The sequence below is a fragment of the Bifidobacterium miconis genome, assembly GCF_019331735.1.
Taxonomy (GTDB): Bacteria; Actinomycetota; Actinomycetes; order Actinomycetales; family Bifidobacteriaceae; genus Bifidobacterium; species Bifidobacterium miconis.
The window spans coordinates 57672-173014 of record NZ_JAHBBH010000001.1; the positions used below are offsets into that span (position 1 = coordinate 57672).

The window sequence follows — 115343 nt, forward strand, 5'->3', positions numbered from 1 at the left end:
GCGGCGACGTTCGCGCCGGCCGCGGCGGTAGGCACGACGGCACCCGCCGTCGCGTTGGCCGCGGCCGCGTTCGCCTCGTCGATGCGGTTCGTCTGGAACCGGACCAGCTGCATCTGCACGCGATCCGCCTCGATCGCCGCGATCTGACGCGAAAACACGATGAACCAGCCGAGGAAGAACGCGCACGCCAGCGCCTCGAGATTGGTGAGCGTGTCGTAGCCGCGCAGCATGTAGATGCCGAATCCGGCGCACACCGCGATCGCGAGGTCGGAGATCGCGTACATCGCCTTCGGCATGCGCGGCGCCAGCCACGGCAGGGCGAGCAGCAGCACGCCCATAACCAGCGGCAGTCCCTTCGCGCACACGTTGTGCATGATGTAGTGCGGCGTGTAGCGGAACACGCCGATGCCGATGAACGCGAGGCCGGAAACGGTCAGCAGCAGCGACAGGATCGCCGTGCGCACCTTGAAGTGGCGGACCTCCGGCTCGACCTCGTCGCCGTAGCGCTCGTGCCACAGCCGTTCGAGCCGCTGCGTGGTGATCAGTTCGGACACGGCGAAGTAGCTGACGATGATGATGCACGTGCCGGCGAGGATGAGCGTCGCGTTGAACATGGTCGCCGCGAACGTGGTGCGATCGCCGAGCTGCGAGAAGTTGTTGTGGTACCAGTACGGGTCGTCGGTGGTGAGGCCCGCGGTGCTCACGCCGGAGATCACGAAGAACGGCAGCAGCGAGGCGAGCGTCTTCGCGTTCATGAGCTCCGCCTGCACGAACGTCATGTATCCGGTCACGCCCGCGAACCCGGCGCAGGCGGCCGGCATGTAGCCGGCGAGCAGGTGCATGCCCATCACCGTGTTCACCACGCTGAACAGGGCGAACGACGACAGGAACACCGTCGACGCGTAGACGACCGACAATGCGAGGATTTCGAACACGCGGCGGATCGGCACCCACCAGCCGTTCTTGAGCGTGAACGAACGCGAGTTGCTCGCGTAGCCGACCGCGAACGAAATCACGCCGCACGCCGCGATGATGGCCGCCGCGGCCGTGAACCGACGCTGCGTGACCTGCCAGATCGCCGATGCAAGATCAAGATAGAGCTTCATGCCGAAGAACGCGACGATCGCGCAGATCAGGAACGACACCAATCCCAACGTCTCCGCCCGCTGATGACGTCCCATCGGTGATCCTCCCTCCATGCGCACACGCTGCATGTTCATTGTAATAGCGTCATGGGGTGGGCTGCGCCGCGAGGATATGGAGCATCCGTGCATGTTTTGCGCGTTTTCGTCCGATGGTCTGGTATAGTAAACGATTGTTGTTTTGCGGCCGGCCTTGTGCCACGCAAACGTCAACGGGCTGTAGCGCAGCTTGGTAGCGCGTCTGCTTTGGGAGCAGAATGTCGCAGGTTCAAATCCTGTCAGCCCGACAGAAACGGCGGAATTCCAATGGTTTTGAGACCATGGGATTCCGCCTTCGCTGTTATCGGGGACGTATCGGGTGGATTGCCGGCCCGTTGCCCTGTTCAATGGTCGTCGTATGCGCAATATCCATGGTTCCGGGTTGCGGTGGGGGTATCGTCATGACCGTTGGACCCGTGCCTGGACCAGTACCGGATGCAGGGTTTGGTGCGGGAGGAAGAAAGGAAGGATCGGCATATGGTCACGTCGCATCGCAGTCGGGTGGTGATCGTCGGCACGGGCAGCGTCGGCGCGGCGACGGCCGGCGCCATCGTCCTGCAGGGATTGTGCGACGAATTGGTGCTCATCAACCACAATCCCGACAAGGCGTCCGGACTGGCCATGGACCTCATGGACGGTTCCGACTACACGGGCCGGTTCGTCTCCATCCGCCGCGGCGACTGGGCCGACTGCCGCGACGCCGACATCGTGATCGTCACGGCTGGGCCGAAGCCGAAACCCGGCGAGACGCGCTTCCAGGAGCTCGGCGCGGCCATCGACATCGTCGATCCGATTCTGTGCGCCATCCGCGACTCCGGATTCGACGGCATCCTCATCATGGTCTCCAATCCGGTCGACGTGCTCAGCTGGTTCGCATGGAAGCGCACCGGGCTGCCGCGCGCGCAGGTCATCGGCTCCGGCACGGCGCTCGACACATCCCGCATGAAGGCGATCATCGGCGACATCACCAGACTCGACCCGCGCATGGTGTCCGGCTATGTGATCGGCGAGCACGGCGATTCCCAGTTCGTGCCGTGGTCCACGGTGTCGTTCGTCGGCAAAAGCTTCACCCAATATCTGCAGGACAACCGTTCCCGCTATGCGGACATCACATTGGACGGCATCGAGGAGCGGACGCGCCGGCGCGGTCTGCTCATCAAGTCGCTGCGCGGAGGCACCAGCCAGGGCATCGCAGCCACCGTGGCCGGACTGGCGCGCACGATCCTGTGGGACGAGCGGCGCGTCGTTCCCGTTTCCACGCTGATCGACGGCGAATACGAATACGACGAGCACGACGTGTTCCTGAGTCTGCCGGTCGCGTTGAACGCCGACGGCGTGGGCGATTTCGTCGACCTGCATCTTGACGAGAGCGAGCTGGCCAAGTTCCATCGGTCCGCGCGCATCGTGCGGGAGCATTGCGCGATGATCGCCGACCGTCTGTAGGAGGCCGCTTGGCTGGGATGATGCCTGTGCGCATCCGCGCATACCGATCGGAGGACGCCGCCGCGACGATGGATGTATTCCGTCGCGCCGTCACCGGTACCGCATCGCGTGATTACGACGACGAACAGATACGTGCGTGGGCCGGCCATACCGGCACGCCGGCACAGTGGGATGCACGACGGTCGGCCGTGCATACATGGGTCGCGGAGACGGCGAATGACGGTCTGCCGGTCGTCGGCTTCATCGACGTCGACGACATCGGATACATCGACATGCTGTTCGTCGATCCGACGGCCGCGCGTCACGGCGTCGCCTCGCGGCTGCTCGAGCAGGTGGAACGGTACGCGGCGGCCAACGATATCGCGGAACTCTCCGTCCACGCCAGTATCACCGCACGGCCGTTCTTCCTGCGTCACGGTTTTGACGAGATCGCCGTCCGGCATCCGCATATCGGCGACGTTTCATTCGTCAACTACCTCATGGCGAAGGATGTCCGGTTCCCGGGATTGCGCTCGGAAAATCCCGGGAACCAGACCATGTTCATATGAACATGCATATGCGCGCCATACCGCGGCTGACCCGTCGTCGTAATGTTCGCTGTTGTGTGGTTTGCCGGTTCCCTGGATGAAGCGGCCCAATCCCGGGAACCGGGCCCATACAGAAATCCTGTATTGCAGATTGCCATGACGCGGCATGCGGCAAACAATCGAGGTATTGCATCCGATGTGGGAAAGGAACGAACCATATCATGGGGTGGAAGGCTGATGATCATGAACGACGTCGACATGGCGGCCGCGGCCGGCTGTCGCCGATGATCGTGACGATACTCGCCGTTGCGGTGCCGATACTGGTCATCGTCGGCGGACTGGGATTGAGCTACTGGTACACGCACCGCACGGCCGACACGTCACACATCATCTATGAATATTCGCGGTCCGCGAAATTCACCAAGGTGCAGCTCGACGCAGCCGGGCACAAAACCGCCGAAGTATTCTCCGTCTTTTCCGGCTGTACGATCGAACGCATCTCCTACGACGAGACACGGGCCGACAGGCTGCTTAACCTCGAGGACGAATCCAAGGCCGAGTCGCCGTCCTACTGGTCGGCGATCTATGATGCCTATCACCGGTACGGACGCAGCCGCATCTTCATCGCCACCGTCGACCTCACCTGCGACGGCAGCGACGCGACGCTCAGCTCCGGCGAACAGTCGATGACTGATTACCTGTATCTCAACGACGACGGCAGAACCTGGACCGAAATCGATCACGGCAACGGCTGACGATTGGTCGAAGACGCGGCATAATGGGTGAGAAATCATTCACGTCGTCAAGGAGGAACTATGGCCATCGAGAACGCCAAGGCGCTGATCATCGTGAACAACTGGGGTATCGAGGAGACGGAACTGACCCGTCCGCTGCGTGACCTCAAGGCCGCGGGCGCTGCGGTCACGCTCGCCGCGACCGAACTCGAACCGTGCGAAACCGTGCAGCACGACCGCTACGAAGGCGAGACGCTCACGCCGGACGTGAAGCTGTCCGACGTACAGGCCGCCGGCTACGACCTGCTCGTCGTGCCGGGCGGCACGTGCAACGTCGACCGTCTGCGCGTAAACGAGGACGCGATCACGCTCGCGCAGGAGTTCGCGCACGAAGGCAAGCCGATCGCCGCGATCTGCCACGGCGCATGGCTGCTCGTCAACGCCGGTCTGATGGAGGGCAAGACCGCGTCGCCGTGCCGCTACATCGCGGCCGACATCGAAAACGCTGGCGGCCGTTACATTGACAAGCCGTTGACCATCGATGACGCGAACGGCTGGAAGCTCATCACCTCGCGCACGCCAGCCGACCTCGACTATTTCGTCGGCGCGATCAAGGACACGCTCGCCTGAGTCGCATGCTTCTTCGACATCACACAGTATGACGATGCCGTCCTGCCCGATCAACTATACATGGTTTCGATCGGTGGTCTCGATGACGGCAAGACGGCTTTCGTTGATGCCATCCCGTATCGCCGCTTTGATCACCAGATAGAACACGTATAGCGTGACGGCGGCCAGTACAGCCGCGAGCAGCAACAAGATGATGATGGACATGACGTCTGTCATGATGAACTCCCTTTTTCGCTGGCCATCCAACGGCCATCTCTATTCATTGTAGAGCATGCCGCAACATCCGGTACGATGTCACGCGACAAAGCGCAGGTAGGTGCGATCGTCGAAGGATTCCCGACCAGGGGCGAAGCCTTTGGTGGTGCGGTAGTCGTGGATGAGCTGCGGATCGTCACGACGCAGACGATCCAGTTCTCGCTCCGATTCGGCAAGCGTCGGACGCAGCAGGGGATAGCCGTCCGAGGCGAGCACCACCTCGTCGCCCGGATTGATGGGGACCGTACGGATCGGATACGTCGGATCGGCGAACCCGTCGAACACGAAGTATCCGTATTCGCCGCGCCGGTTCGCGAACCGCGACTGCAATCGTAGGAACGGCAGGATCATGTCACGAGCCGGATCGTCCGTTCCCTGTGTTTCTGCCCGGCCTGTGGCGGCGGATGCCGAGACCGATGCCATATCATCATCCTGTGCGCGGCTTGACCCGTCGCCCAACGCCAACGCCTGCGCGGCGAACGATCGCAGTTCGCCCAACAGCTCGTCCACGCGCTTCACCGTCGGCGTCTGCACGCCGTTCACCATGATCTGACAGTCGCCGAACAGCCACGCCTCATGCCGGCGCGCACTGTAGATCACCGCGTTCGCCTGCAATCGTTCCCACGGCTCGCGTTCAAACAGCGCGGCATCATCGGCAGCGATGTCATACTGCGCTCGCAAGCGTCCATCCAGTATCGTCTGCGCCTGCCGCATCGTCGTATTCGCAGGCAATGCGGCAATCGCGTTCGACAGCAGATTCTTCGCGACGACCCCGCCGCTCGGCCGCCACAGTCGCCGCACGCTCTTGCTCGTCACGCCGTCCACCACGGCAGCAAAACTGCTCGTCACGATCAGACCGTCCTCATTCAACGACTGGTCGGCCTTCTTGCCCCGGCAGCACCGTTCGATCACACGCATGCCTCCACCATAGCGCGCGAAAGCGGACGTACGGTCGCCGACTTTCTCCCGAACCGATACGATAATCCCTATGACTGCAACGACATATCTCGATCCCTGGCCCGCGCCGACGGCGAGCGGGCCGCTGAACGCCACCGTCACCATCCCCGGCAGCAAATCGCTGTCCAACCGGTATCTGGTCCTCGCCGCACTCGGTTCCAAGCCGGTCACGCTGGTCGGCCTGCTGCGCTCGCGCGACACCGAACTCATGATGGGCGCACTGGAAACGCTCGGCGTGCGCTGCGACATCGACCCGGACGTCGACACCACCGTCACTGTCACGCCACCGGCCTCCGGCCGATTCCACGGCAACGTCGACGTATACTGCGGCCTCGCCGGCACGGTCATGCGATTCGTGCCCGGACTCGCGCTGTTCGCCGACGGTCCGGTGCGGTTCGACGGCGACGAACAGGCATACGCGCGTCCGATGAAACCCGTGCTCGACGGACTCGAACAGCTTGGCGCGACCGTCGACTATCACGGCGAAACCGGCTACCTGCCGTTCACGATCACGCCGCCCGCCGCACTGCCGGGTGGCGTCGGCAACGGCGCCGATGATGCTGCCTCGCACGTTGCGATCGACTCGTCTGGCTCGTCGCAGTTCATCTCCGGACTGCTGCTCATCGGCTCGCGACTGCCGGGAGGACTGTCACTGACGCATACCGGCGAGAAGACGCCAAGCCTGCCGCATATCCGCATGACCGTCGCCGACGTGAACGGGGCCGGCGGACACGCGCTCGCCGACGAGGACGCGCGCGTGTGGACGGTCAAACCGGGCGCGCTGCAGCTGCCCGAACGCGTGGTCGTCGAACCGGATCTGTCGAACGCCGCGCCGTTCCTCGGCGCCGCGCTGATCGCCGGCGGTACGGTGCGCGTGCCGCATTGGCCGGTCGAGACGACCCAGCCGGGCGGACTGCTGCCGGGATATCTTGAGCGCATGGGCGCGACGGTCACGTTCCCGGAACGTGACGGCATCCGCTATTGCGAGGTGACGGCGACCGCCGGTGCGATTCGAGGTCTGGGCGACTTTGATCTGACCGCGGCGGGGGAGATCGCACCGTCGCTGGCGGCGATCCTCGTGTTCGCCGACGCGCCGACGCGCATGATCGGCATCGGGCATTTGCGCGGGCATGAGACGAATCGTCTCGAGGCGTTGGTGCGTGAGATCCGACGCGTCGGGGGAGAGGCCCGTGAACTGCCGGACGGCATCGAGATCACGCCGGTGTCGCGAGCCGACCTGCACGGCGCGGTGATGGAATCGTACGCCGATCACCGCATGGCCACGTTCGCCGCGATGATCGGACTCTCGGTGCCGGGCGTGGAGATCGTCAACGTCGCGACCACGCGCAAGACGCTGCCCGACTTCGTGGGCATGTGGACGGGCATGCTGGCGTAGCAAGGCCTCATTGCGTGGCGGAAAACGCTCGCTGAGCCAGCGCTCAGCGAGCGAAAACCGCCAGTCGCGGGGAATGGACGTCGGTACATACGACGAGGGGTGCTGTCGATTCCCGTGTCAGGAATCGACAGCACCCCTCGTGACGTTTTCAGCCGTTCAGCGAATCAGCGATTCACTTGGCGAACTTGTTGCCGTAGGTGTCCTCGCCGGCTTCCGCGATGGCGGCGGACTTGCGGGCGATGGCCAGCTCCTCGTTGGTCGGGATCACGGCGATGACCACGGACGAATCCGGGGTGGAGATGATGCGCGGCTCCTTGGAGCGCTTCGCGTTCTTCTCCTCGTCGAGCTTGACGCCGAACGGGGCGAGCTTGTCGCACACCATCTTGCGCACGATGTCGTCGTTCTCGCCCACACCGGCGGTGAAGGTGATCACGTCGCAGCCACCCATCTGGTAGGTGTAGTTGCCGATGTAGCTCACGATGCGGTGCACGTACACGTCGAGCGCCAGCTTGGCGTCCTCGTTGCCCTCGGCCACCAGACGGTGAACCTCGCGCAGATCGCCGAAGCCGGTCATGCCCATCATGCCGGAACGCTTGTTGAACAGGGCGTCCAGCTCGTCCACGTTCATGTGGGCGTTGCGGATGAGGTGGAACACGACGGCCGGGTCGATGTCGCCGGTGCGGCCGCCCATGACGAGGCCCTCGAGCGGGGTCAGGCCCATGGAGGTCTCGACCGGCTTGCCGGAGATCTCGGCGGAGGCGGAGGCGCCGTTGCCGATGTGCAGGACGATCTGCTTGAGGCCCTCGGCCGGCTTGCCGACGACTTCCGGCACCACGGAGGAGATGAACTCGTGGGAGGTGCCGTGGGCGCCGTAGCGGCGGATGTGGTACTGGTCGGCGATCTCCTTGTTCAGCGCGTAGGTGCTGGCGGCCTTCGGCAGCTGGAAGAAGAAGGAGGAATCGAAGACGAAGATCTGCGGCACGTCCGGCAGCAGGGCGCGCATGACCTCGGCGCCCTTGGCCTCCGGGCCGTTGTGCAGCGGGGCGAGCACGGCCAGATCCTTGACGGCGTTGATGGTCTTGTCGTTGACCAGGGCCGGCTTCGGGAAGAGGGAGCCGCCCTGCACCACGCGGTGGCCGACGGCCACGATGCCCGCGTCGGAGAGCTTCGGGCCATACTCCTCGAAGAAGCCGAGCACACGCTTCAGACCCTGCTCGTGATCGTGGATCGGCTCCTCGAGCTCATGCTTCTCGCCGTTGTACTCGTGCTTGTAGTGGCCGTCGATCGGCTCGCCGATCTTCTCCACCAGGCCGGAAGCGAGGCCTTCGCCGGATTCGAGGTCCACCAGCTGGTACTTGATCGAGCTGGAGCCGGAATTGATGACAAGGACGGTTTTCGCCATTGTGGGCATCCTCCATATTGTTTGCCGTGCCGCGAGAACGCGGCTTTCCAAATCTTCAGACTACTCGCTGCTTGCTACAAACGACGCGGCAGCGCGACTACTGCGCCTCGATGGCGGTCAGGGCGATCGTGTTGATGATGTCCTGCACGAGCGCGCCGCGCGACAGGTCGTTGACCGGCTTGTTCAGGCCCTGCAGCACCGGGCCGATGGCCAGTGCCCCGGAGGAGCGCTGCACGGCCTTGTAGGCGATGTTGCCGGCGCACAGGTCGGGGAACACGAACACGTTGACGTGGCCGGCCACGTCGTTGCCCTTGGCCTTGGTGGCGGCCACGCTGGGCGACCACGCGGCGTCGAACTGGATGGAGCCGACGACCGGCAGGTCGGGGGCCTTTTCCTTGACGATGCGCGTCGCCTCCTCGACCACGTCCACGTCCGGGCCCTTGCCGGAGCCGAGCGTGGAGTAGGAGAGCATGCCGACCTTCGGCTCGATGCCGAACGCCTTCGCGGTCTCGGCGGACTGCAGCGCGATTTCGGCGAGCTGCTCGGCGTCCGGGTTGAGGTTGATGGCGCAGTCGGCGAACACGGCGACATGGTCCTTGAAACACATGAGGAACGCGCCGGAGACGAGCTTCTGGCCGGGCTTGGTCTTGATGACCTGCAGGGCAGGGCGCACGGTGTTGGCGGTGGAGTTGATCGAACCGGAGACGAGGCCGTCGGCGTAGCCGAGCACGACGAGCATGGTGCCGAAGTAGCTGGCGTCGGCCAGCTGCTTGCGGGCCTGTTCTTCGGTCATGCCCTTCTTGGCGCGCAGCTCGCACAGCTTGGCGACCATGGGCTTGAGCACGTTCTCGTCGTCCTTGGCCTGGAAGCGCGCCCTGTCGAGATGTTTGAGCCCGAGTTCGGCGCCGCGGGCGAGGATGGCGTCCTTGTCGCCGACGATGATGAGGTTCACGATCTCGCGTTCGAGCAGGTAGTCGGCCGCCTTGATGATGCGGTCCTCCTCGCCTTCGGGCAGCACGATCGTCTTCTTGTTGGACTTCGCGCGGCCGAGCAGGCTGTACTGGAACGCGTACGAGGTGACGGGGAATTCGACGTCCGCGTCGAGCGCGCGCAGCACCTCCTCGGTGGGCACGTTCGCCTGGAACGCGTCGAGCGCGGCGTCGGCCTGGGCGGCGTCCTCGAACGGGGTCTGCGGGATGGTCCACACGGGCAGGCCGAAGTCGGCGAGCGTGTTCTTGACGGAGACGGAGTGGCGCGGCTCGCAGCCGGTCACGAAGATGCCGAGCACCTTGTTGCCGGCCTTCTCCATGCCTTCGATGGACAGCTGCACGGTTTCCTTGAGCTCGTCGGGCCAGCGGTCGATGGTGCACACGGCGAGGAACACGCCGGCCTGCAGGTCGGCGGCGATGTTCGCGTTGAACTCGTAGGTGGTGGGGTCGTTGACGTGCGACTTGTCGGTGCCGACGATGAGGGCCGCGTCGGCACGGGACACGTTCATCGCGTCGTTGAACGCGGCCACGATGTCGCCGCGGGCGGCTTCCTTGTCGCGGCGCACCTGGTGGATGTCGAGGCCGGTGGACAGGGCCACGCCGAGCCCGGCGTTGGAGGCGGCGAGCAGGACGGGCGTGAAGTGGTCGTGGTTGGAGACGGCGGGGCGGAACACGGCGGTCTTGTACTTGGTGGTCAGGGCCTTGAGCACGCCGTAGGCGACGACGTTGCGCCCGTTGGCTCCCTCGGGGCTGGCGATGTAGACGTTGGTAATGGTCACGATTATCTCCTCGTTGATGGTTGCGCGTGTGACCGCTTTGTTCACACTCATCGCCCATTGTAGTGCGAGGGGATTCGCCCTCACCGGTGCCCGGTGATGTGACTTGCATCACAGTGGCGTGATGAGGAGGGGCGTGAGGAATTTCGATTCATTCCGCACGCCCCGTTATGGCTTTGCGCGTTTTGCGCGAGGACTCTTATCGGTTACTTGTGGTAAAGACTTACTCGCTCGTATTTCGGCTCGCAGCACACGTTGATGCCGAGCTTGCGGTAGGTCGCCTCGTCGGTCGGGGAGACGATGACCGAGAAGAACGCGTCGCAGCCGCGCAGCCGTTCGAGTCCGGCGATGACCTTCGCCGCGGTCGGGTCGGACGCGCTGGTGATCGACAGCGCGATCAGCGTCTCGTCGGAGTGCAGGCGGCGGTTGGTGCTGTGCAGATGCTCGGTTTTGAGCGTGCAGATCGGTTCGATGTTCGCGTCGTCGATCACCGGCAGCTCCGCGTCCACGCCGGTCACGGCCTTGAGCGCGTTCATGAGCAGCGCGCTGGCCGCACCCATGAGCACGCCGGTCTTGCCGGTGACCACCCGCCCGTCGGGCAGCACCATCGCTCCGGCCGGCGCCCCGGTGAGCTCCTCCTTGCGCAGCGCGGCTGCACGTGCGGGGGAGAGGTTGTCGTCCACGCCGGCGCGCTGCATGATCGAACGGAGACGTTCGACCTGCTCTTCGCCGGTTCCGGTGCGTTTGAGCTGTTCGGCGGCCGTGAAGTAGCGCCGCACGATCTCCATCTTCGCGGCCTCGCGGCACGCCTCGTCGTCGTCGATCGCGTAGCCGGCCATGTTCACGCCCATATCGGTGGGGCTCTGGTAGGGGCTTTCGCCCATGATGCGCTCCATCATGGCCTTGAGCACGGGGAACGCCTCGACGTCGCGGTTGTAGTTGACGGTGGTCTCGCCGTGCGCCTCGAGATGGAACGGGTCGATGATATTCGCGTCGTCGAGGTCGGCAGTGGCCGCCTCGTACGCGATGTTGACCGGATGGTTGAGCGGCAGGTTCCAGATCGGGAACGTCTCGTATTTCGCGTAGCCGGCCTTGATCCCGCGCCGGTGCTCATGATAGAGCTGCGACAGGCAGGTGGCGAGCTTGCCCGAGCCCGGTCCGGGCGCGGTGACGACGACGAGCGGACGGCTGGTTTCGACGTAGTCGTTGCGGCCGTATCCGTCGTCGGAGACGATGCGCTCGATGTCGTGCGGATAGCCGGCGATCGGATAGTGCAGATAACAGGTGACGCCAAGCTGTGCGAGCCGGCGCCGGTAGACGTCGGCGGCCGGCTGGCCCGCGTACTGCGTGAGCACGACGGAGCCGACGTGAAAGTCGCGCGAACGGAATATGTCGATCAGACGCAGCACGTCTTCGTCGTAGGTGATGCCGAGGTCGCCGCGCATCTTGGCCTTTTCGATGTGGTTGGCGTTGATCGCGATGACGATCTCCACGTCCTGCCTCATGCTTTCGAGCATGCGGAACTTGGTGTCGGGCTGGAATCCGGGCAACACGCGCGACGCATGGTAGTCGTCGAACAGTTTGCCGCCGAATTCGAGATACAGCTTGCCGCCGAACTGCGCGATGCGCTTTTTGATGTTGTCGGCCTGCAGCGCGATGTACTTGTCGTTGTACTTGTCGTTGTCGAATCCCTGTCGCATGGGCGCCCATCCTTTTCGAACGTCGTCGTAAACGCAAGGATTATACCGGAAAACCGGTTTTGCCGCGACATGCGAAAGCGGGTCGGAACCCAAAGGATTCCGACCCGCTGTATATTCCATCAGCTGATCCGATGATCAACTTCCGAAGAATTCCAGAGGGAATAATTGCAGGATGCGTGCGGTAGCAAGGCGCACCGAGGGAAGACGTACTGAGTACGTCGACCGAGGAGCAACGCAGCTAACGCTCCATTCTGCAATTATTCCCATTCGATGGTTGCCGGGGGCTTGGAAGTGCAGTCGAGCACGACGCGGTTGATCTGGCGGCATTCGTTGGTGATGCGCGTGGAGATCGTGGCGAGGACGTCGTAGGGCAGGCGCGACCAGTCGGCGGTCATGGCGTCCTCGGAGGAGACGGGGCGCAGGACGATGGGGGAGCCGTAGGTGCGCTCGTCGCCCTGGACGCCGACGGAGTGGACGTCGGCGAGGAGCACGACGGGGCACTGCCAGATGTCGCGGTCGAGGCCGGCCTTGGTGAGTTCCTCGCGGGCGATGGCGTCGGCTTCGCGCAGCAGGTCGAGGCGTTCCTTGGTGATTTCGCCGATGATGCGGATGCCAAGGCCCGGGCCGGGGAACGGCTGGCGCCAGACGATCTCGTCGGGCAGGCCGAGCTCGGTGCCGATGGCGCGCACCTCGTCCTTGAACAGGGTGCGCAGCGGTTCGACGAGCTGGAACTTGAGGTCCTTGGGCAGGCCTCCGACGTTGTGGTGGCTCTTGATGTTGGCCGCGCCGTCGCCGCCGCCGGACTCGACGACGTCCGGGTACAGCGTGCCCTGCACGAGGAACTTGACTTCCTTGCCGCGCGCGCCTGCCTCTTCGAGGACCTGGCGCTGGGCCTTTTCGAAGGTGCGGATGAACTTTTCGCCGATGATCTTGCGCTTCTTCTCCGGCTCGGAGACGCCCTTCAAGGCAGTGAGAAAGTCGTCGGCGGCGTCGACGGTGATGAGGCGGATGCCGGTGGCGGCGACGAAGTCGTGCTTGACCTGCTCGACCTCGCCCTTCCTGAGCAGGCCGTGGTCGACGAACACGCAGGTGAGCTGGTCGCCGACGGCCTTGTGCACGAGGGCCGCGGCGACGGCGGAGTCGACGCCGCCGGACAGGCCGCAGATCACTTCGGCGTCGCCGACCTGCTCGCGGATCTTCTTCACCTGATCCTCGATGATGCCGGAGGCGTCCCAGTCGTTGGGCAGGCCGGCGCACTGGTGCAGGAAGGTTTCGATGAGCCGCTGGCCCATCGGGGTGTGCTTGACTTCAGGGTGCCACTGCACGCCGTAGAGCTTGCGGGATTCGTCCTGCATGGCGGCGACGGGGGCGCCTTCGGTGTGGGCGAGGACCTCGAAGCCGGCCGGCGCGGTCTTGACGGCGACGCCGTGGCTCATCCACGTGTTCTGCTCGGCGGGTGAGCCGGCGAGGATGCCGTCCGCGTGGTCGATGGTCGTTTCGGTCTTGCCGTATTCGCCGAGCGCCGCCTTGTCGACGTCCGCGCCGAGCGCGTAGGCCATGGCCTGGAAGCCGTAGCAGATGCCGAGCACCGGGACGCCGGCGTCGAACAGCTTCGTGTCGACGCGCGGGGCGCCGGGCTCGAAGACGGAGGCGGGGCCGCCGGACAGGATGATGGCCTTGGGATCCTTGGCGAGGATCTCGTCGGCCGGCATGGAGTGGGGCACGAGCTCGGAGTAGACGCCGGCCTCGCGCACGCGGCGCGCGATGAGCTGGGCGTACTGGGCTCCGAAATCAACGACAAGGACAGGACCTGTTGCCATGAATTCTCCCTTATATGCAATTGGGTGTTCCGGACGATTAACAGATCCATTGTGGCGGCGCAAGGCGACATTGGAGCCGTTTTGACGTGCCGGGCCTCGGGTGGGGAGAAAGTAACATTCCGTTACGTTCGTTTTAACAACACGCCGCGTTCCTTTGACGGGAAACGAACGTGGCCTATATGCTTAAAACGTTGATTCGGCGCGAAAAATGGCCGTTTTCAGGTAACGTTTCGGTGAATTGCGTATTCACAAAATCCCCATCGAAAGCAAACAAAACATTAGATTTTCCTAACATTTTCGAACACACACGCAAAAAATCGGTCAAAAGTCGGGCATCAATCGTATGATGCCAAGTGATTGGGATTGAGCACGGCTGAATCGCAAGGCTCGGCACGGCCCATGACCTACCGATAATAACCAATCGCACAACACAGTGCAGGAGTACAGGAGTACATATGACGAGTCCTGTTATTGGCACCCCTTGGAAGAAGCTCAACGCTCCGGTTTCCGAGGAATCCCTCGAAGGCGTTGACAAGTACTGGCGTGCAGCCAACTACCTTTCCATCGGCCAGATCTATCTGCGTTCGAACCCGCTGATGAAGGCGCCGTTCACCCGCGAAGACGTCAAGCACCGTCTGGTCGGCCACTGGGGCACCACCCCGGGCCTGAACTTCCTCATCGGCCACATCAACCGCTTCATCGCTGATCACTCCCAGAACACCGTGATCATCATGGGCCCGGGCCACGGCGGCCCGGCCGGTACCTCCCAGTCCTACCTGGACGGCACCTACACCGAGACCTTCCCGAAGATCACCAAGGACGAGGCCGGCCTGCAGAAGTTCTTCCGTCAGTTCTCCTACCCGGGCGGCATCCCGTCCCACTTCGCTCCGGAGACCCCGGGCTCCATCCATGAGGGTGGCGAGCTGGGCTACGCCCTGTCCCACGCCTACGGCGCGATCATGAACAACCCGAGCCTGTTCGTCCCGGCCATCGTCGGCGACGGCGAGGCCGAGACCGGCCCGCTGGCCACCGGCTGGCAGTCCAACAAGCTCGTCAACCCGCGCACCGACGGCATCGTGCTGCCGATCCTGCACCTCAACGGCTACAAGATCGCCAACCCGACCATCCTGTCCCGCATCTCCGACGAAGAGCTCCACGAGTTCTTCCACGGCATGGGCTACGAGCCGTACGAGTTCGTCGCCGGCTTCGACGATGAGGACCACATGTCCATCCACCGTCGCTTCGCCGAGCTGTTCGAGAACGTCTGGGACGAGATCTGCGACATCAAGGCCGCCGCTCAGACCGACGACGTGCATCGTCCGTTCTACCCGATGATCATCTTCCGCACCCCGAAGGGCTGGACCTGCCCGAAGTTCATCGACGGCAAGAAGACCGAGGGCTCCTGGCGTTCGCATCAGGTCCCGCTGGCTTCCGCCCGCGACACCGAGGCCCACTTCGAGGTCCTCAAGAACTGGCTCGAGTCCTACAAGCCGGAGGAGCTGTTCGACGAGAACGGTGCCGTCCGTCCGGAAGTCACCGCCTTCATGCCGAAGGGCGAGCTGCGCATCGGCGCCAACCCGAACGCCAACGGCGGCCTGATCCGCGAGGACCTCAAGCTCCCGAAGCTCGAGGACTACGAGGTCAAGGAAGTCCAGGAGTACGGCCACGGCTGGGGCCAGCTCGAGGCCACCCGTCGTCTGGGCGTCTACACCCGCGACATCATCAAGCTGAACCCGGATTCGTTCCGCATCTTCGGACCGGACGAGACCGCGTCCAACCGTCTGCAGGCCGCGTACGACGTCACCAACAAGCAGTGGGACGCCGGCTACCTGTCCGAGCAGGTCGATGAGCACATGGCCGTCACCGGTCAGGTCACCGAGCAGCTCTCCGAGCACCAGATGGAAGGCTTCCTCGAGGCCTACCTGCTCACCGGCCGTCACGGCATCTGGAGCTCCTACGAGTCCTTCGTGCACGTGATCGACTCCATGCTCAACCAGCACGCGAAGTGGCTGGAGGCCACCGTCCGTGAGATCCCGTGGCGCAAGCCGATCTCCTCGATGAACCTCCTGGTCTCCTCGCACGTGTGGCGTCAGGATCACAACGGCTTCTCGCACCAGGATCCGGGCGTGACCTCCGTCCTGCTGAACAAGTGCTTCAACAACGACCACGTCATTGGCATCTACTTCCCGGTTGATTCCAACATGCTGCTGGCCGTCGCCGAGAAGTGCTACAAGTCCACCAACAAGATCAACGCGATCATCGCCGGCAAGCAGCCGGCCGCCACCTGGCTGACCCTCGACGAGGCCCGTGCCGAGCTCGAGAAGGGTGCCGCCGAGTGGAAGTGGGCTTCCAACGTCGAGTCCAACGACGAGGCCGACATCGTGCTGGCCGCCGCCGGTGACGTCCCGCAGCAGGAGCTCATGGCCGCCGCCGACAAGCTGGCCGCCCTGGGCATCAAGTTCAAGGTCGTCAACGTCGTGGATCTGCTCGCTCTGCAGTCCGCCAAGGAGAACGACGAGGCCCTGTCCGACGAGGAGTTCGCCGAGATCTTCACCGCCGACAAGCCGGTCCTCTTCGCGTACCACTCCTACGCCCGCGACGTGCGTGGCCTGATCTACGATCGCCCGAACCACGACAACTTCAACGTCCACGGCTACGAGGAGCAGGGCTCCACCACCACCCCGTACGACATGGTCCGCGTGAACAACATCGACCGCTATGAGCTGACCGCCGAGGCCCTGCGCATGGTTGACGCCGAGAAGTTCGCCGACAAGATCAACGAGCTCGAGGCCTTCCGTCAGGAAGCCTTCCAGTTCGCGGTCGACAACGGCTACGATCACCCGGATTACACCGACTGGGTGTACTCCGGCGTGAAGACCGACGTTCAGGGTGCCGTCACCGCCACCGCCGCCACCGCCGGCGACAACGAGTGACATTAGCCTGATCGCTAGGTCATAACGGCAAAAATGCTCCCCGAGGAATCCTCGGGGAGCATTTTTTTATCGAGATACATGAGATCACAATGACGCGGCGCGTGACCGGGATCGCGTGCGACAAACCGTTGATGTTGCAAAACCCTTATTTCCCAACAGTTTCGAAACCCGCCCGTATCAATCGGTCTGATCCCGGTCACGCTCCGCGTCGCGAGAATACATGCGACGACCGCACAAGGAACGCGCACGGAACTCACGCGACACGAATAACGTGACTACGTAGCTACGTATCGTATACAATCGGAATGTTTGTAGTCTGCCCTCGAAGAAGAAGGAACTGATCCCCCGTGGATGTGTCCCTGTCCTATTTCATCCAACAGGTACTTTCCAACCCCGCACTGTTCGTTACAACGTTGCTGACGCTCGGCGTCATCTTCGTCAACGGATGGACCGACGCACCCAACGCCATCGCCACCTGTGTGACGACGCGGTGCATGCGCGTGCGGTCGGCCGTCATCATGGCCGCGGTGCTCAACTTCCTCGGCGTCTTTCTCATGACGCAGATCAACGCGTCGGTCGCCTCCACCATCTCCACCATGGTCGACTTCGGAGGCGACACGCATGCGGCGCTCATCGCACTGTGCGCGGCGTTGTTCTCCATCGTCATCTACAGTGTCGGCGCATCCATGCTCGGCATCCCCACGTCGGAAAGCCACAGCCTCATTGCCGGCCTGTCCGGCGCGGCCATCGCCATTCAGGGCGGCATGGGCGGCATCAACATGGGCGAGTGGGTCAAGGTGCTCTACGGCCTCGTGGCCAGCCTCATCATCGGCTTCGTCATGGGCTGGATCGTATGCAAGGCCGTCACGCTCATCTGTGCAGGCCTTGATCGCCGCCGCACCAACGGGTTCTTCACCTACGCACAGATCGTCGGCGCGGCCGCCATGAGCTTCATGCACGGCGCGCAGGACGGCCAGAAATTCATCGGCGTGCTCTTCCTCGGCATGGCGTTCTGCAACGGGCAGCCGAGCGTCGCCGGCGTGGTGATCCCCGTGTGGCTCATGATCCTGTGCAGCACCATCATGGGCGTCGGCACGTCCGTCGGCGGCGAGAAGATCATCAAATCCGTCGGACAGGACATGGTCCGCCTCGAAAAGTACCAAGGCTTCTCGGCCGACCTGTCAAGCGCGCTGTGCCTGCTGCTCATGACCGTGCTCGGCATCCCCGTCTCCACCACGCACACCAAGACCAGCGCCATCATGGGCGTCGGCGCGGTCCGGCGCCTCTCGGCCATCAACTTCGGCGTGGTGCGCGACATGATGCTCACCTGGGTGTTCACGTTCCCCGGCTGCGGCGTCATCAGCTTTATCATGGCCAAACTGTTCATGTTCGTGTTCTAAACCGCCGCATCCGAGTAAGTTCAGGAGGAACCAGCAATGGCACGGAAAAACGACTCGTTCTATTTCGACGGATTCAGGCAGAGCGCCGACTGCGCCTGTCAGGCCGCGCACCTGCTGAGCGACGTCATGCACACGTTCGATCCGGCGCAGCTGCGCGCGCGGATGGACGACATGCACCGCATCGAACAGGCCGCCGACGAGGTGCGACACCGGATGCTGGACGAACTGGTGACCGCGTTCATTACCCCGTTCGACCGCGAGGACATCGCCGAGCTCAGCCACATTCTCGACAACGTCACCGACAGCATCGAAGGCGTGCTCGACCGCATGTACTACGACAACGTGACCGTGATGCGCGACGACGCGCTCGAAATGGCCGACATGGTCGTGCGCGCCTGCGAGAGGATCGCGGCGCTCGTCGCCGAACTGCCGCAGTTCAAGCGCTCCAAGACGCTGCGCGAACTGGTGTTCGACATCAACACCATCGAAACCGACGCCGACCACGTGTTCATCGAGGCGATGCGCACGCTGCACACCACATGCGACGATCCGATGCAGGTGCTCGCATGGCACGACGTGTACCGTCACCTCGAACAGTGCGCCGACGACTGCGAGCACGTCGCCGACACCGTCGACAGCATCGTGATGAAAAACAGCTGACGGGGAAGCGGGCCGCCGCCCCGGCGTTACCGGACCGACACCACTCGATGAACAGTAGGCCAATTGCCTTCGGCTGAGCGGAGACGTCCCCTATCGTCGTAAGCATGGAGTTGGGCAGGTTCGAACCGCCATCGGCGGCCCAGACGGCGCTGTGCCTCGCATGCGGCGTGGTCGTCGCGGGGGCGGACGACGCCGCGACCGTCGCGACGCTCGGGCCGTTCGGCATTCGTTTCGCCGCCCGTGCGCTCGGCATCGGCCTGTTCCTCCTCGTCGCGTTCCTTGTCGGCGAGCGTCTTATGAAGATTCCGGGGGAAACGCGACGAGCCGGCGCCCTTCCCGTATTGGAACGCTACCGGTCCCTGCCGTTCGCCGGGCGTATTCTCATACCATCCGCGGCCATGATCGCATGCTGGACGCCGGTCATCGTCATGATGTACCCCGGAACCATCTGGTACGACACCGGCGACCAGATCGCCCAATGGTACGGCATCGAAGCGTACGGGCAGCCCGCCGGCTCGATCTCCTCCCATCATCCGCTGCTCGACACGATCGTGTTCGGCTCGCTCGCACGTCTCGGCGACGCGCTCGCCGGCGACTATCAGCGCGCATTGGCCGTCTACGCCGTCGTCCAGTGCGTCGTCATGTGCGTGGAGCTGACCGGCGTGTGCCTATATGTCGCGCATGTCGGGCGGGAAGGGGCCGCGCGCAAGGCCGCCGTCGCCCTGTTCGCCTTCTTCTCGCTGTTTCCCGCCCTTGCGATCTTCATGATGTCGATCGTCAAGGATTCGCTGCATCTCCTGTTCCTCGTCCCGTGGCTGGTGATGTTCGCCGAGACCGCCCGCACTCGTCTCGAGGCGCTGCGTTCGCCCCGTTTCGCCGCCGGGTTCGTGGCCTTGTCCGTGCTGGCCGCCCTGACGACGATGACCGGACTGTACGTGACGATCCTTTCCCTGTGCTGCCTGCCGTTGACGCGGGCCGGTCGGGCGGGTCGGCTGCGCGCGCTTGCCGTCGCCGCCGTCACGGCGCTCATCGCGACGGTCGTCTTCCCGGCCGCCGTCCGTTCCATCCTTGACGTGGCGCACGAGGATCAGAACCAGCTGCTGGTCGTGCCGATGCAGATGACCGCGCGATATGCGCTCGACCATCCGGACGACGTGACCGACGCGGAGCGGGCCGCCATCGACCGCGTCAACCATGTGCCGTTCGAGGACATGGTCTCCCGCTACAACCCGTATCTGGCCGACCTGGTCATCCAGTATTCGCTGCGCGATCCCTCGGGCGTGGGGGAGTATCTCCGGGCGTGGGCTGCGATGGGCCTGCGCCATCCGGACTCGTATGCGAATGCGTTCGCCGCCCTCGAATCGGGCTGGTTCTCGTTGCGGCGTACGCCGACGGACATCACCGACCGGGGGATCGGGCTCGATGAACTGCGCGGGATCGCAGAACAGGCGACGGCCAACCGTATCCGGTTCCAGATCGCCGATGCGGTCAGCCCCTCGTTCGCACGCATGCCCCGGCACCTTGCGAACCGCCCGAACCACGCGACCCGCGATGGACAATCGCGCGTCTACGCCCTGTGGGGGTTCTGGCAGTCGACGCCCGTGCTCCTGGCGCTCACGCTGACGGCACTGTGGACGTTCCTCCTGCCGGCGTTCCTCCTCTTCCGCCTGCTGCGGCCCCCATACGGTCGCGTGCTTGCCCGCACCGCGCTGCCGGCCGCGTATGCGGCGCCGCTCGTCTGGTCGCTGCTGTCGCTGCTGGCCAACGCGATCTCCGTCCCGCTCAAGCCCACAGCCAGCAGATACATGCTGTGGGCGCTCGTCGTCGTCCCGTTCATGCTCGCCCTGTGCGCGTCGGAACGGCCGGAAAGCAATTGCCCGATGAAAGGAAACGGCCGATGAACCGCGGACTTATCCTGAACCTCATCAGCAATCTCGCGTTCTTCGTCAGCGGATACGCGATCCACTACTTTCTCGGCGGATTCGCCTCGCCGGCCGCCTACGGCGTGGTGGGCACCGTCATCACCGTGCTCGACATCGAATACCTGTTCGTGTCCAACGGTGCGCGGCAGTCCCTGTCGCGCACCCTGTCGTCCGGACGGTACGACCCGCGCGACGTGGTCGTCAAGACCCTCGTCGTGCAGACGGCCATCGTCGCCGTGTTCGTGGCCGTCGACGTGTTCGGAGCCCCCGTGTTCGGCCGGGTGCTGAACGACCGGTCGCTCGACCTGTACATGCGTCTGGCCGCGTTTCTCGTACCCGCCAACGGCCTGTACGTCGTGATGCTCGGCGTCAACGACGGGCTGAAACGCTTCGGTCACAGCGCGCTCCTGTCCACGCTGTACCCGCTCGTCAAGCTCGGCACGATCCCGCTGATCATGATCGTGTTCCCCGACCGGCCGGTCATGGGCGTGGAGGTCGGCTACTGCGCGGCGATGGTGCTCGTCATCCTCATCGGCGCGGCGACGCTCGTGCCGCATCTGACCGGCATGCGCCGGCGCGGCGGGGCCTCCGCCGAGCCTCGATCCCGCATCGGCTGGCGCGAGGCCGCGCACGGCACGATCTCGTTCTCCCTGTTCTTCATCATGGCCTCGCTTGTCCTGAGCGCCGACACGCTCGTCGTCAAGGCCAACCTGCCCGACGCGATGTCCGGGTTCTACACGGGAGCGATGAACTTCGGCAAGACCACGTACTACCTCCTGCAGGCGTTCGCCGTGATCATCCTGCCCGTCGTCTCCGGCCTCATCGGCGAGGGGCTGCGTGGCGAGGCGCTCGCCAAGGCCCGCGACCTCGTGCTGCTGGCCATCGTGTTCATCCTGCCGATGGCCGTCTCCATTTCGGCCACGAGCCCGAACCTCCTGTCGTCCTTCTACTCGCGACCATTCTCCGTGGCCGCGCCGGCCCTGTCGTGCCTTGCGCTCTCGAGCTTCTTCATGGGCGCCACGGTCGTGCTCAACATGGTGCTGAACGCCGAGCGGGACACGCGCTTCTCCGACATCCTTTCCGCCGTGTCCCTGCCGGTCGTGGTCGTCGCGTTCGTCGCCGCCGCCCGTCTCGGGGGCATCACCGCCGTGGCCGCCACGAGCATGGGCGCGACGTTCCTGACGATGCTCGTCTCCTACCGTGAGGTGCGCCGTCGGTTCGGCGACGTCATGTCGAGCGCCGCATGGACCGTCGTCGGCGTCAACGTCGTCCTGTGGGCCGTGATGGCGGCGCTCGGCTCGGTGCTTCCCGTCCGCAGCTTCATCGTGCTCGTGCTCATCTACGCGTTCGCGTACGCGGCCTATCTGGCGGTGCTCGCCGTGACGGGCGTGCTCTCCGCGGCGTGGGTCAAGGCGTTCGCCGCGGGGTTGGGCCGCGGCGGCGCGGCCGGCGGACCCGCGGGAGGCGGCGCGCGGACGGCCTCGGCCGCCGCCGGCATGGAGGGGAGCGTCAGGTGATTCGGGGAATCCGGATGACCCGGATGACCCGGATGCCCCGGATGACGAAAACGAGCGTCATGCCGGTCCTCATCGCCGTTCTTGCGATCGTTCTCCTCGAACTGTTCGTCTTCAACCTGCCGTTCTGGCAGACGGTCGGCTCCCATCCCGAACAGGCCCGCGACGACGGCGTCGGTTCGGGTCTCGCCGTCGGATCGGACGGCGTCGCCGTCGTCACCGACCCCGACAACGCGTGGCGAGATCTGTCCGCCGGCCAGCCGATCGAATACCTGTACATGGGCCATTCGAACGCCGAACGCCCGCGTCAGGACGACGCCGTGCGCTGGCGGATCTCCACCGCGAAGAACACCGACGGCGGCTGGTACGACGCCAACGCCGACGTCGGCTACTCGCCCTCCTCCGAAGACTCCCGATACTCCCGGGTCGGCGGCCGCGCCACCCGCGTGCGCATCCGCTACCGGATGAGCAAGGGCTCGGTCATCCCGTACAACACGGTGACCGTGAATCCCCATGTGCCGATGCGGTTCAGCCCCTTGAGGCTCGCGCTCGAAGCCGTCGCCGCCCTGCTCGTCATCCTGTTCAGGCCCTCGTCGCCCCTCTACCGGATGCGGTTGGCGCGAACCCGAGCCTGCCTTGTCCCGCTCGCCCTGTGCGCCGCGTTCGCATGCCTCGTGCCGCTCGGCCTGTTCGCCATGGCCGCCCCGCAGGACAGTCCCGAACCGGTCTACTGGGACTTCTACGCCACATGGCAGGCCACCGACCAGTACCAGCGGCTCGCCGACGCGATCCTCCACGGCCGTGCATGGCTCGACTATCCGGTCAACGACGCGTTCGCGGCCATGACCAACCCGTACGACACGCGCTCGCGCACCCGGCTTGCCCTGAACCACCCCGACGTGCTCATCTACTTCGACGTCGCCTTCCATGACGGGCGCTACTACAGCTATTTCGGGGTGCTGCCGGCGCTTCTCCTGTTCGCCCCGTTCAAGGCCGTGACCGGCATGCCGTTGCCCACCAACGCAGGCATCGCCGTCGTCGCCCTGCTGGCCGGCGCCGCATGCTCCCTGCTCGCCGTCCAGATCGCCCGGCTGATCGGCCGTCGCCGCCCCGTTTCGCTCGGCGCGACCATGCTCGCCATGATCGCGTTCATGCTCGGCAACGGCATCGCCATGCTCATCCAACTCGGCCTGTTCTACCAGATCCCGCAGGAGCTGGCGGTCGCGTGCGCGGCCGGCGGCCTCGCCGCATGGATCCAGGCAAAACTGCACGGTCTCGATTCTGGCGCCCTCGACAGGCGGTTCCTCGCCTTCGGCTCGCTGCTCATGGCGTTGACGATCGCAAGCCGGCCGCATGTGGTCGTCGCCTCCCTGATCGCCATACCCCTGTTCACCGACGAGATCCGCCGTCTGCGGCGGGCAGGATTGCACGACCGCCGCGGGCTCCTGCACGAGGCGGTCGTCTGGGCGTGCGCGCTCATCCCGTACGCGGTCGTGTTCCTGCCCCAGTTTGCGTACAACATGGCCCGATTCGGCTCGCCCACGGACTTCGGCGCCACCTACAACCTCACCGGCTACGACATGACGCATTTCCACGCGCCGCTGACCCAATACCCGGCGTTCTTCTTCCACTATCTCCTCCAACCGCCGAACCTGACCGCCCACTTCCCGTTCGTCGGATGGGACGGGATACCACTGACCACATGGCGATCCGAACACCCGCATTTCGGCGGATGGTTCATGACCGACGCGCCGTTCGCGTTCGTCCTGTTCACGATTGCCATATGGCGGCCGCTCATGGCCCGCGTGCGGGCCACGGGGCTTGTCGCCGGGGCGCTCGCGTGCGCGGGGCTCGCCTTCCTCGTCGACGTGCGCATCACCGGCGTCGACTATCGTTACGAGATCGACTTCGCGTGGATGATCATGATCGCCGTGGCCGCGGTGCTGTATGCGCTCGACACGGGGCTCGGTACGCTCGGCGCGGGCAGCGCTGACGGCGGCGTTGCGGATGCGGGGGAGGCCGACGCCGCGGTCGCGTCGGAGTCGGATCCCGTTCCGGCCAGGAAGAAGGACGGGGACCCGGTCGGAAAGACGCTCCCGTTCGACGCCCGCGCAGCGTTGCGGCGGCTCGTGTTCGGCTGGTTCACGGCGGGGGTCGTCGCCGCGTTGCTGTTCCTGTTCTTCAAGCAGTTCGCGCACGGCATGAACATGCCCGTGCGCATCTGGTGGGACGTCGCCTCCTGGTTCCTGTTCATGTGAGGGAGCCTCGCGCATCACGATTGATGCGCAGACAGTCGATGCCGGAGAGGGTCGTAAGCGCGGCGGACGCGTCTGTCGTATTCGACGCGGAACCGGCGATGAGGCGCGCTGCGGGCCGCGCCCGCTCCCCGATCGGCAGCCCAGCGAGCGCCACGATCCCCACGCTCCGTCTTACCGGTGTTCGCGTATCCACAGAATCGCGAGCTGCGTGCGGTTCGTCAGTCCCATTTTGTCGAGGATGCCGCTGATGCGGTTGCGCACCGTGCCTTCACTCAGGAACAGTTTGGCGGCGATGTCGCGGTTGTCGAGGCCTTCGGCGACCAGCGCGGCGATGTCGCGGTCGCGTTCCGGCAGCGCTTCGAGCGCGGCCCGGTCGGCGGCGTGATCCTGCCGGCGGCCGACTGCAGATGCGATGCCGGATGACGAGTTGGATAAATCGACCGCATCGGCTGCGTCGTGCGAAGGTCCGTCGCCCGACAGCTTGCCGAGCACTTCCGCTCCGAGCACGATCTGACCGGCCATGACCGCCTGCAACGCCGGTCCGACCGACGCGACGTCCTGTTTGATGAGATAGCCGCGCGCGCCGAGCGACACCGCCTGCGTGATGTACGACCTGTCCGCGAACGTGGTCAGAAACAGGATCTTCGCGCCCGGATCTTTGGCGAGGATCTCGCGGGCCGCCGTCAGACCGTCCTTGCCGGGCATCTGCACGTCGATGAGCAGCACGTCCGGCCGGCTTGACGGCGAGCGGAAATACTCCGTCACCGCCGCGTTCCCGTCGTTCGCCGTCCACAGCACGTCCGCCGTGCCCGTCGCCGACAGAATCGTCGCCAACGACTGGCACACGATCGGATCGTCGTCCGCAATCGCCGTTCTCATCGCCGCTCCCCGTCCAAGATGCCCAATCGCCAGCCGGCGACGCCGGAGCGCCGCCGATCATGGCTGTCCGTCATGATCATGGTAGGTCCACTGCCGCTTGGGAATCGTGACGAACACGCGCCAACCGCCGCCGTACGGGCCGCACGACGACGTGCCGCCGAGCGCGCGCACGCGACGCTCGATGTCGGCCAATCCCATGCCGCGCAACGATTCGGCGTCGCCGTCGGGGCCTGTGGCGTGAGATTCGTTGGCCGCCGGTCTGGCCGGTCCCGGATCCTGCACGACCAGCTGCCAGATCGCCGGAAAGTCGCGCAGCGTCACGCTTGCCGAACGCGCGTCGCTGTGCCGGGCCACGTTCGACAGCGATTCGCGGATCACGGCGGCGAAGCAGCGGGTGACCGGCGCCGGCGCGCCCATGATCTCGTTGGACAGGGACACGGCGAAATCGGGCGACGCCTCGCCGAACGTGTGCGCCGCATCCGCGATCTGCGCGGCGAAATCCGTGCCGTCGTCCTCGAGATCGTGCACGGAGCGGCGCACCATCGTCATCGCCTCGTTCAGCGTGCCGTTCAACGCGTCGAAGCCCTGCGCGGCGACCGTGTCGCCCGTCGCGTCAGCCACGGCCTTGCCCGCCTGCGACTGCATGATCGCGCGCGTGAGCAGATGCCCGACATTGTCGTGGATCTCGCGGGCGATGCGCGTGCGCTCGTTGAGCGTGGCCGCATGTATCGACTGGGCGCGTTCCTCGGCGACGTCGGCCAGTCGACGCCGGTTGACGCGGCCGCTGTCACGGGCCAGATCCTGCGTATGCCGCAGCGATCGGCGCAATCCGGTGACGGTCTCGCGTGACCGGCCGAGCGTCATGCCGATGACGGCGAGCAGTCCGGTGAGCATCATGACCGTGCGGTCGGTTGCGGCCGACGCCCGCACGACCGCGACGACGATCGGCGCGAGCGGCAGGCAACGGGCCAGCCGGTCGGCACGCGCGTCGCGCATCAGCGCCGGCAGGCGCGGCGCATCATAGGCCACGGCCGGCAGGAATGCGCACCATGGCGGCAACAGCAAGGCCGACGCCATGAACAGGCAGGGCGCCGCGGCGGCCAAAACCGGGGGAGTGCGCCGCGACATCAGCCATTCGGCCAGACAGGACGACGAGACCGCGGCCAGCAGACCGATCAGCGACAGGGAACCAAAGCCGGACAATGCCGCCACGGCCGTTCCGCAGGCCAGAAGCAGGGCTTTCTCCAGCAAGATGAGCATGCGGCTCATCGTAGCCGGTTCCCGGGATGCGACGGCGCGATCCCGGGAACCGGCAAACGAACATATCCGAACATGGCGCACACTGCGAGCGGCGGCATTCCAACGATTGCGAGAACAACCGAACATGCGCCGGTTCCCGGGAAATTTCGCCGACAATCCCGGGAACCAGGACCACGGCAAATCCATGACAAATGTCACGGGCATCCGGCCAAGTCGTGACGGATGGCTGTGGCGCGGCCATGCCCCGACGCGCGATGATGAAGACACCCCAAGGAAAGGAGCGGACATGACCGACAACAATGCGACGCCGGCCGTCCACGTCAGCCAGCTGGTCAAACGATACGGCGACATGGTCGCGCTCGACTACTTCGACCTCGACGTGCGACAGGGCGAGATCTTCGGCCTGCTCGGCCCCAACGGCTCCGGCAAGACCACCGCCATCAACTGCATCCTCGCGTTGCTCACCTACGATGCCGGCACCATCCGCGTGTTCGGCCAACCGATGACACCGACCTCATACGCGCTCAAACGCCGCATCGGCATCGTGCCGCAAAACGTCGCCGTGTTCAACGAGCTGACCGTCACCGAGAACATCGACTACTTCTGCTCGCTGTACGTGCCCAAAAAAGCCGACCGCGCGCCGCTCGTCGAAGAGGCGATCGACTTCGCCGGGCTGCAGGACTTCCGCAGGTTCCGTCCCGGCAAGCTCTCTGGCGGCCTGCTGCGCCGCCTCAACATCGCCTGCGGCATCGCGCACCGGCCCGACCTGATCTTCTTCGACGAGCCGACCGTGGCCGTCGACCCGCAAAGCCGCAACGCCATCCTCGAAGGCATCCAGAAGCTCAACCAGGCCGGCGCGACCGTGATCTACACGAGCCACTACATGGAAGAAGTCGAACAGATCTGCGACCGCATCCTCATCATGGACCACGGCCGCCACCTCGCGCTCGGCACGGCCGACGAGCTCAAGGCCATGATCGACACGGGGGAGCGGATCACCATCGAAACGTTCGACCTGACCGACGACGCGCTCGCCGCCGTGCGCAATCTCGCATTCGTGATCGAAGCGACGTACGACGGGCGCGAACTGGCCGTGCGATGCCGGCGCGGCGACCACAACCTCGTCGATTTGATCGGCGTGCTGCGCGGCGCGGGCGCGAACATCGGACACCTGACCAGCCGTCCGCCGAGCCTCAACGACGTGTTCCTCGAACTGACCGGCAAGGCGCTGCGGGACTGACGGGCGCGACCCGCTCATCCACCCGGCAAGGAAAGGAGAACGCCATGCGGAGCACCTTCATCGTCTCCCTGAAATCGAACCTGCGCAACACGAGCGCGCTGTTCTGGCTCATCGTGTTCCCGATCGCGCTGTCGACCATGTTCAACGTCGTGTTCGGCGGACTGGACAAGGCCATGAGCATCACGCCGGTGCCGGTCGCCGTCGTCGAGGACGCGAACTGGACGAACGCGGTCGGCGCGGACACGCTCATCACGGCACTGTCCGGCAAGCAAACCGACAACGGCAAGACCGGCACGGCCAACGGCGCGGGCACGACGACGGACGGAGCGGACACGCTCATCGGCGACATCAGCGTCGACGTGCGACTGCTGGACGCCACCACGGTCGCCTCCGCGACGAAAGCCCGCGAGCTGCTGGACAGCGGGACAACGGGCGGCATCATCGCCGCCGACCACGACGGGCGGCTCGCGCTCACGCTCAGCTCCGACACCGTCGCCAACGCCAACAACAGCACGGGCGCGGTCGGACTCGACGTCTCCCTCGCCGCGCTCGACAACGTGCTCGACCAGTACAACCGCACCGGCGCAACCGTGCGGGCCGCGCTCAAGGACAATCCGGCCGCCGCGATCACCCGCGACTTCTGGCATGGCATCGGCTCGGCCATGAACGGCACCACAGAGGTCACGCTCACCAACTTCAAACCCGCCGCGATGGCCAGATACTACTACGCGCTCATGGGCATGGCCTGCCTGATGGCCATGTCGACCATGATCTACACGGTCACCACGGCCCAGGCGAACCTCTCCGCGCTCGGCATACGCCGCACGGTCGCGCCGCTCGGACGGGCCAGGCAGCTCGTCGCCGGATTCCTCGCAGGCTGGCTGTGCTCCTGCGTGTGCCTGCTCGTCGCGCTCGCCTACATCCGCTACGTCTGCGGCATCGAGGTCGGCGGGCGCGAGCCGCTGGCCGTGCTCGCCGTGATCGTCGCATCGTTCATGACCTGCTCGCTCGGCACGATGATCGGCGCGATACCCAAGCTCACCGCGGGCGTCAAACAGGGGCTGTCCACCGCGATCTCCTGCGGACTGTCGCTGTTCAGCGGCCTGTACGGCGGATTCGCCATGGAACTGAGCGACCTGATCTCGCGCAGGGCCCCGCTGCTCGCCGACATCAACCCCACCCAGCAGGTCACCAACCTGTTCTATTCGCTCATGTACTACGACAGCTATCAGCCGTTCGCCCGCACCTGCGCCGTCCTGCTCGCGATGAGCGCGGTGTTCCTTGCGGCCGGCGTGATCATGCTCAGGAGGCAACGCTATGAACACCTGTAAGGCCACCGTGCGCGTCCTGCTCGCGCACCGCACGTACATCATCATCTATCTCGTGCTCATGGGCGTCATGATGTTCGCGCTCAGCTGGTCGCAGATCACCGCCGCCAACCGGCCCGTCGCCGACACGTACGAGCCGGGCAAGGTCAGCGTCGCCGTCGTCGACCGGGACGCGAACCGTGACGGCATCGCCGAATCCCTGCGAGATTATCTGACCGCGTCGGCCACCTTGGTCGAGTTGGACGACGACCCGGAGTCGCTGCAGCAGGCCGTCGCCTCGAACTGGACCGACCTGATCGTCATCATTCCGGACGGCTATGCTCAGCGGTTCCTCGAATCCGCGCGATCCGGCGGCGACATGCCGAAGGTCGAGACGGTCACGAGCTACACGTCGGGCGCCGGCACGATCGGCAACATGACCGTGAACGGGTTCCTCTCGCTCATGAGGATCGCGCTGATCGGAGAACATGCGCAGGTCGATCAGACGGAACTCAAGGCATGGGTCGAACGCATGGCGGCGAACTACGCCGCAGGCGGGGGAGCCGATACAGGCTCGGCCTCGCGGTCGGCCGGGCAATCGTCCGGCCGGCAGACCGCGGGGGCGGACGGCGACTGGTCCCGGTTCATGGACGGTTCGCTTTCGTTCGACCTCGATTCGCTGCCGGAAGGCTCGCTGTCCGGCCTGACGGCGGACGACGTGCGCCAAGCCGCCGTCACCGCCGCGAAAACGGCGCACGACGCGAACGCCAACCGTCCGATCGCGGTGGAACGGTCCGCGTCGCGCGACGACCGGAATGCCGGCGCGGCGAATCCCGTCGCGTCCGGGTTCGGCGACACGATGAAGACCGCGCTGTATCCGCTGTTCCTCACGCTGAGCGTGTGCGTGAGCCTGGTGGCGCACGTGTTCGGCTCCGGCGAACTGCGGCGCAGGCTTGCGGCGTCTCCGGTCGCCGCGTCGATCGGGCTGAAGCGCATGGGCGTGCTGTGCGCGTTCGCGCTGCTGATCTGCGCGGCCTATCTGACGGCGGCGCTCGGGCTGACGGTCGCGGCCGGCGCCAATGTCGCTTCGCTGCCGGCCGCCGGCGTGGCGATGACGTTCGCATCGGCCTGCATGTTCAGCCTCATGTGCGTTGCTTGTGGGTTCATGCTCGGCGAATTCGGCGCCTCCGACATGGCCGCCAACGCGTTCGCCAACGTGTTCGGCCTGCTCCTCATGTTCACGTCGGGACTCTCGTTCCCGATCAGCATGATGCCCGACGCGGTCGTCGCGTTCGTCAAGCTGACGCCCGGCTGGTGGTACACCTCGTCGATCGACATGGCGCTCGGCGTCGGCGCGGACGGCCTGAACGCATCCGGTTGGCTGGGCGGGATCGGCATCGTCGCGCTCTACACGGTGACGTTCGTGTGCATCGGGCTGGCGGTGGGACGCGTCCGCAGGGCACGGCCCGTGGACACGGCGCCGGCGCTCACCCAGCTTGCCGAAGCGTGATGCGCGAGACGCACGTCACGAGGACCGGCTGATGTTCAGACGGTACCGTTGGGCCGGATCATCCTGGAATCGCACCGGGGTGACCCGGCCTTCGCGCAGCAGTTCGCGCAGGCCGGCGGTGGCGGCGAGCGGCGTGAGCTGCAATTCGCGCATGATTTCCTTGGCGCTCATCGCCGAATGGCGTTCCAGCACGGTGGTGATCGCCTTGGACACGTCGCCGGGCGAGCCGAGCCGCGCGGTGCGCTGCTTGGTGATCGTCATGGTGAACGTGTTGATCGTGTTCACCGTGGTCGCCGGCTCGATGCCGGCCTCGCGCAGGGCGGCGGCGATGCGCTGGTAGCCGTCGCCGCCCTCCGGGTTCACGTAGCCGCCGCCCGGATACGGGGTCGATTCGAGCAGCGTGAACAGGAACTGGTTGCGGGTCGACTGGAACGGCGTGCCCGACACCGGATGGGGATCGGTGAGCACGTCGTGCGTGACCGTGCCGTACAGGCCGCCCGGATTGGCGATTTCGATGCGGTCGGTGAACACGTTGACGTGCACCTGCGTGCCGCGCGCGTCGGGGGAGTAGTCGCGGTGCGTGAGCGCGTTCGCGATCGCCTCGCGCAGCACGACGGGCGGATAGTCCGGTTTCTTGGCGCCGATCCAGTGCATCAGCGATTCGACCGTGTCGTCGATCATCACCGGAATCGGCCCGACGATCGACTTGGACGCGACCAGCCGCTCGTCGCCGCGGAACACGTCGTTGAGACTGGTGCCGGGGAACACGGCGATCGTGACGCCCAGCCGCGGATAGTATTTCTGCGGGTAGCGTCCCAACGCCAGCAATCCGGCGAGCGTCGGGCGCAGGACCCCGCCGACGTGCGCTTCGTCCGAATCGTCGTGGCGCAGCACCTGCAGGTCCAGCAGCGTGTCGACGTCGCTGCGCCCGGCGAACACGTGCGGATGCTGCTCGCGCACCCGTTCCAGCAGACCGGACACGAGCACGGGATCCAAGTCGTCGAGAGCGGCGTTCGGCACGATGTCCAGATCGTAGGTGGGCTGCAGATGCTCCTCGATGAGACGGTCCACCTCGTACGGGTTCATGTGCCGGTCGCCGTCGCCGGTGCGGATGTACGAGCCGCCGTACGGCCCCTGCTCGGTCAGATAGCACGGCTTGTCGCGCGGCAGCATTTCGTCCACGCGCGCGAACACGAGGTTCGATCCCTCGAACGGGCAGGTCACGATCGTGGGCCTGACCGGCGGCGTCATCTTCTCGCACGCCTGGCTGAGCGACTCCTGCATGGCCCGCGCGTTGAATCCCTCGACCGGCGTGAACCCGGCCTTTTCCGACAATCCGAGAATGATCCAGCCGCCCGAACCGTTCGAGAACGCGGACAGCGTGTCGGTGATGGTCGACGAGATGCGCCGCTTGCACTCCTTGACCTCGCACTGCTGCGTGTCGTTGCCGATCAGACGCATCAGTTCGATCAGCTCGGTCATCTTCGCGGTGTAGTCGTCGGTCATGGGCCTGCCTCCTTGACACCATTGTGCCGCAGCGCGGGCCGCCATACCGCCGGTTCATGGAGAATTCACATAGAGGAAAGGCTTCCCGCCGTAATCGACGGGAAGCCTTGGGATGGTGATTATGACTGGTGCCTTGTCGGTTGCAATGCGATGGGTTTGACTACCCCTCAGTCACTTCGTGACAGCTCCCCTGACAAGGGGAGCCGAGAATGCAACCGAGCACTGGTTATGTGCGGCGGATCATATCCGTTTATTTCCCGCTGCGAACAGCGAGACCGTGTGTTATTTTCGCTCTTCGCCGCGAGGCTGTGCTTACTGTTCCGCGCTCTTCGCCGCGAGGCTGTGCTTACTGTTCCTCGCTGCGAGCAGCGAGGAAGTGCTCCTCGCTCGGCAGGACGGCGTTGAGGATGACGGCGACGACGAAGGCGACGGCGATGCAGTTCGAGGCGAAGATCTGCTGGAACAGGGCCGGGAACTGGCTGAAGATGTCGCTCACCTGCGTGAAGCCGATGCCGATCGTGAGGCTCAGCGCGGCGATGGTGATGTTGCGCTGCGAGAAGCCCGCTTCGGCGATCATCTGGAAGCCGGAGAGGATGATGTTGCCGAACATCATGATCGTGCAGCCGCCGAGCACGGCCTGCGGCAGCGAGTTGAACACCTCGGCGATGGCAGGCACGAAGCTCGCCAGCACGAGGATCAGACCGCCGGAGAGGATCACCTTGCGGTTGACGACCTTGGTCATGGCCACGAGTCCGATGTTCTGCGCGAACGAGGTCAGCGGCAGGCAGCCGAACAGGCCGGACACGGAGGAGATCAGGCCGTCGCCGGCGATCGCGCCGGCGGTTTCGCGTTCGGTGGGCTGGCGGTTCAGGCCGACCTTGGTCAGCGCGGCGGTGTCGCCGAGCACCTCGACCGAGGAAACGACGTAGAGCAGGCCGAGCGAGATGATCGAACCCCAGTCGAACGTCGGCTTGAACGGCATGAACTGCGGCAGGGAGACGATGGCGAGGTTCTGGAAGCCGGAGAAGTCGACCTTGCCCATGGCGATCGCGACCACGTAGCCCACGACGAGGCCGAACAGCACGGACAGCTGCTTGGCGGTGCCTTTCATGAGCAGCTGGAACGCGAGGCAGGCCACGAGCGAGATCAGGCCGAGCGTCAGGTTCTGCCAGCTGCCGAAGTCCTTGGCGCCCGAACCGCCGCCGAACGAGGTCGCGCCGACGTTGAGCAGCGAGAAGCCGATCGACGTGACGACGATCGCGGAGACGATCGGCGGCACGAACCGGCGCCAGTACTTGGCCGTCAGGCCCAGCACGAGCTCGAGCAGGCCGCCGACCATCACCGCGCCGACGACCGCACCGTATCCCTTGTCGGCGCTGATCGCGACGGCCGCGGCGACGTAGGTGAACGAGATGCCGGTGACCATCGGAAGCCTCGAACCGATGAGCCATGCGCCGTACAGCTGCAGGCAGGTGCCCAGACCCGCGACCAAGAGGCCGGCCTGGATGATCGCCGCGGACTGGGCGGCGTCCATCTTCGCGGCCGAGGCGACGATGAAGATCGGGGCGAGGTTCGCCACGAACATGGCCATGACGTGCTGCAGGCCGAACGGGATGCCCTTCCAGAACGAAACGGGCGCGTCGAGGCTGCTCAGCGCCTCGAACGAGACGGCTTCGGATTGCTTCTTAGACAATGGGTTCCTCTCTTCCTGTTCTTCTCTTGGGGATCAGTGACGGAACTCGATCTCGCCGGTTTTCGGATCCATCGACTCGACGATCGCGAGCGAATCCACGTCGTAGCCCTCCTCGCGCAGCTGGTCGCCGCCGCCCTGGAAGCCCTTTTCCACGGCGATGCCGATGCCCTCGACGGTCGCGCCCGCATGCTTGCAGATGTCGATCAGGCCGTGCAGCGCCTTGCCGTTGGCGAGGAAGTCGTCGATGAGCAGCACGTGGTCCTCGGGGCCGAGGTACTTGCGGGAGACGATCACCGGAAACTCGCGCTGCTTGGTGAACGAGTACACGGTCGTCACGTACTGGTCGCCGTCGAGGTTGATCGACTGCGCCTTCTTGGCGAACACGACCGGCACGTTGCCGAAATGGCGGGCCGCGACGCACGCCATGCCGATACCGGATGCCTCGATGGTGAGGATTTTGGTAATGTTTTTGCCGGCGAAATGCTCGGCCCACGCCGCGCCCATCGCGTCGTAGAGCGCCACGTCGCACTGGTGGTTCAGGAAAGCGTCGACCTTGAGCACGTTGCCTTCCTTGACGGTTCCTTCCTTGCGGATGCGTTCCTCGAGTTCCTTCATACAACCCCTTTTGCGTTGCGTTCGGCCAGTAATGACAAATGGCCAGTTTACGCCGTGCAGATGACCTCGAACCGGTTGGCTGAGCCGTCGCGCAAGGCCGGCCGGGATGTGTCTCGGGGTGTCGTAGTATTGCGGGGTGATGGAAACAGAACAGCAGGAAACGGTGCGGCAGCAGGGGCAGCCGCAGACCCCGGCCCGTGCGCGGTACCGCAGCATGGACGGCATCAAGGGACTCGCCCTCATCGGCATCATCTGGTATCACCTTTCGCCCCTTTCGCTGCACGGCGGATTCGTGGGCGTGGACATGTTCTTCACGGTCTCCGGCTTCCTGCTGGGCCTGAGTTTGTTGCGCGAATGCATCGCGCGAGGCGCCGTCGACGTGAAGCGCTTCTACCTGCGCCGCATCGTGCGCCTGTGGCCGGCCATGGCGTTCATGGTCGCCGCGACCGTCTCGCTCGACTACCTGTTCGACCGCGACGCGCTGGTGGGCATCGCCGGCAAAAGCATCGCGGCCGTCACCTTTACGTCAAACTGGTACGAGATCTTCACCGGCGGCAGCTATTTCGCCTCCACGTCGCCCCAGCCGCTGCGCCACCTGTGGTTCGTGGCCTTGCTCGCGCAGGTGACGATCGTGCTGCCGTGGCTGGTGATGCTGGTGCGCAAGACGGTGCCCGAACGGCTCCGCGTCGCCGTGCCGCTCGGCATCGCCGTGGTGTCCGCGCTGCTCATGTGGGTGCTGTACCGGCCCGATGCGGACCCGACCCGTGTGTACTTCGGCACCGACACGCACTGCTTCGGCATCATGTTCGGTTTGGCGCTGGCATGGCTCGTGATCGAATCCCAGCGTTTCGCATGGCCGATGTCCGACGCGGCGAGGCGGGTCGCCCCGTGGCTGGCCACCGTCGCGATGGTGTGGCTGATCGTGCTGATGATGCGCGTCGATCAGGACGCGTCCGCCTTCCGCGGCGGACTGCTGACCGCGGCCGTGCTGTCCGTGGTGCTGCTGGCAGGCAGCATCACCTCCGATTCGTGGATGGAAGACCTGTTCGTCTGGCGGCCGCTGGCGCTGCTGGGACGCTACTCGTACGGCATCTACCTGTGGCATTGGCCGCTGTTCCTGATGTTCCAGTCGCTGCTGCCCGGTTGGCGCGGCCGCGGCATGTGGCTGATCCGCCTGCTGGCGCTCGTGTGCGCCGGGGCGATGACCGCGCTCTCTTGGTGGCTGGTCGAACGTCCGCTCGCCCTGCTCATCGACCCGTCGAAGAAGACGGACAGGGACGGCCGCAAGCTGTTCGGCGTGGACCCGTCCGTGGCCCGCATCGTCGTCGCCGTGCCGCTGGTCATCGCGCTCGTCGTCGGCTGCGTGTTCGGCTATCGCAACGCTCCCGCCAAGTCCAGCGTTCAGCAGATGCTCGAAACCAACCAAAGCGTGCTCGACCAGCAGGCGCACAAGCGCGCGTCCGACGCCAAGGCCGCCGCCGAGGCGAAGCGCCGCGCCGCCGAGGAAGCGAAACGGCGTGAGCAGGCCAAGGCCGAAGCCGAAAAGACGCTGACCGGCGACCAGGTCACCGTGGTCGGCGATTCGGTGACCGTCGGCTCGTCCCCGGCGCTCAACGACCTGCTGCCAGGCGTCGTCATCGACGCGAAGGTCTCGCGCTTCGTGCGCGACGCGCCCGGCATCATCGCCAACCTCAAGGCTCAGGGCCAGCTGCGCAAGTACGTCGTCGTCTCGCTCAACACAAACGGCACCGTCACCCCGCAGGACTACGAGGACATCGCGGCCGCGGCGGGCGACGGCCACGTGCTCGTCATCGTCAACGGCTACGGCGACCGCACGTGGATTCCCACGGCGAATCAGGCCGCGGCCGACTACGTGCGCGCGCATCCGTCGAGCGCGACCATCGCCGACTGGAACGGCGCGATCGGCGCGCACACGGACATGCTCACCAGCGACGGCATCCACCCGGAGCCGGAAGGCCAGAAACTGTACGCGCAGATCGTCAAGGACGCGATCGTCGGCTGGATCGCCGACCACGCCGACTGATCGCACGGCCTGCGGCGGCCGTCGGCTGCGGACGGCGTCGCTGACCGCAACATATGGTAGACAAGTAGGGCCGCGGGCAACCCCGCGGACAGACGGACACGGGCCCGCAGCGCGCGGGCCCGGACACAAGAAGCCAAGAAGCAAGGGGAGTAGCGTGCAGCAGGATCCGGACCTCATCGCAAGAACCGCGAACGAACTCGTCGGCGACCTCAACCCGCAGCAGGCCGAAGCCGTCCAATACCGAGGCCCCGCCCTGCTCATCGGCGCGGGCGCCGGCTCGGGCAAGACCCGCGTGCTCACGCGGCGCATCGCCTACATCCTCAGCCAATTCGGCGCGTGGCCGAGCCAGATCCTCGCCATCACGTTCACCAACAAGGCCGCCGCCGAAATGCGCGAACGTCTTTCCGCCCTCATCGGCCCCGTCGCCGAACGCATGTGGGTGTCGACCTTCCACTCGGCCTGCGTGCGCATCCTGCGCCGCGACGGCAAGTCCATCGGACTCGACTCCGGCTTCTCGATCTACGACACGGCCGACTGCGAACGGCTCGTCAAGCTCATCGCCGCCGACCTCAACATCGACGTCAAGCGCTACACGCCGCGCGCGATCCTCTCGCGCATCTCCGACTACAAGAACAACCTCGAAGGCTGGCAGGACAAGCTGCGCGAGCAGGCGCCCGACTACCGTCCCGGCCAGCGCGGCTACCAAATCGGCAACCCGGGCAACGCGGAGGCGCTGTACGCGATTGTCTACGCCGAATACCAGCATCGTCTCGCCGCCGCGAACGCCGTCGACTTCGACGACCTGATCGGACGCACCGTCGAACTGCTGCGGCGCGATCCGGCCGTCGCCGACTACTACCGCCACAAGTTCCGCTACATCCTCGTCGACGAGTATCAGGACACCAACCACGCGCAGTACGTGCTCATCCGCGAACTCGCCGGCGTGGACGCGGCCAAGGGCGCGCCGGCACCGGCGAACATGCCGTACGCCGGGCGCGAGGGGCAGGCGTGGATCACCGTCGTCGGCGACTCCGACCAGTCGATCTACGCGTTCCGCGGCGCCGACATCCGCAACATCCAGGACTTCGAGCAGGACTTCCCCAATGCGAAGACCATCATGCTCGAACAGAACTACCGTTCCACTCAGACCATCCTCGACGCGGCGAACGCGGTCATCGCCCACAACGAGGGACGCAAGCCGAAGAAGCTGTGGACCGCGCTCGGCAAGGGCGAGCCGATCGTCGGCTACGCGGCCGACAACGCGCAACAGGAAGCCGCTTGGATCGCCGGCGAAATCGCGCGCCTGCACGGCGAGGAGAACATCGGCTACTCCGACATGGCGATCATGTACCGCGCCAACGCGCAGTCGCGCTCGCTCGAGGAGGCGCTCATCAACGCCGGGCTGCCGTACCAGCTTGTCGGCGGCACGCGCTTCTACGAACGCCGCGAAATCAAGGATGCGATCGCCTATCTGCAGGGCATCGTCAACCCGGCCGACGACGTGAACATGCGGCGCATCCTCAATGTGCCCAAGCGCGGCCTCGGCGCCCGGGCCGAGGCGATCGTCGCCGGATACGCCGAAACGAACGCGATCCCGTTCTACGCGGCCATCGAGCGCCTCGACTCGATCGAGGGCGTGCCCACGCGCACCGCCAACCAGCTGCGCGCCTTCCGCGACCTCATGGACGGGCTGCGCAAGTTCGCCGCCGACCCGGCCAACCGTCCGAGCGACATCGTGGCCGAGGTGCTCTCCAAGTCCGGGCTGCTCGACGAACTGAAGAAATCCGAAGACCCGCAGGACGCCTCGCGCGTGGAAAACCTGTCGCAGCTGCAGTCCGTGGCCGCCGAATTCGAACAGAACACGCCCGACGCGACGCTCGCCGGATTCCTCGAGACCACCGCGCTCGTCGCGGACTCCGACCAGCTGCCGGGAGAAGGCGAGGACTCCGGCAAAGTGACGCTCATGACCCTGCACACCGCCAAGGGCCTCGAATACCCGGTCGTATTTTTGACCGGCATGGAACAGGGCACGTTCCCGCACTCGCGCGCCATGGAGGACGCGAGCGAACTGTCCGAAGAGCGCCGTCTCGCCTACGTGGGCATCACGCGCGCCAAGCGGCGGCTGTACGTGACGCGCGCGGCCGTGCGCGCCCAGTGGGGACAGGCCAACGAGATGATGCCCAGCCAGTTCCTCGACGAGATTCCCGACGGTCTGATCGATTGGAAGCGCCGCGAGGCCGGCGTGGAGCGCATGCGTGCGAACTGGTCGAACGGCGGGTTCGACGACGACGAGTTCGGCGGATGGGGCGACGACGACTTCGGCGGCACGACATACGGCGGTTCGGCGTACGGTTCCGGCTCGCGCGGGGGATCGTACGGATCCTCGTCCTCGTACGGATCGTACGGATCGACCGGCTCGACGTACGGATCGTCGTCGTACGGTTCCTCCTACGGTTCGTCCGATTCCGGATACGGTTCGTCGTACGGATCGGGGACGCGGCGATTCGGCGCGAATGCCGGTTCACGCTCCCGCAGCGGTTCCGGCACCGGATCGCGGTCGGGCTCCTCCTCGAACGGTCGTTCCGGCTACGGCTCCCGCTCGTACGGCTCGTCCGGCTCCTCGTACGGCTACGGTTCCGGCTCGGGATCGTCGTCGCGCAGCGGCCGCGTCACCACGCGCCGCGTCGCGCCGAAAGCCGCCGGCTCGTCGTCCGCGGCGGGCAGCGCGGGCACGCCGCGCGACAACGGCCTGAACATCGCCGATTTCCACGTCGGCGACCGCATCACGCACGACATGTACGGCCTCGGCACCATCGTCGACACGCTCGACAAGGGGCCCAAGTCGGTCATCACCGTCGATTTCGGATCGGCGGGCACCAAGCGGCTCATGCTCAACCGTGCTCCTATCGAAAAGCTCTGACGAGCTTTTCGATAGGAGCCTTCGCGGCACAGCCGCTCACTTCGCCTACGGACAGTCCGCTGGACTGTCCGCTTGACGGCTCAGCTATCGAAAAGCTCTGACGAGTTTTTTGAGGGGAGCCTTCGTGGGGGAGGGCTGTATCGGAAAGAGCGGAAAAAGTCAAGTCTTGTTTTTCTGATTTGCCGCTGGCATAATCTGCACAGTTCACGGGAAACAGAAAGTTACGAGAGGAAGACATGACCCGCAAACTGTTCGTCACCCTGCCCGCCATCGTGCTCGGCGCGCTCATCGCCGTCGCCCCGCAGACCTTCGCCTACGTGTGCAAGGTCGAGGACGGCATGAAAATGGCCTGCCACTACACCGCGCAGGCCGCGCTCGGCATCGGCGTCGTCATCGCGCTGCTCGGCGTGATCGGCCTGTTCGTCGAGCCCAAGGTCCGCGCCGGCCTCAACATCGCCGTCGCACTGAACGCGCTGCTCGCCGTCGCCGTGCCGACCGTGCTCATCGGCGTGTGCAAGGGCGCGATGATGCACTGCCACATGGTCACCCTGCCGACGCTCATCGTGCTCGGCGCGCTTGCCGTCGTCTTCGCGGCGATCGCCGTGCGGCTGGACCTGACCGGCGCGAAGAACGCGGGACGCTGAGGATTCCGGCCATGCCTCACGTCACCCTCGGCAGCCTGCCGTTCGAGAACCTCAAGCGCAAGCCGTTCCGCACGGCCGCGCTCGTCATCGTCGTCACCATGCTCACCGTCGCGTTCTACGGCGGGGCTTTGCTCGCCACGAACCTCAAGGCGGGCCTCAGCAGCATGCAGGAGCGCATGGGCGCCGACCTCATGGTCGTGCCGCAGAACACCGGCGCCAAGGCGGAGGCGCTGCTCACCAGCGGCGGCTCGAGCACGTTCTACTTCACCAACGACATCGAACGGGCCGTCGCCCAGGCGGACGGCGTGAGCCAGGTCACCGCGCAGACGTACATTTCCTCGCTCGCCGCCGCCTGCTGCGACGAGAAGGTGCAGATCATCGGCTTCGACCCGGCCACCGACTTCGTGATCGAACCGTGGATCGCCTCGCAGTACGACCGCACGCTCAAGGACGGCGAGGTCGTCGCCGGCGCGAACATCAACGTGTCCGCCAACGGCACGATCAAGCTGTACAACCACGAGTTCCCGGTCGCCGCGCAGCTCGCCTCCACCGGCACCAGCCTCGACAACTCGGTGTTCGTCAACGAATCCACCATCCCCGCCGTCGTCTCGTACTCCGCGAAAACCGGCCACGCCGCCATCCCTGCCGAATACGCCGACAAGGCCGTCTCCGCGGTGCTCGTCAAGACCGGCGACGCGGACGCGAAAACCGTCGCCGCGAACATCGCCGAAACGGTCAAGGCCGACGGCGTCACCGGACTCGGCTACGTCTACCCGGGCGGCGTGACGGCCTCCACCAAGGCCAGTCTCGACGCGATCATCGGCTACGCCGGCCTGTTCCTCGCCGTGTTCTGGGTCATGGGCCTGATCGTACTGCTCGCCGTGTTCGCCTCGTCGATGAACGAACGCAAGCGCGAGTTCGCCGCCTACCGCATCATGGGCGCGACACGCGGCATGCTGGTCGGCGTCATCGTGCGCGAATCCGCGACGGTCGGCCTGATCGGCGGCCTGATCGGCATCGGCTCCGCATCGCTTGCGATCCTGCCGTTCAACACGCTGATCGGCGCGCGCCTGCAACTGCCGTACCTGCAGTCCGGCGCGTTCACCGTGCTCGCGCTGGCCGTCGCCGGACTCGCGTTCGCCGTGGCCACCGGCCTGATCGCGTCGGTCGCGGCGGCGGTCAAGCTGTCCGCCCCGGAAACGTACCTGACGCTGCGCGAGGGGGAGTAAACGATGCCCGTGCTTGACATCCGCTCGCTGACCCGCGAATTCAACCGTCGCGACAAGCCGTTCGCCGCCGTCGACCACGTCGGCCTGAGCGTCGACGCCGGCGAGTTCGTCGCGATCGTCGGCCGGTCCGGCAACGGCAAGACCACGCTGCTCAACCTGATCACCGGACTGCTCAGGCCCACGTCCGGCACGGTGAGCGTCGACGGGCTCGACGTCGCCTCGCTCGACGACCGCACGGCGTCCGCCATGCGCAACCGCACGATCGGCTTCGTCACCCAGTCCGCCACGCTGCTGGGCAATCTGACGGTGCTCGACAACGTGATCCTGCCGGCCGTGATGGCGGGCGACGATCGCGACGCGGCATCGGGCAACGGCGACGTCGCGACGGTCCCCGCCGCTCCCGCCGACCCGGACATGCCCGACGTGATCGCGCCCGAGCAGCACGAAGCCGGCGACGACCCGCTGGTCCGGCGTGCCCGCGCGCTGCTCGCATCACTGCAGGTCGACGACCTTGCCGGATGCTATCCGAAGGAGCTGTCCGGTGGCGAAATGCGGCGCGTGTCCATCGCCCGAGCGCTGATGAACCGGCCGAAACTGCTCATCGCCGACGAGCCGACCGGCGATCTCGACGCGGACAGCACGGCCGTCGTCATGCGTCTGCTGCGCTCGACCGCCGACGACGGCACGGCGGTGCTTATGGTCACGCACGATCCGGATGCGCTCGCGTACGTCGACCGCACGCTGCGCATGGATCGCGGCCGGCTTGCCGCGGCGTGACGATTGCGGCGTGACGGCCGGGTGCGGACACGCGCTGTCCGCACCCCGTGTGTATAGTTGACGATTGGTGTGCGCCGCGAGGCCGCACCGTCTGGAGCCTTGGCCCATCAGCGGGTCGGCGACCGGGAACCGCACGGTTCCCCGCCGTTCGCGCTCGTCGCGGAAAGCGCTGGAGAGGCTGGCTCAGCGCGCCGGTCGCAAGATCGTCGCGTTTCCGTTCAGACAACGACAGAACAACAAAAGGAATAAACCAATGACGAACGTTCAGCGTTCCCGCCGTCAGGTGCGCCTTTCCCGCGCCCTCGGCATTGCACTGACCCCGAAGGCTCAGCGCATCTTCGAAAAGCGTCCGTACGCCCCGGGCGAGCACGGCCGCACCCGTCGCCGCACCGAGTCCGATTACGCGGTCCGTCTGCGCGAGAAGCAGCGTCTGCGCGCCCAGTATGGCGTGTCCGAGAAGCAGCTCCGCCGCGCCTACGAGGAGGCCACCCGCACCGCCGGCCAGACCGGCAACGCCATGCTGACCGACCTCGAGACCCGTCTGGACAACCTGGTCCTGCGTGCCGGCATCGCCCGCACCACCGCCCAGGCCCGTCAGTTCGTGGTGCACCGTCACATCCTCGTCGACGGCAACATCGTGGACCGTCCGTCCTACCGCGTCAAGCCGGGCCAGACCATCCAGGTGAAGGCCAAGAGCCAGACCATGGTTCCGTTCCAGATCGCCGCCGAAGGCGTACACCGTGACGTGCTGCCGGCGGTTCCGGGCTACCTCGACGTGAACCTCGCCTCCCTGAAGGCGACCCTCACCCGCAAGCCGGAGGTCGAAGAGATCCCGGTGCAGGTCAACATCCAGTACGTCGTCGAGTTCTACGCTCGCTGATCTGGATTCTCTACCAACTGTAAGAATTTACAGCTTAAGGACATACATACGCGCGAACGCCCCGTGGCCCAAGGCCCGGGGCGTTCGTGTATCCCGGCTATATTGAAACCATGATTCTGCATCTGCATCTGGTCCGCCACGGGCAGACCACGTTCAACCGCTACAACCGACTGCAGGGCTGGTGCAATTCGCCGCTGACCGAATCGGGCCTCGCCGACGCCGACAAGGCCGGACGCAAGCTCGCCGGCTACGATTTCGCCGCCGCCTACTGTTCGGACACCACGCGCGCCGAGGTCACCGCCGCGCGCATCCTCGACATCAACGAGGCCGCGGGGCATGCCCGTCCGGCGCTGGTCGCCGACATGCATTTCCGAGAACAGTGCTACGGCTACTTCGAAGGTCAGGACATGTCGCTCGCGTGGACGGCCGCCGGCGGGCCCCACGGCGCGAGGAACTACAACGACATCGTCGCCAAGTTCGGCCTCGCGGCCACGCGCGACTTCCTCAAGGAAGCCGATCCGTTCCACGATGCGGAATCCGACGAAGAATACTGGACGCGCGTGGAAGGCGCGTTCGCGCTGATCGCCGGCAACCCCGATCTCACGGACGGCGACGACGTGCTGCAGATCTCGCACGGCAACACGCTGCTCAGCCTCGCCCACCGCTTCGGCGGAGCCGATCTCGACCTGAGCGAGAGACCGGCCAACGGTTCGGTCACCGACGTCGACTTCGACACGGACAAGCCGTTCGCCCAGGCGCTCACGATCACGCGATACAACCAGTGAACGCCGTCCGCGCCCAATCGTCCGGTTGCGCGCGTCGCGTCCGTTGGCTAGTGTGGTGCGGGTATTGTGTGCACGGGTAATGCCGTGATGCAGGAAAGAGGTTCTGATGGGTGTTGGAGAAATCGCCGGCCTGATCGCCGCGATCGCGTTCGCCGTGCTCGCGGGGTTCATGATCTACCCGCTGATCCGCCTCGGCAAGCTGTTCGACCAGATCGCCGAAACGGTCAAGGAGTCCGGCGAACACGCGATTCCGGCGCTCGACGAGGGCGTGACCACCGTCAGGCAGGTCAACAAGTCGCTCGAGGACGTGAACCGCATCTCCGCGGCGGCCTCCGCCACCGCCAACAACGTCGGCGCGCTCACGGACCTGTACGGTTCGTTCCTCGGCAAGCCCATCATCAAAATCGCCTCGGCCACGTACGCGCTCAAGTCCACGGCGCAGTCCTTCCTCGCGAAGCAGGGCGTCGGCGGCGCGAACGGCAACGCGACCAAGGGGGAGTGATGCTCAAGCGAATCTTCTGGCTCGGCCTCGGCTTCGCCGCCGGCGTGATCGCCGTGTCCAAGGCAACCGCCTACGTGAAGGCCAACACACCCGACGCCATGCGCCAGTTCGTGCTCGGTCCCGACCAGGATCACGTGACCATGCGCACCCTCGAAGGGCTCGTCAACGAATTCAACGCGACGCGCCGAGCCCGCGAGGCTGAGCTCAACAGGACCTACGTCGAGCGCGCGAGCCGGTAGTCGCGCGACCGACCGTCCACTTTCCGCACAGCATCTATCGGACGGCAAACCACAACCATCCGGACGGCGCCCGCGCGCCGCCCAAATACAAGGAGTCCAATCACACTTATGCGCACTTCAGAAATCGCGAAGCGCTATCTCGACTATTTCGGCAAGCACGACCATCTCATCGTGCCGTCGGCGTCCCTGATCTCGCCGAACCCGACGACGCTGTTCACCATCGCCGGCATGGTGCCGTTCATCCCGTACCTCATGGGCGAGCAGACCCCGCCCAAGCACCGCATGGCCTCCAACCAGAAGTGCGTGCGCACGCTCGACATCGACGAGGTCGGCAAGACCACCCGCCACGGCACCTTCTTCCAGATGCTCGGCAACTTCTCCTTCGGCGACTACTTCAAGGAGGAGGCCATCCACTACGCGTGGGAGCTGCTGACCACCCCGCAGGACCAGGGCGGCTACGGCTTCGACCCGGAGAAGCTGTGGATGACCACCTTCACCGACGACGAGGAAGCCCGCTCCCTGTGGAAGAACGAGGGCGTCGACCCCGAGCACATCCAGATCATGGGCATGGAGGACAACTTCTGGACCACCGGCGGCCCCGGCCCCGGCGGCCCGTGCTCCGAGATCTACGTCGACCGCGGCCCCGAATACGGCGTCGAGGGCGGCCCGATCGCCGACGAGAACCGCTACATCGAGATCTGGGACCTCGTCTTCGAGAACTACGAGGTCGACAACGTCAAGTCCAAGACCGACCTGCACATCGTCGGCGAGCTCGAAAACAAGAACATCGATACAGGCGCCGGCCTCGAGCGCCTCGCCTACCTGATGCAGGGCAAGCAGAACATCTACGAGACCGACGAGGTCTTCCCGGTCATCGAGGCCGCCGAACGCCTGTCGGGCCGCAAGTACGGCGAGGACGAGAAGGCCGACGTGAAGTTCCGCGTCGTGGCCGACCACGTGCGCTCCGCCCTGATGATCATGTCCGACGGCGTGCGCCCGAGCAACGTCGGCCGCGGCTACGTGCTGCGCCGCCTGCTGCGCCGCACCATCCAGGCCATGCGCGTGCTCGGCGTGACCGATCCGGTCATCCCGGAGCTGCTGCCCGTGTCCAAGGACGCGATGGTCGCCTCCTACCCGGAGCTCAACGACACGTTCCACGACGTGTCCGAAGCCGCCTACGGCGAGGAGGACGCGTTCCGCCGCACGCTCGACAACGGCATCCAGATCCTCGACGTGGCCGTGGCCAACGCGAAGAAGAGCGCCGACCCGACCGTCTCCGGCGACGACGCGTTCACGCTGCACGACACCTACGGCTTCCCGATCGAGCTCACCCTCGAAATGGCGGCCGACCAGGGCGTCAAGGTCGACGAGGCCAAGTTCCGCGAGCTCATGAGCGAGCAGAAGTCCCGCGCCCGCGCCGACGCGCTCAAGAAGCGCCACAACGTGGACCTGTCCGTCTACGACGACTTCAAGAAGACGCTCGCCAAGCCGATCGACTTCCTCGGCTACACGGACTTCTCCGCCCGCGGCACCGTCATCGGCATCATGCAGGAAGGCAAGGGCTCCGTCCCGGCCGTCACCGCCCCGGCGAACATCGAGGTCATCCTCGACCGCACCCCGTTCTACGCGGAGGCCGGCGGCCAGCTCGCCGACCAGGGCGAGATCCTGTCCGACGACGGCGCGGTGCTCGAGGTCGACGACGTGCAGAAGCCGATCAAGGACCTCATCGTCCACCAGTGCCGCCTGACCGAAGGCACCCTCGTGGTCGGCTCCCCGGTCAACGCGAGCATCGACCTCGACCGCCGCGGCGCCATCGCCCGCTCGCACACCGCCACGCACATGGTGCACAAGGCGCTGCGCGAGGAACTCGGCCCGCAGGCCACCCAGCGCGGCTCCGAGGACGCCCCGAACCGCCTGCGCTTCGACTTCCAGTGGTCCAAGGCCCCGTCCAAGACCGTGATGAACGCCGTCGAGGCCCGCGTCAACGAGAAGCTGCGCGACAACCTCGCCGTCACCACCAAGGAAATGAAGTTCGACGACGCGATCGCGCTCGGCGCGATGCACCTGTTTGGCGAGAAGTACGGCGACATCGTGCGCGTCGTGTCCATCGGCGAGGACGGCTGGAGCCGCGAGCTGTGCGGCGGCACCCACGTCGACCACGTCGGCAAGATCGGCATGGTCAACATCATGTCCGAAGCGTCCATCGGCTCCGGCGTGCGCCGCGTCGACGCGCTCGTCGGCGCGGGCGCGTACGATTTCAACGCCCGCGAGCACGCGCTCGTCTCCCAGCTGAGCGACAAACTCAACGCCCGTCCGGACGAGCTCGCCGAGCGCGTGAACACGCTGCTCGCCAAGCTCAAGGAATCCGACCGCCGTCTCGCGGCCATGTACGAAAGCCAGCTGGCCGCGGCCATGCCGGCGCTCGTGGCCGAGACGCGCGCGTCGTCCGCTCCGATCAAGGTCGCCGCGAAGAACGTCGGCCACTTCGGCTCGTTCGACGCGCTGCGCAAGACCGTGCTCGACGTGCGCGCCCAGCTCGGCGACGAGGCGCCCGTCGTGGTCGCCCTCGCCGGCGTGTCCGAAGACGACAAGCCGATGGTCGCCGTGGCCACCAACGAGGCCGCCCGCAAGGCCGGCATCAAGGCCGGCGACCTCGTGCGCGGCGCGTCCAAGATCCTCGGCGGCGGTGGCGGCGGCAAGCCGGACTTCGCCCAGGGCGGCGGCGCCGATGCCTCGAAGATCGACGAGGCGGTCGCCGCGCTGAAGAACGAGGCGCTGAAAGGCTGAGTCGCCTGGTGGTATGGCTCGGCGTTGATTTGGGTGACGCCCGGGTCGGACTTGCGCTGTCCGACCCGGAGCTCACCCTCGCGCACCCTGCAGGCAATGTCAGGGTGTTCGGTGATTCATTTCAGGCATTGGACGACGTCATCGGCGTCATAGAGGACGAATCGGTGGAACGCGTCGTGGTGGGACTGCCGCTGCAGCTCGACGGCACCGAAGGCAAAAGCGCCAAGAAGGCACGCCGTTGGGCGGCGAATCTCGCCAGACGAATGCAGGACTACATCGATGCGGGGGAGTGCGCCGTCGCGCAGGTTCCCGACATCATGCTGCTGGACGAACGGCTGACCACGGTCAGCGCGCACCGGCAGCTGAACGAAGCTCAGATCTCCGGCCGCAAGCACCGTCCGGTGGTCGACCAGCAGTCTGCGGTGGTGATACTGCAGTCGGCGTTGGACGCGAACGAGTAGAGACGGAAAACGGGGAGAGAACCATTGGGTGAGGATCTCGAGCATTTTTTCTCTGATGAGGGAGCCGGGGACGACGCGCATGGCGACCTGTTCGACATGCCGCCCCAGCCGCCGGCGTCGCGCAGCGAAATGCGACGCCGGCGCGAGCGGATCCGCCGTCGCAGGCTGATCACCGCGGTCGCGGCCGTCGTCGTCATCGTGCTGGTCGTCGCCCTCGGCGTCACCGGCATGGGCAAGCTCAAGGCGTGGCGTGACGCGCGCAACGGCAGCAACGTCACCGTGGTGCAGGATTACAGCGGTCCGGGCGACGAGGACGTGACGTTCACCGTGTCGAGCGGTCAGGGAGCCGGCGAAATCGCGGAGAACCTCGTCAAAGCGGACATCGTCAAGTCCGCGTCGGCGTTCACCAACGCGGTCGCGGCCGCCGACGCCACGCTGTATCCGGGATCGTTCGCGCTCAAGACGCATATGAAGGCGTCCGACGTCGTCGCGATCCTCTCCGATCAGAGCAAGGCCAGCGGCTTTTTGGAGGTCAAGCCCGGCGAACGGCTCAGCGACGTCATCGCCAACGCCTCGGCGCTGGACGGCTTCGATGCGGCGGCGTTCAAAAGCCTGCTCGAAGGCGACGGCAGCGGCATCCTGCCGAGCGAGGCCGGAGGCAGCTTCGAAGGCTGGCTCGAACCCGGCGTATACAACGTGCAGGACCGTAAGGCCGCCGACGTCGCCAAGGACATGGTCGAGGCGCGCATCGCCAAACTCGACGAGCTCGGCGTGCCGTCGGGCAGCAAGCGCGAGGACATCCTCAAGATCGCGTCCATCGCCGAGGCCGAGGTCAACTCCGAGGAATACTACGCGAAGGTCACCCGGGTCATCGACAACCGCATCGAACAGGGCATGACGCTCGGCATGGACACCACCGTGGCCTACGGGCTCGGCATCAAGGCCAGCGAGCTGACCGACGCCCAGCTCGCGGACGATTCCAACCCCTACAACACGCGCGTGCACACCGGACTGACGCCCACCCCGATCAGCAATCCGGGCGACAACGCCATCAAGGCGGCCCTCAACCCGGAGGAAGGCGACTGGCTGTTCTTCGTCACCGTGAACCTCAAGACGGGCGAGACGAAATTCACCACCGGCAGCCTCGACCAGCAGAACGCGCAGTTCGAGCAATACGTCAAGGAATACAAGACCAACAACGACAACGCGAACTGACCGGCCGCCAATCTGCGTGGTCAGAACGCAATCCCGAACAATGCGGCCGCAAGACCCGCAATCACGATCACCGGAGCGAACGGCACCCTGCCGGCGTACGGTGTATCGGATTGCGGGTCGAACCGTATCCACAGCGCCATCCACGCCAGTCCCATCAGCCCCATCGCCAGCCACCAGACGACCATCGCGTCCAGACCGAACAGGCCGACGGACAATCCCATCATCAGCGCGCACGTCACGTCGCCGAATCCCAGCGCGCCCGGCTTTGCCAACGCGAGCAGGCACTGCAGCACGGCCGCGACCATCGCGAACAGCACGGCCTGGGGCACGACGAACAGCGCGTTGATCGCCAGACCGTAGACGATATCGGCGATCAGCTGCGCCAGACAGCCCGCGGCGATCCACGCGCGCGGCACGCGTCGGCGGCGCACGTCTTCGGCACCGACCGCCAGTCCACAGAGCAGACTCGGCAACATCGCAAGGTAAGGCATACCGCTACAATAGCCCGCAGTTGACGACGACAAGCGAAAAGGAGAGTACGGTATGTTGCGCTGGCAGACGGCGGGCGAATCGCACGGCGAAGCATTGGTGGCGATGATCGAGGGGCTTCCCGCGGGGGTCGAGATCCGCACGGACGACGTCGTGTCCGCTCTGGCGCGGCGCCGCCTCGGCTACGGCCGCGGCGCGCGCATGAAGTTCGAACAGGACAAGGTGCGCCTGCTCACCGGCGTGCGTCACGGCTCCACGCTCGGCTCGCCGGTCGCCATCGAGATCGCGAACACCGAATGGCCCAAGTGGACCGAAGTGATGAGCGCCGACCCGCTCGACCATGACCTGCCGCGCGAAGGCCGCAACGCGCCGCTGAGCCGCCCGCGCCCGGGACACGCCGATCTGACCGGCATGCGCAAGTACGGCTTCGACGACGCGCGCCCGGTGCTCGAACGCTCCAGCGCGCGCGAGACCGCGTCCCGCGTCGCGCTCGGCGCGGTGGCAGCCAAGTTCCTCGAACAGGCCGCCGGCATCCGCACCGTCGCGCACGTGCTGTCCATCGGCGGCGCCGGCGTGGACGAAACCGCAGCGGACCGCGTGCTGCCGACCCCCGACGACGTGGACGCGCTCGACGCGTCCCCGGTGCGCACGCTCGACAAGGCCGCCGAGGAACGCATGATCCGGCGCATCGACGAAATCAAGTCCAACGCCGACACGGTCGGCGGCGTGATCGAAGTGATCGCGTACGGCGTGCCCGCCGGCATCGGCACGTACGTCGAATCCGACCGTCGTCTCGACGCCGCGCTGGCGGGCGCCGTCATGGGCATCCAGGCCATCAAGGGCGTGGAGATCGGCGACGGCTTCCTCGAGGCCGTGCGCCCCGGTTCGGCCGCGCACGATGAGATGGTGCCGGGCGAAGACGGCCGCATCACCCGTCTGACCAACCGAGCCGGCGGCATCGAAGGCGGCATGTCCAACGGCGAGCCGATCCGCGTGCGCGCCGCGATGAAGCCGATCCCGTCGATCCCGCGCGCCCTGCGCACCGTCGACGTGGCCAGCGGCGACGCCGCGCAGGCCATCAACCAGCGCTCCGATTCGACCGCCGTGCCGGCCGCTTCCGTCGTCGCCGAGGCGATGGTGCGGCTCACGCTCGCGAAGTTCGTGCTCGAGAAGTTCGGCGGCGACAGCGTGGCCGAAACGCGCCGCAACATGGAAAGCTACCTCGCCTCGTGGCCGGAGCACATGCGATGAGCGATGCCGGCACACAGCATCCCGTGGCCGTCATCATCGGCATGATGGGCGCGGGCAAGACCCGCGTCGGCCGCGAGGTCTCGCAGATGATGGGACTGCCGTTCAAGGACGCCGACATCGAAATCGAACGCGAAGTCGGCATGACCATTCCCGAATATTTCGCGCAGTACGGCGAACCGGCGTTCCGCAAGGTCGAAAGCGACCTGATCCGGCGCACGCTGGACGATTTCGGCGGCCTGTTCGCGCTCGGCGGAGGCGCCCCCATGACGCCCGCCACGCAGGACGCGCTGGCCGACTACATCGACGGGGGAGGCCGGGTGATCTACCTGCAGGCCGACCCCAAAGAGGCCATGGAACGCGCCAACCGCGGCGGCGGGCGCCCGATGCTCAACGGCGGCGACGCGAACGCGCGCTGGATGCGCCTGTTCGAGCAGCGCGATCCGGTGTTCGACCGGATCGCCAACGTGCACGTGCGCACCCACGGCTCCACGCCGCAGATGGCCGCAAGAAAGGTGATGAACATGATCGAGGAACGAGTCGTGCACGTCGGGGTCGTCTCGGCGGACGACTACAACGTGCGCATCGGCGAAGGCGCGATGAACCATCTCGCCCCCGTGCTCGGCGACAAGCCGGCGCGCATCGCGCTGATCCACACCCAGCCCGTGCAGCGGCACTCCGACCGGGCGCGCGCCCTGCTGCGTCAGGCTGGCTACGAGGTGTCCGACATCGTGATCCCGGACGCCGAGGCGGGTAAGACCGTCACCGTGGCGAACGGCGTGTGGGAACGGCTCGGTGCCGAAGGCTTCACCCGCTCCGACGCGGTGGTGGGCGTCGGCGGCGGCGCGGCCACCGATCTGGCCGGGTTCGTCGCGGCCACGTGGATGCGCGGCATCCGCTACGTGAACTGCCCGACCTCGCTGCTCGCCATGGTCGATGCCTCCACGGGCGGCAAGACCGGCATCAACACGGCCGCGGGCAAGAACCTCGTCGGCTCGTTCTACACGCCCGCCGGCGTGCTCGCCGATATGACCACGCTCGCCTCGCTGCCCAACGACATCTTCATCGAGGGTCTCGGCGAGGTCGCCAAATCCGGCTTCATCTCGGATCCGGAGATCCTGCGCATCCTCGAAGAGCATGCGGGCGAGCTGCGCGCCTTCGACGGCGCGTCGTTCCTCGGCACGCCGCTCGAGGACGTGGTCGCGGAACTCATCGAACGCACGGTGCACGTCAAGGCGAAGCATGTGTCCGCCGACCTCAAGGAGGCCGGACTGCGCGAATTCCTCAACTACGGGCACACGATGGGGCACGCGATCGAAAAGATGGAGCACTTCCGCTGGCGCCACGGCAACGCGGTGGCCGTCGGCATGGTGTATGCGGCCGAACTGGCGTGCCTGCTCGGCCACATCGACCGCGATCTGGTCGACTATCACCGTTCCCTGCTCGCCTCGCTCGGACTGCCGACCTCGTGGAACGGCGGATCGTTCGAGGACGTGCTCGCGATCATGCACCGCGACAAGAAGGCGCGTGGCAACAAGCTGCGCTTCGTCGTGCTCGACGGCGGCCCCGGCCGCATGATGCACCTCGACGACCCGCCGGCCGACGCGGTCGAAGAGGCGTTCCGCCGCATCCAGCACTGATCCGACGCCCGCAATCATCGTCAAAGGAGCAACCATGACCAAAGTGATCGTCGTCAACGGGCCGAACCTCGGCCGTCTCGGCGTGCGCCAGCCCGACGTGTACGGGCGGCAGGACCTTGAAGAACTGCGTCGCCTGTGCACCGCGTGGGGCGCCGAACTCGGTCTCGACGTCGAAGTGCGTCAGACCGACGACGAGGCCGAGATCATCCACTGGATGCATCAGGCCGCCGACGAGAAGACGCCCGTGGTGATGAACCCGGCCGCGTTCACCCACTACAGCTACGGGCTCGCGGACGCCGCCCATATGGTCGGCGACGCCGGTCTGCCGCTGATGGAGGTGCACATCTCCAACCCGTCCGCACGCGACGAGTTCCGCAAGCGCTCCGTGATCAGCCCCGTCGCCACCGGCACCATCACCGGACTCGGCTTCTTCGGCTACAAGCTTGCGCTCGAAGCCGTCGCGCACATCCTCGCCGAACAGGGCGAGTGACGCGCACCTTGTTGTCCATTTCGGGCCCGTCCGTTCCATGCAGCGGACGGGCCCGTCGCGTAAACACGCCCGGTCACATGCGGATGATAGGATGAAATTCCATGGTTAGAAGACAACATGGCAATTCCCAAGAACACGTCACCAAGCATATTTTCGTCACCGGCGGCGTGGTTTCCTCACTCGGCAAGGGTCTGACCGCATCCTCGCTCGGCCGTCTCCTGCGCAGCCGCGGCATCCACGTTCTTCAGCAGAAGCTCGATCCGTACATCAACGTGGATCCGGGCACGATGAACCCGTTCCAGCACGGCGAGGTCTACGTGACCGAGGACGGCGCCGAAACCGACCTCGACATCGGCCACTACGAGCGCTTCCTCGACGTCTTCCTGAGCCAGAAGGCGAACGTCACCACCGGCCAGATCTATCAGGAGGTGCTGCGCAAGGAGCGCGCCGGCGAATACCTCGGCCAGTGCGTGCAGGTCATTCCGCACATCACCAACGAGATCAAGTCCCGCATGCGCGCCCAGGCGTCCGACGACGTCGACGTGATCATCACCGAGATCGGCGGCACCGTCGGCGACATCGAATCCCAGCCGTTCCTCGAGGCCGCCCGCGAGGTGCGCCGCGACCTCGGCGCGGAGAACTGCATGTTCGTGCACGTCTCCCTCGTGCCGTACATCTCCGCCGCCCACGAGCTCAAGACCAAGCCGACCCAGCATTCCGTCATGATGCTGCGCCAGCTCGGCATTACCCCGGACGCGCTCGTGCTGCGCTCCGACCGCCCGCTCAACAAGTCCATCAAGGACAAGATCTCCCTGATGTGCGACGTGGACGAGGAGGGCGTGGTCAACTGCGTCGACGCGCCGAGCATCTACGACGTGCCGAAGATCCTGTTCAACGAGGGCCTCGACGCGTACGTCGTGCGTGAGCTCGGACTGCCGTTCCACGACGTCGACTGGGACGAGTGGGCCGACCTGCTCGAACGCGTGCACCACCCGAAGCACGAGGTCAACGTCGCGATCGTCGGCAAGTACATCGACCTGCCGGACGCGTACCTGTCCGTCACCGAGGCCATCAAGGCCGGCGGCTTCGCCAACTGGGCCAAGGTCAACGTCAAGTGGGTCGCGGCCGACAAGTGCGAGACCGAGGAGGGCGCGGCCGCCGCGCTCGACCAGGTCGACGGCATCGTGATCCCCGGCGGCTTCGGCATCCGCGGCATCGACGGCAAGATCGGCGCGCTCAAGTACGCGCGCGAGAACAAGCTGCCGGCGCTTGGCCTGTGCCTTGGCCTGCAGTCGATGGTCATCGAATACGCCCGCCACGTGCTCGGCATCGAGGACGCGAACTCCACCGAGTTCGAGCCGGACTGCGCCAACCCGGTCATCGCCACGATGGAGGAGCAGAAGGACATCGTCGCCGGCCACGGCGACATGGGCCACACTATGCGCCTCGGCTCCTACCCGGCCGTGCTCGAGGAGGGCTCGCTGGTCGCCGAACTGTACGGCACCACGCACGTGACCGAACGCCACCGCCACCGCTACGAGGTGAACGTGGCCTACAAGGACCGCCTGCGCGAGGCCGGCCTGCGCATCTCCGGCCAGAGCCCGGACGGCGAGCTCACCGAATTCGTCGAACTGCCGCAGGATGTGCATCCGTTCTATGTGGCCACGCAGGCCCATCCGGAGTTCAAGTCCCGTCCGACCAAGCCGCACCCGCTGTTCGCGGGCCTTGTCAAGGCCGCGCTCGACCATCAGGAGGCCGGCCGCCACTGACGCGGCGACGCGCAATGCGCGCGGCGAATCGGACGTGAGATACATCACGCTCAGCCGATAACGAATCATGCCCATGGATTCCTTGGAATTCATGGGCATGGTGCATAATGAGGGGCAACGCGCAAGAGCGCGGGCAGTGGTACACACAAGAGAATGAACAAGAGTTCGCATGAGCAACAATAACGGACAGTTCAACAACGGGTTCCCCCAGCGCGGCAACGGCGGCGCCGGGGCGATGGCGTTCTCCGCGGACGGCGAATCGACCGCGGTCCTCAAGCCGGTCAGCCTGGACTCGTTCGCCGTTCCGATGTCGGCCGACGAGATCAAAAGCATCGAGCGCGCGCCCAAGCGTCATCTCGTCTGGCCGTGGGTGCTGGCCGCCGTCATCGCGATGCTCGCGGCCTTCGCGGGCGGCGCTTACTGGTTCTTCCAGTCGCACGCCCTGCCCGGCGTGACGCTGTGGGGCAACTCCGTCGTGGGCAAGTCGCAGTCGCAGATCGTCGACGAGATCGACTCCGCCGTGGCCAAGTCCAGCGTCACGGTCTCGTACAACGGCAACACCGCCAAAATCACGCTCAAGGACCTCGGCCTGAGCGTCGACTCGCAGACCATCGCCAACGAGGTGCTGAGCGCCAAGCGCGACGCCGCATGGTGGCAGCGCTACGCCTTCTGGATCACCAGCGACGTGGCCACCGAGCCGGCGAATCCCGCCGCGGCCGATTCGACCGAACTCAACAGCCGCCTGTCCATCAGCGAGGTCAAGCCCGTCGACGCGCAGGTCACGCTCAACGCCGACAAGACCGGCTTCGAAACGGTGGCCGGCCAGCAGGGACAGGGCGCGGATCCCGAGCCCGTCGCCAAGGCCGCGGTCGCGCTTGTCGAAACGCTCGGCGCGAACGAATCGAAAACCATGAACGTGGAACTCAAGTCCACCGATCCGGTCGTGACGGACAAGATCGCCGAGCAGGCCAAGGCCACGCTCGACAAGCTGACCAAGAATCCCGTCACCCTCAAGATCGGAGACCGCACCATCGCTACCGTCGACGCCTCCGCGCTGGCCGCGTCCTCCACGATCAACGCGAACGAGAACGCCAAGCTGGCCGCCGGCGAGACGCGCAACGGCTACGTCGTCTTCAGCGCCGACAAGCTCCAGCAGTACTACGAGCAGAGCATCAAGCCGACCTTCAGCACGAAGCGCGAGGACCGCGAAGTCATCGTCAACAACAACGACGAGGAAATCAAGGTGCTCAAGGAAGGCCATGACGGCATCTCCATCACCGAAGGCGCCGATGCGAACATCGGTACGGACGGCGCGACGCTGCTCGCCAAGGGCGGCGGTTCGCTCGACGTGCAGGGCAGCATCGACGCGATGCAGACCAAGAAGACCAAGCGCCACGTCGTCGTCGACCTGTCCGATCACAAGGTGTACGCGTACGAGAACGGCAAGCTGATCCGCACGATGAGCATGTCCGCAGGCCAGGGCAACGACTACAAGACCGGCGCATGCGGCGGCGACCTGTGCACGCCCACCGGCGACTTCACGATCTGGCTCAAGTACGAGTCGCAGAACATGAGCGGCAACCTGACCCTGTCCGACGGCACTCAGGAATCCTGGGACGTCAAGGACGTCGGCTTCGTCAACTACTTCTCGCACTCGGGATGCGCCATCCACCGCATCGCCACGCAGACCGCGTTCAACGATTCCGACATCGCGGCCATGGGCAAGAACACGTCCCACGGCTGCGTGGGCATCGGCTGGGATCAGGCCGAATGGTTCTTCAGCTGGGCCGTGTACGGCACGAGCGTCCACGTTCAGGCGTGACGCCGGGACGGCACGGGCATGATGCACGCGGCGGGGCGGTTGGATCCGGAAACGGACCCAACCGCCCCGCCGTTTGTGCCGAACCGGCATCGCTTTCTGGCCCCGTTTCGGCCGAATTGGTCAGCGTTCGGCCAAATCCGGGCGACCGGCTAGTGTTTCGTACCGGGTTCTGTTAGATTTACGTAGGAACTTTGTGAAGTCGATTGGAGGGAAGCGTACGGTGAGTGAAAACCAAGCGCCAAACGCCGCGGCTGACGTGGAGATGAGCCAGTATGTGGCCGATCGCGCCCGCGTCAACGAGGAGAAAATCAAACAGGATGACGAGATCATCCGGCAGTTCGGCGACTACAGCTACGGCTGGCACGATTCCGACGCCGCCGGCGAGGCCGCGAAGCGCGGCATCGACGAGAGCGTCGTGAGGGCCATCAGCGCCGACAAGGGCGAGCCCGAATGGATGCTCGACATGCGTCTGCGCGGATTCAAGGCGTTCCTCGACAAGCCGATGCCCGACTGGGGCGTCGACCTGTCCGGATTCAACGCCGACGATTTCAAGTACTACGTCAAGCCGATCGACAAGCAGGCCAAGACGTGGGAGGAGCTGCCCGACGACATCCGTTCCACGTACGACCGCCTCGGCATCCCGGAGGCCGAAAAGAAACGCCTCGTCTCCGGCGTGGCCGCGCAGTACGAATCCGAGGTCATTTACAACTCCATTCAGGAGGACCTCAAGAAGCAGGGCGTGATCTTCGTCGATACCGACACCGCCGTGCGCGAATACCCCGACCTCGTCCGCAAGTACTTCGGCACCGTCGTCTCCCCGGAGGACAACAAGTTCGGCGCGCTCAACACCGCAGCGTGGTCCGGCGGCTCGTTCGTCTACGTCCCCAAGGGCGTGCACGTCGACATCCCGCTGCAGGCCTACTTCCGCATCAACACGCCGGCCATGGGCCAGTTCGAGCGCACGCTCATCATCGCCGACGAAGGCTCCTACGTACACTACGTCGAGGGCTGCACCGCGCCGATCTGGTCCGAGGACTCGCTGCACGCGGCCATCGTCGAGATCATCGTCGAGAAGCACGCGCGTGTGCGCTACACCACCGTGCAGAACTGGTCGAACAACGTGTACAACCTCGTCACCCAGCGCGCCTACGTGCGCGAGGGCGGCACGATGGAATGGGTCGACGGCAACATCGGCTCCAAGGCCACCATGAAGTACCCGGCCTGCATCCTCGCCGAGCCGTACGCCACCGCGTCCACGATGTCGCTCGGCTTCGCCGGCAAGGGCCAGTATCAGGACACCGGCGCGAAGATGATCCACCTCGCCCCGCACACCAAGTCCACGATCGTCGCCAAGTCGATCTCCCGAGGCGGCGGCCGCTCCGCCTACCGCGGCCTCGTCAAGATCGTCGACGGCGCGTACGGCTCGTCGAACTCGACCGTGTGCGACGCGCTGCTCGTCGACAACTTCAGCCGCTCCGACACGTACCCGCATGTGGACGTGCGCGAGGACGACGTGACCATGGCGCACGAGGCGACCGTATCCAAGGTCTCCGAAGACCAGCTGTTCTACCTGATGAGCCGCGGCCTCGAGGAGAAGGAGGCCATGGGCATGATCGTGCGCGGCTTCGTCGAGCCGATCAGCCGCGAGCTGCCGATGGAGTACGCGCTCGAACTGAACCGTTTGGTCGAACTGCAGATGGAAGGATCGGTGGGCTGATTCCCATGGCATCGAATACTGCTGAACTCAACATTCCCGTCGCTGACCCGAACGACCCGTACGCGATTCCGGCGGCCATGCCGTCGAGCGCCGACAAGGAGCCGCGCTCGTTCGACGTGGCCGACTTCCCGGCGCCGACCAGCAAGCAGGAGGACTGGCGTTACACGCCGCTCGAACGCATCGGGGAATTCTTCGACGTGTTCAAGCCGAGCGGGGAAACCACGCTGGTCATCTCCAACGTGGACGGCACGCCCGTCGATCCGAAGCACGTCGCCGTCAGCCAGAAGAAGCTCGGACAGGGCGTCTCCGGCACCGTGTCCAAGCCCAGCGACCGTGCGGCCGCCGTCGAATGGAACTCCGGCCACACCGCGACCATCATCGAGCTGAACGGCGAACTCGGCCAGCCCGTGCTCGTGCGCGTGCTCGGCGGCGGCGAGGACCTCGACGCGCTGCATCTGGTCATCGCGGCGGCCGACGGCACGCACGGCGACGTGGTCGTCGAGCACACCGGCGTCGCGCGCCTCGCCGAAGGCGTCGAAATCACCACCGGCAAGGACTCGCACGTCTCCACGACGTTCATCCAGGAGTGGGACAAGAGTTCCAAGCACGTCGGCAACCACCGCATCCACGTCGGCGAAAACGCCTCGCTGCGCCACTCCGTCGTCACGCTCGGCGGCAGCGTCGTGCGCATCCGCATGGATCAGGACTTCGGCGGCCCGCAGGGCGACCTCAACATGCTTGGCATCTACTTCGTCGACCCGGGCGAGCACATCGAACACCGCACGATGGTGGTGCACAACCATCCCGAATGCAAGTCGCGCGTCGTCTACAAGGGCGCGCTCGACGGTAAGGACGCGCACTCCACGTGGGTCGGCAACGCCCTGATCGCGCCCACCGCGCCCGGCACCGACTCCTACGAGCTCAACCGCAACCTCGTGCTCACCCCGGGCGCGATCGCCGACTCCGAGCCGAACCTCGAGATCGAGAACGGCAATATCATCGGCGCCGGCCACGCCAGCTCCGTCGGCCGGTTCGACGACGAGGAGCTGTTCTATCTGCAGTCGCGCGGCATCCCCGAAACCGAGGCGCGCAAGCTCGTCGTGCGGGGCTTCTTCGGCGAACTCGTCGAGGAGATCGGCGTGCCGTCCGTCGCCCAGCACCTCATGGACGTGATCGACCGCCGCCTCGCGCGCGGCGAGGACGCGGCCATGCAGGCGGTGCTCGAAGACAAGTAACCCATCACAGACTTTTCATCCGTCAGTAACAGGAGAATCCAATGTCCACTCTGGAAATCAAGGACCTGTACGCCTCCGTCGAAACCAAGGAAGGCCGCAAGCAGATCCTCAAGGGCGTGAACCTGACCGTCAACTCCGGCGAAACGCACGCCATCATGGGCCCCAACGGTTCCGGCAAGTCCACGCTCGCCTACACGCTGGCCGGCCACCCCAAGTACGAGGTCGATTCGGGCGAAGTGCTGCTCGACGGCGTCGACATCCTGAAGCAGACTCCGGACGAGCGCGCCAAGGAGGGCCTGTTCCTCGCCATGCAGTACCCGGTCGAGGTGCCGGGCGTGTCCATGACCAACTTCCTGCGCACCGCCAAGACCGAGGTCGACGGCAAGGCCCCGGCGATCCGCACCTGGACCAAGGAGCTGTCCGAGGCCATGAAGCGCCTGCGCATGGACCCGAAGTTCGCCACGCGCTCCGTCAACGAGGGCTTCTCCGGCGGCGAGAAGAAGCGCGCCGAAGTGCTCCAGCTCGAGCTGCTCAAGCCCAAGTTCGCGATCCTCGACGAAACCGACTCGGGCCTCGACGTCGACGCGCTGCGCATCGTGTCCGAAGGCGTCAACCGCGCCAAGGAGGTCAACAACTTCGGCATCCTCATGGTCACGCACTACACGCGCATCCTCAAGTACATCAAGCCGGACATCGTGCACGTGTTCGCCGACGGCCACTTCGTCAAGACCGGCGGCCCGGAGCTGGCCGACGAGCTCGAGGAAAACGGCTACGACGCGTACCTGCCCGAAGGCGCCGACTCCGAGTCCGCGCTGGCGTGAGGCCGGCATCAGTCGGAAGGACCGATATGGTTGATTTTGCAGCGATTCGGGTTCAGTTCCCGATTCTGGACCAGGAGATCCACGGGCATCCGCTCGTGTATCTCGATTCGGCGGCGACGTCGCAGAAGCCGCAGTGCGTGATCGACGCGGAGGCGGAGTTCTACCGCACGATCAACGCCGGCGTGCACCGCGGCGCGCATGAGCTGGCGGCGCGCTCGACCGTCGCGTTCGAGGAGGCGCGTGCCAAGGTCGCGCGTCTGGTCGGCGCGAACGCCGAGGAAGGGCAGGAGGAGATCGTCGTCACCGGCGGCGCGACCGCCGGCCTGAACCTGCTGGCGACCGCGTTCGGCAACGCGAGCCTCGGACGCGGGGGAGCGGCGGCCAAGCGGTTCGCCCTCAAGCCCGGCGACGAAATCGTCGTCTCCAAGGCCGAGCACCATTCGGTGCTCCTGCCGTTCCAGGAGCTTGCCTACCGCACCGGCGCCACGCTCAAGTGGTTCGACCTGACCGAGGACGGACGCATCCGCTCCGACACGGCCGACGAGGTCATCACCGAACGCACCAAGGTCGTGGCGATCACGCACGTGGGCAACACCACCGGCGCGATCACCGACATCGCCCCGATCGTGCGCCGCGCGCATGAGGTCGGCGCCGTGTTCATCCTCGACGCATGCCAGTCGGTGCCGCATCTCAAGGTCGACTTCCACGCGATGGACGTCGATTTCGCCGCGTGGAGCGCGCATAAAATGTACGGTCCGACCGGCGTCGGCTTCCTGTACGGCAAGCGCGAACTGCTTGAGGCGCTGCCGCCGGCGAACTTCGGCGGCTCGATGGTCGAGCTCGCGTGGATGGACCAGCCCGCACAGTACATGGAGCCGCCGGCGCGCTTCGAGGCCGGCACGCAGCCGGTCGCGCAGGTCGTAGCCGCGGGCGTCGCCGCCGAATGGATGATGAACATTGGGCTGGAGAACATCGAGGCGCACGAGAAGACGATCGCCGCCGAACTCCTCAAGCTCGGCGACATTGACGGTGTGCGTATTCTGGGACCGCGCGAGAACGTGGACCGCATCGGCACCGTCGCGTTCGACGTGGCCGGCGTGCATCCGCATGACGTCGGACAGTTCATCGACGCGCAGGGCATCGCCATCCGCGTCGGCCACCATTGCGCGCAGCCGGTGCACCGTCATTTCGGCCTGTACGCGTCCAACCGCGCGTCGAGCGGCGTGTACAACAGCGTCGACGACGCGAAGGCGCTGGTCGAGGCCGTGGCGAAAGTCCGTCCGTTCTTTAAGGTGTGATGTATGAATGATTTTGGCATGAGCGGCGACGACCTCGAACAGATGTATCAGGAGGTCATCCTCGAAGCCGCACGCGACCCTCACGGCAAGGAGTCCTTCGCGCCCGACCTCGCGTCGGAGGATGGCGCAGCGACCGGCGACAGCACGATCCGCGCCAGCCATGAGTACTGCACGCCGGGCGAATCCCACCAGTTCAACCCGACCTGCGGCGACGAGGCGACCGTCCACGTCGAAGTCTCCGACGCCGAGCCGCATCGCATCGAACGTCTCGTGTGGGACGGCCACGGCTGCTCCATCTCGCAGGCGAGCCTGTCGGTGATGGTCGACCTGTGCGCCGGCAAGACCGTGGACGAGGCGATGGACCTGTTCCGCGACTTCCATGAGCTCATGGAGTCCCGAGGCGCCGGCCTGAACGACGACGCCAAGGAGGAGAAGCTCGAGGACGCGGTCGTGTTCCAAGGCGTCTCCAAATATCCGATGCGCATCAAATGCGCGCTGCTCGGCTGGGAGGGCATGCGCGACTCGGTCGCCAAGGCGCTGGCCGCGAAATGACGGTTCCGGCTCTCCTCGCCTGAGGGGAGCCGGAGTATATTGAATACGAATGGTCCATACAAGGTCTGGAGAACAATGAGCGACAATCTGGTGCCCGAACCCGAACCGTCGGTGTTCGATGCGGTGAACAAGGTGCTGGGCGACGAGGAGGCCGCGCGTCGCGTGATGGCCAACCCGAATCTGGCCGCGGGCTTCCCGAATGGACGTCCCGCGCCGGTTTCCGATGCGGCGAACGGCGATACCGAAATGTGCGCGTGCGGGCGCCATCCGAAGAGCGAATGCGGCCACGGCGACGAGCACAGCAGCGAGGACGACATTCCGCTCAAGGCCGTCGACGAGATCGGACGCGCCACCGCGGCCGACGTCAAGGAGGCGCTGCATCAGGTCATCGATCCGGAGCTCGGCATCGACGTGATCGATCTGGGCCTGGTGTACGGCATCGAAATCGACGAACTGGGCCGCGCGATCATCACGATGACGCTCACCACGCCGGCCTGCCCGCTCACCGATCTCATCGAGGACGAATGCGCGAGCACGCTGGCCGGTCTGGTCGAGGAGTTCCGCATCGACTGGACGTGGCAGCCGCGCTGGACGATGGACAAGATCACGCCGGAGGGCCGCGAACAGCTCGCCGCGCTCGGCTTCAACTTCGACAATCTGCCCAAGTACTGATCCGCAACGGTGATGCGGCGACGGCGCTTCGCCGCATCATCCGTCCCAGACATGAGCAAGCCCCGACCGCAATGGCCGGGGCTTGCTCATACACGCTGTCCGCGCCGCCGATCAGTCGTCGACGATCGTGCCCTTCGGCACGACGGTGATGCCCTCCGGCGTCACCGTGAAGCCGCGCGCGAGATCATGCTCGGTGTCGATGCCGACGGTCGAGTTCTCGGTGAGCACGACGTTCTTGTCGAGGATTGCCTTGTAGACGCGCGCACGACGATTGATGACCACGCCGTCGAACAGCACGGAGTCGACGACCTGCGCCCACGAGTGGATGCGCACGTTCGGCGACAGCACGGAGTGGTGCACCTCGCCGCCGGAGACGATCACGCCGGGGGAGACGATCGAATCGGTCGCGTGTCCCAGACGGTCGCGGCCGGCGTGCACGAACTTGGCCGGCGGCAGGGTGCCGGAGTTCGTGTAGATCGGCCACGCCTGATTGTACAGGTTGAACTCGGGCACATAGGCGATCAGGTCCATGTGCGCATCGTAGAACTGCTTGATGGTGCCCACGTCGCGCCAGTAGGCGTGATCGGTTTCCGTGGCTCCCGGGATGACGTTCGTGTTGAAGTCGTACACGCCGGCCTCGCCGCGCGCCGCGAAGTACGGGGCGATGTCGCCGCCCATGTCGTGCTTGGTGTCCTCGGCCTTCTCATCCTTGGCAAGCGCGTCGAACAGGGCGTCGGTGTTGGCCACGTAGTTGCCCATCGAGGCGAGGAACGAGCCCGGATCGTCCGGCAGGCCCTCGGTCGTGGCCGGCTTCTCCTGGAATTCGCGGATCTGGTTCGGATGGTCCGGATCCACGCTGATCACGCCGAACTGGTTCGACTGCGCGATCGGCTGACGGATGCCGGCGACCGTGAACTCGGCGCCGGATTCGATGTGCTGCTCGACCATCTGTCCGAAGTCCATGCGGTAGACGTGGTCGGCGCCGACGATCACGACGATGTCGGGCTGCACGTCCTCGATGATGTTGATGGTCTGGTAGATCGCGTCGGCGGAGCCGAGGTACCAGTGCTTGCCGAGGCGCTGCTGCGCCGGGACGGGGGAGACGTAGTTGCCCAGCAGCGAGGAGAAACGCCACATCTGCGAGATGTGACGGTCAAGCGAATGGGACTTGTACTGGGTCAGCACAATGATGTGGCGGTAATCGGAGTTCACCAGATTACTCAGCGGGAAATCGATCAGACGGAACACGCCGCCAAAGGGCACGGCGGGCTTCGCCCGGTCACGGGTCAACGGCATCAGGCGAGTTCCTTCACCGCCGGCTAGGACGATGGAAAGAATCTTTTGCTTGTTTTTCGCCATCTGATGCTCCTCTCTTGGGTCTTAAGCGTCTTGCGACACCGAACTTCTGTGCGTCCCACGCTTCCTCGCATGGCCTGACACACTCAATACTTGCACAAATTCGGCGACACGCAAGGCAGCCGCGCGGGCATGTCGGCAAGTTTCGGTGACTTTTCAGCGAATTCTGGTCGAATAGAAGGCCACGGCGCTGGAAGCGGCCACGTTGAGCGAGTCGACGCCGTGGCTCATGGGGATTTTGACCGTCAGATCGGCATTGGCGATGGTGTGCCGGCTCAGCCCGTCGCCCTCGGTGCCGAAGATGAGCGCGAGCTTGTCGATGTGGTCGGATTCTGCCGGAGCGTTGTTCAGGCGGCGGACCAGTTCGTCGAGGCTGATCGAATCGTCGGTCAGCGCCATCGCGACCGTGGTGAAGCCGAGCCCGTGCAGCTCCTTCAGCCCGTCGAACGGCCAGGCGTGCTTGGATTCCATGCCGATGCGCGTCCACGGGATCTGGAACACGGTGCCCATCGACACGCGGGCGGCTCGGCGGTACAGCGGATCGCCGCAGGAGGGGGTGACCAGCACCGCGTCCACGTCGAGCGCCGCGGCCGAGCGCATGAGCGCGCCGACGTTCGTATGGTCGACGATGTTTTCCATGACGGCCACGCGACGGGCGCCGGCGCACACGTCGGCCACGCTCGGCAGCGGCCAGCGCCGCATCGCCGCGAGCGCGCCGCGGTGCAGGCGGTATCCGGTGAGCTGCCTGAGCTGTTCGGGGGAGGCGACGTAGACGGGCACGTCCGCGCCCCAATGCTCGTCCACGTATGCGAACGTGTCGGCCATGCCGTCGATCCACGGTTCCTCGACCAGCAGCGAGATCGGTTCGCGTCCGGCCGCGAGCGCCCGGTCGATGACCTTCGGCGATTCGGCGATGAACAGGCCCTTGGCCGGTTCGAGACGGTTGCGCAGCTGCATTTCGGTGAGGTTCGTGTAGGCGGCCACGCGTTCGTCGTCGATGGAGTCGATGGTGATGAAGCGCATGAGACGCCCTTTCCGTTCCGTGCAGACTGGCATGAATACAAGAAAACCCCGTGTTTCCACGGGGCTGTTCCGGTGTCCGAGATGGGACTTGAACCCACACGCCTGTATAAAATAGGCACTAGCACCTCAAGCTAGCGCGTCTACCATTCCGCCACCCGGACAAGGTGTTGTTGAAGGCAACGTGTAGATACTTTACCAGTGTTCCCCCATGCGTCAAATCGTGCGGTCGCCGCGGCGTGTCGCAAGGCATGGCGCTGGTTTTGTGTACGCTGGTGAACCATGACGAATCCTCTTTTCCTGCTCAATCCGGCGCAGGACGACGTGCCGGTGAACAGCGACGAACTCAACACCGGCTGGAAGATCACGCTGCCCGCCTCGGTCAGGCGGCACGCCGTTCAGGCCATGCGCCTGTCGGACGGCGACGAACTCGACCTGTCCGACGGTCGGGGGCTGCGCATCCGGGCCGTGTTGTGCGATGCGGCCAATGCGGTGGCCGAGGTGTTGGAGGTTGGCCGGGAGCCGCGGCCGGTCACCCGACTGGCCTTGATCCAGGCGCTGGCGAAAACCGGCCATGACGAGCAGGCCATCGACATGGCCACGCAGATCGGCGTCGACACGGTGATTCCGTGGCAGGCCGACCGGTCGATCGCCAAATGGAAGGCCGGGCGTACGGACAGGAAATGGTCGCAGACGCTCGCGGCCGCGACCGAACAGTCGCGTCGCGCATGGATGCCCGAACTGGCCGATTGCGTGACCAGCCGGCAGATCGTGGCCGACTGCCGCCGCGCGTGCGTGCACGGCGATCTGATGATCGTGCTGCATCAGGACGCGACCGACACGTGGGACGGCATCGAACGCCGCGTGCGTGCGCTGGCCGACCAGTGCCTCGAGGACGGGCGCCCGCGCACCGTCAGCGTGATGGTGGGCCCCGAAGGCGGCATCAGCGACGCGGAAGTCGACATGTTCAAGGACGCGGGCGCGCAGGTGTGCGTGCTCGGATCGAACATCCTGCGCGCCTCCGCGGCCGGTCCGGTGGCCCTGTCCCTGCTGTCGAGGACGCTGGGCCGAATCTGAGGCAAAACCGTGGCGAATGCGGCAAATGACATGCCCGCGCAATAGCATGGAGCCAGCGCACAGCGCGAAAACCTACGGACGCTACGAAGGAGCGACATGAGCGAGCCACAGGACTGCCTGTTCTGCAAGATCATCGCCGGGGAGATCCCCAGCACGAAGGTGTACGAGGACGACACCACCTACGCCTTCAAGGACATCAACCCGAAGGCCAAGGTGCATGTGCTCATCGTGCCGCGCCGGCACTACGCGAACGTCGCCGAGCTGGCCAAGGCCGATCCGGCCGAACTGGCGCACATCGCCGAAGTGGCGCAGTCCATCGCCGACAAGGAATTCCACGGCGCGTACCGGCTGATCTTCAACACGGGCCTCGACGCGGGCCAGACCGTCTTCCACGTCCACGCGCACGTGCTGACCGGCGAAAAGCTGGACGAGTAGCGGCGGCGGGACGCGGCGGGAAGATCGCCGCTCCCCGCCGCGTCGGCGCGCAGTCCGACAAGACCCATACGAAACAACCAACGAGCACACAAGAGGTTTGTTTGGCGACCACAACGCGAACCATCACCATCCCATCAGAACTTGACCCGGTAGCCGTGCTGGGGCCCGTGGACGAGGTCCTCAGGCAAGTCGAACGGGCGTTCCCGGACCTGACCATCATCGTGCGCGGCGACCGCATCGCGATCATGTCGCGGTCCAAGCAGTCCGAACCGCAGGCGGCGCAGGCCGAAGACGTGCTGAACACGATCATCCGCGCCGCATACAGCGCGCCGATGGACGCCGACACCGTCCGCCGCCTGCTCGACCAGCAGGTGCTGCCCAACCACGTGCGGCAGGACTTCCTCGAACGCGGCCGCCAACAGCGCGCGGTCGTCCCGCGTCCGGCCGAAACGGCGGCGCGGAGTATGGACGAGCCGGGGGAGCAGTCGCAGGAACGCCGCAGGCCGCGCGTGCCCGGCGTCATCACCTTCGCGCTCGGCCAGCCGGTCCGGCCCAAAACCGCCGGGCAGATCGCCCTCGTCAACGCCATCGAATCGCACACCATCACGTTCGCCATCGGCCCGGCAGGCACCGGCAAAACGTATCTGGCCGTCGCCAAGGCCGTGCAGGCGTTCCAGGAAAAGCGCATCCGCCGCATCGTCCTGACGCGCCCGGCCGTGGAGGCGGGGGAGAACCTCGGCTTCCTGCCCGGCACGCTCAACGAGAAGGTCGACCCGTACCTGCGCCCGCTCTACGACGCGCTGTCGGACATGCTCGGCTCCGACCAGCTGCGCCGGTACATGGACGACGGCACGATCGAGGTCGCGCCGCTCGCCTACATGCGCGGCCGCACGCTCAACGACGCGTTCGTCATCCTCGACGAGGCGCAGAACACCACCGAGCAGCAGATGAAGATGTTCCTCACGCGACTCGGCTTCAACACGACCATGGTCATCACCGGCGACATCACGCAGGTCGACCTGACCGTGCCGCGATCGGGACTGGCGACCATCGAGCACATCCTCGGTGGCATCGACGACATCGCGTTCGCCCACCTCGAATCCGCCGACGTGGTGCGTCACAAGCTCGTCGGCCAGATCGTCGCCGCATACGAGCGGCATTCGGCCATCGCCGGCGACCACAGCACCAAGGCGCGCCGCGAACACGGCGAAATGAAGCAGTACGGCGCCTACGCGGCCGCCGCCGCGTACGAACGGGCGGGCCGCGCGGAACGCGCCGAACGCGAACGGGACGAACGAGAGACGGCCGCACAGACGGAACGGAAGGAGCACACGCGATGAGCGTCGACGTGACCAACGAAACCCAGTGGACCATCGACCCGAAGGTGTTCTCCGACCTCGGCGTGTGGGTCATGGACCAGATGCGCGTGAGCACGCAGTCCGACCTGACCATCCTGTTCGTCGACCCCGAGCCGATCGCCGAACTGCACGAGCGCTGGATGAACCTCGAAGGACCCACCGACGTGATGAGCTTCCCCATGGACGAGCTGCGCCCCGGCGACGGCAAAACCGTCATGGAAGGCGTGCTCGGCGACATCGTCATCTGCCCGTGGGTCGCCGCCCAGCAGGCTGCCGCCGCGGGCCACGGCACCCTCGAGGAAATGCTGCTGCTCACCATCCACGGCATCCTGCACCTGCTCGGCTACGACCACGTCGGCCCCGAACAGGAACGGCAGATGTTCGGGCTGCAGCGCCAGCTATTGCTCACCTTCATCGCCGTGCGCCACAGCGTCGGGGAGCAGGTCGGACTGCCCGCCGGGGCGCCCGACGCGCTCGCCGCATACGAGGCCGAGCACGGCACCAACCGTCAGCTGGGCCACTGACGGCGGTGTCGGCCCGACCGGCCGACATCGCATCCGGCCCACCCAACCATCAACGATCAACAAAGGAACTTCATGCCATCGGACACGTCGGCCATAGCGCTGACCATCATCCTCGTCCTCGTCGCGGCCCTGCTCGTCTGGCTGTCGCTGACCCTGGCCGCCGCGGAGGGCGCCGTCTCGCGCGTCACGCGGGCCAGCCTCAACAACCTGATCCTCGAAGTGCAGACCGACTCGGAAACCTCCCAGTTCCTGCGCATGAAGAAAATCGGCCGCATCCACAAAGTGCAGCATCTGATCGCCGACCGCTACGCCACGGCCGGATCCTGCGCGTTCTTCCGCATCGCGTGCAACGTGCTCGACGGCGTGCTCGTCGCCTGCATCGCGTCGCTGTTCAGCCTGCCGATGTGGGCCGAACTGCTTGCCGGATTCGTGTTCGCGGTGCTCGTCGCCGTGGTGTCGATCCTCGTCCGCCCGCGTTCCGCCGGGGCGCTCAAGCCGGTCGACATCATGCTCGGCCGGGCCTCGCTCGTCTCGATCGCCGTGGCGCTCACCCCGTTCGCGCGCATCGGCGGACAGCACGACGCCAAGAAGCGCGGCCGCGACGATTCCGACCTGTCCGATGACGAGGAACTTGAGAAGATCCAGCTCGAACAGGGACGTGCCACGATCGACCGTCTGGTCGAGGCGAACGACTTCGACCCCGAGGTCTCGGAGATGCTGCGCAACGTGCTCACGTTGTCCGAAACGCTCACGCGCGAGATCATGGTGCCGCGCACCGACATGATCTGCATCGAGAAAACGGAGACGCTCGAAAGCATGCTCAAGCTGTGCTCGCGTTCCGGCTTCTCCCGTGTGCCGGTGATCGGCGAGGACGTGGACGACCTGATCGGCGTGGCCTACCTCAAGGACGCGGTGCGCGCCACCGCGTTCAACCCGGCCGCAATGGGCCGCGAAGTCGGCTCGATCATCCGCCAGCCTATGCTCGTGCCCGAATCGAAGCCGGTCGACGACCTGTTCCACGAGATGCAGCGCACGCGCCAACATGTCGCCATCGTCGTGGACGAATACGGCGGCATCGCCGGCCTTGTCACCATCGAGGACGCGATCGAGCAGATCGTCGGCGAACTCGAGGACGAGCACGACCGCACGCAGCACGCCGAACCGGAGAAGATCGGCGACAACAAGTGGAGCATGCCCGCACGCACGCCGATCGCCGATCTCGAGGAAATCTTCGAAATCGACATCGACGAGGACGACGTCGACACGGTATACGGCCTGCTCACCAAGCTGATCGGCCGCGTGCCGATCGTCGGCGCGTCCGCCGTGACGCGCGGCCTGCGCCTGACCGCGGTCGATTCGGCCGGCCGGCGCAAGAAGGTGTCGACGATCGTCGTCGAACCCGCGCACGTCGAGGGCGTCGGGGAAGATGGCGGTTCGACCGAAGACAACGAGAAAAGCGGCAAGGCCGACGGCAAGGGCCGTGCGGACCGCGACGAGAACGACAAGGAGTAGCATGAGCGAACACGACGAACAGCAGGCGGAGGGTTCCGGTCCGGCGCATGATGCGGCGCACGATTCCGCGCACGGTCCCGTGCAGGGGGAGCAGCCGTACCGTTCCGGCTTCGTGGCGGTCGTGGGCCGCCCGAACGTGGGCAAGTCCACGCTGATCAACGCGCTGATCGGCAAGCAGATCGCCATCGCGTCGTCCCGCCCGGAAACCACGCGCAAGGCCATCCGCGGCATCCTCACCACCGACCACGCGCAGCTCGTGCTCGTCGACACGCCCGGCATCCACCGTCCGCGCACCCTGCTCGGCCAGCGGCTCAACGACATCGTCGAGGAATCCCTGTCCGACGTGGACGTGGTCGCGTTCCTGCTGCCCGCTGATCAGGAGATCGGCCCCGGCGACCGCCGCATCCTGAGCCGCCTGCGCGCCGACTTCGCGACCAAGCGCGACGACGGCACGTTCAAGTGGAAGGTGCCGCTGATCGCCATCGTCACCAAGATCGACGAACTCAACCGCGAACAGCTCATCGCCAAGCTCATCGAAATCAACGAATTCGCCGACTTCTCGGACATCGTGCCCGTCAGCGCGCTCGAACACGACAATCTCAACGAAGTGAAGAACGTGCTCATCGACCACACGCCCGAAGGCCCGCAGATGTACCCGGACGATCAGGTCAGCGAGGAACGGCCCGAGGAGACGATCGCCGAACTTGTGCGCGGCGCGTTCCTCGAGGAACTGGACGACGAGCTGCCGCATTCGCTCGCCGTGGTCGTCGACTCGATCGAATACCCGGAGGACAACGAGTCCGGTGCCGCATACGACGGCAAGATCCATGTGCTCGTCTCCGTGTACGTGGAGCGCGACTCGCAGAAGCCGATCATCATCGGCAAGGGCGCGGAGCATCTCGTGCGCGTCAAAAAGAAGCTGCGCACGCCCATCAACCGCATCGTCGGCGGCAAGGCCAAGCTCGACCTGCACGTCAAGGTCGCCAAGGGCTGGCAGTCCGATCCTAAGCAGTTGGAGAAACTAGGATTCTAGTTTCTCCAACCGCTTAGGATCGCTTCGCGGCTCGCTATCGCGGCCGCTCACAGTCCACTGGACTGTCCGCTTAGGATCGCTTCGCGGCCGCATGGCCGCAGCCCATACGGAAAAAGGCTCCCGAATTGGGAGCCTTTTTCCGTTGCCGGGCGCGATGCTACTTCTTCTTGGTGTACATCTGCGTGTTGAGCAGGGTGGCATAGCGCTTGATGACCTTCGGGCGGATCACCTTGAGGGAGGCGGTCATCAGACCGTTCTCCTGCGTGAACTCCTCGGGCAGGATGATGAACTTGCGCACGGATTCGGCGCGGGAGACGCCCTCGTTGGCCTGATCGACCCACTTCTGCACCTCGGCGCGGACCGCGGCGTTGCCGGCGGCCTCCTCCATCGGCATGTTGCGGTCGAGACCCTTTGATTCGAGCCACGGGCGCAGCGTCTCCTCGTCCAGCGTGATGAGCGCGGAGATGAACGGGCGCTTGTCGCCGAGCACCAGCGCCTGCGAGACGATCTCGCAACGCTGGATGACCTCCTCGATCGGACCGGGGGCCACGTTCTTGCCGCCAGCCGTAATGATCAGGTCCTTCTTGCGTCCGGTGATGTACAGGAAGCCGTCGTCGTCCAAACGGCCCAGATCGCCGGTCGCATGCCAGCCGTCCGGCGTGAACGCGTTTTCGGTCGCCTCGTCGTTCTTGTGATAGCGGTGGAACACGACCGGACCGCCGACCTGGATCTCGCCATCCTCCGCAATGCGGATCTTGAAGCTCGGGAACGGGATGCCGACCGAACCCTCGTGGAACGGCACGCCCAGCGGGTTGAACGCGCACGGCGCGGTCGTTTCCGTCAGGCCATAGCCCTCGTAGACCGGGATGTTCGCGCCGCGGAAGAAGTTCATGAGCTCTGGGTCGAGTGGGGCACCGCCCGAAACGATCCACTTGGCCCGGCCGCCGAGCGCCTCGCGCAGCGACTGGTAGACGACCGGATCGAACGAGGCGCGGCGCATGGCGGTCAGTGCCTTGGCCTTGCCGAACTCGCTGACCTCCTTCATGTACTGCTGCGCCGCGGTGACGGCCGCCGCGAACACGACGCCCTTCGCGCCGTGGCCAGCCTTCTGCGAGGCCGCGTTGTACACCTTCTCGAGCACGCGCGGCACCACGATCATCACGGTCGGCTTGGCGACCTGCAGGTCGGCGAGCAGCGTCTTGATGCCGGTGGCGATGTACACGCGCATGTTGGAGGCGACGACGATGTAGTTGATCGCGCGTGCGAACGTGTGCGCCTGCGGCAGGAACAGCAGGATGGAGCCGGACTTGTCGTGCTGGAGCAGGTCCGGCATGTAGTCGCGCAGGTTGAACGCGTCCGTGCAGTAGTTCTCGTGCGTCATCTCGACGCCCTTCGGCGCCGACGTGGAACCGGAGGTGTAGATGATCGAGCACAGGTCGGTCTTCTTGAGCGAGGCAATGCGCGCGTCGAGCTCCTCGTCGCTCACCGAAGCGCCGTACGCGGCGATCTCGTCCAGACCGCCCGTCTCGATGCAGATGATGTGCTCGAGCGACGGGCACTCCTCGATCGCGCCGTCCGCCTTGTCGCGCATCGCGGTGTCCTGCACGATGAGCAGGCGCGCGTCGGAATTGTTGACGATGTTGCGGATCTGCTCGGCCGAATCGGTGTCGTAGATCGACGCGAGCACGCCGCCGCACGCCATGATCGCCGCATCGGCGAGATCCCACTCATAGGAGGTGCGGCACATGAACGCGACCGCATCGCCCTTCTTCAGGCCGTAGTGGATGAAGCCCTTGGCGACCCGGCGCACTTCGGCAAGGAACTCGTTGGCCGTCTTGGTGACCCACTCGCCGTTCTCCTTGTACGTGTACAGCGGATCGTCGCCCATGCGGCGGGCGCGGTCCTCGTACACGCTGTAGATCGTCGTATGCTCGTCCAGCGGCGGGTTGCCCTGCGTTTCGGCCGTCAGCAGCCCGGTGGCCGGATCGATGAACGTCGTGGTCGGGTATCCCGGACCCCATTCGTCCGTGTGAGGCAGGTCGCGGGCCTCGGCGTCGGCGACCTCGTCGGGGGAGACGTAGTCCGGGGCGTCGGACGAGTCGTCGCTGACGGGGTGCACGAAGTCGCCCCCCAGTCGCAACGCCTTCTGCACGAGGCTGGCGGCCTGCTTGTTCAATGAGGTGATGACGGACACGAATATCTCCTTGACGTTCTTCACAACCACGGCTGATGGTCTTCTCAAATGTTGAATCATAATCGTTCTTTGCGGGTCCGTCACCTTACGGTAGCGTAGGAATCTGCGTTGCGCCCGCCCGCCGCAGGGATCGCACACGTTTGCAAAAACTCATTCGTCCAATGGAATCTGACGCGCCGAGATTCGCGATGTCCGTTAGACTGGGGCGCGGAGCAAGGAATGCTTCGACATTAGAAAAGGAAGGGCTCTCATGGCTGAAACCCAGGAAGCCACCGTGAAGTTCGGTGTCCTCAACGAGACATCGTCAGACGAATCCCGCGTCGCGCTGACGCCGGACATCGTCACGCGGTTGCGCAAGGCGGGAATAACCTGCCTGATCGAAAGCGGCGCCGGCATTGCCGCTCACTACACCGATGATGATTACGCCAAGGCGGGCGCGCAGGTGCTGTCCGCCGACGAAGTGGTCGCCCAGTCCGACGCGCTCGGATTCGTCGACCGTCCGTCCGCCGCGCTCGTCGCGAAGATCAAGCCCGGCACGTGGGTGATCGGCATGCTCGGCTCGTTCACCGACGCCGACTACGTCGCCGCGCTCGAACAGGCCGGCATCGTCGGCATCGGCATCGAAAAGCTGCCGCGACAGCTCAGCTCCGCGCAGTCCATGGACGAAATGACCTCGCAGAACTCCGTCATGGGATACAAGGCCGCGCTTGTGGCGGCCAACGCGTACGGATCGTTCTTCCCGATGATGACCACGGCCGCCGGCACCATCCGCCCGGCCAAGGTGCTCATCCTCGGCGCCGGCATCGCCGGCCTGCAGGCCATCGGCACGGCCCGCCGGCTCGGCGCGGTCGTCACCGCGTACGACGTGCGCCCGGCCTCGCGCGGCGAAGTCGAATCCCTTGGCGCGAAGTTCCTCGACCTCGGTCTCGACTTCTCCAAGGGACAGGGCGAAGGCGGCTACGCGCGCGCCCTCACCCCGGAGGAGCAGGCCGCCCAGCAGGCCGCCGTCGACGAGAAGGCCGCCGGATTCGACGTCATCATCACCACCGCCAAGGTTCCCGGCCGCAAGCCCCCGGTGCTGCTCACCAAGGCCGGCGTGGACGGCCTCAAGCGCGGCGCGGTGATCGTCGACTGCGCGGCCAGCGACCTCGGCGGCAACGTCGAAGGCTCCACGGTCGGCACGACCGTGACCGACGGCGGCGTGACCGTCATCGGCGCGCCGTATCTGGCCAGCGAGGTCTCCAACACGGCATCCAACCTGCTCGCGCGCAACGTCGCCGACGTGCTCGCGCATTTCGTGCGCGGCGGCAAGCTGTCCATCGACCTGAACGAGGAACTCGACGACGCGCTCGTCGTGGCCGGACGCCCGGCGGCAGCCGCGCCGGCCGAGGCATAGGCAAGAAAGGGGAACCATCATGGATATCGTCGTTGCGATCACCCTGTTCGTCCTGGCGCTGCTTATCGGCGTCGAAGTCATCGGCAAGGTGCCCGCCACCCTGCACACGCCGCTCATGTCCGGCGCGAACTCCATCCACGGCATCGTCATCGTCGGCGTGGTCATCGTCGCCGCGCACGCCACCAGCCCGCTCGCATGGGTGTTCATCTTCCTGGCCGCCGTGCTGGGCACGATGAACGTCGTCGGCGGCTACGTGGTCACCGACCGCATGCTCGAGATGTTCAAGTCCGACAAGTCGAAGAAGAAGGATTCCGAGAAGAACGAGGAGGCCAAGTAAATGGGTACGCTGGCTGAAACGCTGGGCACGCCGCTTGGCGTCGTCGAATGGTTCGTCTACCTGCTGGCCGCGGTCATGTTCGTGATCGGCCTGCACCTGATGAACTCTCCCAAAACCGCCCGTCGCGGCAACATGATCTCCGCCGCCGGCATGATCATGGCCTGCGTCATGGCGTTCATCGTGCTGTTCGTCGGCGAGATCGGCAACGGTTTCCAGCACGGCGTCGCCGTCGCGCTGCTCATCGCCGGCATCGCGATCGGCGCGATCGTGGGCGTGTGGAGCGCCAGACAAGTCAAGATGACCGACATGCCGCAGCTCGTGTCCGTGTTCAACACGGTCGGCGGCGGCGCGGCCGCGCTCGTCGCGCTCAACGACATCCTCAACTCCGAGGAGGCAGCCGGCCCCGGCATCGTCGTGCTCATCACCGCGGGCCTGGGCATCATGATCGGTTCGGTCACGTTCACCGGCTCGCTCGTCGCCGCAGGCAAGCTGCAGGGCGTCAAGTTCCTGAAGAAGCTCACCCTGCCGGCCAAGGGCGTGTGGAACATCGCGTTCATCGTGCTCACCGTGCTCGCGTTCGTCATGCTGTGCGTGCAGCCGTCCAATGCGGTGCTCTGGTGCATCCTGACCACCGTGTTCGCCCTGTGCTACGGCCTCGTGTTCGTCATCCCGATCGGCGGCGCCGACATGCCGGTCGTCATCTCCGTGCTCAACGCGTGCACCGGCACCGCAGTCGCCATGAGCGGCCTCGCGATCAACAACATCGCGCTGATCGTCGCGGGCGCCCTGGTCGGCGCGGCCGGCGTGACCCTGTCGCTCGCCATGAGCAAGGCCATGAACCGTCCGCTCATGAGCGTGCTTGCCGGCGGATTCGGCGGCGGCTCCGACGCGGCCGGTTCGGCCGAAGGCCCCGAGGGCACCATGAAGGAGACCACCGCCGACGACGTGGCCGTCCAGCTCGTCTACGCCGACAAGGTCATCTTCGTGCCCGGCTTCGGCCTGGCGCAGGCGCAGGCGCAGCGCGAGCTCGCCGACCTGGGCGAACTGCTCAAGGGCCACGGCGTCGAGGTCGAATACGCGATCCACCCGGTCGCCGGCCGCATGCCCGGCCACATGAACGTGCTGCTCGCCGAGGCCAACGTGCCCTATGAGGAGCTCGTCGACCTCGACGACATCAACCCGCAGTTCCCGACCGCGAACGTCGCGCTCGTCGTCGGCGCGAACGACGTGACCAACCCGGCCGCACGGCGACCCGGCACCCCGGTTTCCGGCATGCCGATCCTCGACGTCGACAAGGCGCAGAATGTCGTCGTCATGAAGCGCGGCCGCGGCAAGGGCTACGCCGGCATCGAAAACGAGCTGTACTTCAAGGACAACACGCAGATGCTGTTCGGCGACGCAAAGGCGGGACTGCAAGCGGTTATCGCCGCCGTCAAGGAGCTCATCGCGTAATGGAGCGTGCTGCGTTGCTCGACACTCGACGTACCTTCGTACGCCTTCGTGCCGTGCGCCTTGCCGACGCACGCATTACGCAATGAGCTCGCATTCATCCACGTAGCGTAATCTCGCAAGAAAGGGCGGCTTCCTCTCGAACCAACGAGGGAAGCCGCCCTTGTCGTTTTACAGTCCGAACACGCCGCGGACGAAGCCGGTGACCTTGCGCCAGTAAACGTCCGGCGCGGTGCTGGCGCTCATTGTGTGGCCCGCGCCGGGCACGAGCAGCTTCTCGCGATGGATGCTCGCGCAGGCGGCGTAGTTGCGATTGAGAGAAGCGGGGGAGACGAAGTCGTCCGCGCCTCCGTGAACGAACAGCATCGGGATCGTGGCGTGACGCAGCGCCCCCGTGCATGACGCGTCCTCGAACCGATAGCCGGCGTGCCGACGGCACACACGGCTCGCGAGCCCGACCATCAGCGACGCCAGGGGCCGGGGCAGACGGAACATCGTCATCGCCGTATCGGTGAACTGGCGAACCGTCGACGAATAGCCGCAGTCGCAGACCGCGGCGACCACGTTGCGCGGCAGGCGGGCATCGCCGGCCGTCATCATCACCGTCGCCGCGCCCATCGAATTGCCGTGCAGCAGCAAGCGTGCCCGAGCATCGGCCTTCACGATCAGATCGATCCAATCCAGCAGATCGAAGTGCTCCAGCCAACCCATGCCGATATAGCGCCCCTCGCTCAGCTCGTGCGCGCGCAACGCCGGCACCAGCACCGTGAACCCGAGCTTCGCGTAATGATGCGCCCATTTCGCCATCTCTCGCGGTTCGCCGGTATAGCCGTGGCAGCAGACCGCATACATGTGGGGCGTCGGCGACGCGCAATCCGGGTCGAGCAGCCATCCGTGCAGCAGCAGTCCGTCACGGCTGCGCAGCGTGACCGGCTGCTTTGCCTCGTCGAACCACGCTTCCGACCGCGCGATGTCGTCGGCGTCACGCACGGGAGACTGATCGTCGCCGTAGCCGCTGCCGGATTCGGGCTGACGGTTCGGAATCGACCACGGTTTCTTCGTATCGAGCGCGAAACGGAACAGCACGTGCGCGGCGACGATCGTCGAGCCGACGGCGATTCCGGCCGCCGCAGCGGACGCCCCCAGCGCAATCATCGTGGTTTTGGTGGTCTGCCTCATCGCATCCTCGATTCCATATGCGGACCAAACGGGTCCCATTCTTCTTGCGCGTGGCGGTTTTCGCTCGCTGGACGCTGCGCCAGCGAGCGAAAACCGCCATAACGCGACTGCTGCACTCCATTGTAGGCCCGTCATGTCTAGCATGTCCGCCACCCGTGTATACTAAATTGCTGTTGCTTTGGCGAGGGAAGGCGCAGCTCGTAAGAGTCCCGTTCTTCCGTAATCGACTCGGCGTATGGCTCACCTCCTTGGTGCGTTCTGCGACGCGTCGTGGCGTCAAACAGACAGAACGACAAGTAACACAACCAAGGAGACCAATTATGGCTACCACCATCAAGCTTGAGGGCGAAGTCCGCGACGAGTTCGGCAAGGGCGCTGCCCGCCGCATGCGCGTCGCCAAGCAGATCCCGGCCACCATCTACGCCGGCGGCGAGACCCCGGCGTTCGTCAAGCTCCCGATGAAGGAGACCACCCTGTCCCTGCGTCACACCAACGCGCTGTTCTCCATCGCGTTCGGTGGCGAGACCAAGCTGGCCGTCGTCAAGGACGTGCAGCGCAACCCCGTCAAGCGCATCGTCGAGCACATCGACTTCTACGAGGTCAAGGCCGGCGAGAAGATCGACGTCGAGGTCCCGGTGTTCGTTGAGGGCACCCCGAAGGGCGTTGCCGTCGCGTTCGTCGACGTGCAGGAGCTCAAGGTTCGCGCCGACGTCGCCAACCTGCCGGAGAAGATCGTCGTGAACGTCGACGGCCTGACCGACGGCACCAAGGTCCTGCTCAAGGACGTCGTCCTGCCGGAGGGCGTCGAGCTCGACATGGATGACCTCGAGGAGTCCGTCGTCACCGTCGAGGTGCCGGAGGATGCCACCGAGTCCACCGCCGCCCCGGAGGCCGCCGCCGATGCCGCTCCGGCTGACGCCGCTGCCGCTCCGGCCGCCGACGCCAAGTGATCTTCCCGATCATTCGCCGGTCCATTGATCGGCTGATTGGCTGATCGACGGATCGCGTCGAACTGATCATGGGAAAGCCCGTACAGGCCAACTTGTACGGGCTTTTTCCGTATGAGGGAGGGGTGCGTCGTCCGCCGACTGCCCCGCCGTTTGCCTCCATTCATAATGTGAAACTCTCGCACACGCCGAAGCCGGTGTGTGAGAAAGTAAACACCAGAAGTTGGCGCCACAAGCGCCGACTGCACCTATCGGCACATGCCGGCCGCGGTTCACGCAGCACAACGACGATCACGGCGGGCATCTGTACACACAAAAGAAGTTAGCAATGACTGAACAATCTCATCACGATCCCGCGGCGCTTGACAAGCTCACCGAGCCGTTCACCGTCCTGCCGAACGACAATCCGGCCTCCGACGCGAAGCGCAACGAACTCATCGACAAGCCGGCCTTCGGCCAGGTCTTCTCCGACAACATGGCCCACATGACGTGGACCAAGGGCGAGGGCTGGGGTGACCGCCGCATCGAGCCGTACGCGCCGCTCAAGATGGACCCGGGCGCTTCCGTGCTGCACTATGCGCAGGAGTGCTTCGAGGGCCTCAAGGCGTACCGTCACGCCGACGGCTCCACGTGGCTGTTCCGTCCGGACGCGAACGCCGAGCGTTTCCAGAACTCTGCCAAGCGCCTGTACCTGCCGGAGCTGCCGATTGACGACTTCATCGGCTCCGTGGCGGCGCTCGTCAAGCGTGATGTGAACTGGGTTCCGTCCCGCCGCGAGTACACGCTGTACATGCGTCCGTTCATGTTCGCCTCCGAGCCGTTCCTCGGCGTGCGCGCCCCGCAGGAGGTCGACTACTGCGTGATCGCCTCCCCGTCTGGCCCGTACTTCCCGGGCGGTGTCAAGCCGGTGAGCATCTGGGTGGAAGACAAGTGGTTCCGCACCGGCCCCGGCGGCACCGGCTTCGCCAAGTGCGGCGGCAACTACGCCGCCTCCCTGCTCGGCGAGTACACGGGCATCGCCAACGGCTGCGAGCAGGTGTGCTTCGTGGACGCGGCCACCAAGACCTATCTTGAGGAGCTTGGCGGCATGAACATGATGGTCGTGCACAAGGACGGCCACGTCGAGACCCCGTCGCTGACCGGCAACATCCTGCCGGGCGTCACCCGCCGCTCGCTGATCCAGCTGCTGCAGGACGACGGCCACGACGTTGTCGAGACCATGATTGCGCTCGACCAGCTGCTCGAGGACATCAAGTCCGGCGAGGTCACCGAGGTGTTCGCCTGCGGTACCGCCGCCATCATCACTCCGATCGGCCGCTTCAAGTCCGAGAAGTTCGACGTGACCGTCGCCGACGGCGGCTCCGGCGAGCTGACCGTGGCGCTGCGCAACCAGCTGCTCGGCATCCAGCTCGGCGAGATCGAGGATCCGCACAACTGGATGTGGAAAGTGTGCTGATAATCATTCTTATTAACGGATGATTGGAAAGCCCTTGCAAACGCCCAATGTTTGCAAGGGCTTTTTCGATATCGTACGTGTATCAGGCGATGACGTCGAGGCGGCTTTCGCCGTCGGGCGTGACGCGGCTGACGGAGATGCGCTCGGCGATCTGGTCTTTGAGCCAGTCGACGTGCGAAATGATGCCGATGTCCCTGTTGCGGGAGATGCGGCGCAGCATGTCCACCACGTCGTTCAGATACTCGCCGGACAGCGTGCCGAACCCCTCGTCCACGAACAGCGTATCCATCGCCACGCCGCCGTTCTCCGCTTGGATGATGTCGGCGAGCGCCAGAGCGAGCGCCAGCGATACGAAGAACGTTTCACCGCCGGACAGGGTGACGGGGTTGCGTTCCTGTTCGGTGCGCCGGTCGAACACGGTGATGGCCAGTCCGAGTTTCTTGTTGCGGCCGGCGGAGGCGTCGGCATTGTCATCGAGCCGTAGTTCGTAGATGCCGCCTTGGATGTCGGCCAGCAGTTCGTTCGCCCGGTCGAGCACGTCGCGGAACCGCGCGGTGACGGCGTAGGTGATCAGGGACATTTTTCGCTTGGCCATCGATGCGGAGTTCGTTTCGGCGTTCGTCAGTGCGGACATGGATTGCAGCGGCTCGAACCGTTCCCTGAGTTTTTGCCACGCGTCGGCATGGCCGTCGAGGTCGTGCAGTGCGCGCTCCCAGCCGTCCCCGAGCGTGCGGATGCTGCCGTATTCGGTGTTGGCCGTGTTCAGCCGGTCGTTGGCCTGCTGCCGTGCGATGCGGAACGCTTCGATGTCGAGTGCGGCGATGGCGTCGCCCAATGCGGTGAGTGTGCCGTTGTCGCGGACGGATACCGGTTCGGCGGCAGACGCATCGCGATTGGAGTCGTTCGCGTCATGCGCGCGCGCGGCTCGGTCGGTTTCGTCCAGCGTGGATGACGGATCGGGCAGTTGCAATACCGAACGCATGTTGCCGCTCAATTCGGAAACAAGGGATTGCAGCGTGGCGCGGGAGCGGTTGAGATTGGCCCGGGCCGCCGTCACCTGATTCTGATACCGGTCGATCCGTTCGTGCAGTTCGGCCGCGACGTCGTCTGCCAAACAGGCCTGCTGCGCATCCTCCGCGGAGTCGAATCGGCTGCCGTGCACCAAATCGGTTAATGTGCGTTCCGTCTCGCCGAGAGCGTATGCAAGGGCGTCCACTTGGGTTTGTTGCTCGATGCGACGCTTGTCCAGCGCGTCGTATTCGTCGATGCGACGCTGCAGTTGCTCGGCATGTTTGCCCTGTGCTTCGGCTTCGGCAAGCTTGTGCTGCGCCAGTTCGCGATCCTGCCGCACCGAAGCCGTCGTATAGCCTTCGGCGCGCCGGCGATCGGCTTCCATGCGCTCGCGGGCGGCGCGTTCATCCGTTTCGGCGCCGGTCTGCTGTTTTTCCGCGGCTGTCACGGCTTCGATGGCCGCATTAACCGCTTTCTTACTGCGCATCAGTTCCTCGCGCCGCCTGCGCACGTCGTCCAAGTCGACGATCCGCTGTTGCAGTTCATCGATGCGCTGTCGGGCTTCCTCGACGGAAAGCGATTCGGCCTGCTGCCGCTCGGATTCCAACATGCCGTTCGACTGCTGCAGTTGGACATACGCGTCTTGAGTGTGCTTGCGGGCGTGCTCGAACCGTTCCTTGAGCGATTCCAGTTCGCGGCTGCTGTGTTCGTCGTCCGGCTTGACGGCGAGTTTCGGATGATGCTCGCTGCCGCACACCGGACATGCTTCGCCCTCGACCAGACCTTCGGCGTACTGCGCTGCGCCGGAATCCCTGACCGACTGTTCCACCAGCTGCACGGTGCGCTCGGCGTCATGTTCGGCTTGCCGGGCTTCGTCAAGCTGCCGCTGTTGCGCAGGGATCAGAACCGTCAGCTGTTCGGCGCGCTGAGCGTGCTGCAGCAGTTCCTCGCCGCGCGCGAGCTGGTCGCGAAGCCCCTGCTCTCCGCCAAGACGCTGATCCGTGTTCTGGATTTCTTCGTCCAGTGATTCCGGCGACTGCATATGCTCCAGCGCGGTTCGTCGTTCCTGTACTTCGGCCCGCGCCTTGTCCAGCGCGTTGAGAGCCTGAGCATGACGTTGCCGCGACTGTTCGGCCTCGGCAATGAGACGTTCATGCGTGTCGGCCTGTTCCAGGTCCTTGCGTGCGGCCTCCGTGCCGGCGGCGGCTTTGACCGCCTGTTCACGTTCGTCCGCCATCGACTGGCGGGCGGGATAGGCGTGAAGCTCGTCCGTTGTGGCGCTGAGCTGTCGTTTGCGCTGCTCGAGTTCGCCGAGCTGCTTGGCTCGCTCACGTTGCTGCGCGACGATGGGCTTGGCCTCGTCGCTGCGATCAAGCGATCGTCGGTCGGCTTCGACGCTGTCATGCTGGCTGTTGAGATTCAGCAGCGCATGAAGATCGGATGCCTCCCGATCCGCACGTTCGCGCAGACTCTCGACGGTTTGGCTGAGCAGCTGAGCATGTTCGGCGGCGCGTTCGGCTTCTTCCACCGCGCGTTTGCCGTCCGTTAGGCGTTGGGCGAGCATCGCGCTCACCCTGCCGGTCGTCTCGTCGATAATGGCGCGAATCTGCTCCGGCGAATGCAGCGGAACGTTGATCGTTCCGGCATCGGTCAGGCCCCACGGTGCATTGTCGGAAACCAGGGCACCCGTCTCATTCGTCTCGCGCATGTTGTCCGCATCGTCATACGTGCGGGCTCTGTCAGTCGCGGTGACGTCGGCTGTACCGTTGACGCCACTGTCATCAGATGATCCGTCGGATGATGCGTCGCCGTTCGGTTGCGCGATGCTCCCGATCTGGCGCGCGACGCTGCGAGCGTGCATGATGCTGGAGACCAGCGCCGTGTCCCTGTTCGCGACATCCTTGCGCATGGCATTGCACCGGTCCTTGAGCTCGTCCTGAATCCGCTGGTAGACTTCAGCGCCAAGCAGATCCTTGATGAGATTGGTGCGGTCCTCGGGATTCATGCGCAGAAAGGCGGAGAACTGGCCCTGCGCCAGCATGATGGTTCTGCCGAACTGCCTGCGATCAAGGCCGATGATGCGCGTGATCTCCTCTCCCGCCTCCTTTTCCCGGGTGGTGATTTCCTTGCGATGATCGGCCGCTTCGGCATAGTCGAAATACCGTTGCGGATCGTTGGCGGCGGTCTCCACCAGCCCGGCAATGCCCGTATCGACGCGCATCAAACTGACCTTGGAGGCATGGTTCGTGAACCCCTTGCCGTTGGACTTCGGCTGTTCGTATGCCGGGGAACGGCGGACCTCATAGTATTCATCGCCGGACGCGAACATCAGATCGACATAGGTTTCCGTACGGTCGTTCATCAGGAACCGGGAACGGAAGCGCTGCTTGGATTCGCCGTCCTCGCCGTTCGACGTCGCACCGTACAGGGCAAAGGTCAGGCAGTCCAGAATCGTGGTTTTGCCCGCACCCGTCTCGCCGTCGATCAGAAACATGTGCGAACTGGTCAACGCGGCGAAATCAATCGCAAATTCCCCCTTGTACGGGCCCACTCCCTGAAACTTCATGGCAATCAGCTTCATGTCAGCGCTCCTTTGCTGCAGTATCGTCGTTCGTCACCGTACCGTCGGCGTTCTCGTCGCGACGCTCCCCGGCCGCGCCATCGTCGCCCGCATATTCGGCATGGTCGCTGCGCACGCTCTCCACCGTGCGTTCCAGCACGGCACGTTCCGCATCATTCGGCATACGGCCGATCTGATCACGGACGAACTGGTTAAGCACCTCCATCTCGGAAGTGACCTTACGCAAGTCGATGGTTTGTCGCCGACCGGCATCAAGCCGCCGATCATACACCAGGTTCTTCTCCAACGCATACGGATACCAGCCGTCGATCTTCTGGTATATGCCTTGGGGAAACTCACTGACATGCACGGTGACGGACACCCAGTCATCACGATGACGCTGAACGGTCTCCTCATCCTGAATGTCCTCGACGCTACCTTCGACCTGCGCAAACGCCGGCTCGCCGGACTCAACAGGCAGCGTATGCAGATGCTCGATGCCGTGACAGGTGGCGTCGAACACGACGACGCTTTTCCCATTGCCTGCAACGGGCGGGTTGTGACTCTCGGAGAACGAATAGGCGAGCAGCGAACCGCTGTACCGGGCCTGAGGAGTCCGATCATATGCAAACACGGAATCTGCCGCGTCCAATACTGGAATCCGCACCTGCTGCGGGCGATGCAAGTGACCGAGCGCCAGATAATCAAGCCCGGAATTGGAGAACAGACCGGCCGGCACGCTGTCCACGCCGCCCACCGTGATCGCGCGCTCCGAATCACTGGACTGCGCGCCGCCGACGAACGCGTGAGCCATCAATACTGCGGGCATGTCCGGGTCTGAGACGTGACGTTCCGCAAGATCGCGCGTGACCAGCTGCAATGCGGCGCGCATCATGCCCTCATGCGAGCGGGGAATGGTCCAGTCGACGCCGCTGGAGTCCAGTACGCCCTGCAACTGCGAGCGGGCCGCATCAGGATCCAGATACGGCAGCGCATAGACGGCCATCGATTCGTCGTCGCGCTCAACGATCACCGGCTCGGCGATGTCGTCGATGCGGCATCGCATGTGGATGTTCGGCTGCATGAGCGCGGATCCGGCATCGAGACGAACCGCGGAATCGTGATTGCCGGGCGTGATGATGATCTCCAACGGCTCGCCGTCAACCATCGTGCGGCCAAGCCGAACGAACATCTCATTGAACAGCTGCACCGCATCGCCTGACGGCATGGACTGGTCGTACACGTCGCCGGACACGCACAGCACCTGCACATGTTCGCGTTCGATCACGCCGATCAGCCATTCCAACGCGGTGCGCTGGTACTTGCGCAGGCTCAACCCCTTGAATCTGCGGCCGATATGCCAGTCGGATGTGTGCAATACCCGCATGTCCGTCTCCTTGCATGTCTCGTGCGTTCCGCTTCACGGCGTTCGCTCCGGCCCATTGTAGAATGCGGGAGCGGTCTGCGCTCGCTGTACGCGGTTACTGCGTATAACCGGACAATCCGATTGACGGTGCGTGTCACGGCGTGTCGGCGCGGGCGACGACGCACGCCGGTCGATGATGGTCGGCGTGAGCGGTACGACGGTGGTCCACCGCTTGCGCGAGCGCAAAACCGTCACATGGTTTTCAGCGTTTTCAGCCGCAACCGCAGGTTCTCTCGATGATTCGCCTGCCAGAATCCGTAGGCAACGGTAGCCGACCGGCAACCGCATCGGAATACGAAACCATAGCAAGGAGCGCATCATGAGCATCATGCACCACGACACCATGCGTTTGGACTTCGCCGAACCGTGGCTGCTGTCATCCCAGCCCTCGTCCAACAGCGCATACGAGCCGCAGTACGACATGCCGGCCGTCCGGGGGAGACGCGCATGATCTGGAAACTGTTCGGCCTGTTCAATCTCTTCGGAAATCTCCGTCGGCCTCGACGCTTCGCGTACGACGACCGTTACCGGCATGACGATCCACATCCTCACGGACACAGCGACTACCTTGGCCCTCGGGACGATCGGAGTCGATTCGGCGGCCCCGAGCCGCCGTATCACGCAGGGCAAGGGCCAGGGCCGCGCCAATGGTAATACCCGCCGATATTCGGGCGGGATATCCGGCGATATTGACAGATTGGAAGAAACCATGTAATACGAACGCAACGGCAGAAAAGAGGCGCTGATGCGATACTTCACCACCGACACGCATTTCGGGCATCCGCTCGTCACCGTACTGCGCGGATTCACCACGTTCGATCCCAGTCGCGCGCAATACGAACACGTTCTTACTCAACAGGGACGCAAAGCGGCCGAAGACTGGGCGAAGGGCGTCGTCTTGGACGATTCGCGGCTCAACTTCCGCAAAGCCGCGGACACCGATGCGCATGACGCGGCGATCGTCGCCAACATCAACAAGGTCGTCGGTCCGGACGACGAACTGTGGATCCTAGGCGATATCGGATACCGCACCTCCGTGAACCATCTCAAGGACTGCCTGCGCCAGCTCGCCTGCAAGCATCTGCACGCGGTCATCGGCAACCACGACGACTGGTGGCTGGACGACAAGCCGGCGCGGAACCTGTTCGAAAGCATCGAACCAAACGATACGGTAGAACTGGGCGGATTCGACCCGCAGCGGCCGGGCGCAACCGAAACCGTCAACCTGTCGCATTTCCCGTACCGCGAGGACCTCGCCTACAGCTGGCCCGACGACGTCGCGAAATTCCACGATAAAGCTCTGCCGTTCAACGGACGCAAACTGCTGTACGGGCACACGCATCAGCTGTCGCCGGCCGGCGCGCGCCCTGAAGCGCTCAACGTCGGCCTCGACGCATGGAACCTGCAGCCGGTATCGCACGCGCAAATCGTGGATTGGTTTCGTGATCTGCCGGACGATGATGCCGGCGACGATGATCGTCTGCGCTCGCCGTACCTCGACATGCCATCGTTCCCGGATGCGCGTGGCGGCAACGGCATCGCGAACTGATGCGATGACGGAAATTGAAATGAAGTGCGGGCTTGCGAATCGCGCCTGTGAACGATGCCGCAAGCCCGTTTTGATAGGTCAGAATTCTTCAATCCAACGTCGGCGACGCTGGTAGGCGACGGGATCATCCCAATCGCGCATGTCGAAACCATTATTGGCGGCGATTGCTGCTGCATTCAAGGCTTCTCGGACACGATGGTTGGTGCCGTAGTCGGTGGACCAGCTGCGTTCAACCCAACGGCACAGTGTCATGCGCCGTGCGGGAATGTGCACGTTGCCTCGCGCTGCGTATGCGTAGCCGATAACGTCGGGAACGCATCTCGGCGCGTGTCGCTGGAATATGTCGGCGTACTGCATCAAACGGTTGGCGCGTTCCGCTTCGGCTTCCATCACGCGGTACGGTCGGTCCTTCCATGTTCTGGACATTGGTGTGTTTCCTTTCGACTTAGGTGTTTGTTGCCCTAGTCGAAAGGCGCGGTGAATCCCCGTGTGATCATGATGCTCCTTGGCATATCAAAATTGGACTATGACTGATCAATCGGTATCGTGCCGCACTTCGGACGATTCTTCGGATCGAGCTCTGAGCTTGTTCATTGCCTTGTTGAACGGACTGAGCCGACGTTGCTTGTCGATGTATATGAGCCGGTCGCTGCGTTCTTCCATGCAGTCGTCGCAGATCAGCGCGGCCACTTGCGTGCCGTCGTCGTCGCAGGGGTCGAAGAACGCGGTGCCGTAATGACCGTATGACGTCATTTCGATGGCGCCGAGGGGAAGGAAGTCATCGTCGGCGTGGCCTTCCTCCGACAGCTGATCGATTGCGCGGATGCGATGGTCGATGCAGACTTCTGCCGTTATTGTCTTGCCGCAGATCAGGCATCGAAACGTGAATGGTTCTGTGCTGTCGTTGTGCATGGTCGTTCTCCGGTTGAAGATGTTCAGATCGTCAGTGGCACGCTCAAGTCGCCGGCTTGGGAGAACCACACCAGATTACAACATACGAGATTTGGACACGGCGAAAGCTGTTCAGAATTGCTTGCGTCGCAGTATTTTAAGATAGTTCTTGCGGAAATCCCGTCGGTCTTTGAACATCTTGCGGTCGGTGGCCGTGTCCTCGCCTGCATCGAACTTCAAAGCGGTCAGTTCTACGGTGCACATGAGATCAGCCGCTTGCTCCAATCGGTAGTCTTTAGGTTGAGCGTCGCGGTATACGACAGCTTCTTTGGACAGTGCATATCCAATGGATGTCTTCAGTGCGTTGGTGACGATCTGCTGGCCATTGTCGTAGTACACCTTGATCGTCTTGTATGACTGGAACTCGTCGAGATGAGATAGGAAGAAGTCCGCGAGATCTCGTTTGAGTTGCGCCTCGAATCGAGTTTTGCTGTCGTCGAACATGCTCTTGCGATGTGCGAACGTTACGTAACGGAATGGCAGGTTTCGAGCGAGCGTAAAGAATGCGAAGAACAGACGTTTGCGATCCGCGAAGTCCATGCCATCGTAATCGTCGTGACCGTTGAACAGTGGTCCGGCGTGGAACGGAACGTCGGGAAGGCCTGAATCAGTTAGATGTCGTTCGTACTTTTCGATATGCTCGGTAATCGGCTGAGACTGTACGTGGAACACCAGCGTAATCAGATAGTATTCGGACAGCTTGCCCCATTCTCCGGATTCGTCCACGAAGACACTTAGCTCGTTCATCTGTCTCCTGACGATATCGTGGAAAGAGATGCCGGGGGAATACCCCCGGCGACTTGGAGCCTCACCCTTACGGGACAAAGCGCATTTATTATGCCAAAACAGATTACGACACGCAAGTTAGAAGCATATCGTCAGCCGGTTCTGTTGTTGTGCTTAGCTACACTTATTGCCATAAGTGTAGCTAAGCACAACAACAGAACCGGTTTTTACGACATCGTTGTCAATGACAATTATCATCTGCGATATATTCACATTTCCCATGCTCAGTTTGAGACGATCCATCCGTTCGCGGATGGCAATGGCCGATGCGGAAGAGCGTTGGTTCATACGATCCTGCGCAATAAGGGTCTTATACGTGCTAAGTCTCCGCTGGCCTGCTGCGCGACACTAAGGCATATTTCAACGCACTGACGGCCTTCCGCAAGAGATGCCGCTCTCCCATTGTGGAATCGTTCGTGGAGGCGTGTCTGTTCGCGGCAGCGAGCGGACGACAACTGATCTATGATCTAGTCGATCAGCTTGATACCGCGAAAACGGCATTGCGGGGAGTGCGTTCGGATTCTCCGGTATAGCAAATCGTGCCGCAACTGATCGCCCAGCCTATCGTTACGACGGAGTACCTGTGCGATTCGCTTGGATTGAGCAAACCACAGGCCGAACGCGCGGTAAAGCGCCTCGAGGAAGCCGGAGTGCTGACGCGGCGTGGCGGAGCGCGTCGCAATGTTATCTGGGAGCATCGCAGAATTCTCGATGTTCTGGACGAGTACGCCGCCGGTCTGAGAAGAGGATGAGTGTGACTGTCCGGTTTGATGGCCGCTGCTCTGTGCGACTATGAATGCCCTGATCTGTCATGCATGCGATTATGAACCCTAAGGTGCGTTGTTCGGGATTGACTGGTGTACTGACTGTTACCTGAGTAACTTGGCGTGTTCTTCGCGAAGTCTCTCTACTCATTCATCGGCTTCTTGCCGAATAAAGCGGAAAGAGATGCCGGGGGAATACCCCCGGCGACTTGGAGTCTCACCCTTACGGGCCAAAGCACATTCATTGTGACAAAACAGATCATGTTACGCAAGTCGGAAGTGACGAATGTAATCTGCTCAATATCCGATGACCGAGTAACCCCTTGCTATTTTGAAGGGTCGCTTCGCTGGTTTTTGCGAACTTCGTTAGTTGCGTTTTCGTTGCAATGATGCCGGTTCCGTTACTTTCGCCAGATTCGTTGATTGCCTCCGATTTCGCTGTTCTCAGGGGTCATCGTGTCTGAATCGTGTATGAGCTACAGACACGATGACGAGCATCATTCCAGCGACTGACTCGGCTCGATGACTGAGTAACCATGCATGATGCTCAGGAAGCCGCAAATCATAGCGGACTGATCTCATCAATCTTCAGTCGGTCTTCCAAGAGCAGTTTGTGCAGCAGGTTCTTGCCGTGCGCTTCCGGCACAATGGTCTCTCCGTACTTCGTCATCAGCCGGATAACCGCATCAGGATTAACGGGATAATCTCCGGTACCGCAGAAGGTCAACCTGGTCTTTCCTCCATAGAGATCAATCAGGTCGAACAGCGACTGAAAGTACGAATAGTCAGCTTCGCCCAGCGAATGGCCGAAGACCTTAACCTCCGCAATACCATCCCCGTTGTTCTGCGCATCGAACAGGGTCTTGTTCCTCATGGCATCCAGTATGTGCTGCCGGCGCAGGGTCAGCACCCGTGCGGTCTTTGTGAATTGATAGACGCCGGGCTGGTTCATGCACGACTGTCCGTCGATGCCGAACACAACGTGATACTCATATCCACTAAGAATCTCGTCTTCGCGACGGGGAAGGTCGCCGTGCACGTTTCGTATATAGTAGACCGATGGATCGTTGACAAGAGCCATCGGGACCGTGTAGTTGAAGGAGAGGATGGCGTTGGATTGTTCTTCAAGTGGCACTTCCGTGCCACCGGCCTTGGCAATGTTTTTGTACGTAACGTCACAGCCGTCATCATATGTAGGTCTTTCCTTCACCACTGCGTCCAGATAGTTCGCAAAGGAATCCTCAATCACATGCAGTTCAGAAGCGAAGATGCCAAGTACGCTCTCCTTGAACTTGACCAGCGCCTCTTCTTTCTTCTTAATCTGAGCCTCTTCTTTGTCAGTCGAATCAGCTAAGTCAGCTAAAACAGAGAAATCCACCTTGTAACGCAGACGATTCTTGACCATCGTGTAGACGTGCTGCACGTCAGCCGGCCAGTCGTCACGTTGACGACTGGTGTCACGGGTGCTTGTCACTTTCCAGTAGCCAATCGCATCCGCAAAACTGATTTGGCCTTCGCCGATGACCCACTCTCCAATCGCGGTCTCGACGTCCTTCCACTCCTTAAGTTCCTTATCACTGTCATGCCAGAAGGCAAACAGGTAATCCCAGATGCAGATACCCCCAAAGGGTTTATCGCTCAGCTTCTGCAAGAGGTGAGGTACGGAGCCATCCGATTCCCGATATTCTCTATACCGATAAAGGAAAAAGTCGGGATAAGACGACGGAATCTGCTGTGCCAGATCGAACCCGTTGCCCAGAACGATGATCTGCGTATACGCCAAACTGAATCCTTTCCTAAGGTCGAGAACCGACCTCACATCTCCTCGAACTCTTGCGCCGGGATGGCGGTGTCGAACAGGCCGACCTGCGTATCCTGCTCGTGCTTGTCGATGCCGGCGTACGAGAGACTGTCGTCCTCGTAACGCTTGAACTTGTACACGGCGTCGTTCATACGCGCTGGGTTGAACACGTTCAGGCTCAGCGGCAGCTCGAAATCATCCTTGGTAAGTCCCGTGACCTTCTTGAACAGCCCCGGCTCCAGCTTCGTGATGACGTCCTTCAGCGTCTGCTCGCGATAGTCGGTCAGATACATAAAAATCGGGATGCGCGTGGCGAACTTGATGAGCTTCTCCTGCACCTGCTTGCGAAGGCTCGTGGTCTCCTTCTCCGCGTCGCGCAGCTCCTTCTTCTCCTTGGTGAGCTTCTCGTCCTTGCTCTTTATCTCAGCGGGCACAGTCGTGAACGCATGTTGCTCATACTCTAGCTGGCTCTTGCCATAGCGTTCGCCGACTACGGCGAGCTTGCGACGCAGGACCTCGGACAGGAAGTTGCCGTCGCCGCACGCGGGTTCAAGGAAGCGGCTGTCGATGCGCTCGGTCTCCTGTTTGACCATATCGAGCATGGCGTTGACCTCGCGCTCGTTGGTGAAGACCTCGCCGTGTTCCTCGACGCGTTGTTTCGACTTGACCTGTGCTGCCACTGGGAACCTCCTTAAAGTTCCATACTACGGGCAAAACGAGATGTTTCCGGGAAATACAGAAAAGCCGGCACCCGGTCGCCATAAGTGGTGACGGGGTGCCGGTAATAGCGCTATCACGCTGCGGAGATGTCTCTTTGCTGGGTCTGCCGCTGGACGCCTGATTCACAAGCGTGTACACGGCCTGTGCGATGGCGATGACGCCGAGCAGGATGCTCACGCCGAGACTGGTCAGGCCCACGTAGTCGGCGGGGATGTGCTGCTTGAACGCCTGCACAAGCGCGGGTATGGCGAGGGACGGTTGCTGTGGAACACGCATGATGGTTCTCCGATTCACGGACGCGGCCATTACCGAAGAACATGAAGAACAGAAGTGGTCACCTCATATAGATACACCGCATAATGAACTCGACCGCGCGGTCGGGGAGGAATCGCTTGAGCTGCATGAGCGCCTTGTACGAGCCGCCGACGGCGACGCGCACCGGGGGATTGCGGCGGGCAAGCGTCGCGGCGATGACCTGAGCGACGGTGTCCGGGCCGGCGCCGGTCTGCTCGTCGTGCGCCATCTGGCCGACCGAACGGCGGCATTCGGCCAAGTATGGCGAGTCTGTCGGTTCGGCGGTCACGCGGGCGCCGGTGAATCCGGTGGCGAGGTCACCCGGCTCGATGATCGTGGCGGCGATGCCGTGTCGGCGTCCTTCCAATCGCAACGCCTCCACGTACATCTCCAACGCGGCCTTGGTTGACGAATAGTGTGACTGGAACGGCAGTCCGATCCGTCCGCCGATCGACCCGACGACGATCACCCTGCCGCGGCGGCGCAAATGCGACGCAGTCCGCCGCAGCAACGGCAACGCGATCTCATCGACCTGCAACACACCGAAATAATTCACGTCGAACTGCCGCCGCACCAGCTCCATCGGCGTGCATTCCGCCGAACCGGCGATGCCGAACCCCGCGCAATGCACGATCGCATCCAAACGGGGGAGCGCGCCCACGACCGCGCGAATATCGTCCGGTTTGGTGACGTCCATCTCCTCGGTGATCAGCTCGCCGCCGCACGCTCCATCAACACCGTCGAGCCGCTGCACATGCGCAATCTTCACCGCATCCAATCCGACCGCAACCACACGCCAACCGTGCCGCGCCAACAGTTCCGCCGTCGCCTTGCCGATGCCGCTCGTGCCGCCGGTCACCAGCGCCACGGCCCGTCCATCATCCTTGATCGCATCCATGCGCACCATTATAGGAATCGCGCAAAGCCGATACGGTGATTATCCGCTTCTCAAGCCCCGTCAATTGTGAGTGCAAGATCGATCGAATGGCATACCATGCTGTTGCGGAACCATTACGAACGATTGGTGGCCAATCATCGCATAATGCACAGCCGATTCGCCCGTGACCGGAGGTGACCATGAAAACAGGACTGGCCGAATGGCTGAGACGCGAGCGTGATCAGAAGCTGTCCCATGGCTTGTACCACAACACGCAGCTCGTGTTCGCCTACAACTCGAACCATATGGAAGGTTCCACGCTCACTCCGGAGCAGACGGCGCAGCTCTACGACACCGGCGAACTGCTGCCGGACAACGGCAATGACGTTATTCGCGCGGACGACGTGATCGAGACCACGAACCATTTCCGCGCATTCGACTGGATGCTCGACCACGTTGACGATCCGGTCGACAAGACTTTCGTCTGCACGCTGCATGCGATCCTCAAACGAGGCACACGGCAGGAGGCGGACCCGGACCGGAACGTCGGCGGCTGGAAAATCCTCCCCAATGTCATCAACGCCATTCAAGGCGTGCATACCGTGCTGCCCGCCGACGTACCGCAGGCCATGAACCGCGTGTTCGTCGAGTTTGCCGAACTGGACGATGATCCATATGCCATTGCGCACGCGCATTGGATGTTCGAGACCACGCACCCGTTCTCTGACGGCAATGGCCGCGTCGGGAGACTTGTCCTGTTCAAGGAGCTGATGAGACTGGGTGCAGTGCCTCCGCTCATTCGAGACGAAAACCGTATGTTCTACATTCGCGGACTGTCCAGGTTTCCCGCAGAACCGGGGTATCTTGTGGACACGCTGTTCAGCGAGCGAGACTATTACCGGCAACTCATCGACATGCTTGCCCCGGACCGAATCGACTGCACCTACGTCGACCAGTGGAAGGATCGCCGGGCGGTCGAACGGGAGTGTGCCGAGCATCCGGCGGCCAATCCATACGTGAAGGTCCGCTGGAGTGATGCTGATCTGCATAACCGGGTTCCGTCCGAACGGCTCATTCTCGGTGCCGGTTTCGTCCCATCAGGTGAGGTCAGCTGAGTTGCTAGGTTCTGGATCGCCTGATGTGAGCCGAGTGACCAGCGTGATCATTGCCGGTTCATAACGCAAGAGTTTACGTGCGGTTCATGTTCGGACTCGTGTGCCGGCGTGGGCGCGCTGGGATAATCGAACCATGATCGAAGCGTTCGAAGGTGAGCTGACGGTAATGTGGACCGAGCCGGTAGTGTGGATACCGGCGGTGTCGATGACTATTGGCGGGCTGATCACCGTCATCGTATGCGTGGTGCTGCTGCGCAGACGCCGGCGGTTCCGCGACACGTGTACGGCCACGGTGCCCGGCATTGTCAGCGAAGTGCGGGAGGATTCAGACAACGACGGGACGTTGTGGTCGCCGACATTCTCCTACACCGTTGACGGCCGCGAGCGCACCCTCGAATCAGGCACGTGGTCCCGTCCGGCCAGGTTCAAGGAAGGCGACGCCGTGACGGTGCACTACGACCCGTTCCAACCGGATCATGCATGGGTGAGGGAGGACCGGGGCGGCACGATCCTGCTGTTCGCGTTTCTGGCGGGCGGTTCGTTGGACCTGATTGTTGGCGTCGTTTGGCCGTTCCTGTGGTCGGCACTGCAGCAATGAAGAGCTGGTTTCCTGACTAGGGGGAGCCAAGGCATTGAGGGTGTGTGCGACGGCGGGACGCCCATCGTTATGGCTGCGGCGTTGCGACGATGAAAAAGTAGTCGCTGCGGCCGTAGGAGCGGGCGATACTGACGCGCGTTGCCGCCGATGCGGCCGGTATTGATCCGACCGAAGGGGAGCCCGACACGTCAATCGTCAGCCCGTCGGCATACGGCTCCCCATGCTCGCCGAGATACGCGTCCATGCCGGCCCGTTCGGCGGGCGTCGGCTCGCCGCCATAGTCGATGACGCCGTCCGCGTGGACGCGCGTGTTGAGATTGCCGTCCTGCACGAGTGCGATCGATCCGTGCGAGGGGAGAAAATCGGCCATGCGGCGGACGACCACGGGACGGGACGCGCGCATGCGCCGGGACTTTCCGCTCCCGCGTCCGGACTCGAATATGTCCCGGGCCACGATGGCGTTCAGCGGCTCCCCGGCCATGCGGGCGGTCACGTAATCGTCCGGCAGCAGCGAGAGCGACGCGAACCGGTTGCACGCCGACTCCTCGAACCGCTTGTTGTAGTTCGCGGACGAAATGACGAACAGCTGGTCGGCCAGCGCGTCATCGGTCTGCTGCAGGTAATGGCCGAGTTCGTGAAGCAGCGTGAAATTGCGGCGCGCGGTGTATTCGCGCGTCTCGTTGAACTGTATGCGAATGACGTTGCGCTCGCCGACTCTCATCGCGGGACTGAACAGGCCGAGCAGATCGGTCTGATCGTCGACCGTCGCGGTACCGGCGCTGCTCAGACTGGTGTGGGCGAGCGCATGCACGTATCCGATCGTCACGTCATCGGACCAGTGGTCGACGATCCGACCGGGGTCGGCAAGGCAGTCCTGCACGAAGTCGGGATGCCGCGACGACGCTAAGGCGAGCATGGCCCGCGCCTGCCTGTCCACGGCCAAACGATAGCCGGCATCGCCGGGGAAGCGGCTGGCCTTATGATCGTCCGGCGAAACTGCCGGATCATGGGCCGAAAGCTGCTGGTTGGCGATCATCGAGCATCCCCCGGTCGTTGCTGGCCGAGAATGATGCTGCTGGCCTGTTCAAACGCTCCTTCCATGGCTTCGCGCCCATGACCGGACATACGCGCGGCAAGTCCGAACTGTGCCTGATGAGCGAGCATGACACGGGGGTCATCGTCGATGCGTGCGGGATCGTTCGTGTTTTCCGAGCCATTCGCGTGATCCGTGTGGCCGTTCATACGCGCGAGCGCATCAGCCGCCGCCCGCCAGCGCGGTTGTTCCGCCATAATCAGGTAATCGTCGCCGATGATCTCGTCACGATGCGGTGCGTCGGGGAATCCCGCGTCGGCCATGGCCTGCCGCTGTTCGTCGTTCAGCTGCCATCCTCCGCGGCTGAGTGCGATCCGTTGCGGCGGGGTCAGGTGCAGCACGGTTTTCAGCGCATCGTTGTAGGCGGCCAGTGCGTCGCTGGTGCCGTATCGCAGCGTTTCCTCGCCGTGCAATGCGGGCAGCTGCGCGCACATGGCGTGCCAACGATCCAGTTTGCGCCGCATGGCAAGAAACCGCCGTTCGGATGAAACGGTCGGCTCCGCGGTCGGCCGTGCTCGCCGCACGCCAACCCTCGCATTGGCGCGATTACCCGTCATCGCATGGAACACGGCGTCGTCGAACGCGTCCAACGGTTTGTACAACAGCCGTACGGGAATCTCCGTGGCCAGATCCGGCCAGACGATCATGGGCAGTCCCATCGGCGTGCTGTCAACGGACAATGCGCCTTCGGTACGTTCCGTGACATTGCTGTTCATTGGCATGACCGTCACGGTGCGTTCGTTGTCGCCGACGGACACAATCAGCACGTACTGCGAATCGCGCGCGCCCTGAACGCCGGCGTCTTTCGCCAGCCAAAGCTGGCCTGCGGCGACCGGTTCGGCCAGCCGAGCCGCGATGTACGCGGGAGACTCCATGCGCATGACCTGTTCCGGAATCGCGGACGGTGCCAGCATGAATTTCGGATCCGTCATAGCGGACTTATGCTGCGCGCTGTTCATCACCATTCACCTCCAAAGGCGTCTGCGTAGTCCAGTTCGTCGTCTTCGTATGCATCGCCGTGATCCGTACCGGATCGATTGCCATCCTGCGTCGCGGCCATGCGTTCCAAGTCGATATCGACCTGCATGATGGCGACGAAGTCCTCGACGATGGCGGGATGGCAGGCCACGAACAGTCGGGTGAGCATGTTGGCCTCGACGGTGCCATCGGCGGCCTTCAACACGTCGTACAGCATGGCCGTCACCTGTTTGCGCGGGTATTTCGGCCGTCGTATGCGTCGGCCTTCGCGGAAGTCGGCGAGCGCCTGATCCGTCGGCCATTTGATGCGATGCTGATGCCGGCCGGCCACGGGCCACAGCAGATCCTCCGTCGCGTTGGACCGAACGTCGGGACACTCCCGCAGTCGCCACAGCGAGGACGATTTCGCGTTGACGAAACGGTGTCCCTCGTCGACTTCCATATCGTGTTCGAGCACGCGGCGGGTGCGGCCGAATTCGGTCTGGTCGAACAGGTCGGCGAGCCAGTGCGCGACTTCTCCGGCGATGCAGTGTTCGAATTCCTTGTCCGTCTCGCACGCCTGCAGCAGACGGATCAGATCGGGATTGAGCCGGGCGTTCCCCGCATCGTATTCCAAAGATTCCATCGGTTCTTCGGAAGGATCGCGGTAGATGAACTTCATGGCCCACGCGTCCTCGTCGCCGCCGAACTTCACCATGACGGCCGGATACCGCGTCAGTCGCTGCGCCACGGCGGCGACCACCAGACCGTAGACCCGCGCAAGGTTTCCGTTGGCGAACACGTCCTCGCCGTAGCTTGATCCCATAGCGTCCCTTCCACGAGCCGATGCCACACCAAGTCTACCCGCCAAGCCTCGCCCGACGACACGGCGCCGGCACGTCGCCGCGGCCGTGCCAGCCATTTCTCGGGCATATGCCATGCCGCTCCTTTCGCCATTGCGTCTCCGCCCCGTCACCCTTGATAACCGGACAATCCCGTATCCGAGGTACGGAACGGAGAAAATGGAATGAATCGCATGACGATGTTCGGAAAGGTCTACACTGCACAATCATCAGTGAAGTGAGTTCCCGAATTAAGGGGTTGTGGTATGGCTGAACAAGGCAATGAGGTCTCCGGCACGCTGAAGGTGTCCTGCATGCAATGGATGGCTCCCGTCCTTCAGGCGCTGAAGGAGCTAGGAGGCAGCGCCAAGTTCCAGCAGGTGCACGATCAGATCGTGCACGATTTCAATCTTTCTCAGGAAACGCTGACCGCGGTCGGAGGCAAGAACAAGGTAAACAGATTCGACAATGATTTGCGATCCGCGAGAAACCATCTTGTTCAGGGCGGATACATCGATAATTCGGTTCGCGGCGTGTGGACGATTACGGAAAGCGGCAAAACGGTCGACATGAACGATGCGTTCGCGTCGGAGCTCATTCGCGCGAACCGCAAGGCAACCGCGGCGCGGCGCAAGAAAACGGATGCCAACAATGTCCTTGGCGACAGCGATGTGGCGCAAACCAGATACTGGGCGTACCGTCCAGGCGCCGGAGCGTCGAAATGGCAGGAATGCCAGCAGGATTCGGTCATGATGATCGGATGGGGACGGATCGGCAGCGTCGATCAGTTCCAGAGCCAGAACGATATCCAGCAAGCCCTGCAGCAGAAGTACGAACTCGTGTCGCCAGCCAAGAACCGTGCCCATGCGCTGTGGCAGTTCGCCAACGACATGAACACGGGCGACGTGATCGTCGCCGTCAATGGTTTCCGCAGCGTCCTCGGCATCGGAACGGTTCAGTCGGACTACGAATATCAGCCGGGCGACGGCGAAGAATTCGACCATCTTCGCCAAGTAGTGTGGACCGTGACGTTTGATGACGGAGACGCTCCGGAAATCGGGCAGCAGTTCGCCAACAAAACGCTGACGGAAATCACGTCGGACGAAGCCATTCAGCAGATCAATGCCCTGTTCGACGACGACGAGTTGGACGATGACGACGATGCCGTCTCCACCGCCGAGCAAACGCCGTTGGAATCATACTCCCGAGCCGATTTTCTGAACGAAGTGTACATGGACGGCGATTCCTATGACCGTCTGGTGGCGATGCTGGACAAAAAGAAGAACATCATTCTCGAAGGAGCCCCGGGGGTGGGCAAGACCTTCGCGGCGAAACGCCTCGCCTATTCGATCATGGGGGAGAAGGACCCCAGCAGGGTGCAGATGGTGCAGTTCCACCAGAGCTATTCCTATGAAGACTTCATCATGGGATTCCGTCCGTACAAGGACGGGTTCGAGCTCAGGCACGGGGTGTTCTACAATTTCTGCAAAACCGCTGAGGCCGACGAAGGCCATTCGTATTTCTTCATCATCGACGAAATCAATCGAGGCAATCTGAGCAAGATCTTCGGTGAGCTGTTCATGCTCATCGAGAGCGACAAGCGCAATCTCAAGCTGCGGTTGCTGTATTCGGACGAACAGTTCTCCATTCCCGCCAACGTGTTCATCATCGGCATGATGAACACCGCGGACCGCAGCCTGGCGATGATGGATTACGCGTTGCGCCGCCGATTCGCGTTCATCGACCTGCTGCCCGGATTCGACACGGACGGATTCAAGGCGTATCAGCACAGCCTGCACAGCGCCAAGTTCGACAGGCTCATCGACACCGTGAGGCAACTGAATCAGACCATCGCCAAGGATGAGTCCCTCGGTCGGGGATTCATGATCGGACATAGCTATTTCAGCAATCTGACCGCGCAGCAGGCAGGAGACGACCAGACGCTGTCCGGCATCGTCGAATACGAGCTGATCCCCCTGCTCGGAGAATACTGGTTCGACGATCCCAAGAAGGTCGAGGATGAGGCTGCCGAACTGAGGAACGCCATCCAATGACTTCGGCAAGTACCATACCCATCCGCAACGTGTACTACATGCTCTCGTACGCCTTCCGCGCGCTGCGGGAGCAGCAGTACCGGAAATTGGACGTGGAACCGTTCGCCAACATGGCGGATCTGTGCGCGGCCATCCTCATCCGCGGCATGGCGGTGCAGCTCAAACGCGGCCTGACCCGGGATTACATTCCGCGCACCGAGGAGACGGCTTCCCCTCGCGGTCGTATCGAAATCGCAGCTTCCCTGAACGGCGGAACGATGCAGAAACGGCGACTGGTCTGCACGATGGACGAGTTCACCGTAGACTCGCCCATGAACCGCATCATCAAATCGACCATGATGCTGTTGCTCCACGCCGATGTCGCCGCAGAACGCAAAGCCGAATTGCGCAAGCTGCTGGTTTATCTCGCGGATGTACGGCGCATCGATGTGCGTCATGTCGATTGGCATATGCGATACGGTCGAAACAACCAGACGTACCAGATGCTGATCGGCATCTGCTATCTGATCGTCAAAGGACTGCTGCAGGGGAACAGCGACGGCGCCTACAAGCTGATGGACTTCCTCGACGACCAGCGCATGAGCCATCTGTACGAAAACTTTCTGATGGGATACTACACGCGCGAGTGGAAGGGCATCATCAATACATCACATCATCGCATCCCTTGGATGGGCGTCGGCAACGGCGACGATCCGGGCAAGGCACTGCCCGTCATGCAGCCCGACATTGTGCTGGACAACGGGCAAAACGTGCTCATCATCGACGCCAAATACTACACGTCAACCATGCAGGCGAGTTACGACCGGTACAAACTACGATCGGCGAACCTGTATCAGATCTTCACGTACGTCAAAAACAAAGATGCTGAACTGGCCATGAAGGACAACCAGTCGCATGATGTGTCCGGCCTGCTGTTGTACGCAAAGACCGATGAAGACGTGGTGCCGGACAACGAATACAGCATGGGAGGCAATCGGATCGGCGCGCGCACGGTGGATCTGAATCAGGAGTTTTCCATGATTGCGCAACAGCTCGATGACATCGTTATCCGTAATTTCAGCGTCACGCGTTAAGGGGAGTTCACATGGCTGATAGAACATCGCACATCGCTGCCGCCGAGGTGCCGGCTGTTCACGATGATTTGCATCGCGTCATCCAACAGGCCGTGACGGATGCTGCGGCGGGAGAGAACGGGGACTTGTTCATCATCCTCACCCCGGCCAGACTGCGCACGTATGCGGAACGGGCGACGCTGGAATATCTGGGAAAGCATCCGATCGGACGGCCGGGCGTGACGGTGAACGTGCACTCGTTCGCCAGTCTGGTGCGTTCCGTGATCGGCAACCGGGACGCCGGCAAATACGCGAAACCGATGCTCGGCTCGTTCGCCCTGCGCGAGTGGCTCGCCGCGCTCATGAGACAGGATCCAGCCACGTTCCGCAAAGCCGGTGACACGTTCGGCTCGGCCAGCCAGTTCGCGAACCAGATCGCCGAACTGTTCGACGCGGGGATCACGGCCGACGATCTGGAACGGGCGGCCGCGGCCGATCCGGCGAACGGGATGCTCGCCGACGATCGCATGGCCGCGCTCGCCATACTGCTGCGCGCGGCGGAACGACGGTTCGGCGATGCACGCGTGCTGCCGGGCGGTAACGCGGCCGTCGCGTGGCCGTGGATCGAAGACCGGGGAAACACGTTGCACGTCTACCTGTACGGATTCGAAAAACTGTCCGCGGCCGAAGCGAGAGCCGTATCCGCATTGCAGCGTCACGCCCACATGACGGTCTGCGACGAACCCGGCTATCGGGCGGACATCACTGACGCGATATTCGGTTCGTCCTCCGGCAGGCATGCGGCCGCAAGCGATCATGCCAGACTGCCGGAACCGATTCCCGTCGATCCCGGCCGTGTCGTCGCCATGTCCGCAGCGGACGAAATGGAGGAGGTGCGCGCCGTCGCCTGTCTCATCCGCGAACTGCACGACCACGGCGGTGCGGACGGCGCACCGGTACCGTATGAGCGTATGCTCGTGACGGCACGCGACCTGAGCCCCTACCGGGCTATGCTGGACAGCGAATTCACGTATCAGGGCATCCCCGTCAATGCGACGCCAGCCGCAACCCTGGCCGACGGCCCGTTCGCAGACCTGCTGCTGGGACTGCTCGACGAACGCCTGTACGAAGAACGGCCCGACCGGGCCGCCGTCATGCGCGTGTTCCGCACGCGGCTTCTGCGCGACCCGCACCGGCAATGGCGCATCACCAATCGCGATCTCGACCGACTGGATCGACGGCTGCAATCCGAAGATCCCGCCGCAGTATGGTCAGACGGCGAACACCGGACGACCGGCGCGACGGTCACCGCCATACGCGCGCTGATCAACGAAGCGCGACCAGCGTTCATGCCACCGACCGGCACGGGACTCACCGTCCGCGAAATCCTGGCGCGCATGGTCCGGTTCCTGGCCGACCACCGCGTGAACCTGTCGTGGCGACTCGTGCTCGAAGAATCCTCCAGTGACAAGGACCGGCACGACAGCGCAGAACTTGAGCAGCGGTTCACGCGCACGCGCGAAGCGTGGAACCTCGTCATGCACTCCTTCGACGAACTCGTCGAACTGTGCGGCGACGAACCGTACGACGACATTCGTGCCACACTCCCCAACGGTCTCGAAACGCTGCTTGCCGCCACGCCGGCCGGCGCCGAACCCAAATCGACCGACGCGGTGGACGTGGTCGCCTTCCCGACGGCCATGCGCCATTACGATCGCGTGTTCGTGCTCGGCTGCAGCGAATCGGCTTTGCCGGCCATCCCGCACGAATCGGGACTGCTCAACGACACGGAGCGGCTCCGGCTCGCCGAGACGCTCGCGACAAACGGCAAGACGATCGAAGCGGCCATAATGCGCTCGCTGTCGGTGCACGGCAAGGCCCGCCGCGAAGTGCTTGCGTTCAACCGCGTGCTGCGGCACGCCGGCCGAATCACGCTGCTGTGCCCGCGCAACGCCGGGGGCGCGTCGCAGACGCTGTCCCCGTTCGCGGCCCGACTGCTGCCGAACCTGTCCGACGGTCAGGGAACGCGCAGCCAAACCATCGACGATCTGCCGTTCGCCGACAACATTGCCCCCAACGGGATCGCCATGGATGAGCAGGACGCAACGGACGATCGGGCGCATCGTCCGCTCACCCGGCCGGTCGACCGCAATCCGCTGGACGGGCCGGTCGCGCTCGCGCTGTTCACCACAACGGAACGCAACACCGGCGAACGCGTGCTGGAAACGTCGATTTCCGCAGCCGAACGGTACTACGCCAACCCGTTCGAAACGTTCATGGACAAGGGACTGCACGTCAAGGCGCTTGAACCGTTCGCGCTGGACGCTGCGATCGAGGGGCTGTTCTACCACGCGGTGCTCGAACGGACGGTCGACGTACTCATCGCGACGGGGAAGAACCCCGCGAGCGTGTCAAAAACGTACCGTGCCGACGACGGCACGCCGTTGGACGCGCACGCGCTGGTCAACCTGTTCGCCGATCCGGACTGGCATCCCTCGCCGCTGCCCGAGTACGGATTGAACGGGCAAAGCCTGATCGACGAAGAACCGAAGTTCGCGATATTCCTGTCCGGCAACCGCATGAAAGCCGTGCATCGGCAACTGGTGCAACGGCTGCACGCCTTCGTCGACCGACTGCATGCAACCCGGGGAAAGTGGAAGGACAACCTGTTGACGCCGCTGGACGGCGAAGAACAGCCTCTCGTCACCACGACCCGGCCGTTGTTCGCCGAACAGCAGTTCGGCGACATCAACGGCGTCAAAGGAGACTGGGATCCCGTCACGCATCAGCTGACAGGTCACGGCGACGACGGCCCGACCGAAGTCCGACTGGACATTCGAGGCAAAGTGGACCGCATCGACGAAGTCACCAGAGGCGACGACAAGGCCGCGTTCGTGATCGACTACAAGTCCTCGGGCTCGAACTACACGCTGTTCGCCGACATGAACGGCGCGAAAGTCTACTACGGCCACGAACTGCAGCTGCTCACCTACGCGTATGCGGCGATGCGCAACCTGCACGAACAGCGGCCGGACCTGCCCGTGGCGGGCGTCATGTTCCTGCCGATCAAGGCAAGCGGCACCGGCGTGTCCGCCACCGTCAAACCCGGCACGCTCGTCTTCAAGCCGGCGGACGACGCAACCGGGCCGGAACCGTCCGGAAAACCGGCCGATAAACAGGCCGATCCCAACGAACAGTGGACTATGCTCTTTGCCGGCGCCGAAGGCAGGCTTCCCGGCATCGCGTGCAAGGCCAAAAACACCCCGCTCGACATCGGGGACATGGGCCTGCTCGTACAACCGTGGCAGTGCAGAACAACCCCTTCGGGGAAGGCGGCGACCAGCGCACTGCCTTCGGTCGGCACGAAGCAAAAGGATTTCGCCGCCCTGCTCGAATACGTGCAGAACATGATCGTCCGCGCCTGCCAAAACATGCTCGACGGACGCGTCTCGCCGTCCCCGTACCGGAACATCGCGGACGAGAAGAACGGTGCCCAGTACAGCGACTTCAAGGACGCGATGGCATTGGACCTCGTCGACGGACGCGCCTGGCACTACGAGCGTCCGCTGTTTCTGCAGGACTTCCTCGACAGGGCCGCAAGCGGCGAAATCATGGACCGGTTCGCGACGCCGGAATCCGCCGTCACGATCGGCGACGTCGACGCTGGCAACGGCAACGAGGACGATATCGACGCGAATGATACGGACGATGCAGGCAACACGGACGGCAAGGAGCAGGCATGACCCACGACAACCGGTATTTCATCAACGCGTCGGCCGGAACCGGCAAAACCACCCGACTCCTGCAGGACGTGATGATCGACCTGTTCAACCGCAGCCGGAGCGACGAACACGCGTCCATCCGCAACTCGCTGATCATCACGTTCACCGTCGCCGCGGCCGCAGAACTGCGCTCCAAACTCGACCGCAACCTCGCGTTCGCCGTACGCTACGCGCGCACGCACGAGCGGCTGATGTCCGGACAACCGGTCGACGACGACGCGGCCGAACATGACGTCGACTTCTACATCGGCGGCGACGACGGCGAACTGGCCTCGTCCATCCGCTCCAGCAGCGAATCGGCGGCATTCGCCGCGCGCGTGTTCTCCAAGGCGCAGGACGAACTGCCGTCCACGCACATCAGCAGCATCGACGCGCTCAACAAATACATCGTCGACCGCAACGCCAGCGAACTCGGCATCGACCCGGGATACCGGATCCTCGCCGACACGGCCATGGCCGCGCAACTGCGCAACGGCATCCTCGACGAACTGTTCGAACAATGGTACGACCCAAACTGGCACAGCGAGCCGGTCAATCTGAACGGGACACCGGTCACGGTCGGCAACGCCGAATTCGTCGACCTGCTCGACAACCTCAACGGCCCGGCCTCCGACGACAGGCTCGGCCGCGAAATCCTCAGTCTGTACGATCGCGCGCAATCCAAGCCGGCCGGTCTCGTCTGGCTCGACTCGCTGTCCGAACCGTACCGCACGCAGTTCTCTGCGACGAAACCGCTGCGCGGCGCCAACTGGATGGTCGACCGCGCATTCGACGAATGGCGCGACGGACTCGGACCGCTGCGCCAACAGGCCGCGAGCACGCTGCACGACATCGGCGCATCATGCGGCGACGCGCGCGACGGCGAACGGCTCATCGCCGACAGCCGCGTCTTCTCCGCGCTGTTCGCGTCATTCGACGCCATCGTGGACGCGTACGAACACGGCGGGTGGAACGACGTGAAAGCCGCGCTGCAAGGACCATACGACGCGGTCGGCCAGTTCAACCTCACCAAACAGGGCGTGCCGAGCAAGCAGCTGTCCGCCAGCAAGTTCGCCGCGGTGAGCGACCTGTTCAAACAAGTCCAACCTGGCACGGACAGCAACCTCACGGCCACGAATCTGGTCAAAACCGTGCGCGGATACGCCGACAAACTCACAAACCCGGTGTTCGCATACACCGCCGAACAGACGGACGCGCTCGACGAGGTCGCCCGCCGGCGCATCGACACGCTGGTAGTGCTCGTCAAACTCTTCGCAGCCCGATACGACAGTGAAAAACGTGCGTCGGCGCTCGCCGAATTCGCCGACATCACGCACCTGGCCGACCGGGCGCTGCACGATCCCGCAGTGCGCTTGCGGCTGCGCGACCAGTGGACGTACCTGTACGTCGACGAATGCCAGGACAACAATGCGATCCAAAACGAGATCATCGACCTGCTTTCCGATCCCATCGGCGGCAAGCCCGACGCCAAAGTGACCATGGTCGGCGACGTCAAGCAGAGCATTTATGCGTTCCGCTACGCCCAACCGGACGAGTTCCGCCGCAAAAGCGACGAAGTGCTCGAGCGCGACGCCGCCCTGCACCGCACCGGCGACGAACGGCACTATCGCGTGCTGGAGGAAAACCACCGCTCCGTCCCGGAGATCCTCATCTTCGTGAACACCGTGTTCGACCGGCTCATGCGCCGGAACATGGGCGGCGTCGACTATGTGCGCCGGACAGACGGCGGCGAATACGCGTCGAACGACCGTTTCGTCATCGCCGGACCGCAAACGGGAGACGACGGCCAATCGAAAGCGTATGACGCCGGCGCGGTGGAACTGCTCATCCGCACCAAAACCGATCCCGAAGAGAACCGGCGGCCGCTCGACGACACCGACATTCCGCGCGACAGTTCGGACCAGCAGCAGATCGACATGGTCGTGCGCCGCATCCGCGCCCTGCACGATGAGCCCCGACCCGGGCACGACGCCGGCTACTCCTACGGGGACATCGCCGTGCTGGCGCGCAGCACGAAAACGTTCCCGGAACTGTACGATGCGCTGAGCGCCGCCGGCATCCCGGCGGACGTGACCGGCGTGGGCACGTACTATCAGACACCGGAAGTCATGATCGCATTGGACTGGCTGCGGGCGATCGACAACGCGCTGCTCGACGCGCCGATGGTCGCGCTGCTGCGAACGTTCGGCTTCTCGGACCGCACGCTCGCCGAACTGCGACTGCTTGATCCCGTCAATGGTCCGGCCGTCGATGCTCCGGACAGCGTTCCGGCCGACGGGCCGGATGACGACGACGCGGCGGCGGGCGGCGCGAAACGCGGCTATATGCGTTTCTACGACCTGCTGCGCAAGACCGCGGACGGGACGTTCAATGCACGCAAGGAACTGGCCGACGAATGCCGGCGGTTCCTCGACCGACTGTCCGATTTCCGCGCGTTTGCGGAACACCATCCGATCGACGAACTGCTCTGGCGCATCTACACGGAAACCGGCTGGTACGACTATTGCGGGGCGCTGCCGGACGGCGTGCAGCGGCAAGGCAACCTGACACGGCTGTGCGAGAAGGCGCGAACGTTCGAGGCCACGGGGGAGCGGGGCATCCTCCCGTTCCTGGCCGCGGTCGAACATTGGGCGGAGTCGCGCGACCGGCAGGTGAACGAGGAGGCGTCCACGCTCGCCACCAAGGACGCGGTGCACGTGATGACGATCCACAAGGCCAAGGGCCTGCAATGGAAGGTCGTCATCCTGATGGGCGCGCAGGCGAACCCGATCAGCGAGCGCACGCGCAGCGCGTTCGAAACCATTCAGGCGCCGGATGGCGACCGAGGCATCGCCGCGTGCGATTTGCGCGACGAGCGGCACCAGATCAAAGTCGGCACGTTCCAGCGTGACCTGCTTGTGCGGGAGGCACGCCGCCGCGGCATCGACGAACAGCTGCGACTGCTGTACGTGGCGCTCACCCGACCGCAGGAAAAGCTCATCATCGCCGGCACGTGGACGCGCACGCTCGCCGATCCGGACTCGTATGTCGCGAATCTGAACGACTACTGCAAGGACGCGCGCCTTGCGGACGACGGTGCGCTCGATCCCGAATACATCTCGCGCAACTACGGGGACGCGTCCGCGCAGGGCACGTACCTGAGCTGGATCATCAGTTCGCTGTGGGCCGCGGATCCCGTTTACGATTCGACCAACGAGACGAACTCGTTCGCAGCGTTCTGGACGGCCGTATCGGCGAATGCGGCCTCGGATGTGCCGCCCGAGGCGGGAGCCGCGGACGACGTGACGTCAGGAATCGCCGCTGAACACGCTTCTGACATGACGTCTGAACCGAGCGCTTCGGCGGAGGACGATCGGCAGATGTCTTGGCCGGTTGCGCTGCCGTCCGGACTCATGGACGACACGGTTGCGGTCGCTTCGGTGCCCGGCCGCGCATTCACCATGCACGCCGACTATGAGGACATCGAAGCGCAGCCGGTCATCGACGAGCATGCGGACGGTTTCGACGCCATGACGACGAGGCCGACGACGGACGGGTTCCTGTCGCTTGACGACCGGCGCGTTCGGCGGCGTCCGGCCACCGTCAACGCGTCCGGCATCCGGCGCTGGCTCGACAGCCTGCCCTCTGACGATCATGATCCGAGCGACGATCCCGACATGCCGTCCGATCCGTCTTCCGATTCGTCGGGCGACGACGACACCGGTGACGGCGGCGAGGCGATGGGCGGCACCGGTGCGACGGCGACGAACATGGACGACGCGTCGGCCCGGCGGTTGGCATTCGCCTCCTACCCGCTGCCCGACTTCATGATGGACGCCGATGCCAGCCCTTCGCCTGCGGAACTCGGCGTCGCCGTGCACAATGTGCTGGAACTGTTCGACTGGGCCACTCCGGCCGGTGCGACGGCCTGCGCGGACGAACTGCATGCGGTGATCGAGCGTCTCGCCGACAAGGAGATCATCTCGCGCGCCGTCGCCGACCGCATCGGCCGCGGGCGGCTGTTCGACGGTATGCTGTGGTTCGTGGCGGGAGGGGCTGACGCCGATCCGACGGCCGGGGACAACGGCATCTTCGGACGCGGCGGCATCCGCGGGCACCGTGTGCGGCTGCTGCGCGAGGAACCGTTCTCACTGCTCGTTTCCGCCGATGAATTGCGTGCGCTGATCGGTGAATCCGGCGAAAGCGGCTCGGACGATGCTCCGGCTGATGTTGTGCCGGATACCGCGGTGCAGGACGTTGCGGATGACCGGATCATCGTGCGAGGCGTCATCGACGGCTATTACGTCGACGACGAAGCCAAGCGGATCGTCCTGTTCGACTACAAAACCGACGCCGTGCGCGACGACGAACGCGCCGACGGCAAGGCCGGACTGGAACGGTGGAAGCAACGGCTGCATGACGACTACTACGGCCAGCAGTCGCTGTACGCCGAGGCGTTGCGGCGGCTGTACCCGGGATATTCGGTTGCGGAGCGATGGCTGATCGGCCTTGCCGGGCAGCGGCTGATCGACGTGTCCGATGACGGTTCGGACGATCTGGCCGGTACCGTATCGGGCCTCGGCGAGCCCAATGTTGCGTCGGATGGGGATGCGGTTGCGCGTGACCGCGACACGCCGGACGCAGATTGTCCGGTTATGAAGGGTGTCCCGGAAACGCCGGGACGCGACGGGCAAGGCATCCGGACGGACGTCGGGAAACCCGATACGCAGGCCAGCATCTTGGAAAGGATCAGCGACATGGCAACCACGAACGACAATATCGACATCACCGGCAACGACGAGGCGCAGGACGGTGTGATGATCCGCTTCGACAGCCCCGCCCGGCAGACGGTCGGCGGCATCACCAAAATCACCGGACTGGTGCGTGCCAAATACCTCATCGGCATCATCGACAATCTCAACCTGCAGGCCAACCCGCGCAACGCGAAAACCGGACAGGTGACCAGCGCCATCCAGGACTCCATCGAGCATGATCCGATGCTGTTCCCGTTCAAGACCAAGGGCCTGCTGCTCGCGGCAAGCACCTACAAGGAATTGGAGCGCAACCGGTTCCTGCTCACCTTTGACGAACCGGATGTGGAGGGCATTCTCGACGGTGGCCACAACACGCTGGCCATTGGTCTGCTCATCCTTCGTCACGCCATGGAGCATGCCGGCCTGAAGATGCCGCGCGGCGCAAAGACGTGGGCGGACTTCAAGCAACTGTGGTGGGACAACCGTTCCCTGATATCCGACTATCAGGAGGCCGTCAAGCAGGATCTGGCCGTGTTCAACGATCCGAATAGCCCGAACGGCGAACTGTCGTTCTACGTCCCGGTGGAACTGCTGGTGCCCGCAGACCCGGACGACGAACTGTGCGTGGGGGATTTCCGTACCAACCTGCTGGAGATCTGCGAGGCGCGCAACAACAATGTGGAGCTGACCGCCAGCACCAAGGCCAATCAGAAGGGCTATTTCGACGATTTGGCCAAGCTGCTGGTGGAGGAGAACCTGCCGGTGGCCCAGCGCGTCGAATGGAAATCCAATGACGGCGGCGACGTCAAGGTGCAGGACATCATCGCATTGTCGTGGATCGTGCTGCGCCTGCTCACACCGGTCAAGGACGACGACGGCAAGCCGGTCGAGGCTCCCGCCCCCGCCAAGCTCTACAGCGGTAAGGGCGGCTGCCTCGACCTGTTCGTGCGGTTCATGGGATCCCCGGAAGTCACCGCGTCCTCGTCCGCAGACTACCGTGCGGAAATCCGCAACGTGCGCGTCCACAAGGCCCTTGCCCTCGCGGTGCAGCTGCCGGCCCTGTACGACGTCATCTACGAACGGTTCCCGAAGCTGTACAACGAGGCCAACGGCAAGTACGGCCGCATTGCGGCGGTGAAGAACCTGAACAAGCCCACCAAGTCCGGACTCGTCAAGACCACGCCGTTCGCCGGCAATCCGGTCGACACGGCCAGCCCCGAGGGATTCATCATGCCGCTGGTCTACGGGCTCACCGCGCTGGTGAACCCGGACACCATGGAATGGCGTGTGGATCCGAACGAATTCCTCGACCAGTGGCTGCCGAAGATCGTGAAGAACTACGTGCAGGTGTTCTCCGCCTGCAACTACGACCCGCAGAAGGTGGGCAAGGAAGCTTTGAGTTACACCACCGCGGAGACCGCATACCGCATGGCGCTCGTCGGCATGCTGTCCTGATGCCATGATTCGGCCGGCAGGACTTCCTTCCGCCGGCTACATTGCCTTCTCCGTTTCTGGCGTTGCTCTTGCGGTACGGTGTGGAAGCGGAAAGCCGTTCCGCTGTAGCGAGACTGTTGTAGGCTCGTTACGGCTTTGGCGGACGCAATGCGAATGAGGGGAGCGGCTCGATGGAACTTGCGCTGGAGAGCAACGCCTTCTTCATGGGGGTCGAATATCTGGCGGTGTTCTGCTGTGGGCTCATGGGCGGGCTGTGCGCGGTGCGCAAGAACTATGATCTGATCGCCATGCTCATCACCGCATGGCTGACCGCACTGGGCGGCGGCATCGTACGTGACATCGTGCTCGGCTCGCTGCCGCCCGTCGGCATCGCCGACAAGGGATTCGTGATCACCGCGCTCGTATCCGGTCTTGCCGTGGCGGTGTTCCATCCCGAGGTCGACAAGCTCAAATGGTCGATGCTCACCATCGACGCGCTGTCGGTCGGCCTGTTCGCCGTCAACGGCACGTCCAAGGCCATGATCCTCGGCATGTCCGGCATGACATCCGTGTTCCTTGGCATGATCACCGCGCTGGGCGGCGGCTTGGTACGCGACATGCTGCTCAACGACGTGCCCATGTTCATCCGGGACAAGCACTGGTACGCCATCCCGTCCGCCGTTGGCAGCGTGCTCACCGTGTTCGTGTGCAAGGGCGTGCAGGCTCGCGTGCTCAACTTCAACGCGGAAGTCGCGCTGGACGTCTCGATCGTCGTGCTTGTCGTCGTCATGCGACTGCTGTCCGTCAAATTCAACATCACCATGCCGGGCGCCATGGTGCGGCATGAGGTGTTCCTGCCAAGCCAGTCGAAGTACCTGCAGCGGCCGGTCATCCATCCCCATGCCGAGGACGACGACCGGCGGAATGACGACGACTGACACCCGCCCCCGTGGCTCTGATTTCGTAACAACAAAAATCCCCGCGGACCGATATGGTTCGCGGGGATTTTCGTTCAACCCTGACGGGCTATGATCACATGGCGTTGATCGCGACGGCCAGACCGGACTTGCGGTTCGCAGCCTGGTTCTTGTGGATCACGCCGGCGCCGGCAGCCTTGTCGAGCTTCTGGGCGGCGACCTTGTAGGCGGCCTCGGCGGCGGCCTTGTCACCGGAGGCGATGGCCTCGCGGGTGGCGCGGACGGCGGTCTTGAGGGCCGACTTGACGGCCACGTTGCGGATGTGCGACTTCTCGTTGGTCAGCACGCGCTTCTTCTGCGACTTGATGTTTGCCACATTTACTCCAAACGACGTTTGCTATAAGGACATACAAACGGTCATGATAACATGCCGTGCGGATAAAACACAGGCCGCTTCAGGAGTGTCGCCGAGAAAAATGCCGATAGGCACCGTTAGACTAGAGTATTTGGCGAAGACAACCGCAACGACGACCGTAAGGAGACGGATCAGGTGATCGAACCGAAGAACAAGCCCGGATATACCGACCAGTCGCTGATCCGCAACTTCTGCATCATCGCGCACATCGACCACGGCAAGTCCACCGTGGCCGACCGCATCCTCCAGCTGAGCGGCATCGTGCCCGAGCGCGAGATGCGCGACCGCTTCCTCGACCGCATGGACATCGAGCAGGAGCGCGGCATCACCATCAAATCGCAGGCCGTGCGCGTGCCGTGGACGTTCGACGGCACTGAATACACGCTCGGCATGATCGACACCCCCGGCCACGTCGACTTCACGTACGAGGTCTCCCGCGCGCTGGCCGCATGCGAGGGTGCGGTGCTGCTCGTCGACGCCACGCAGGGCATCGAGGCGCAGACCCTCTCCAACCTGTACATGGCCATCGACCACGACCTGACCATCATCCCCGTGCTCAACAAGATCGACCTGCCTTCCGCCGAGCCGGACAAGCATGCCGAGGAGATCGCCGGCTTGATCGGCTGCGAGCCGAGCGACGTGCTGCGCGTGTCCGGCAAGACCGGCGAAGGCGTGGCCGAACTGCTCGACCGCATCGTCATGGAGGTGCCCGCGCCGCACGGCGACCCGAAGGCACCGGCCCGCGCGCTCATCTTCGACTCCGTGTACGACTCGTACCGCGGCATCGTCACCTACATTCGTATGGAGGACGGCGAACTTCACGCCCGCGAGAAGGTGCACATGATGGGCATCGGCATGACGCATGATCCGATCGAGATCGGCGTCATCAGCCCCGACATGATGCCCACCAAGGCGCTCGGCGCCGGCGAGGTCGGCTACATCATCACCGGCGCGAAGGACGTGAGCCAGTCCAAGGTCGGCGACACGCTGACCTCCGCGGTGCGTCCCGCCACCGAGCCGCTGCCCGGTTACCGCGACCCGCAGCCGATGGTCTACGCCGGCCTGTTCCCGATCGACAACGCCCAGTTCCCCGAACTGCGCGACGCGCTCGACAAGCTCAAGCTCAACGACGCCGCGCTCATCTACGAACCGGAAACGTCCGTCGCGCTGGGCTTCGGCTTCCGCTGCGGCTTCCTGGGACTGCTGCACATGGAGATCGTCTGCGAGCGCCTCGACCGCGAGTTCGGCCTCGACCTGATCTCCACCGCGCCGAACGTGCCGTACGACGTGACCGCCGAGGACGGCAGCGAGCACCATGTGACCAACCCGAGCGAATTCCCGGACGGCAAGATCAAGAAGATCGTCGAGCCGATGGTCGCCGCCGACATCATCACGCCGAAGGAGTTCATCGGCGCGGTCATGGACCTGTGCCAGGACCACCGCGGCATCATGGGCACGATGGAATACATTTCCTCCGACCGCGTGGAGATGCACTACCGCATTCCGCTCGCCGAGATCGTGTTCGACTTCTTCGATCAGCTCAAGTCCCGTACCAAGGGCTACGCGTCGCTCGACTACCACGAGGACGGCGAGCAGGCGGCCGATCTGGTCAAGGTCGACATCCTCATCCAGGGCGACAAGGTGGATGCGTTCAGCGCGATCGTGCACCGCGACAAGGCGTACAGCTACGGCGTGATGATGACGAAGAAGCTGCGCGAGCTGATCCCGCGCCAGCAGTTCGAAATCCCGATCCAGGCGGCGATCGGCTCGCGCATCATCGCGCGCGAGAATATCCGCGCGCTGCGCAAGGACGTGCTCGCCAAGTGCTATGGCGGCGATATCTCTCGCAAGCGCAAGCTGCTCGAAAAGCAGAAGGCCGGCAAGAAGCGCATGAAGATGCTCGGCCACGTCGAGGTGCCGCAGGAGGCGTTCATCGCCGCCCTGTCCACCGGCGACGCCGGCAACGACCGCGACACCAAGGACAAGATCCGCGCCGCCCAGAAGACAGAAGGCTGATTTCCGCTTGGCCCCCTCGGCTGAGGGGGCTGTCAGCGGAGCTGACTGGGGGGAGCGTCGAGGTCGTCGGACCTTATGTATTTGGACTTCCCTCATGTATAACGGGTTCGGTTATGAAGGGAACGCATTTGCATGGCCGACTGAGCTGAAGGGGAGCTGCATACATGACTTACGAAGTCTACGTCCACGTCCCGTTCTGCATGCGATGCCGAGGCGTGAAGCGCACAGTCCAGTGGACTGTGCGTAGCCGAGGTGAGCGGCTATGCCGCGAAGGCAACGTCGCAGGAGGTATGTGCTGATGCTCGAGGTATACGTCCACGTCCCGTTCTGCATGCGACGTTGCGGATACTGTGATTTCAACACGTACACCGCCGTCGATCTCGGCGCGGGGGCCTCGCGCGGCAACTACGCCAACATGGTCGTCCGCGAAATGGAACTGACCCGCCAATGGCAGCTTGACCACGGCATCGAGGAGCCGACGGCCGACACTGTGTTCTTCGGCGGCGGCACGCCCACGATTCTCTCCGCTGACGATCTCGTGGCCATGCTGGACGCGATCCGCCGCATCTGGGGCATCGCGCCGGGCGCGGAGATCACCACGGAAGCCAATCCGGACACCGTCAACGAGTACTACATCAACCGGCTCGCCGAAGGCGGCTTCACCCGTATCTCCTTCGGCATGCAATCCGCCGTGCCGCATGTGCTGCGCACGCTCGACCGTACGCACACGCCCGCGAACGTGGCCGCCGGCGTCGAAGCGGCGAACAAAGCCGGCCTGCGTTCCAGCGTCGACCTGATCTACGGTGCGCCGGGGGAGAGCCTCGACGATTGGCGCACGTCGGTGCGTACGGCCATCGACCTCGGTGTGAACCATATTTCCGCGTACGCGCTCACCGTCGAACCGACCACGAAAATGGGCCGGCAGATCGCCGCCGGCACCCTGCCCAAGCCGGATGACGACGACGAGGCCGCGAAATACGAGATCGCCGACGACCTGTTCACGGCCGCCGGACTTGAATGGTACGAGGTATCCAACTGGGCGAGGCCCGGTTACGAGAGCCGGCACAATCTCGGCTACTGGCGCAACGTCGACTGGGCCGGGCTCGGGCCGGGCGCGCACTCGCACTACAATCATGCGGCAGCTGCCGAAACAGCAGATGTGGAAGATGCGCCGGACGCATTCGACACGGCCAAACAAGTCCACGGCCTGCGCAGCTGGGACATCGCACACCCGCGCCTGTGGGGCACCGCCATCAACGAAAGCCGCGTTCCGTGGGGCGGCAGCGAAACCATCACGCCGGGCGAAAACCTCGAGGAGCTCATCATGCTCGGGTTGCGCCTGCGCGAAGGACTCGACCTGAACCGCATCAACCAAGCCGTCGCCGAGGCCGAATCCAACGGCGAAACCGCGCCGTTCCGCCAGATCGACCCGGCCGAACTCCGGCCCATGATCGACGACGGGCTCATCGTCGTCGATGCCGATTCCCACCGCGTCGTGCCCACCCGCAAGGGCCGTCTGCTCAACGACGCCGTCATCGAACGCTTCTTCGACCTCGCCGGCATCTGACGCATCCGGTACG

At 64.3% G+C, this 115343-nt stretch carries 90 protein-coding genes and 2 tRNA genes (1 of these 92 only partly in view); 62 read left to right on the top strand and 30 right to left on the bottom strand.

Annotated features, from left to right (window positions below; genetic code table 11):
• On the bottom strand, positions 1–1181 hold the 5' portion of the coding sequence (locus KIH79_RS00245; RefSeq protein ID WP_219057539.1) for an ABC transporter permease. It extends 76 nt beyond the left edge of the window; 1181 of the gene's 1257 nt are visible here — the first part of the coding sequence; its start codon is at positions 1179–1181; its stop codon lies beyond the left edge, outside the window.
• A 174-nt stretch (positions 1182–1355) separates the two neighbouring features.
• Here KIH79_RS00245 and KIH79_RS00250 point away from each other — a divergent pair.
• The 5 genes from KIH79_RS00250 (at position 1356) to KIH79_RS00270 (ending at position 4515) form a co-directional block, all read left to right on the top strand.
• Positions 1356–1429: transfer RNA gene (locus KIH79_RS00250), tRNA-Pro, on the top strand.
• Between the two features lie 229 nt (positions 1430–1658).
• Positions 1659–2624, top strand: coding sequence for an L-lactate dehydrogenase (locus tag KIH79_RS00255; protein ID WP_219057540.1), 966 nt, complete (start codon positions 1659–1661; stop codon positions 2622–2624).
• A 17-nt stretch (positions 2625–2641) separates the two neighbouring features.
• Entirely contained in the window at positions 2642–3172 is a 531-nt protein-coding gene (locus tag KIH79_RS00260) for a GNAT family N-acetyltransferase (RefSeq protein ID WP_236023493.1), read from the top strand.
• 200 nt (positions 3173–3372) lie between these two features.
• Positions 3373–3906: a hypothetical protein gene (locus KIH79_RS00265; protein ID WP_219057541.1), complete on the top strand. Its 534-nt coding sequence runs from the start codon at positions 3373–3375 to the stop codon at positions 3904–3906.
• Positions 3907–3966: 60 nt separating this feature from the next.
• Entirely contained in the window at positions 3967–4515 is a 549-nt protein-coding gene (locus KIH79_RS00270) for a DJ-1/PfpI/YhbO family deglycase/protease (protein ID WP_219057542.1), read from the top strand.
• 54 nt (positions 4516–4569) lie between these two features.
• Here KIH79_RS00270 and KIH79_RS00275 read toward each other — a convergent pair whose 3' ends face one another.
• Both KIH79_RS00275 and KIH79_RS00280 read right to left on the bottom strand, forming a co-directional pair.
• A complete protein-coding gene (locus KIH79_RS00275) occupies positions 4570–4731 on the bottom strand; it encodes a hypothetical protein (RefSeq protein WP_219057543.1) in 162 nt (53 codons plus the stop codon).
• A 78-nt stretch (positions 4732–4809) separates the two neighbouring features.
• On the bottom strand, positions 4810–5823 hold the full coding sequence (locus KIH79_RS00280) for a hypothetical protein (protein ID WP_338023090.1): 1014 nt from the start codon (positions 5821–5823) through the stop codon (positions 4810–4812).
• Here KIH79_RS00280 and aroA point away from each other — a divergent pair.
• Complete coding sequence (gene aroA, locus KIH79_RS00285; RefSeq protein WP_219057544.1) at positions 5759–7123, top strand: 3-phosphoshikimate 1-carboxyvinyltransferase; 1365 nt, start codon at positions 5759–5761, stop codon at positions 7121–7123. The genes KIH79_RS00280 and aroA overlap by 65 nt on opposite strands.
• A gap of 172 nt (positions 7124–7295) precedes the next feature.
• On the opposite strand, the gene KIH79_RS00290 is transcribed toward aroA, so the two are convergent.
• The 4 genes from KIH79_RS00290 to guaA form a co-directional block, all read right to left on the bottom strand.
• A complete protein-coding gene (locus KIH79_RS00290; protein ID WP_219057545.1) occupies positions 7296–8525 on the bottom strand; it encodes an acetate/propionate family kinase in 1230 nt (409 codons plus the stop codon).
• A gap of 97 nt (positions 8526–8622) precedes the next feature.
• Positions 8623–10293: a phosphate acetyltransferase gene (pta, locus tag KIH79_RS00295; protein WP_219057546.1), complete on the bottom strand. Its 1671-nt coding sequence runs from the start codon at positions 10291–10293 to the stop codon at positions 8623–8625.
• Between the two features lie 203 nt (positions 10294–10496).
• Positions 10497–11990 (bottom strand): DUF1846 domain-containing protein, encoded by a 1494-nt coding sequence (locus tag KIH79_RS00300; protein WP_219057547.1) that lies wholly within the window; start codon positions 11988–11990, stop codon positions 10497–10499.
• 257 nt (positions 11991–12247) lie between these two features.
• A complete protein-coding gene (gene guaA / locus KIH79_RS00305) occupies positions 12248–13810 on the bottom strand; it encodes a glutamine-hydrolyzing GMP synthase (protein WP_219057548.1) in 1563 nt (520 codons plus the stop codon).
• 455 nt (positions 13811–14265) lie between these two features.
• On the opposite strand from guaA, the gene KIH79_RS00310 reads away from it, so the two are divergent.
• The 6 genes from KIH79_RS00310 (at position 14266) to KIH79_RS00335 (ending at position 24497) form a co-directional block, all read left to right on the top strand.
• Positions 14266–16743 carry a phosphoketolase gene (locus KIH79_RS00310; RefSeq protein ID WP_219057549.1) on the top strand — a complete coding sequence of 826 codons (2478 nt, stop codon included), beginning with the start codon at positions 14266–14268 and terminating at the stop codon, positions 16741–16743.
• Positions 16744–17090: 347 nt separating this feature from the next.
• Entirely contained in the window at positions 17091–18143 is a 1053-nt protein-coding gene (locus tag KIH79_RS00315; RefSeq protein WP_219057550.1) for an inorganic phosphate transporter, read from the top strand.
• A gap of 36 nt (positions 18144–18179) precedes the next feature.
• Positions 18180–18803: a DUF47 domain-containing protein gene (locus KIH79_RS00320; RefSeq protein WP_219057551.1), complete on the top strand. Its 624-nt coding sequence runs from the start codon at positions 18180–18182 to the stop codon at positions 18801–18803.
• A gap of 104 nt (positions 18804–18907) precedes the next feature.
• Positions 18908–20704: a DUF6020 family protein gene (locus tag KIH79_RS00325; protein WP_219057552.1), complete on the top strand. Its 1797-nt coding sequence runs from the start codon at positions 18908–18910 to the stop codon at positions 20702–20704.
• Complete coding sequence (locus KIH79_RS00330) at positions 20701–22242, top strand: lipopolysaccharide biosynthesis protein (RefSeq protein ID WP_219057553.1); 1542 nt, start codon at positions 20701–20703, stop codon at positions 22240–22242. The genes KIH79_RS00325 and KIH79_RS00330 overlap by 4 nt, the downstream gene beginning before the upstream one ends.
• A gap of 59 nt (positions 22243–22301) precedes the next feature.
• Complete coding sequence (locus KIH79_RS00335; protein WP_219057554.1) at positions 22302–24497, top strand: hypothetical protein; 2196 nt, start codon at positions 22302–22304, stop codon at positions 24495–24497.
• A gap of 171 nt (positions 24498–24668) precedes the next feature.
• Here the strand turns inward: KIH79_RS00335 and KIH79_RS00340 are convergent, their stop codons facing one another.
• Both KIH79_RS00340 and KIH79_RS00345 read right to left on the bottom strand, forming a co-directional pair.
• Positions 24669–25376, bottom strand: a complete 708-nt coding sequence (locus KIH79_RS00340) for a response regulator transcription factor (protein WP_219057555.1) — start codon at positions 25374–25376, stop codon at positions 24669–24671.
• A 57-nt stretch (positions 25377–25433) separates the two neighbouring features.
• Positions 25434–26636, bottom strand: a complete 1203-nt coding sequence (locus KIH79_RS00345; RefSeq protein WP_219057556.1) for a sensor histidine kinase — start codon at positions 26634–26636, stop codon at positions 25434–25436.
• Between the two features lie 286 nt (positions 26637–26922).
• Here KIH79_RS00345 and KIH79_RS00350 point away from each other — a divergent pair, with 286 nt between their 5' ends.
• From KIH79_RS00350 to KIH79_RS00360, 3 genes are read left to right on the top strand one after another with little or no spacing between them, the layout of a single operon-like run.
• On the top strand, positions 26923–27876 hold the full coding sequence (locus tag KIH79_RS00350; protein ID WP_219057557.1) for an ABC transporter ATP-binding protein: 954 nt from the start codon (positions 26923–26925) through the stop codon (positions 27874–27876).
• Positions 27877–27920: 44 nt separating this feature from the next.
• Positions 27921–29207 carry an ABC transporter permease gene (locus KIH79_RS00355; RefSeq protein ID WP_219057558.1) on the top strand — a complete coding sequence of 429 codons (1287 nt, stop codon included), beginning with the start codon at positions 27921–27923 and terminating at the stop codon, positions 29205–29207.
• The gene (locus KIH79_RS00360; RefSeq protein ID WP_219057559.1) at positions 29194–30693 is read left to right on the top strand and encodes an ABC transporter permease; all 1500 of its coding nucleotides are present in this window, start codon (positions 29194–29196) and stop codon (positions 30691–30693) included. Before KIH79_RS00355 ends, KIH79_RS00360 begins: the two co-directional genes overlap by 14 nt.
• A 15-nt stretch (positions 30694–30708) precedes the next feature.
• Here the strand turns inward: KIH79_RS00360 and KIH79_RS00365 are convergent, their stop codons facing one another.
• The 3 genes from KIH79_RS00365 to KIH79_RS00375 all read right to left on the bottom strand — a co-directional run bounded on the left by KIH79_RS00365 (position 30709) and on the right by KIH79_RS00375 (position 34507).
• Positions 30709–32199, bottom strand: a complete 1491-nt coding sequence (locus KIH79_RS00365; protein WP_219057560.1) for an ATP-binding protein — start codon at positions 32197–32199, stop codon at positions 30709–30711.
• A 346-nt stretch (positions 32200–32545) separates the two neighbouring features.
• Positions 32546–33892: a nucleobase:cation symporter-2 family protein gene (locus KIH79_RS00370; RefSeq protein WP_219057561.1), complete on the bottom strand. Its 1347-nt coding sequence runs from the start codon at positions 33890–33892 to the stop codon at positions 32546–32548.
• Between the two features lie 33 nt (positions 33893–33925).
• Positions 33926–34507, bottom strand: a complete 582-nt coding sequence (locus KIH79_RS00375) for a xanthine phosphoribosyltransferase (RefSeq protein WP_219057562.1) — start codon at positions 34505–34507, stop codon at positions 33926–33928.
• Between the two features lie 139 nt (positions 34508–34646).
• Between KIH79_RS00375 and KIH79_RS00380 the strand changes: the two genes are divergently transcribed.
• From KIH79_RS00380 to mltG, 12 genes are all read left to right on the top strand, one after another.
• On the top strand, positions 34647–36551 hold the full coding sequence (locus KIH79_RS00380) for an acyltransferase family protein (protein ID WP_219057563.1): 1905 nt from the start codon (positions 34647–34649) through the stop codon (positions 36549–36551).
• Between the two features lie 154 nt (positions 36552–36705).
• A complete protein-coding gene (locus tag KIH79_RS00385; protein WP_219057564.1) occupies positions 36706–39471 on the top strand; it encodes an ATP-dependent helicase in 2766 nt (921 codons plus the stop codon).
• Positions 39472–39707: 236 nt separating this feature from the next.
• Positions 39708–40115, top strand: a complete 408-nt coding sequence (locus KIH79_RS00390) for a DUF4418 family protein (RefSeq protein ID WP_219057565.1) — start codon at positions 39708–39710, stop codon at positions 40113–40115.
• 11 nt (positions 40116–40126) lie between these two features.
• Positions 40127–41344, top strand: a complete 1218-nt coding sequence (locus tag KIH79_RS00395; protein WP_219057566.1) for an FtsX-like permease family protein — start codon at positions 40127–40129, stop codon at positions 41342–41344.
• A 3-nt stretch (positions 41345–41347) separates the two neighbouring features.
• Complete coding sequence (locus tag KIH79_RS00400; protein WP_219057567.1) at positions 41348–42121, top strand: ABC transporter ATP-binding protein; 774 nt, start codon at positions 41348–41350, stop codon at positions 42119–42121.
• A gap of 253 nt (positions 42122–42374) precedes the next feature.
• Positions 42375–43001 (top strand): 30S ribosomal protein S4, encoded by a 627-nt coding sequence (rpsD, locus tag KIH79_RS00405; protein ID WP_033495585.1) that lies wholly within the window; start codon positions 42375–42377, stop codon positions 42999–43001.
• Between the two features lie 110 nt (positions 43002–43111).
• Positions 43112–43786, top strand: coding sequence for a histidine phosphatase family protein (locus KIH79_RS00410; RefSeq protein WP_219057568.1), 675 nt, complete (start codon positions 43112–43114; stop codon positions 43784–43786).
• Between the two features lie 106 nt (positions 43787–43892).
• A complete protein-coding gene (locus KIH79_RS00415; protein ID WP_219057569.1) occupies positions 43893–44288 on the top strand; it encodes a DUF948 domain-containing protein in 396 nt (131 codons plus the stop codon).
• Entirely contained in the window at positions 44288–44527 is a 240-nt protein-coding gene (locus tag KIH79_RS00420; protein WP_219057570.1) for a hypothetical protein, read from the top strand. The genes KIH79_RS00415 and KIH79_RS00420 overlap by 1 nt, the downstream gene beginning before the upstream one ends.
• 108 nt (positions 44528–44635) lie before the next feature.
• Entirely contained in the window at positions 44636–47314 is a 2679-nt protein-coding gene (gene alaS / locus KIH79_RS00425; protein WP_219057571.1) for an alanine--tRNA ligase, read from the top strand.
• A gap of 8 nt (positions 47315–47322) precedes the next feature.
• Entirely contained in the window at positions 47323–47775 is a 453-nt protein-coding gene (ruvX, locus tag KIH79_RS00430) for a Holliday junction resolvase RuvX (protein WP_219057572.1), read from the top strand.
• Positions 47776–47799: 24 nt separating this feature from the next.
• The gene (mltG, locus tag KIH79_RS00435) at positions 47800–48990 is read left to right on the top strand and encodes an endolytic transglycosylase MltG (protein ID WP_236023480.1); all 1191 of its coding nucleotides are present in this window, start codon (positions 47800–47802) and stop codon (positions 48988–48990) included.
• A gap of 20 nt (positions 48991–49010) precedes the next feature.
• Here the strand turns inward: mltG and KIH79_RS00440 are convergent, their stop codons facing one another.
• The gene (locus tag KIH79_RS00440; RefSeq protein ID WP_219057573.1) at positions 49011–49481 is read right to left on the bottom strand and encodes a prepilin peptidase; all 471 of its coding nucleotides are present in this window, start codon (positions 49479–49481) and stop codon (positions 49011–49013) included.
• A 52-nt stretch (positions 49482–49533) separates the two neighbouring features.
• Here KIH79_RS00440 and aroC point away from each other — a divergent pair, with 52 nt between their 5' ends.
• The 11 genes from aroC (at position 49534) to KIH79_RS00495 (ending at position 62743) form a co-directional block, all read left to right on the top strand.
• The gene (gene aroC / locus KIH79_RS00445) at positions 49534–50730 is read left to right on the top strand and encodes a chorismate synthase (RefSeq protein WP_219057574.1); all 1197 of its coding nucleotides are present in this window, start codon (positions 49534–49536) and stop codon (positions 50728–50730) included.
• Positions 50727–52367 carry a bifunctional shikimate kinase/3-dehydroquinate synthase gene (locus KIH79_RS00450; RefSeq protein WP_219057575.1) on the top strand — a complete coding sequence of 547 codons (1641 nt, stop codon included), beginning with the start codon at positions 50727–50729 and terminating at the stop codon, positions 52365–52367. The genes aroC and KIH79_RS00450 overlap by 4 nt, the downstream gene beginning before the upstream one ends.
• Before the next feature lie 34 nt (positions 52368–52401).
• On the top strand, positions 52402–52857 hold the full coding sequence (gene aroQ / locus KIH79_RS00455) for a type II 3-dehydroquinate dehydratase (protein WP_219057576.1): 456 nt from the start codon (positions 52402–52404) through the stop codon (positions 52855–52857).
• Between the two features lie 101 nt (positions 52858–52958).
• Complete coding sequence (locus KIH79_RS00460) at positions 52959–54626, top strand: CTP synthase (RefSeq protein ID WP_219057577.1); 1668 nt, start codon at positions 52959–52961, stop codon at positions 54624–54626.
• A 169-nt stretch (positions 54627–54795) separates the two neighbouring features.
• Complete coding sequence (locus KIH79_RS00465; protein WP_236023481.1) at positions 54796–56448, top strand: L,D-transpeptidase; 1653 nt, start codon at positions 54796–54798, stop codon at positions 56446–56448.
• A 262-nt stretch (positions 56449–56710) separates the two neighbouring features.
• Positions 56711–58165, top strand: a complete 1455-nt coding sequence (sufB, locus tag KIH79_RS00470) for a Fe-S cluster assembly protein SufB (RefSeq protein ID WP_236023496.1) — start codon at positions 56711–56713, stop codon at positions 58163–58165.
• Between the two features lie 5 nt (positions 58166–58170).
• On the top strand, positions 58171–59400 hold the full coding sequence (gene sufD, locus KIH79_RS00475) for a Fe-S cluster assembly protein SufD (RefSeq protein WP_219057578.1): 1230 nt from the start codon (positions 58171–58173) through the stop codon (positions 59398–59400).
• Positions 59401–59441: 41 nt separating this feature from the next.
• Positions 59442–60221, top strand: a complete 780-nt coding sequence (gene sufC / locus KIH79_RS00480; protein ID WP_219057579.1) for a Fe-S cluster assembly ATPase SufC — start codon at positions 59442–59444, stop codon at positions 60219–60221.
• 26 nt (positions 60222–60247) lie between these two features.
• Positions 60248–61519: a cysteine desulfurase gene (locus tag KIH79_RS00485; protein ID WP_219057580.1), complete on the top strand. Its 1272-nt coding sequence runs from the start codon at positions 60248–60250 to the stop codon at positions 61517–61519.
• A 3-nt stretch (positions 61520–61522) separates the two neighbouring features.
• Positions 61523–62071: a Fe-S cluster assembly sulfur transfer protein SufU gene (gene sufU / locus KIH79_RS00490; RefSeq protein WP_219057581.1), complete on the top strand. Its 549-nt coding sequence runs from the start codon at positions 61523–61525 to the stop codon at positions 62069–62071.
• 75 nt (positions 62072–62146) lie between these two features.
• On the top strand, positions 62147–62743 hold the full coding sequence (locus KIH79_RS00495; protein WP_219057582.1) for a metal-sulfur cluster assembly factor: 597 nt from the start codon (positions 62147–62149) through the stop codon (positions 62741–62743).
• Positions 62744–62854: 111 nt separating this feature from the next.
• Here the strand turns inward: KIH79_RS00495 and glgC are convergent, their stop codons facing one another.
• The 3 genes from glgC to KIH79_RS00510 all read right to left on the bottom strand — a co-directional run bounded on the left by glgC (position 62855) and on the right by KIH79_RS00510 (position 65283).
• Positions 62855–64102, bottom strand: a complete 1248-nt coding sequence (gene glgC / locus KIH79_RS00500) for a glucose-1-phosphate adenylyltransferase (protein ID WP_033495550.1) — start codon at positions 64100–64102, stop codon at positions 62855–62857.
• A 153-nt stretch (positions 64103–64255) separates the two neighbouring features.
• On the bottom strand, positions 64256–65122 hold the full coding sequence (locus tag KIH79_RS00505) for a TrmH family RNA methyltransferase (RefSeq protein ID WP_219057583.1): 867 nt from the start codon (positions 65120–65122) through the stop codon (positions 64256–64258).
• Between the two features lie 73 nt (positions 65123–65195).
• Positions 65196–65283: transfer RNA gene (locus KIH79_RS00510), tRNA-Leu, on the bottom strand.
• Between the two features lie 118 nt (positions 65284–65401).
• Between KIH79_RS00510 and KIH79_RS00515 the strand changes: the two genes are divergently transcribed.
• The 6 genes from KIH79_RS00515 (at position 65402) to era (ending at position 71058) form a co-directional block, all read left to right on the top strand.
• The gene (locus KIH79_RS00515; protein ID WP_219057584.1) at positions 65402–66196 is read left to right on the top strand and encodes a 16S rRNA (uracil(1498)-N(3))-methyltransferase; all 795 of its coding nucleotides are present in this window, start codon (positions 65402–65404) and stop codon (positions 66194–66196) included.
• A 96-nt stretch (positions 66197–66292) separates the two neighbouring features.
• Entirely contained in the window at positions 66293–66631 is a 339-nt protein-coding gene (locus KIH79_RS00520) for a histidine triad nucleotide-binding protein (RefSeq protein ID WP_219057585.1), read from the top strand.
• A gap of 101 nt (positions 66632–66732) precedes the next feature.
• Positions 66733–67971 carry a PhoH family protein gene (locus KIH79_RS00525; RefSeq protein ID WP_219057586.1) on the top strand — a complete coding sequence of 413 codons (1239 nt, stop codon included), beginning with the start codon at positions 66733–66735 and terminating at the stop codon, positions 67969–67971.
• Entirely contained in the window at positions 67968–68513 is a 546-nt protein-coding gene (gene ybeY, locus KIH79_RS00530; RefSeq protein ID WP_219057587.1) for an rRNA maturation RNase YbeY, read from the top strand. Before KIH79_RS00525 ends, ybeY begins: the two co-directional genes overlap by 4 nt.
• Before the next feature lie 72 nt (positions 68514–68585).
• A complete protein-coding gene (locus KIH79_RS00535; RefSeq protein ID WP_219057588.1) occupies positions 68586–70025 on the top strand; it encodes a hemolysin family protein in 1440 nt (479 codons plus the stop codon).
• A 1-nt stretch (position 70026) separates the two neighbouring features.
• Positions 70027–71058, top strand: coding sequence for a GTPase Era (gene era, locus KIH79_RS00540; protein ID WP_236023482.1), 1032 nt, complete (start codon positions 70027–70029; stop codon positions 71056–71058).
• A gap of 157 nt (positions 71059–71215) precedes the next feature.
• Here era and KIH79_RS00545 read toward each other — a convergent pair whose 3' ends face one another.
• Entirely contained in the window at positions 71216–73312 is a 2097-nt protein-coding gene (locus KIH79_RS00545) for an AMP-dependent synthetase/ligase (protein ID WP_236023483.1), read from the bottom strand.
• A 190-nt stretch (positions 73313–73502) separates the two neighbouring features.
• Between KIH79_RS00545 and KIH79_RS00550 the strand changes: the two genes are divergently transcribed.
• From KIH79_RS00550 to KIH79_RS00560, 3 genes are read left to right on the top strand one after another with little or no spacing between them, the layout of a single operon-like run.
• Entirely contained in the window at positions 73503–74648 is a 1146-nt protein-coding gene (locus KIH79_RS00550; RefSeq protein WP_219057590.1) for an NAD(P) transhydrogenase subunit alpha, read from the top strand.
• A 19-nt stretch (positions 74649–74667) separates the two neighbouring features.
• The gene (locus KIH79_RS00555) at positions 74668–74985 is read left to right on the top strand and encodes an NAD(P) transhydrogenase subunit alpha part 2 (protein ID WP_033495470.1); all 318 of its coding nucleotides are present in this window, start codon (positions 74668–74670) and stop codon (positions 74983–74985) included.
• On the top strand, positions 74986–76437 hold the full coding sequence (locus tag KIH79_RS00560) for an NAD(P)(+) transhydrogenase (Re/Si-specific) subunit beta (protein WP_219057591.1): 1452 nt from the start codon (positions 74986–74988) through the stop codon (positions 76435–76437).
• A 168-nt stretch (positions 76438–76605) separates the two neighbouring features.
• Here the strand turns inward: KIH79_RS00560 and KIH79_RS00565 are convergent, their stop codons facing one another.
• Entirely contained in the window at positions 76606–77613 is a 1008-nt protein-coding gene (locus KIH79_RS00565; RefSeq protein ID WP_219057592.1) for an alpha/beta hydrolase, read from the bottom strand.
• Between the two features lie 320 nt (positions 77614–77933).
• Here KIH79_RS00565 and KIH79_RS00570 point away from each other — a divergent pair, with 320 nt between their 5' ends.
• Together KIH79_RS00570 and KIH79_RS00575 are read left to right on the top strand one after the other, a co-directional pair.
• On the top strand, positions 77934–78563 hold the full coding sequence (locus KIH79_RS00570; RefSeq protein WP_219057593.1) for a 50S ribosomal protein L25/general stress protein Ctc: 630 nt from the start codon (positions 77934–77936) through the stop codon (positions 78561–78563).
• Positions 78564–78888: 325 nt separating this feature from the next.
• Entirely contained in the window at positions 78889–80016 is a 1128-nt protein-coding gene (locus KIH79_RS00575) for a branched-chain amino acid aminotransferase (RefSeq protein WP_033495462.1), read from the top strand.
• Between the two features lie 82 nt (positions 80017–80098).
• On the opposite strand, the gene KIH79_RS00580 is transcribed toward KIH79_RS00575, so the two are convergent.
• Complete coding sequence (locus KIH79_RS00580) at positions 80099–83608, bottom strand: AAA family ATPase (protein ID WP_219057594.1); 3510 nt, start codon at positions 83606–83608, stop codon at positions 80099–80101.
• 1 nt (position 83609) lies between these two features.
• On the bottom strand, positions 83610–84974 hold the full coding sequence (locus KIH79_RS00585; RefSeq protein WP_219057595.1) for a metallophosphoesterase family protein: 1365 nt from the start codon (positions 84972–84974) through the stop codon (positions 83610–83612).
• 358 nt (positions 84975–85332) lie between these two features.
• On the opposite strand from KIH79_RS00585, the gene KIH79_RS13005 reads away from it, so the two are divergent.
• Together KIH79_RS13005 and KIH79_RS00590 are read left to right on the top strand one after the other, a co-directional pair.
• Positions 85333–85464 (top strand): hypothetical protein, encoded by a 132-nt coding sequence (locus KIH79_RS13005; protein WP_274607524.1) that lies wholly within the window; start codon positions 85333–85335, stop codon positions 85462–85464.
• 294 nt (positions 85465–85758) lie between these two features.
• On the top strand, positions 85759–86562 hold the full coding sequence (locus KIH79_RS00590; RefSeq protein WP_219057596.1) for a metallophosphoesterase family protein: 804 nt from the start codon (positions 85759–85761) through the stop codon (positions 86560–86562).
• 78 nt (positions 86563–86640) lie between these two features.
• On the opposite strand, the gene KIH79_RS00595 is transcribed toward KIH79_RS00590, so the two are convergent.
• The 3 genes from KIH79_RS00595 to KIH79_RS00605 all read right to left on the bottom strand — a co-directional run bounded on the left by KIH79_RS00595 (position 86641) and on the right by KIH79_RS00605 (position 88260).
• The gene (locus tag KIH79_RS00595) at positions 86641–86955 is read right to left on the bottom strand and encodes a hypothetical protein (protein ID WP_219057597.1); all 315 of its coding nucleotides are present in this window, start codon (positions 86953–86955) and stop codon (positions 86641–86643) included.
• A 141-nt stretch (positions 86956–87096) separates the two neighbouring features.
• The gene (locus tag KIH79_RS00600; protein ID WP_219057598.1) at positions 87097–87474 is read right to left on the bottom strand and encodes a hypothetical protein; all 378 of its coding nucleotides are present in this window, start codon (positions 87472–87474) and stop codon (positions 87097–87099) included.
• 111 nt (positions 87475–87585) lie between these two features.
• The gene (locus KIH79_RS00605) at positions 87586–88260 is read right to left on the bottom strand and encodes a DUF3800 domain-containing protein (protein WP_033494301.1); all 675 of its coding nucleotides are present in this window, start codon (positions 88258–88260) and stop codon (positions 87586–87588) included.
• A gap of 90 nt (positions 88261–88350) precedes the next feature.
• Here KIH79_RS00605 and KIH79_RS13155 point away from each other — a divergent pair, with 90 nt between their 5' ends.
• Positions 88351–88671: a Fic family protein gene (locus KIH79_RS13155; protein WP_219057599.1), complete on the top strand. Its 321-nt coding sequence runs from the start codon at positions 88351–88353 to the stop codon at positions 88669–88671.
• A 167-nt stretch (positions 88672–88838) separates the two neighbouring features.
• Entirely contained in the window at positions 88839–89051 is a 213-nt protein-coding gene (locus KIH79_RS13300; protein WP_219057600.1) for a MarR family transcriptional regulator, read from the top strand.
• Between the two features lie 574 nt (positions 89052–89625).
• Here KIH79_RS13300 and KIH79_RS00620 read toward each other — a convergent pair.
• The 3 genes from KIH79_RS00620 to KIH79_RS00635 form a co-directional block, all read right to left on the bottom strand.
• Entirely contained in the window at positions 89626–90846 is a 1221-nt protein-coding gene (locus tag KIH79_RS00620) for an AbiH family protein (protein WP_219057601.1), read from the bottom strand.
• 32 nt (positions 90847–90878) lie between these two features.
• Positions 90879–91544, bottom strand: a complete 666-nt coding sequence (locus KIH79_RS00625) for a hypothetical protein (RefSeq protein WP_338023091.1) — start codon at positions 91542–91544, stop codon at positions 90879–90881.
• 374 nt (positions 91545–91918) lie between these two features.
• Positions 91919–92776, bottom strand: coding sequence for an SDR family NAD(P)-dependent oxidoreductase (locus tag KIH79_RS00635; protein ID WP_219057602.1), 858 nt, complete (start codon positions 92774–92776; stop codon positions 91919–91921).
• Between the two features lie 260 nt (positions 92777–93036).
• Here KIH79_RS00635 and KIH79_RS00640 point away from each other — a divergent pair, with 260 nt between their 5' ends.
• Positions 93037–93870: a Fic family protein gene (locus KIH79_RS00640; RefSeq protein WP_338023092.1), complete on the top strand. Its 834-nt coding sequence runs from the start codon at positions 93037–93039 to the stop codon at positions 93868–93870.
• Positions 93871–94003: 133 nt separating this feature from the next.
• Complete coding sequence (locus KIH79_RS00645; RefSeq protein WP_219057604.1) at positions 94004–94468, top strand: DUF3592 domain-containing protein; 465 nt, start codon at positions 94004–94006, stop codon at positions 94466–94468.
• A 67-nt stretch (positions 94469–94535) separates the two neighbouring features.
• Here the strand turns inward: KIH79_RS00645 and KIH79_RS00650 are convergent, their stop codons facing one another.
• From KIH79_RS00650 to KIH79_RS00660, 3 genes are all read right to left on the bottom strand, one after another.
• Positions 94536–95504, bottom strand: coding sequence for an ImmA/IrrE family metallo-endopeptidase (locus KIH79_RS00650; RefSeq protein ID WP_219057605.1), 969 nt, complete (start codon positions 95502–95504; stop codon positions 94536–94538).
• A complete protein-coding gene (locus KIH79_RS00655) occupies positions 95501–96208 on the bottom strand; it encodes a hypothetical protein (protein WP_219057606.1) in 708 nt (235 codons plus the stop codon). The genes KIH79_RS00650 and KIH79_RS00655 overlap by 4 nt, the downstream gene beginning before the upstream one ends.
• Positions 96209–96519: 311 nt before the next feature.
• Positions 96520–97344 (bottom strand): hypothetical protein, encoded by an 825-nt coding sequence (locus KIH79_RS00660; protein ID WP_219057607.1) that lies wholly within the window; start codon positions 97342–97344, stop codon positions 96520–96522.
• Positions 97345–97626: 282 nt separating this feature from the next.
• On the opposite strand from KIH79_RS00660, the gene KIH79_RS00665 reads away from it, so the two are divergent.
• The 5 genes from KIH79_RS00665 to KIH79_RS00685 all read left to right on the top strand — a co-directional run bounded on the left by KIH79_RS00665 (position 97627) and on the right by KIH79_RS00685 (position 111353).
• Positions 97627–99414, top strand: a complete 1788-nt coding sequence (locus KIH79_RS00665) for an AAA family ATPase (protein WP_219057608.1) — start codon at positions 97627–97629, stop codon at positions 99412–99414.
• Positions 99411–100487 (top strand): 5-methylcytosine-specific restriction endonuclease system specificity protein McrC, encoded by a 1077-nt coding sequence (gene mcrC / locus KIH79_RS00670; protein WP_219057609.1) that lies wholly within the window; start codon positions 99411–99413, stop codon positions 100485–100487. Before KIH79_RS00665 ends, mcrC begins: the two co-directional genes overlap by 4 nt.
• Before the next feature lie 11 nt (positions 100488–100498).
• Positions 100499–104209 (top strand): PD-(D/E)XK nuclease family protein, encoded by a 3711-nt coding sequence (locus tag KIH79_RS00675; RefSeq protein WP_219057610.1) that lies wholly within the window; start codon positions 100499–100501, stop codon positions 104207–104209.
• Positions 104206–110436 (top strand): UvrD-helicase domain-containing protein, encoded by a 6231-nt coding sequence (locus tag KIH79_RS00680; RefSeq protein ID WP_219057611.1) that lies wholly within the window; start codon positions 104206–104208, stop codon positions 110434–110436. Before KIH79_RS00675 ends, KIH79_RS00680 begins: the two co-directional genes overlap by 4 nt.
• Before the next feature lie 170 nt (positions 110437–110606).
• Entirely contained in the window at positions 110607–111353 is a 747-nt protein-coding gene (locus tag KIH79_RS00685; RefSeq protein ID WP_219057612.1) for a trimeric intracellular cation channel family protein, read from the top strand.
• Between the two features lie 94 nt (positions 111354–111447).
• On the opposite strand, the gene rpsT is transcribed toward KIH79_RS00685, so the two are convergent.
• Positions 111448–111708, bottom strand: a complete 261-nt coding sequence (gene rpsT, locus KIH79_RS00690; RefSeq protein ID WP_033494286.1) for a 30S ribosomal protein S20 — start codon at positions 111706–111708, stop codon at positions 111448–111450.
• A 174-nt stretch (positions 111709–111882) separates the two neighbouring features.
• Between rpsT and lepA the strand changes: the two genes are divergently transcribed.
• Entirely contained in the window at positions 111883–113763 is a 1881-nt protein-coding gene (lepA, locus tag KIH79_RS00695) for a translation elongation factor 4 (protein WP_219057613.1), read from the top strand.
• A gap of 298 nt (positions 113764–114061) precedes the next feature.
• Complete coding sequence (gene hemW / locus KIH79_RS00700; protein WP_219057614.1) at positions 114062–115330, top strand: radical SAM family heme chaperone HemW; 1269 nt, start codon at positions 114062–114064, stop codon at positions 115328–115330.
• The last annotated feature ends 13 nt before the right edge of the window (positions 115331–115343 follow it).

Coding starts and splice junctions, on each gene's coding strand:
- KIH79_RS00255 (WP_219057540.1), top strand. CDS start 1,659: ATGGTCACGTCGCATCGCAGTCGGGTGGTGATCGTCGGCACGGGCAGC.
- KIH79_RS00260 (WP_236023493.1), top strand. CDS start 2,642: ATGATGCCTGTGCGCATCCGCGCATACCGATCGGAGGACGCCGCCGCG.
- KIH79_RS00265 (WP_219057541.1), top strand. CDS start 3,373: ATGGGGTGGAAGGCTGATGATCATGAACGACGTCGACATGGCGGCCGC.
- KIH79_RS00270 (WP_219057542.1), top strand. CDS start 3,967: ATGGCCATCGAGAACGCCAAGGCGCTGATCATCGTGAACAACTGGGGT.
- KIH79_RS00275 (WP_219057543.1), bottom strand. CDS start 4,731: ATGACAGACGTCATGTCCATCATCATCTTGTTGCTGCTCGCGGCTGTA.
- aroA (WP_219057544.1), top strand. CDS start 5,759: ATGACTGCAACGACATATCTCGATCCCTGGCCCGCGCCGACGGCGAGC.
- KIH79_RS00290 (WP_219057545.1), bottom strand. CDS start 8,525: ATGGCGAAAACCGTCCTTGTCATCAATTCCGGCTCCAGCTCGATCAAG.
- KIH79_RS00300 (WP_219057547.1), bottom strand. CDS start 11,990: ATGCGACAGGGATTCGACAACGACAAGTACAACGACAAGTACATCGCG.
- guaA (WP_219057548.1), bottom strand. CDS start 13,810: ATGGCAACAGGTCCTGTCCTTGTCGTTGATTTCGGAGCCCAGTACGCC.
- KIH79_RS00310 (WP_219057549.1), top strand. CDS start 14,266: ATGACGAGTCCTGTTATTGGCACCCCTTGGAAGAAGCTCAACGCTCCG.
- KIH79_RS00320 (WP_219057551.1), top strand. CDS start 18,180: ATGGCACGGAAAAACGACTCGTTCTATTTCGACGGATTCAGGCAGAGC.
- KIH79_RS00325 (WP_219057552.1), top strand. CDS start 18,908: ATGGAGTTGGGCAGGTTCGAACCGCCATCGGCGGCCCAGACGGCGCTG.
- KIH79_RS00330 (WP_219057553.1), top strand. CDS start 20,701: ATGAACCGCGGACTTATCCTGAACCTCATCAGCAATCTCGCGTTCTTC.
- KIH79_RS00335 (WP_219057554.1), top strand. CDS start 22,302: ATGCCGGTCCTCATCGCCGTTCTTGCGATCGTTCTCCTCGAACTGTTC.
- KIH79_RS00340 (WP_219057555.1), bottom strand. CDS start 25,376: ATGAGAACGGCGATTGCGGACGACGATCCGATCGTGTGCCAGTCGTTG.
- KIH79_RS00345 (WP_219057556.1), bottom strand. CDS start 26,636: ATGCTCATCTTGCTGGAGAAAGCCCTGCTTCTGGCCTGCGGAACGGCC.
- KIH79_RS00350 (WP_219057557.1), top strand. CDS start 26,923: ATGACCGACAACAATGCGACGCCGGCCGTCCACGTCAGCCAGCTGGTC.
- KIH79_RS00355 (WP_219057558.1), top strand. CDS start 27,921: ATGCGGAGCACCTTCATCGTCTCCCTGAAATCGAACCTGCGCAACACG.
- KIH79_RS00360 (WP_219057559.1), top strand. CDS start 29,194: ATGAACACCTGTAAGGCCACCGTGCGCGTCCTGCTCGCGCACCGCACG.
- KIH79_RS00365 (WP_219057560.1), bottom strand. CDS start 32,199: ATGACCGACGACTACACCGCGAAGATGACCGAGCTGATCGAACTGATG.
- KIH79_RS00375 (WP_219057562.1), bottom strand. CDS start 34,507: ATGAAGGAACTCGAGGAACGCATCCGCAAGGAAGGAACCGTCAAGGAA.
- KIH79_RS00380 (WP_219057563.1), top strand. CDS start 34,647: ATGGAAACAGAACAGCAGGAAACGGTGCGGCAGCAGGGGCAGCCGCAG.
- KIH79_RS00390 (WP_219057565.1), top strand. CDS start 39,708: ATGACCCGCAAACTGTTCGTCACCCTGCCCGCCATCGTGCTCGGCGCG.
- KIH79_RS00395 (WP_219057566.1), top strand. CDS start 40,127: ATGCCTCACGTCACCCTCGGCAGCCTGCCGTTCGAGAACCTCAAGCGC.
- KIH79_RS00400 (WP_219057567.1), top strand. CDS start 41,348: ATGCCCGTGCTTGACATCCGCTCGCTGACCCGCGAATTCAACCGTCGC.
- rpsD (WP_033495585.1), top strand. CDS start 42,375: ATGACGAACGTTCAGCGTTCCCGCCGTCAGGTGCGCCTTTCCCGCGCC.
- KIH79_RS00410 (WP_219057568.1), top strand. CDS start 43,112: ATGATTCTGCATCTGCATCTGGTCCGCCACGGGCAGACCACGTTCAAC.
- KIH79_RS00415 (WP_219057569.1), top strand. CDS start 43,893: ATGGGTGTTGGAGAAATCGCCGGCCTGATCGCCGCGATCGCGTTCGCC.
- KIH79_RS00420 (WP_219057570.1), top strand. CDS start 44,288: ATGCTCAAGCGAATCTTCTGGCTCGGCCTCGGCTTCGCCGCCGGCGTG.
- alaS (WP_219057571.1), top strand. CDS start 44,636: ATGCGCACTTCAGAAATCGCGAAGCGCTATCTCGACTATTTCGGCAAG.
- KIH79_RS00440 (WP_219057573.1), bottom strand. CDS start 49,481: ATGCCTTACCTTGCGATGTTGCCGAGTCTGCTCTGTGGACTGGCGGTC.
- aroC (WP_219057574.1), top strand. CDS start 49,534: ATGTTGCGCTGGCAGACGGCGGGCGAATCGCACGGCGAAGCATTGGTG.
- KIH79_RS00450 (WP_219057575.1), top strand. CDS start 50,727: ATGAGCGATGCCGGCACACAGCATCCCGTGGCCGTCATCATCGGCATG.
- aroQ (WP_219057576.1), top strand. CDS start 52,402: ATGACCAAAGTGATCGTCGTCAACGGGCCGAACCTCGGCCGTCTCGGC.
- KIH79_RS00460 (WP_219057577.1), top strand. CDS start 52,959: ATGGTTAGAAGACAACATGGCAATTCCCAAGAACACGTCACCAAGCAT.
- KIH79_RS00465 (WP_236023481.1), top strand. CDS start 54,796: ATGAGCAACAATAACGGACAGTTCAACAACGGGTTCCCCCAGCGCGGC.
- sufB (WP_236023496.1), top strand. CDS start 56,711: ATGAGCCAGTATGTGGCCGATCGCGCCCGCGTCAACGAGGAGAAAATC.
- sufD (WP_219057578.1), top strand. CDS start 58,171: ATGGCATCGAATACTGCTGAACTCAACATTCCCGTCGCTGACCCGAAC.
- sufC (WP_219057579.1), top strand. CDS start 59,442: ATGTCCACTCTGGAAATCAAGGACCTGTACGCCTCCGTCGAAACCAAG.
- KIH79_RS00485 (WP_219057580.1), top strand. CDS start 60,248: ATGGTTGATTTTGCAGCGATTCGGGTTCAGTTCCCGATTCTGGACCAG.
- sufU (WP_219057581.1), top strand. CDS start 61,523: ATGAATGATTTTGGCATGAGCGGCGACGACCTCGAACAGATGTATCAG.
- KIH79_RS00495 (WP_219057582.1), top strand. CDS start 62,147: ATGAGCGACAATCTGGTGCCCGAACCCGAACCGTCGGTGTTCGATGCG.
- glgC (WP_033495550.1), bottom strand. CDS start 64,102: ATGGCGAAAAACAAGCAAAAGATTCTTTCCATCGTCCTAGCCGGCGGT.
- KIH79_RS00505 (WP_219057583.1), bottom strand. CDS start 65,122: ATGCGCTTCATCACCATCGACTCCATCGACGACGAACGCGTGGCCGCC.
- KIH79_RS00515 (WP_219057584.1), top strand. CDS start 65,402: ATGACGAATCCTCTTTTCCTGCTCAATCCGGCGCAGGACGACGTGCCG.
- KIH79_RS00520 (WP_219057585.1), top strand. CDS start 66,293: ATGAGCGAGCCACAGGACTGCCTGTTCTGCAAGATCATCGCCGGGGAG.
- ybeY (WP_219057587.1), top strand. CDS start 67,968: ATGAGCGTCGACGTGACCAACGAAACCCAGTGGACCATCGACCCGAAG.
- KIH79_RS00535 (WP_219057588.1), top strand. CDS start 68,586: ATGCCATCGGACACGTCGGCCATAGCGCTGACCATCATCCTCGTCCTC.
- era (WP_236023482.1), top strand. CDS start 70,027: ATGAGCGAACACGACGAACAGCAGGCGGAGGGTTCCGGTCCGGCGCAT.
- KIH79_RS00545 (WP_236023483.1), bottom strand. CDS start 73,312: ATGATTCAACATTTGAGAAGACCATCAGCCGTGGTTGTGAAGAACGTC.
- KIH79_RS00550 (WP_219057590.1), top strand. CDS start 73,503: ATGGCTGAAACCCAGGAAGCCACCGTGAAGTTCGGTGTCCTCAACGAG.
- KIH79_RS00555 (WP_033495470.1), top strand. CDS start 74,668: ATGGATATCGTCGTTGCGATCACCCTGTTCGTCCTGGCGCTGCTTATC.
- KIH79_RS00560 (WP_219057591.1), top strand. CDS start 74,986: ATGGGTACGCTGGCTGAAACGCTGGGCACGCCGCTTGGCGTCGTCGAA.
- KIH79_RS00565 (WP_219057592.1), bottom strand. CDS start 77,613: ATGAGGCAGACCACCAAAACCACGATGATTGCGCTGGGGGCGTCCGCT.
- KIH79_RS00570 (WP_219057593.1), top strand. CDS start 77,934: ATGGCTACCACCATCAAGCTTGAGGGCGAAGTCCGCGACGAGTTCGGC.
- KIH79_RS00575 (WP_033495462.1), top strand. CDS start 78,889: ATGACTGAACAATCTCATCACGATCCCGCGGCGCTTGACAAGCTCACC.
- KIH79_RS00580 (WP_219057594.1), bottom strand. CDS start 83,608: ATGAAGCTGATTGCCATGAAGTTTCAGGGAGTGGGCCCGTACAAGGGG.
- KIH79_RS00585 (WP_219057595.1), bottom strand. CDS start 84,974: ATGCGGGTATTGCACACATCCGACTGGCATATCGGCCGCAGATTCAAG.
- KIH79_RS13005 (WP_274607524.1), top strand. CDS start 85,333: ATGAGCATCATGCACCACGACACCATGCGTTTGGACTTCGCCGAACCG.
- KIH79_RS00590 (WP_219057596.1), top strand. CDS start 85,759: ATGCGATACTTCACCACCGACACGCATTTCGGGCATCCGCTCGTCACC.
- KIH79_RS00600 (WP_219057598.1), bottom strand. CDS start 87,474: ATGCACAACGACAGCACAGAACCATTCACGTTTCGATGCCTGATCTGC.
- KIH79_RS00605 (WP_033494301.1), bottom strand. CDS start 88,260: ATGAACGAGCTAAGTGTCTTCGTGGACGAATCCGGAGAATGGGGCAAG.
- KIH79_RS13155 (WP_219057599.1), top strand. CDS start 88,351: ATGCCAAAACAGATTACGACACGCAAGTTAGAAGCATATCGTCAGCCG.
- KIH79_RS00635 (WP_219057602.1), bottom strand. CDS start 92,776: ATGGATGCGATCAAGGATGATGGACGGGCCGTGGCGCTGGTGACCGGC.
- KIH79_RS00645 (WP_219057604.1), top strand. CDS start 94,004: ATGATCGAAGCGTTCGAAGGTGAGCTGACGGTAATGTGGACCGAGCCG.
- KIH79_RS00650 (WP_219057605.1), bottom strand. CDS start 95,504: ATGATCGCCAACCAGCAGCTTTCGGCCCATGATCCGGCAGTTTCGCCG.
- KIH79_RS00655 (WP_219057606.1), bottom strand. CDS start 96,208: ATGATCGTCTGGCCGGATCTGGCCACGGAGATTCCCGTACGGCTGTTG.
- KIH79_RS00660 (WP_219057607.1), bottom strand. CDS start 97,344: ATGGGATCAAGCTACGGCGAGGACGTGTTCGCCAACGGAAACCTTGCG.
- KIH79_RS00665 (WP_219057608.1), top strand. CDS start 97,627: ATGGCTGAACAAGGCAATGAGGTCTCCGGCACGCTGAAGGTGTCCTGC.
- mcrC (WP_219057609.1), top strand. CDS start 99,411: ATGACTTCGGCAAGTACCATACCCATCCGCAACGTGTACTACATGCTC.
- KIH79_RS00675 (WP_219057610.1), top strand. CDS start 100,499: ATGGCTGATAGAACATCGCACATCGCTGCCGCCGAGGTGCCGGCTGTT.
- KIH79_RS00680 (WP_219057611.1), top strand. CDS start 104,206: ATGACCCACGACAACCGGTATTTCATCAACGCGTCGGCCGGAACCGGC.
- KIH79_RS00685 (WP_219057612.1), top strand. CDS start 110,607: ATGGAACTTGCGCTGGAGAGCAACGCCTTCTTCATGGGGGTCGAATAT.
- hemW (WP_219057614.1), top strand. CDS start 114,062: ATGCTCGAGGTATACGTCCACGTCCCGTTCTGCATGCGACGTTGCGGA.